Source organism: Serpentinimonas raichei (assembly GCF_000828895.1).
Lineage (GTDB): Bacteria > Pseudomonadota > Gammaproteobacteria > Burkholderiales > Burkholderiaceae_C > Serpentinimonas > Serpentinimonas raichei.
Window position 1 is genome coordinate 1,116,066 of record NZ_AP014568.1, and the last position, 114,552, is coordinate 1,230,617.

The window sequence follows — 114,552 nt, forward strand, 5'->3', positions numbered from 1 at the left end:
GTTCATGGAGTTCTTGGCTACGCCGTTTGCGCAGCGCACCTTTGCCGATGCCAACAACGAGTTCCCGGCCGCCCGTGGCGTGACCATCGACAACCCGGCCCTGCGCGCCTTGGGCGGTGCATCCGGCGCCTTTAAGCAAGACGAACTGCCGCTGGGCGACGTGGCGCGGCACCTGACGACGGCGCAGCGTCTGCTGGACCGCACCGGTTTTCGTTAATCGATGCAGTGGGTCGGCCTAGGCCGGCCTAGGCTCCCGACAAACCCGCCCCAAGCTCGCGCTGGGGGCGGGTTTTTTGTCCCATAATTGACGCACACGTCAACTAGGAGCGACGCTCATGCAGATCGAAGGCAAGGTATTCATCGTCACCGGCGGCGCATCGGGCTTGGGTGAAGGCACGGCGCGCCATTTGAGCAGCTTGGGCGGCCGGGTGCTGCTGGCCGACCTGAAGGTCGAAGCCGGCCAGGCGCTGGCAGCCGAAATCGGGGCCGAATTCATGCCCTGCGATGTATCGAGCGAGGCCGACGGCCAGGCGGTGGTGCAGCGCGCCTGCGAGCTGGGCTACTTGGCGGGCTTGGTCAACTGCGCCGGCATCGCTGCAGCCGAAAAAACCGTGGGCAAAAACGGGCCGCACGAATTGGCGCTGTTTGCCAAAACGCTGCAAGTCAACCTGCTGGGCAGCTTCAACATGATCCGCCTGGCCGCCGCCGCCATGAGCCGCAACGCGCCCGAGCCCAGTGGTGAGCGCGGGGTCTTGATCTCTACCGCATCGGTCGCCGCCTACGACGGCCAGATCGGGCAAGCCGCCTACGCCGCCTCCAAAGGCGGGGTGGTGGGCATGACGCTGCCGATCGCGCGCGACCTGGCGCGCAACGGCATCCGCAACATGACGATCGCCCCCGGTATTTTCGGCACTCCGATGCTCTTTGGCATGCCACAAGAGGTGCAAGACGCGCTCGCTGCCAGCGTGCCCTTCCCCTCGCGCCTAGGCCGGCCGCTGGACTACGCCCGGCTGGTGCAGCACATCATCGAAAACGAAATGCTCAACGGCGAAGTGATCCGCCTCGACGGCGCGATCCGGCTGCCGCCGCGCTAACGCAGCCGAGCGCCGGGGGCGCTAAGATGGGCGGCTCTAACATGCGAACCCCTCCCCTGCCATGACGGCCTCTACCCCCCAAGACATCGCGCGCGAAGCGGTCAAGCGCCTGACGGCGCGCAAACTGCCGCCCACGCCCGAGAATTTTCAAACCTACTACCACGAGGTGGCCGGCACCCGGCCGCTCAAGCCCTTTCCGCTCGAAAACCTGCGCCAGATCGCGCAGGCACTGCCCGACGCCACCCCGGCGCAGCAACGTTTCAAGACGCAGTTTGGCAAGGCGGTGTCGCTGCACAGTTGGGAAGATCTGGAAAAAGCCCTCACGCAGCAGATCAGGAGCCAAGCCCCCACCGAAGCCCCTGCAACAGCGCCTACCGTCACGCTCCCGGCCCAGGAACGGGAGCGCTTCCCGCCCGACTTGCTCGAACAAATGGCGCGCCTCGTCGGCAACGCCCTGCCCGCCGTGGGCAACGACGACCGCAAAGTGGTGGAGTTGGCCGATGACTTGATGCGCTATCTGCGCCTGCCCGACCAGCATCCGCCTGCGCTGCGCAAGCTCATGGCCGACTTTGCCTTTAGGCTCTCCTTCGTGGCCGAGGAACAGGCCGCCATCCGCGAGACGCTGCTCAAGCTGCTGCACGCCGTGCTCGACAACGTGCGCGCCCTCAACCCGGAGCAGCCGTGGCTGCAAAAGCAGCTCAGCGCCCTGATCGCAGTGGCCCAGCCGCCCTTGTCGATCCGCCGCCTCGAGGAAGCGCAGTCGCGCCTCAAAGACCTGACCCGGCTCCAGCTCGAGACGCAAGAGCAAATGCTGGCGGCCCAAAACGCGATGAAAGAGACCCTGGCCGTGTTCATGCAGCGCCTGGGCGAAACCGCCGCCAGCAGCGAGCAGTACCAGCAGCGCTTCGAGCACTTTGCGCACCAGCTCGAGCGCTCCACCAGCCTGGCCGAAATGACTCCGGTGCTGCAACAGGCCATTCAGTCGGCACGCAGCCTGGCGCTGGATAGCCAGCGCACCGGTGCCGATCTGGGGGCGCTGCGCCAGCGCGCCAGCCGGGCCGAAGCGCAAGTGGCGCAGTTGCGCGACGAACTGCAACGACTGAGCGAACAGGCCAGCCACGACGCGCTCACCGGCGCCCTGAACCGCAAGGGCATGACCGATGTGCTGGAGCGCGAAACCTCGCGCGCGCAGCGCCTGGGCAGCAGCTTGTGCCTGGCCTTGCTCGACCTGGACGACTTCAAACGCCTCAACGACCGCCTCGGCCACCTCACGGGCGATGCCGCTTTGCAGCATCTGGCCACCGTGGCCAAGGCCGCGCTGCGCCCGCACGACTCGCTGGCGCGCTACGGCGGTGAGGAGTTTTTGATCATCCTGCCCGACATCGAACCCGACGAAGCGCTCGAGGTGGTGCGCCGGGTGCAGCGCGAGCTTTCAACCCAGTTGTTCCTGAGCGGCAGCGAGCGCGTGCTGATCACCTTCAGCGCCGGCGTGACGCAACTGTTCGAGCACGAAACGCTGGCGCAGGCGCTGGAGCGCGCCGACCAAGCCATGTACGCGGCCAAGCGGGCCGGTAAAAACCGCGTCTTGCGTGCTTGAGGTGCTTGCGTTGTTTGAGGCTCCCTCGCCGTGAGCATTCCACAAGCCTTTTTGCAAGAGCTGCTGGCCCGGGTCGATATCGTTGAAGTCGTGGGGCGCCATGTGGCGCTCAAAAAGGGCGGCGCCAACTTTCTTGGTCTGTGCCCTTTTCACGACGAAAAATCGCCCTCCTTCACGGTCAGCCCGACGAAGCAGTTTTTTCACTGTTTCGGTTGTGGCAAGAGCGGCAGCGCGCTCGGCTTTTTGATGGAGCACACCGGCGCCGGCTTCATTGAGGCGGTGCAAGACCTGGCGCAGCAAGCCGGGCTGAGCGTGCCGCAAGATGAAGAAACCCCGGAACAAAGGGCGCAGGCGTCGGCCCTGCGGCGCCAGCGCAGCAGCCTCTCGGAGTTGCTGGAGCAGGCCGCGCAAGCCTACCAGCAGCAGCTCAAGGGGGCGCCGCAAGCGGTGGATTACCTCAAGCGCCGCGGCTTGAGTGGCCAAATTGCCAAACAGTATGGGATCGGCTACGCCCCCGGGCAGTGGCGCTTTTTGTCCACCGCAGTGGCCGATTATCAAAACCCGCTGCTGGTCGAGGCCGGGTTGGTGATCGAGGCCCATGCGGCCCATGAAGCGGGTGCCGATGCGGCCGCTGCGCCTGAATCGGGCAGCGGCTCGGGGCGCAGCGGCAAGCGCTACGACCGCTTCCGGGACCGCATCATGTTCCCGATCCGCAACGTCAAAGGCCAGTGCATCGGCTTTGGCGGCCGGGTGCTGGGAGCGGGCGAACCCAAATACCTGAACTCGCCCGAGACGCCCCTGTTTTCCAAGGGGCGCGAGCTCTACGGCCTGTTCGAGGCGCGCAGCGCCATCCGCCATGCCGGCTGCGTGCTGGTTACCGAAGGCTATATGGACGTGGTGGCGCTGGCCCAGCACGGCTTGGGCTATGCGGTGGCCACGCTGGGCACCGCCTGCACGCCGGAGCAGGTGCGGCTGCTGTTTCGCTTCAGCGACACGGTGGTGTTTGCCTTCGACGGCGACAGCGCCGGCCGACGCGCCGCCCGCAAGGCCCTGCCTGCTGCCCTGCCTTGGGTGGGCGACAGGCGCAGCGTCAAATTTCTTTTTTTGCCGCCCGAACACGACCCCGACAGCTACATTCGAGCCCACGGCGCGCAGGCCTTCGAGCAAGCGCTCGCGCAGGCCCTGCCCTTGAGCCGCTTTTTGCTCGATGTGGCCGCCGAGGGTTGCGCGCTCGATACGCCCGAAGGCCGGGCGCGCCTGGCCAGTCAGGCCGAGCCCCTTTGGAACGCGCTGCCCGAGGGCGCATTCAAACACCAGATGTTGCTGGAGCTGGCCGATCGGGTGGCCCTGGACGGGCGCGACCTGCTGGCGCTGTGGCAACCCAAGCCACCGCCTGCCTCCAGAGCGCCGCGCCGTGTGCCGGCACGGACCACTGCCGATCCAGCCCACCCCCGGGGCCCATCCAACCCGCCCTACCCGGCCACTGCTGCGGCTTCAGCGGCGGTCGATCTGGCTCCCCATGCACGGCCGCGCGACTTCGAGCCGCCGTCGGCGGGCGCACGCGGCAGCGCCATTGGGGCCGGCTTTGCCCCCTTGCGCGCCCAGCGCCCGCATCGCCGCACGCCGCGCGGTCTGCTCGGGCGCGCCGACCGGGTGGCGCGCATCGTGCTGGCCGCCTCGCAGGCCTGGGACTGGCTCAGCGCCGACGACCACCAACTGCTGGCCCAGCAACCGGCACCACACGGGGCGCTGTTTGCCTGGCTCGAGGGGCAGTGGCTCGAGCATGGCCCGCAGCCGTGGGCAGCGGTGCGCGAAGCGCTGCGCGGTCAAGCTTTCGAGGCGCTGGCGCTGGAATTGCACAGCGGCGGCATGGTGCTGGAACAAGCTGAGGCGCAAACGAACACGCCCGCCGAAGCCGTTGACCCCACCGACCCCTCCGGCGTGCGCAGCGAACTGCGCGAATTGCTGCGGCTGCTGCACATCGAGCGGCTGATGCAGCTCGAAAACGAATTGATCGCCCATGCCGAAACCGACGCCGGGCAAATGCAGCGCTACCGAGAGGTCACGGCTCAACGCAAAATCCTGCAAAACAGCAAGCCGTAGGGCCGTTCGTTAATCAGGTACAATGGTCAGTTAGCACAAGTGCGACAGCAGCACCTCCGAACCGGCCAACGCCCATGAACGGGCAACAGGGGCTCAAAGCCCCCGGCCACTGGTCCTCCAGCCCTCGCAAGGACTGCACCCCAAATGTTCGCCCTCCCAACTTGTGCCGCACTCCCCCAACGGGCTTGAGTGCCTTTCGCGTTGTCCTTGTCCGCCCCTATTCGTTCCTGTGTGCGCCGGCTGGCTCCATGCCGCCGCCGCCCCACCCATCGCTCGGGTTTTGGCCCGTGCAGAAAGCGCCGTTCGTGAGCTCGAAAAAACCGACCGCCAAAAGCCCAGCCAGTGCCCCCGTGCCCAGCGCAACCGCCGCCAGCCTAGAGCCGATTGCCGCGGCGGCGCCCACAGCCAGCAACCAGCCGGCCCGCAGCAGTGCGAGCAAGCCGGCGGCAGCGCCCCGGGCGACCAAGGCCGCCCCGGTGGCTGTGCCAGAGGCTGCCGCGGCCCCCGCCGAAGCGGTTGCAGCGGTGAGCAAGCGCGCACGCAAGCCCAAAGCCCCCAGCGCACAGGCCTCGCAAGCCATTGCGGCTGCGCCAGCGCTCAGGGACGAGGTTGACTTGATCGATTTGGAAGAGGACTTCAGCGTCGAGCCCGAATCGGGTGCAACGGAGTTGGCCTCTGATACGCCCGAGTTGGCCGAATCGGGTGAAAAAGCCAAGCCCTTGCGCATGAAAATCAGCAAGGCCAAAGAGCGCGCCCTGATGAAGGAGTTCGGGCTCGACGACACCGTGCTCACCGAAGAAGAAGCCAAGGCCCGGCGCGACCACCTCAAAGCCCTGATCAAGCTCGGCAAAACGCGCGGCTACCTCACGCACGGCGAGATCAACGACCACCTGCCCGACAAACTGGCCGAAGCCGAGACGCTGGAGGTGGTGGTTTCCCTGCTCAACGACATGGGCGTGGCGGTCTATGAGCAAACGCCCGATGCCGAAACGCTGCTGCTCTCCAACGCCGGCCCCACCTCGGCTACCGAAGAAGAAGCCGAAGAAGAGGCCGAAGCCGCGCTCTCGACCGTGGACAGCGAGTTTGGCCGCACCACCGACCCGGTGCGCATGTACATGCGCGAAATGGGCACGGTCGAGCTGCTCACGCGCGAAGGCGAGATCGAGATCGCCAAGCGCATCGAAGGCGGCTTGAACGAGATGATGGCCGCGATTTCGCAGTCGCCCGCCACCATCAACGAAATCATGACCATGGCCGACGAAATTCGCGCCGGCTCGGTGGTCATCTCCACCGTCGTCGATGGCTTTGCCGACGCCGACGCCGCCGACGACTACGTGGCCGAAGAAGACTTCGACGACTACGACGAAGCCAGCGACGACGACGGCAAAGGCGGCTCCAAGGCGGTGTCGCGCAAAATGGAAGAACTCAAGCGCGAGGCCTTGCTGCGCTTTGAAGCCCTGCGCGAGCTGTTCGATCAGTTGCGCCTCAGCTACGACCAGCACGGCTACGCCAGCCTGGCCTACCAGCAGGCGCAAGCGCAGCTGACCGACAAGCTGATGACGATCCGCTTCACCGCCAAGGCGATCGAAAAACTGTGCGACACGGTGCGCCAGCAAGTCGAGTCGGTGCGCAAAAAAGAGCGCGAGCTGCGCCGCATCATCGTCGACAAGTGCCGCATGCCGCAAGACAAGTTCGTGGCCGACTTCCCGCCCAACCTGCTCAACCGCCAGTGGGTGCAAAAGCAGGCCGCCGCCGGCAAGCCGTGGAGCGCTACCATGGGCCGCCACATTCCGCCCATCCAAGAACTGCAGCAGCAACTGATCGACCTGCAATCCAGCGTGGTGGTGCCGCTCGATCAGCTCAAGGCCATCCACAAGCGCATGAACGACGGCGAGCGCATGTCGCGCAACGCCAAAAAAGAGATGATCGAGGCCAACTTGCGGCTGGTCATCAGCATCGCCAAAAAATACACCAACCGCGGCCTGCAGTTCCTCGACCTCATCCAAGAGGGCAACATCGGCCTCATGAAGGCGGTGGACAAGTTTGAATACCGGCGCGGCTACAAGTTTTCCACCTACGCCACGTGGTGGATACGGCAGGCCATCACGCGCTCGATCGCCGACCAGGCGCGCACCATCCGGATTCCGGTGCACATGATCGAAACCATCAACAAGATGAACCGCCTCAGCCGCCAGCACCTGCAAGAGCACGGCTTCGAGCCCGACGCCTCGATGCTGGCCGAGAAGATGGAGATCCCGGAAGACAAAATCCGCAAGATCATGAAGATCGCCAAAGAGCCGATCTCCATGGAAACCCCGATCGGCGACGACGACGACTCGCACCTGGGCGACTTCATCGAAGACAGCGCCAACACCGCCCCGATCGACGCCGCCATGCAAGCGGGCTTGCGCGAAGTGGTCAAAGACATCCTCGACACCCTGACACCGCGCGAAGCCAAGGTGCTGCGCATGCGCTACGGCATCGAAATGTCCACCGACCACACCCTCGAAGAAGTGGGCAAGCAGTTCGACGTCACGCGCGAGCGCATCCGCCAGATCGAAAACAAGGCGGTGCGCAAACTCAAGCACCCGAGCCGCTCCGACAAGCTGCGCAGCTTCATGGATACGCTCTAAGTTTTCACTCCAGCCGGAAGCGGCGCACCACCTCCGAGAGCTGGCGCGCCTGATCGCTCATGGCGCTGGCGGCCGCCGCGCTTTGCTCGACCAGCGCCGCGTTTTGCTGCGTCATCTGATCGAGCTGGCTGACTGCGGCGTTGATCTGCGCCACGCCTTCGGCCTGCTCGCCCGAGGCGCTCGATATTTCGGCCACCACATCGCGCACGCGCTCGACCTGTTCGACGATGGCCTGGATCGATTCACCCGCTTGGTTCACCAGACCCACGCCCGCCCCGACCCGATCGACGCTGTTGTTGATCAACACCTTGATCTCTTTGGCCGCTTCGGCGCTGCGCCCAGCCAGCGAGCGCACTTCGGAGGCCACGACCGCAAAACCGCGCCCGGCTTCACCCGCCCGCGCTGCCTCGACTGCGGCGTTGAGCGCCAAGATATTGGTCTGAAACGCGATGCCGTCGATGACGGAGATGATTTCGCTGATTTTTTTCGACGCTTGCTGGATCTCGCTCATGGTATGCACCACGCTGCCCACCACCTCGCGCCCCTGTTGTGCACTCTGGCCGGCGGTGCGGGCCAGCTCGCTGGCGGTGCGCGCTGAAGCGGCCGAGTGCCCGATGGCGTCCGACATGCTCTCCATGCTGGCGGCGGTCTGCTCCAGGTTGCTGGCGCTTTGTTCGGTGCGCTCACTCAGGTTCTGGTTGCCCGCCGCAATTTCCTGTGCCACCGCCGTGATGCCGTCGGTGCCGTGGCGCACGTCGGCCACCACCTGGGCAATCTGATCGCGCATGGCGTTCAGGGTGCGGCTCATCTGGCCGAACTCATCGCCGCGCTCGATCGACAAACGCGCACCGATGTTGCCATCGGCCATCTGCTGCGCAAAGACCATGACATCGTTCAGCGGCGCCCGTATGCTGCGAATCAGCACCGCTGCACCCCCCAAAATAAACAGGATCAGCACCCCCAGCATGGCGCTGGACCTGAGGATATTGGCGTTGCGGTATTCGGCAAACACCGCCTGCGACTGCTGCAACTGGGTGGCTTGCAGCGCCGCAAATTCGCGCAGGCTGCTCATGTAGGGTGCAATACCGGGGTTGAACTGTTGGGCGATTTCTTGCATCGCCCCTGCCGCGTTGCCCTGCTCGCGCAGCGCCCTTGCCCGTGCCAGCGAATCCAGCACCGCCTGGCGCTGCGCCGCAATGCGCTGCATCAGTTCGCGCTCGGGCGCGCTGGTGGCGAGCTCGGCGAGCCGGGTTTGCACCTCGTTAATCTGGCGCACCGTCTGGGGTATGAGCTCCCGGTACAGGGTTTCGAGTTCGGGGTTGGCCGAAATGAAAGTGGCTTGCACCCGCGTCACGTTGGTTTCCACCAGCCCGGCCCAGAGCGTGGCCAGTTGCAGCTTTTCGCTCTTTTGCGCCAGCACGGCCTCCGATTGAGCTGTGATGGCGCGCGACTGCGTGGATGTGACAAGGACCAAGCCGAGCAATCCAAACATCAGCAACACCACACCCAGCCACAACTTTGCCCCTACGCTCAGACCAGCGTATCTTGATGGCGCTTGCAAGCTATGTTCCATACCGTTTCCCAACTTTCGTTTCTAAACATCCGTGTGGGCATCAAAGCCCAAATGCTGCCCAAATGCACGCAAAGTGCGTAAGCAGTGCGTAAGCGGGGCGCATATTAACTCAAAGTCAGCGTTTGCACCGGGCTGGCAAGCAGACTCCCTCTACGCAAAATGCTATTATGAGCCGCTAAATCGCTTTTTGCGCGTGTTGTTGGCACATGCACGCAGTGCACCATCCAGCACCTCCGCATCGGCGCCACTACATGCTGCCCCTAAACCCGCACCATCAGCTTCAACGATTGCATACATGACCGGCAAACCCTTGCAAGACCCGGCCGACATCTTCGTCTTTGCCGATGACCGCCCTGTGACGCCCCAAGACCTCACGCCGCCTAGCAAGCCTTGGCGCGTGCTGGTGGTCGATGACGACCCCGACGTGCACATCAGCACCGCCTTTGCGCTCGACCTCACCTGGACGTTGGAGCGCCCGATCGAGCTGCTGCGGGCCGAATCCGCAGCCCAAGCGCGCCAGATCTTGGCCGAAAACGCCGACATCGCCGTGGTCTTGCTCGACGTGGTGATGGAAACCGCCGACGCCGGCTTGTTGCTGGTGGACTACATCCGGCGCGAGCTCGGCCTGAGCGCCACGCGCATCGTGCTGCGCACCGGCCAGCCCGGCTACGCCCCCGAGCACGAGACCTTGGCGCGCTACGACATCAACGACTACCGCTCCAAGTCCGAACTCACGCAGCACAAACTCGTCTCCACCCTGATGGCGGCGGTGCGCGCCTACGAGCAGGTGCGAACCATTGAAGCCAGCCGGCGCGGCCTGCAGCAGATCGTGCTCAGCTCGGCCGAGCTGATGCAATTGAGCGGTTTGCAGCGCTTTGCCGACGGCGTGCTGACGCAGGTGGCGGCCTTGCTGGGCGTGTCGCCGCACGGCTTGGTTTGCGCCCAAGGCCCGGCCCCGGGCGGCCCCTACACGGTGCTGGCCGCCGCCGGCCCTTTCGTGGCCCTAATCAACCAGCCGCTCGATGCGCTCAATGGCCACCCAGCCTTGGCGCATCTGCGACGGGCCCTGAAAAACCAGTGCAGCCAGTGGGGGGCCACCGAAACCGTGCTCTACGTGGGCAGCGAGCGCGGTTTGGACATGGCGATTTATCTGCCCACCCCGCTTCCACACGACGAAATCACGCGCCAACTGCTCGACGTGCTGTGCGTCAATCTCAGCGCCTGCCTGCGCAACCTCGACCTCGTGCAGCGCCTGCAACTGGTGGCCTACCAAGATCCGCTGCTGGGTATTGCGAACCGGGCCAGCTTGATCGAACGCATCGAGCGCACCGAGCACGGCAGCCATGCACTGCACCGCCTCATTTTGGCCGACATCGACGACTTCAACGGCATCAACGAGCTCATGGGGCACCCTTTTGGCGACCGGGTGCTGCAGGCCGTGGCGCAGCGTCTGCTCGATTGCCTGCCGGCAGCCGTCACGGTGGCGCGCGTCTCGGGCAATGCCTTCGGCCTGTTTGGAGCCAACGAAGCGCTGCAAGCCGATCGGGTTCAACGAGCCCTCGAAGCGCCCCTGAGCGTGGCTGGCCAGCCCTTCAAGGTGCGGCTTTCCATGGGTTGTTGTGAAGAGGCAGACCTGAGCCCATCGGGCGCCGATGCGCTCAAAAACGCCTCCATCGCGCTCAAGCACGCCAAGCTGCAGCACCGGGGTGCCTTGGTCTGCTTCGACGCCGACATGGCGCAGCGCTCGCGCCACCACGCCGAGCTGCTGGAGCGCCTCACCGCCGCCTTCAACGACAAGCAGTTGTTCCTCGTCTATCAGCCGCAAATCGACCTCGAGTCGGGCGCCGTAATCGGCCTCGAAGCCCTGCTGCGCTGGCGCCGCGAAGACGGCCAAATGGTGCCGCCCGACCGTTTTATCCCGGTGGCTGAACAGTCGGGTCTGATCGACAGCTTGGGGTTGTGGGTCTTTAAAACCGCCTGCCACGATATGCAGCGCCTGATTGCAGCCGGCTTGGCCCCCAAGCTGATGGCAGTCAACGTGTCGGTGGCGCAGTTCAAGAACCCCGCCTTTGTGGGTCAGATCGAACAGGCTTTGCTCGATTCGGGCCTGGCGGCGAACCGGGTCGAGCTCGAGATCACCGAATCGGTGGCGGCGCTTGGGCACGGCGTGGTCGAGCCCCTGCTGCAGCGCTTGCGCCGGCTGGGGTTTTCGGTGGCCATTGACGATTTTGGCACCGGCTATTCTTCGCTGGCCTATCTGGAGCGGCTGCCGCTGGACCGCATCAAGATCGACCGCGAGTTTGTGAGCCAGTTGCAGCAGGGCCAAGAAGCGCGCATCGCGGCCCTGATCGCCCAGCTGGGTGCCAAACTCGGGCTGCGCGTGCTGGCCGAAGGCATCGAAGACGCGGCGGTGTGGCGCAAACTGCAGGCCATCGGCTGCCACGAGGGGCAAGGCTTTCACATCGCCAAGCCCATGCCTTTTGATGATCTGCCAGCATGGTTGCGCGAGTGGAACACCCGTGCACACGGCTAAACCAGCGTGCCCCCCTAATGCAACCCACAAAGCCAGCATGAGCACCGCCAATCCGACGCGCCGCCGCTTGCTGCTGCGCGCGGCCGCTTGGCCCATAGGGAGTGCCCTTGCGGCAGCCGGCTTATCGGCTTGTGCGCAGCAGACTCCGGTTCGGCTGGCCGTGCTGGGAGGGCTCACAGGGCCTGTCAGCGATTTGGGTCTGGCCATGCGTGATGGTGTGTTGCTGGCAGTCGAGCTTGCACGCGCGGCCGGGCGGGCGGTTGAGCTGCTGGAATTTGACGATGCACAAAACCCCAACAAGCTGCCCGAGGTGGCGCTGCGCATGGCCAGCGCGCAGGTGGCTGCCGTGGTTGGGCCGGTAACCAGCAACATTGCACAAGCCTGGATCCCCTTGGCGCAGCAGCATGGATTGCTCACGGTGTCGCCAGCCGCGACCAGCGACGATTTCAGCGGCCTAGATGACCAGTTTTTCCGCGTCAGCGCCAGCACGAGTGAGTACGCCACGCAAAGCGCTGCTTTCGCAGTGCAGCGGCGCGGCTGGCGCCGGCTGGCACTGATCCGCGACGACTCCAACGCCGTTTTCACGCGCAGTTGGGCCGATTTTTTTGCAACCCAAGCACGCAGCTTGGGGGCCACGGTGGCCGAACCGGTGCCGTACCGCGGACCGCTAACACCACTGCAAGCGCAAACCGTGCTGCAGCAAGCCCTTGAGCAGCAGCCCGAGGTGCTGGTGTTGGTCGCCAACGCCAATGACGCGGCCTTGCTGGCTCAACTGGCGCGGCAGCTCCAGCCAGCCACAGCGCTCTTTGCCGCCGAATGGGCCTCATCGAGGCAGCTCATCGTGCGTGGCGGACGCGCCGTGGAGGGCATGTTGGTCGCGCAATTTGTCGATCGCAACAACCGCTCTGAAAGCTACCTGCTGTTTTTGCAACGTTTTGAGCAGCGCTTTCGGCGCTCCCCCGAGTTTGCCGAAGTCGTGGCCTACGACGCCGCCCAAGTTCTGCTGCACGGATTGGCGCAGCAGGCGCCGGACGAAACCCTCAAAGCCACGCTGCTGCGCGTGCGCACCTTCCCCGGCTTGCAAGACGCCATCACCTTTGACGATTATGGCGACAGCCAACGCCCCATGGTGATGAGCGAAATCCGCAATGGCCGTTTCATCACCCTTGGCGCATGAAAGTGGTGCGCACGCTGTCGATCCGCCGCCTGCTGGTGGGCCAGTTCGCGCTGGTGCTGGTGTTGGCGATTGCCTTGGTGGTGGTGATGATGGTGGCGTGGCGCCTGCCCCTGGCCCGTGAACAGCAGCGCCACGAGCAGCAGCGCATGGCCGCCGTGGTGGCGCAGCAGGTGCAGGGGCGGCTCGATGTCACCGAGTTGCTCACGGCCATGTTGAGAGGTGCCCACCCCGCCGGGCCGATCGAGGGCGGATTGGTCCACCCCCAAGTGCGCCGGTTTGCGCAGCAACTGGCCGATCAGGCCATCACGTTTCAGGCCATTTACTGGGTCGGTCCAGACGGTTTGGTGATCGATTTCGTGCTTCCCTTCAGCCTTGACGAACCCGCTGTCATGGCCCGGGTGGGGGCCGACCTGAGCAATCTGCCGGTTTTGCGCTTGGCGGCCCAAGGTCAACATCCGGTTTGGAGCGACCAGTACCTCTCACCTCTGATGGGGCTGCCGGTGGTGGCACTGGCACTGCCGTTGCCCAATGGTTTCATGATCGCCGAAGTCTCGGTGCAAGAATTGGTGGCCGCCACCGCCGACTGGGGCGCGCACGGCGATCTGCTGGTGTTGCTCACCGATGGCACGGGCGAGTTGCTCGGCTCACCCGACCCGCTCGACCCGCTGCACCGGCGCAACATCGCCAACCTAGCGCCGATCGCCCACGCCCTCGGCGGGACGCAGGCGCACGGTCGCATCGATCACTTGGGCGAAACCTTCGAGGGCTATGCCCTGCGCATCGACCGCCTAGGATGGGTGGCTTTCACGGGCCAGCCGCTGCTGCTGGCTCGCACCGGCGAACGGGCGGCCATCGTCGTCACCGGGCTGACGGTGTTGTTTGCAATTGGCTTTGGCTTGCTGCTCAACCTGCTCGTGTCCACGCTCATTGGGCGCCATTTGAAACGCAGCGTGGCCTATTCCGACGCCGTGGCGCGCGGCGACTACGACGCGGCACCGCCCCACAGCCGCATCACCGAAGTGCAACGCCTCGAGCACAGCCTGAGCCGCATGGCGCAGGAAATCCGCCGCCGCGAGCAGCAGTTGCGCGCCATCATCGACCTGGGCCCCACGGTGGCGGTGCAAATTTACGACCGCCACAGCCGCGTCCTCGACTGGAACCCAGCCACAGAACGCATACTGGGCTACAGCCGCGAGCAAGCGCTGGGCAAGCGGCCTTGCGATTTGTACTACGATGCCCAGCAGCAGGCCGACTTTGAGGCCATCTTGGCGCGCATTGCCGAAACCGGCGTGCCCTTTGGCCCGTTCGAAGGCGCGCTGCGCGGTGCCGATGGCAATCTGCGCTGGATTTACTCCACCACGTTTTCGATTCCTGGGCCACAGGAAGGCGAGCTGCAGTTCGTCTGCATGGACATTGACATCAGCGAAATCAAAAGGCTGGAAGCCGAGCTGCGCAGCCTCAACAGCGAGCTCGAAGACCGGGTGCAGCAGCGCACCCAGAGCCTCGAACAGGCCAATAACGAACTGCAACGCACCCTGAACGAACTGCGCTCCACCCAAGACCGGTTGGTCCAAGCCGACAAACTGGCCGCCTTGGGCAGCCTGGTGGCCGGGGTGGCGCACGAACTCAACACCCCGATCGGCAACGCCCTGATGGCGACGAGCACGCTACAAGAGAGCCTGCGTCAGTTCCGCGAGCGCCTGCAGCAGGGGCTGCGGCGCAGCGAGCTCGACGCCTTTGTGCAACAAGTGGGCACGGCCGACGACATCGCCACGCGCAACCTCGAGCGCGCCGCCGAGCTCATCAGCAGCTTCAAGCAGGTGGCGGTGGACCAGACCAGCTCGCAGCGGCGCCGCTTCGAACTGGCCGAGGTGGTGCACGAAATTTTGCTCACGCTGCAGCCGGTGCTCAAGCGCAGCCCGTTTGCGGTTGAAGTGCAGGTGCCTAGCGGCATCTGGCTTGACAGCTACCCCGGCCCGCTCGGGCAGGTGTTGGCCAATCTGATCCAGAACGCCTTGCTGCATGGGCTGCAGGGTCGACCCAGCGGTTGCGTGCGCATCGATGCCGCCGTTGAAGGCGAGCACCTGCGACTCAGCGTGAGCGACGACGGCAAGGGTATTTCCCAGCACCTGCAAGACCGCGTGTTCGAGCCCTTCTTCACCACCCGGCTGGGTCAAGGCGGTAGCGGGCTGGGCCTGCACATCGTGCACAACCTCGTGACCGGGGTGCTGGGGGGGCGCATCGCGCTCCAGAGCAACCCGGGCCATGGGGCGCGCTTCACCATCCAGTGCCCGCTGTTGGCCCCGCGCGAGGCTGCCCCGGTCAGCGACAACCCCGAGCCCGCCGCTTGATCAGGCCAGGCACTCCAGCGCCAGCACCCCGGTGGCGGTGTTGGAGATCGGGATGTGGTAGTTGCCGTGCACCTTGCGCACCCCGGCCCCGCCGCGTGTCAGGGCGGCGCGCATGGCCAGCCACATCAGCAGCTCCACGCCCTGGGTGCCGGCGCGCTCGACCAGCTCCAGATCGCTGAACTGGGTCGCCCACTCGGGGTTGGAAACCATGCTCTCGAGGAACTGCTGGTCGAAAGCTTTGTTGATGAAGCCGGCGCGCTCGCCCTCGAGCTGGTGGCTTAAGCCCCCGGTGGCCATGACCAGCACCCGTTTGTCGCTCTCCCAAGCGGCGATGGCCTCGCCCACGGCCCGGCCGAGCTGATAGACGCGCCGCGCCGTGGGCAGCGGAAACTGCACCGTGTTGATGTCGATCGGCACGATCTGCACCGGAGCCACCTCGTGCGTGGGCCAAAACAGCTTCAACGGCAGCGAACAGGCGTGATCGACCAGCATCTCCTGGCAAGTCACAATATCAAACTCGCTCGCCACCAGGTGCCGGATGATCTGCCACGAAAGCTCCGGGCAGCCCGCCAGCGGCGGCAGCGTGGGGATGCCCCAGCCTTCGTCGGCGTTGCGGTACTCGGCCGCGGCCCCGACGGCAAAGGTCGGCATTTTGTCGAGGAAAAAGTTGAGCCCGTGGTCGTTGTAGAACACCACCACCACCTCGGGGCGCACCTGTTCCAGCCAGCGGTGGATGGGGGGAAAGCCGTCGAAAAAGGGCTTCCAATACGGCTCTTGCTGCCAGCCTTTGGCAATTGCGTTGCCGATGGCGGGTATGTGCGAGGTGGCCAAGCCACCGAGTAGGGTTGCCATGATGGGGTTTCCTTGGGACGACGCAGAGGATGGGTGGGTTGCCGGCGCGGGTGGGGGGGTTAGCGCGCAGCCGCTGGCCAGTCAGGCTGTTGGTTGGCCGCTGCCAGTTTGGCCATGAATTCGGGCTTGCTGACACCGGTCTGCTGGGCCCCGATGTCTTGCATATTGAGGCCGAAAATGCCGGCAAACTTGGCCAGATAGTAGGCGTTGCCACCGGCTTGCAGCAGCGCCAGCACCTGCTTGGAGCGCACCGCCTCGGCCTGCTGCGGGTTCAGGCCGTACTGGGCCATGTAGCCTTCGGGGTCGGCCACGAAAGCCTCGCGATTTTCCTTGTCGTTGAAAGAAAAACACATTTTGTTGAGGGCGTAGCCTTTTTGGGCCATGCTGCCGTCAAACGGGGTGGTGCCGGGGATGTCGTGGGTGTCGCTCACGGGGCTGCTCATGCTTGGGTCTCCTGATGGGGTCGGGTGGCGCGCTTGAAATGCATACAGTGGCGCCAGTGTGGCGCATGAATTGACTTCGATCAAGCAATCGGTCATCATGCAACCCATGAATGATTTAGATTGGTCAGCGCTCGATGCGCGCCTGCTGCGCGTGTTGGTGGCGGTGGCTCAAAGCGGCTCGGTCACGGCCGCTGCCCAGCGCTTGGGGGTGACGCAGTCGGCGGTGAGCCACCAGCTCGATCGGCTGCGCGCCATCGTGGGCGACCCGTTGTTTGTCAAGTCCGGGCGCGGCATCGTGGCCACGGCGCGCACCGAAGCCTTGCTGGCACCGGCGCAGGCCTTGCTGCAGGAAATGGAGCGCTTTGCCCAGCGCGAGCGCTTCGATCCGGCCCAGTGGGAGGCCCGCCTCACCCTGGCGGCCAACGATTTGCAGCGCGACCTGCTGCTGCCGCCGCTGCTTCAGCGCCTGCAGCAACTGGCGCCCAAGGTGCAACTGCGCGTCATCCCCTCGGGCATTCCGAGCCTGGAGCTGCTGCGCCAGCAACAGTGCCAGCTCGTGCTCAGCCCGCGCCCGCCCGATGGCACCGACATCGTGCAAAAGCGCCTGTTCGAAGACGCCTACCGGGTGTTTTACGACCCCGCCCAGCGCGCCGCCCCGCGCGACCTGGACGAATATCTGGCCGCCGAGCACGCCACCGTGGTCTATGAGCCGAACCGGCCGCTGGACCTGGACCAGTGGCTGCTTGGGCGCGGCGTGCAGCGGCGCTTTCGGGTGCTGGTGTCGGGTTTTGCCGGCTTGGCTTCGTTTCTGCCCGGCAGCCGCTTGCTGGCCACGGCCCCGGGCTTGCTGCAGCGCCACCTGCTGCGCGGTCTGGCCAGCGCCACCCCGCCCCTGCCCTGCCCGCCGCTGCCCATGTACCTGGTCTGGCACCTGCGGCACCAGCACGACCCGGCACAGCGTTGGCTGCGCGAGCAAATCGAGGCGCTGCTGCCAGCCGTGCTCAGCCCGCCGTTGGGGGCTGGCCCGCCTGCTGCTGCGCCAGCCGGTACTGCTGCGGGCTCAGGCCGGTGCGGCGCTTGAAGAAGCGGGAAAAATAGGCCGGGTCTTCGAATCCGAGTTCGAGCGCCAGACTGGCCGCCGGCGCCGCAATGTAGATCAGGCGCCGGCAGGCTTCGCGGGTCAGGCGCTCGTGCACCAGCTCCAGTGCGCTGCGCCCGCTGGCGCTGCGCGTGAGGCGGTTTAGGCGCTGCAAGGAAAGCCCCAGTCGCTCGCCGTAGCGCTGCAGCGGCCAGTGCTCCAAAAAGTGCTGCTCGACCAGCCACAAAAAACGGGTGTAGAGGGCCTGGTGCCGGTGCGCCCGCTCGCCCACGGCGGCGGCCTGGCGCTGCAGCGCGCTGGCCTGTGCCAGCCGCCAGACCAGCGCCCGCGCCAGCCAGCCCAACACCGGCGCGGCGCCCGCGCCGGCGGGCCTTTGAAACTCGTGCGCGAGCTCCCGGAACAAGGTGTCGAGCCGCTGCGCCGCGTCGTCGTCGGGCAAAAAGTGCAACAGGCGCGGGGCCGTGAACAGCTCTTGAAAGGCCGCCCCGAGCGCGCCCGTCTCGCCCTCGAGCAGCCAGCGTGCGCTCAGCGTGAGCACCCGGCCATCGGTCTCGGGGGCAAAGCGAAAGCCGTGCACCACGGTGGGCGGCAGCACGATCGCCGCCGGGGCCTGCACCTCGGCGCGGTGCTCATCGAGCAGCACCTCGGCTTGGCCGCGCCACAGCCACAGCACCTGGTACAGGCCTTGGTGTGTATGCGGCTGAATCTCCCAGTGATAGAGGCGGCTGCGCGACTGCACTTCTTCGATGTGCAGCAGCTCGTGCCCCGGCACCGCGGCCTCGCCATAGAGCGCAAAACTGGGGATGTGGGTGCCACCACCCCACAGCAGGCTGGCGGACACGGCCCGGTTGCCAGCAGCGCCCGGCCTAGGTTCAGCGCCCGGTGCGCCCCGTGCATTTGGCGAGCCTTGCGGCCAAGACGTAAAAGGGCGATTGCTCATGGCCGTATTTTGATCCAAAAGTACCAGCAATCGCTGCGATTTTTGCACGCCACTCCAGCCTGCCCGGCCCTACAGTTCCATCCTGAGCCCGCTGGCCGCACAGCCGCAGCCCACACTGCGCGCCCCGAGCGCCCCAGAGCGCCCCACAAAACCGGAGACCCGCCATGACCCCCTTCCAGTTCGACCCCTACGCACCGGCCGTCGATGCCGACCCCTTCCCCTACCACCACCGCCTGCGCGAGGAATTTCCCTGCTTTTGGAGCGAGCAGGCGCAGATGTGGGTGCTGTCACGCTACGCCGACATCGTCAGCGCGCTCAACGACTGGCAGACCTACTCCAGCGCCAGCGGCAACCTGATGACCGAACTGCCCGGCCGCGCCGGTGCCACCCTGGGCAGCTCGGATCCACCCCGGCACGACCGCCTGCGCGCGCTGGTGCAGCACGCCTTCATGAAGCGCAACCTGCTGGCGCTCGAAGAGCCGATCCGCGCGGTGGCGCAGCAGGTGTTTGGCCAACTGCAGGGCGTAGATCAGTTTGATTTCAAAGACGTGTCGTCGCAGTTCACGGTCAAGGTGCTGATGACTGCGCTCGGCCTGCCGATGGGCGATGAAGCGCTGGTGGCCGAGCACGAGGTGCGCGACCACGCGGTGCTGATGGTGCAAAGCGACGCCCGCACCCGCGCCAAGGGCCCCGAGCACATCGCCGCCTACCAGTGGATGCAAAACTACGCCGCGCAAGTGATCGCGCTGCGCCGCGCCGAGCCGCGCAACGACCTGATTAGCCACTTTGCCATGGCCGAAATCGACGGCGACCGCCTCGACGAGCGCGAGGTGCTGCTCACCACCACCACCCTGATCATGGCCGGGGTCGAATCGCTGGGCGGCTTCATGATGATGCTGGCCTACAACCTGGCCAGTTTTGACGCAGCGCGCCGCGCCGTGGTTGCCGACCCCGCGCTGCTGCCCGACGCGATCGAAGAAAGCCTGCGCTACAACACCTCGGCGCAGCGCTTTCGCCGCCGCCTGATGTGCGACGTGACGCTGCACGGCCAAACCATGCGCCAAGGCGATTTCGTCTGCCTGGCCTACGGCAGCGGCAACCGCGACCCACGTCAGTTCCCCCAGCCCGACCGCTACGACCTGGCGCGCAAACCGCGTGGCCACCTCGGCTTTGGCGGCGGCGTGCACGCCTGCCTAGGCACCGCGATTGCGCGGCTGGCGCTCAAAATCGCCTTCGAAGAATTCCACCGCGTGGTGCCCGAGTACCATCGGGTGGCCGATCAACTGCCTTGGATGCCCTCGTCCACCTTTCGCAGCCCGCTGGTGCTCGAACTGGCCGTTGGCTGAAACCGCCCCGTTATTTATTTGGATGCACCTGCATGGCACAAATCACCTACATCGAAGCCCACGGCCACGCCACCACGGTCGATCTGCCCGAGGGCTGGAACCTGATGCAAGGCGCCATCGCCAACGGCATCGAAGGCATACTGGGCGAATGCGGTGGCTCCTGCGCCTGCGCCACCTGCCACTGCTACGTCGATGAAAGCCGCCTGCCCGAACTGGCCGCGCCCAGCCAGACCGAGCTCGACATGCTCGAACACGTGGCCGCCGAGCGCCGCCCCAACAGCCGCCTGGCCTGCCAGCTCAAGTCCACGGCGCGGCTCGACGGCCTGATCCTGCATCTGCCGGCCACGCAAGAATAAGCGACCAGCCCCACAGGACGCACCATGATCCCACCCCGCCTGCTCGAACCCAGCCCCAGCCCAGGCCCGCAACCCGAGGCCGGCGTTTTGATCGTCGGTGCCGGGCAGGCCGGCGTGCAGACCGCCGAGGCGCTGCGCAGCGGCGGCTACAGCGGCCCCATCACCCTGTTGGGCGAAGAGCCGCACGCGCCCTACCACCGCCCGCCCCTGTCCAAAGCCTGGCTGTGTGGCGAGCTGCAAGCAGCCCAGTTGCTGATGCGCGCCCCCGAAGCGCTGGCGCGCAAGGGCATCGAGCTGCGCCTGGGCGTGCGCGTGCAAGCCATCGACCGGGCGCAGCGCCGCCTGCACTTGGCCGACGGCAGCGCCCTGCCCTACGCCGCGCTGGTGCTGGCCACCGGGGCCAGCCCGCGCACGCTGGCGCTGCCAGGCGCCCAAGCCGCCGGCGTGCTCACCCTGCGCGGGCTTGACGACGCCAGCGCCTTGGCGGCCCACTTGGCCGACTGCCAGCGTCGCCAGCAGCCCCTGCTGGTGATCGGCGGCGGCTTCATCGGGCTCGAAGTGGCGGCCAGCGCACGCAAGCTCGGGCTCGAAGTCACCGTGCTCGAAGCCGCGCCGCGGCTGCTGGGCCGCGTGCTGGCCCCGGCCTTGTCGGACTGGTTTTCCGATCTGCACCGCCGCCATGGGGTGCAAGTGCGGCTAGGCGCGCAACTGGCTGCGCTCGAAACCGGCCCCGACGGGCAGGTGTGCGGTGCCCGCTTGGCCGACGGCAGCTTTTGCCCCGGCGCTGCGGTGCTGGTCGGCATTGGGGTGCAAGCCAAGGACGCGCTGGCCCAAGCCGCCGGGCTGGCGTGCGAGCGCGGCATCGTGGTCGATGCCTGCGGGCGCAGCAGCGACGCACAGATCTACGCCGCCGGCGACTGCACCGCCCGGCGCCTGCCCGACGGCACCCTGTTGCGGCTGGAATCGGTGCACAACGCCACCGAACAGGCCAAGAGCGTGGCCGCCGCCATCCTCGGGCAAGAGCGCCCCTTCACCGCCACGCCCTGGTTCTGGAGCGAGCAGTACGACAAAAAACTGCAAATGGCGGGCCTGAGCGCCGGCGCCGACCAGTGGGCGCTGCGCGGCACCCTAGATGCCGCCGCCTTCAGCCTGTACCACTTCCAAGGCGCACGCTTGCTGGCAGTGGACAGCGTCAACGCCACCCGCGAGCACCTGCAGGCGCGCAAGCTGCTCGACGCCGGCGTTTCACCCACCCCGGAACAAGCCGCCGACCCCGGCTTCGACCTAGGTAGCCTGCTGCCTGCGGGCTGAAGCCGCCTGCCCGGCTCAGCGGTCAGCCTCAGTCGTTGCGCTGCGTTCCCAAGGCGCGCCTGATTTTCTGGTCGGTCTTGTACTGGCTCAGCGCGTACACCGACCAGATCGCCGCCGGAATCCAGCCGATGATGGTGATTTGCAAAAACAGGCAAAACAAACCGGCAAACGGCCGTCCGATGGTGAAAAACTGCAACCAAGGCAAAAATATTGCCAGCAAAAGACGCATGAGGGTTCCTACTTGGTAAACCGGGGCTGTTGATCCATGGGGCGCTTGCAACAGCCGCCCACCCCCCGCGGCCCTATTCTGCCACTGCAATGGTTCTAGTGCCAAAGAGCCGCGCTTGCCCGGCCCCATGCACAACGGACAGCCCAGCCCACTTTCACGAAAGCTTCATCAGCCAGTCGCCCGGCTTTCACAAGCGGCTGGCACAGTGGGCAGTGGACCACCATCCCATCCACCCACCACGCATCCATCCGCCCATGAAACCCTCGTTCTGCGTTGCTGCCGCCCTGTCGCTGGGGCTGCTCTGTGCCCCGGCCATGGCCCAGACCGAATTTCCGGCCCGCCTAGCAGGCCATGCCATTTTGCCCGCGCTCACCCTGGTTGCGGCCCCGGCCGGCGCGCCCGCCGACCTGCAGGTGAGCGGCAAGTTCACCACCGCGCAGCGCGCCGACGCCATCGCCAGCATCGAGGGCCGCTCGGGTGGCCGCCCAACCGGCATTCAAGTGCCCTTTCGCGGCCAGCCCATGCAGGGGCATTCGGGCATTTTGCACAACGCCGACGGCAGCTTTTGGCTGCTGACCGACAACGGAGCCGGCAACCGCGCCAACTCGCCCGACTTCATGCTGCACCTGAGCCGCTACCGCATCAACTTCCAGACCAACCGCTGGGAACGGCTCGAAACCGTGTTCCTGCACGACCCCGATCGGCGCGTGCCCTTTCGCATCATCCACGAAGGCACGCCGCAGCGCTTCCTGACCGGCTCCGACTTTGACCCCGAAGGTGTGCAGATCGCGGGCGGGCATTTCTGGATCGGTGACGAGTTCGGCCCCTACCTAATCAAGGTGGACCTGCAAGGCCGCGTGCGTGGCGTGTTCGAAACCCAGGTGGATGGCCGCACCGTGGTCTCGCCCGACCACCCCTCGGTGCGCACGCCCGCCATTCCGGGCGGCGAAGTGGCCTTCCAAGTGCGCCGCTCGCGTGGTTTTGAGGGCCTGGCCGCTTCGCCCGATGGCAGCCGCCTGTTTGCCATGCTCGAAGGCCCGCTCTGGGACGCCAGCACCCGCGCCTTCGAACAACGCGATGGCCGCGCCTTTTTGCGCGTGCTCGAGTTCGATGTGCAAACCGAGCGCTGGACTGGCCGCCAGTGGCGCTACACGCTCGAAGGCGAAAACCACGCCATTGGCGACTTCAACTTCATCGACAGCACCACCGCCCTCGTGATCGAGCGCGACAACGGCGAAGGCACCGCCGACCGCGCCTGCCCGGCGGGCCAGCGCCGCACCGACTGCTTCCACGACATCGCCCGCTTCAAGCGCGTTTACAAAATCGAGCTGAGCGAGGCCAACGTCAACGACGCGGTGCGCAAGATCGGCTTCATTGACCTGATGCGCATCCAAGACCCGAACCGGCGCGCGCGGGTGCCGCTCAACGACGGCGTGCTGACCTTTCCCTTCTTCACCATCGAAAACGTCGATGTGGTCGATGCGCGCCACATCGTGGTGGGCAACGACAACAACCTGCCCTTCTCCAGCAGCCGCCACCCCAACCGCGCCGACGACAACGAACTGGTGCTGCTCGACGTGAGCGAGCTGCTGGCGGCGCGCTGAGTGTGCGCTGAATGTGCTGCGCCGCCGGCCTAGAAGAGGGGCACGGACCGCGCACCAGACGGCGGCGCGGCGCCCAAGCGCACCAGCTCCAGCAGATCGCTGATGTAGGGCACGGCTTGGTCTGCGCTGCGCAGCCCTAGGTGGATGTGCTTGTGTATGCCACGGGCACCCAGCCGCACGGCCACGATAGGCAGGCGGTTGCGGTGCGCCTGCACCACCCAAAGCGGCAGCGCCGTCACGCCGCGCCCACTGGCCACCAGTTGCAACAGCACCTCGGTGTTTTCTACCGTTTTGTGTAAGCGCGGCGCCACCCCGGCTGGAGTCAAAAACTGATTGAACACATCGAGCCGCTCGGGCGGCACGGGGTAGGTTAGCAGCACCTCGCCCCCCAAGTGCTCGGGCTGCACCTGCTCCTGCGCGGCCAATGGGTGTTCCTGCGCCAGCACCAGCACCTGCTCGTAGGCGTACACCGGCTCAAAATGCAGGCCCGGTTTGTGGTGCGGATCGGGTGTGACGAGCACGTCGATGTCGTGGGCAAACAAGGCCCCAATACCGCCGAACTCAAACTTTTGTTTCACATCCAAGTCCACATCGGGCCAACGTGCTAGGTACGGGGCCACGTGCTGCAACAGCCACAAATAGCAGGGGTGACACTCCATGCCGATGCGCAAGCTGCCGCGCTCGCCCCGCGCAAACTGGCGCAGGCGCTGCTCGGCGTGCTCGAGCTGCGGCAACAGGCGTTGCGCCAGATTGAGCAGGTACTGCCCGGCCTGGGTGGGAATGAGGCGACGGCCCTCGCGCCGCCAGACGGGCGTGCCAAAGCGGTCTTCGAGCTTGCGCATGCTGTGGCTCAGGGCCGACTGCGTCAGGTGCAGGCGCTGCGCCGCTGCGGTAAGGGAGCCGGTGCGCTCAACCTCGCGCAAAATTGCCAAATGAGACCGCTCTAGCATGATTTTCAATCATTGAAATCTGAACAAAGACCATTTTACTTCATTGATAAGCGCAGGCATCATCGGTTTGGCAGGCCTTTGGCAACGCACGCAGCGCGGCCAGATGCCGGCCACAGCGCCCATTGGGGGTGTTCTTGTGCCTGTCTGAATCGCAACCGCATTGGAGTGAGATGGTTACCACCCACAACTTGGGATTTCCGCGCATGGGTTTGCGCCGGGAACTGAAATTCGCCCTTGAGGCCTACTGGCGTGCCGAATCCGACTCGGCCACGCTGCTCGATTGCGCCCGCACCCTGCGCCAGCGCCACTGGACCTTGCAAAACGGGCTCGATTGGGTTCCAGTGGGCGACTTTTCGCTCTACGACCACATGCTGGACATGAGTTTTACCCTGGGGCACCTGCCCGAGCGGGCGCAGGGTTTTGAGGGCGACGAACTGGAGCGCTACTTCCGGCTGGCGCGCGGCCAAGGCCGCTCGGCTTGCTGCGGCAGCGCCATTGCAGCCGCCGAAATGACCAAGTGGTTCGACACCAACTACCACTACCTGGTGCCCGAGTTCGACGCCCAGACCCGCTTCGAGCTCGACGACCGCCGCCTGCGCCAGCAATGGGGCGAAGCCTTGGCCCAAGGGGTGCGCGCCAAGCCGGTGCTGATCGGCCCGGTCACTTATCTGTGGCTGGGCAAGATGCGCGGCGGGGGTGACCGCCTGCACCTGTTGCCGGCCTTGCTTGAGGTGTACGCCGAGTTGCTCAAGCGCCTGCATGCGTGGGGAGCCACTTGGGTGCAAATCGACGAACCGATTTTGGTGCAAGACCTCGACCCGGATTGGCAACACGCCTTCAACCTGGCCTACCACCAGCTCAAAAACACCTCTGTGCAAATCCTGCTGACCAGCTACTTTGGGGGTTTGGGCGAGAACCGCTACCTGGCGGCGAATTTGCCGGTGGCGGGCCTGCACCTGGACGCCGTGCGCGGTCACGAGGACGTGGCGGCGCTGCTCAACATCCTGCCCTCGACCAAGGTGCTGTCCTTGGGCGTGATCGACGGCCGCAACATCTGGAAAACCGACCTCGAGGCCACGCTCAATTGGCTCGAACCCATTGCCCAGCGGCTGCAAGAGCGGCTTTGGATCGCGCCCTCGTGCTCGCTGCTGCACGTGCCGCTGGACTTGGCGACCGAGCCCGCGCTCGATCCATCCTTGCGCTCTTGGCTGTCTTTTGCGCGCCAAAAGCTGCACGAGCTGGAGCTGTTGGCGCGCGCCCTCAGACTCGGGCGCCAGAGCGTGGCGTCCGAACTGCTGGCGCACCAGCAAGGGCTGAACCAGCGCGCCCAATCCCCTTTGGTGCACCGCCCCGAGGTGCAAGCCGCCCTGCGCGCCAGCGGCGCCTTGCCCATTGAGCGCCGCAGCCCCTACACCGAGCGCGAACGCAAGCAGCAAGCCGCGCTGCAACTGCCTCTGTGGCCCACCACCACCATCGGCTCTTTTCCACAAACCGGGCCGATCCGTCAGGCCAGACAGCGCTTCAAAAGCGGCCTGATCGATGCCGCCACTTATGAGCAGGCGATGCGCGACGAGATTGCCTTGTGCGTGCGCGAGCAAGAAACCCTAGGGCTCGATGTGCTGGTGCACGGCGAAGCCGAGCGCAATGACATGGTGGAGTACTTTGGTGAGCAGCTTGAAGGTTTTGCCTTCACCGCCAACGGATGGGTGCAATCGTATGGCTCGCGCTGCGTCAAGCCGCCCATTTTGTATGGCGACGTGCAGCGCCGCCAGCCCATGACGGTGCACTGGAGCCGCTACGCCCAGTCGCTTACACGCAAGCCCATGAAAGGCATGCTCACCGGGCCGGTGACGGTGCTCAACTGGTCCTTTGTGCGCGACGACCAGCCGCGTCAGACGAGCTGCCGCCAGATCGCTCTGGCGCTGCGCGCCGAAGTGCTCGACCTAGAGCAGGCCGGCATCGCAGTGATCCAGATCGACGAACCTGCGCTGCGCGAAGGCTTGCCCCTCAAACGGGCCGAGCAGGCGGCCTACCTCGATTGGGCGGTGGCCTGTTTTGGCTTGACCGCCAACGGGGTGCGCGACGAGACGCAGATCCACACCCACATGTGCTACGCCGAGTTCAACGACATCATCGAACACATTGCGCGCCTCGATGCCGACGTCATCACCATCGAGACGGCCCGTTCGGCGCTGGATTTGCTCGAAGCCTTCGAGCGCTACGCCTACCCCAACGCAATTGGCCCCGGGGTTTACGACATCCACTCGCCCAACCAGCCCGAAGTTGGGCGCATGGTGGCGCTGTTGAGCAGTGCCGCCCAGCGCCTGCCGCTCGAACGGCTCTGGGTCAACCCCGATTGCGGTCTCAAAACGCGCCAGTGGTCAGAAGTGAAGCCGGCCCTGCAGCGCATGGTGCAGGCGGCACAGCAGTTGCGTCAAACGCACCGCCCGAGCCGGTTGCAGACTGCAAACTAAGGTCTGCGCGCCACCTGCCCCCTCTACAATGAAGCGCAGGCGTGCCACTGGGGCGCGCCCGCATTCACGAGCGAGGTGTCGCGTTGGCTTTGCTTGAGCGTTTGCGCCTAGGTGTGCGCAGCTTGGCCCTGCCCACCCTGGCCTTGGGGCTGGTCTGGCTGCTGCTGTTGCGCCAGCCCGGGGGCTGGCCGCAGGCCGATGGCTGGGTGCTGGGCGCGCTGGCCGTGGCGCTGGCCTTGTGGGCGCGGCAGCGCTGCACCACCGCCCCTGCCACGCCCCCCACCCCCCGGCTGCGCTGGCGTGCCCTGCCGCGCCTGCTGGGGGTGTTCGTCGTGCAGTCGCTGCTGGGCGCGCTGGACGTGACGCGGCGCGTCTGCAGCCCGCGCATGCCGCTGCAGCCGGGCCTGCTGGAGCTGGCGCTGCGCCTGCCCACCGAGGGTCAGCAGGTGCTGCTGGCGCTGCTGGTGAGCCTGATGCCGGGCACCCTGGCGGCACGGCTCGAAGGCGGCCGCCTGACGCTGCATGCGCTCGATACCCGTTTGCCCATCGAGGCCGAGGTGCGGCGCCTGGAGGGGTTGATCGCAGCCTTGTACGCATCCTCGCCCTCATCCGCCACCTCATCCGCCACCTCAACTGCGCCCGCATCTGGATCCGCATCAGCGCCCAAGTTCGCCCCTGCTTGCCCCCAAGCGCCCCCGCCCGCAGCGGCACCCGCGCCACCGCGCCAGCCCTGACTTTTTAAGGCCCGCCACCGCCATGGAAACCCTGCCCCCCACCCTGCCGCTCGCCCTGAGCCTGTTCGCCCTGCTGCTGGTGCTCAATCTGGCGCTCGGGCTGCTGCGCGTGCTGCGCGGCCCCGGCCTGACCGACCGCCTGTTGGCGGCGCAACTGCTGGGCAGCACCGGCGTGGCGCTGTTGCTCACGCTGGCGGCGCTGCAAGGCTGGCCTTCGCTGCGCGACGTGGCGCTGGTGTTTGCCCTGCTCGGTTTACTGGCCGCCGTGGCCTATGCGCGGCTGCGCCCGGAGCAGCACCGTGCTTGAGGCCCTGACCTGGCTGCTGCTGGCGCTGGCGGCGCTGTTTTTTAGCGCCGGCACGCTGGGCCTGCTGCGCCTGCCCGATACCTTGAGCCGCATCCACGCCCTGAGCAAGGCCGACAACCTCGGGCTTGGGCTGGCCGCACTGGCGCTGCTGCTGCATGCCGAGTCGTGGGCGGCGGCGGCCCAGATCGGGCTGATTTGGCTGCTGGCACTGGCCGCCAGCGCCACCTCGGGCTACCTGATTGCGCGCCGCTACCTGCTGGAGTCGCACGGCGCGCCGGGCAACGTCCACGACGGCCTGCAAGGACACCCATCTGGGCATCAAGCTCGCGGAGGCCCGCCTTGAGGTCCGTCCATCGCCCCGCCTGGAACGCAGCCCGCGCACCCGGAGCCGCCCCATGAACGCCGCCGACTTGGTGCTGGCGCTGGCCCTGCTGCTGCTGGCGGGTGCGGCCCTGCTGGCGCGCTCGGTGCAGATCGGCAGCGTGCTGTTCATCGCCTTTGGCCTGCTGCTGGCGCTGGTCTGGGTGCGGCTGGGTGCGCCCGATGTGGCACTGGCCGAAGCGGCCATCGGGGCCGGGGTGGCCGGGGCGCTGCTGCTGCTGGCGGCCAGCGAGTTCGAGTCGCGCCGCATCGGCAGCGCGCGCGCCGCCGGGCCGCGCCTGCCTTGGCCGCGACCACGGCAGGCGCGTCCGCGTTGGACGCTGGGCGCGCTGGCGCTGGCCTGCGCCGCCGTGCTGCTGCTGGCCGTTTTAGCCATCGAGCCGCTGGCCGGTGCCGCCACCGCAGCGGTGGCGCGCAGCCTGCCCGAATCCGAAATCGCACACCCGGTGACGGCGGTGCTGCTGGCCTTTCGCGCCTACGACACCTTGCTCGAAATTGCCGTGTTGCTGGTGGCGGCGCTGGCGGTGCAGGCGGCCCCGGCCCCGGCCCACCGCCCGTTGCCGCACGACCCGGTGCTGGCGCGGGTGGCCGCAATCACGGTGCCGCTGGCGCTGCTGGTGGCGGTGTATCTGTTGTGGGCCGGGGCCAGCCGCAGCGGCGGCGCCTTCCAGGCCGGGGCAGTGCTGGCCGGGGCGGTGCTGCTGGCGCGCTTTGCCGGGCTGCCGCTGGATCCGCAGTCGCACCTAACGCGGCCGCCGGTGCTGGCGCTGGGCTTGGCCGTCTTCATTCTGATCGGCCTCGGTGCCGGGGCGCTGGCCGGGGCGGCGCTGGGCTACCCCACCGGGTGGGTCAAGCCGCTGGTGCTGGCCATCGAGGCCGCGCTGATGCTCTCGATCGCCGCCACGCTGGTGGCGCTGTTTGGCGGGAGCAAACCAGCATGAGCGGGTTTTGGGGCGCTGGTTTGAGCGACTGGTGGGGCATGGTGTCGGGCCAGCTTTTGAGTGGGCTGTCGATCTGGTTGCTGGCCGGCAGCGCGCTGGTCCTGATGGGCTTGCTCGGGATGCTGCTGCCGACCTCGATCCTGCGCAAACTGCTGGCCTTCAACATCATGGGCAGCGGCATCTTTCTACTGCTGCTGGCGCTGCGCCCGAGCGGCCCCGACGGCGTAGCCGACCCGGTGGCGCAGGCGCTGATCCTGACCGGGATCGTGATCGCCATTGCCGCCACGGCGCTGGGCGTGCGGCTGGCGCGGCGCTACTACCAGCTCAGCGGCCAGACCGAACTGCCCGAAGACCGGGCCGCTGCGCGCGATGACTGAGGCGCTGCTGCTGCCGCTGCTGGTGTTGTGGCCGCTGGCCGTGGGGCTGGGTGTGTATGCGCTGCCCGAGCGCGCCAGCGCGGCGCTGCAAGGGCTGGGCACCTTGGTGCTGGCGGGCCTGATCGCCGCCGTGTTCGCCGCCACGCTGGCCAGCCCGGAGCCGCTGCGCGCCGCGCTCGGCGGTTGGGCTGCGCCCTTGGGGATCGAGTTGGTGGCGGACCGGCTGGCCCAAGCCATGTTGCTGCTCACGCTGCTCGTCTATGCCGCGGTGCTGCTGTACGCGCAAGCCTATTTTGCACCCGGCTCCGAAACCGCGCAGCGCTTCTGGCCGCTGGCCTGGATGCTGTGGGCGGGCCTGAACGCCGGGTATCTGTCGGCCGATTTGTTCAACCTCTACGTGGCTCTTGAGCTGGTGGGGCTGGCCGCCGTGGGCCTGACCGCCCTCACCGGCCAGAGCACGGCGTTGGCGGCGGCGCTGCGCTACCTGCTGGCCGCCCTGCTGGCTTCCAACCTGTTTTTGCTCGCCGTGGTGCTGCTGTACGCGGCCACGGGCAGTCTGGCGCTGGATTCGATCGGGGCGCACCTGGCCGCTGTGGGCACCGCCCCGTGGTACGCCAAGCTGGCTTTGGCGCTGGCCTTGGTGGCGCTGGCGCTCAAAACCGCGCTGGCGCCGCTGCACTTTTGGCTGCCGGCGGCGCACGGCAACGCCGTCACGCCGGTGAGCGCGCTGCTGTCGGCGCTGGTGCTCAAGGTCTCGCTGCTGATTTTGCTGCGCCTGTGGCTGGAGTTTGCCCCGGCGCTGGACCTGGCCGCGCTCGGTCTGCTGCTGGCGCTGTTGGGCATGCTGGCCAGCATCTGGGGCGGGGTGCTGGCTTTGACGCAGCGCAAGATCAAGATGCTGATCGCCTACTCCAGCGTCTCCCAAGTGGGCTACCTGTTCCTGCCCTTTGCCTGGCTGCTGCCGGGCGGCTTGGGGGCAGCGCTGGCGCTGGAGGCCACGCTGTTGCACCTGCTGGCGCACGCGCTGGCCAAGGCCGCCCTGTTTTTGGCCGCCGGGGTGCTGGTGCTCTCGGCCGGGCGCGACGACCTGGTCAGCCTGCGCGGCGCCGTGGCGCGCGAGCCGCTGGCCTTTGCCGCGCTCACGCTGGCCGGCGTGAGCCTGATCGGGCTGCCACCCAGCCTAGGCTTTGCCGCCAAGTGGCAGATGATGCAAGCCGCCCTGCTGGCCGACCAATGGCCCTGGCTGCTGTGGCTGCTGGGCGGCACCCTGCTCACCGCGGCCTACGTGTTTAGGATGTTGCGGCTGGCCTTTTTGCCCACTTCCGAGGCCTTCGAGGCGCGCGCGCCGCTGCCGCGGCAGCTCTCGCTGTGCGCACTGGCGCTGGCGCTGCTGGCGGCCTTGGGCGGCTTCGGCGCCGCCGCCCTGAGCGACTGGCTGGCCGCCGAGACCCTGCTCTGGCCCGGGAGCGGCGCATGAACGACTGGCTGCTGCCCCTGACTCTGGCCAGTTCGCTGCTGGCCGGCTTGGTCATCTTTTTTCTGCCCGAGCGCAGCGTGGGCTGGCGCAGTGCGCTCAACCTGGGCGCCGCCGTGCTCAAGCTGGCTTGCGTGGGCGCCATGCTGTGGGGCACGCAGCAGGGCATCAGCTACGAGCTGCGGCTGCCCTTTTTGCCCGGCCACGAGCTGCTGCTGCGCGCCGACCCGCTCGGGCTGCTGTTCGTCACCCTGTCGGCGGTGCTGTGGCTGCTGACCACCGTCTATGCCATCGGCTACCTGGAAGACTCACCCAACCGCAGCCGCTTTTTTGGTTTTTTCAGCCTGTGCGTGACCGCCACCGTGGGCATTGCGCTGTCGGGCAACCTGCTCACCTTCTTTTTGTTCTACGAGCTGCTCACGCTGGCCACCTACCCACTGGTGGTGCACCGCGGCACCCCGCAGGTGCTGCAAGCCGGGGCGCGCTACCTGGCCTACACCCTGGGCGGCGGCGTGGTGCTGCTGGCGGCCATCGTTTGGTTGCAGGCGCTGGTGGGGCCGGTGGAATTCCAAGCCGGGGGTGCCTTGGCGGCGCTGGATGCCCACGCCACCCCCGAGGCCTGGATGCTGGTGGGGATTTTTGCCCTGTTCATGGCTGGCTTAGGCGTGAAGGCGGCGCTGGCCCCGCTGCACGGCTGGCTGCCGCAAGCCATGGTGGCCCCGGCCCCGGTGTCGGCGCTGCTGCACGCGGTGGCGGTGGTCAAGGCCGGGGCTTTTGGCATCGTGCGCGTGGTCTACGAGGTGTTTGGCATCGAGTTTGCGCACAGCTTGGGCGTGCTGCTGCCGCTGGCCGTGGTGGCTTCGATCACGATCATTTTTGGCTCGCTGCGCGCCCTCACGCAAGACGACCTCAAGCGCCGCCTGGCCTACTCGACCGTGAGCCAGGTTTCGTACATCGCGCTCGGGGTGGCGCTGTTTGGCCCGGCCGGCACCATCGGCGGACTGGTGCATTTGGTGCATCAGGGCATCATGAAGATCACGCTGTTTTTCTGCGCCGGCAACTACGCCCAGACGCTGGGCGTGCACCGCGTCAGCCAAATGGCCGGCATCGGTCGGCGCATGCCCTGGACCACGGCCGCTTTCAGCATTGGGGCGCTGGGGATGATCGGAGTGCCGCCGGTGGCGGGCTTTGTCAGCAAGTGGTATCTGGGGCTGGGGGCGATCGAGTCGGGCCTAGGCTGGGTGCTGGCGGTGCTGCTGTTTTCCAGCCTGCTCAACGCGGCCTACTTTTTGCCGATTCTGCGCCTGGCCTGGTTCGAGCCTGCACCGGCGCACTGGCCGCACGAGGCGCCCGACGAGCCGCCGCGCACGGGGGACGCCGCCCCCTTGCTGCTGCTGCCCACGCTCTGCGCCGCCGCGCTGGCGCTGCTGGCCGGGCTGGCCGCTGGGCTGCCGATGAGCCCGCTGGACTGGGTCAAGTTCATCACTGCAACCGAGTACCTGCCGTGAGGAATCCAACCCCCACGCTCACTGCGCTCGCTGCCCCCCGAGGGGGCGCTGCCACAGCTTCGGGCGGCCGTGCGCCGCGGCAGGGCCACGCCTCATGACGCATCTGCCCAACATGGAAACCCTGCTGCCGCTGCTGGCGCTGTGGCCCTTGCTGCTCTTGGCGCTGCTGCTGTGGCGGCGCAGCCGCGCCTGGGCTGCCGCGCTGGCCCCTTGGGCGGCTGTGCCGGCGCTGCTGCTGGCCCTTTATGCGGTGCTGGGTGCTGCCCTGATGAGCCCTGCGGCAGCCTCCTTAAACCTCCAAACGGCCGCAGCGCCGCCCACGCTGGAGTGGCCGCATCTGCTGCTGGGCCTGCGCTTCGGGCTCGATGCCACGGGCAGCGTGTTTCTGCTGCTGGCCGGGCTGCTCTGGACCCTGGCTGGCTGGGCCGCGCACATTTATCACCGCCACGACGCGCGGCGCCACGCCCTATGGGGTTTTTGGCTGGCGGCGCTGAGCGGCAACCTGTGGCTGATCGTGGCGCAGGACGCCATCGGCTTCTACGCCGGCTTTGCCCTGATGAGCTTTGCCGCCTACGGCCTGATCGTGCACGCCCGCAGCGCCGAAGCCTGGCGCGCTGGCCGCATCTATCTGATCATGGCGGTGTTGGGCGAGGCGCTGCTGCTGTCGGGCTTGCTGCTGCGCGTGGCCGGCACCGACTCCATCGCGCTGCCGCTGGCGGCCAACGGCGGGGCACACGCGAACCTGGCCACGGTGCTGATTTTTTTGGGGTTTGGCGTCAAGGCCGGGGTGCTGGGACTACACCTGTGGCTGCCGCTGGCGCACCCGGTGGCCCCGACGCCGGCCAGCGCCGTGCTCTCGGGTGTGATGATCAAGGCCGGGCTGCTGGGCTGGATGCGTTTTTTGCCGCTGGGCGCAGAACCCTGGCCGCTGCTGGGCGCGGCGGCGCTGGGGCTGGGGCTGCTGGCGGCGCTGGTGGCGGTGGCGATCGGGCTCACCCAGCGCCAGCCCAAGGTGCTGCTGGCCTACTCCAGCATCAGCCAGATGGGCTTGCTGACGCTGGGCATCGGCGCGGCGCTGCTGCACCCCAGCGCCTGGCCGGCGCTGGCGCTGGCGCTCACCCTCTACGCCTTGCACCACGGGCTGGCCAAGGGCACCTTGTTCTTGGGCGTGGCGGTGCTGGCGCAAGCCACGGGCACGGCGCGGCGCTGGGCCCTAGCAGCCCAAGCCCTGCCCGCGCTGGCTTTGGCCGGTGTACCGCTGAGCAGCGGCTTTTGGGCCAAAGACGGGCTCAAGCAGGCCCTCTCTGGCCTGCCCGCGCCCTGGCCCGAGGCCTTGGCCTGGCTGTTGCCCGTGGCCGCGTTTGGCACCACGCTGCTGATGGCGCGCCTGCTGTGGTTGCAGGCCCAGCCAGCGGCCGCGCAAGACCAAGCCCAGGCAACGGCGATCCCCCCCGAGCACGCCACCCTTGAGCATCCTACCCCCAGCCTGCGCACCCCTTGGCTGGCGCTGCTGCTGGCCTCGCTCGCCTTGGCTGTGCCGGGTCTGCTGGCGTGGCTGGGATGGGTCACGCCGCTGCCCCTGCTGCCCACGGCAACCCCCACGCTCACCAGTCTGGCGTTGGCGCTGTTGGCGCTGCTGCTGGGTGTTGCGCTGGCCACCGCCGCGCTGCATCACCCCTGGCGCGCCCTGCCCCAGATCAGCCCCGGCGACCTGCTGGACCTGATCGAAGCGCCGTTGCAGCGCTTCTGGTTTGCCCTGCTGGCGCTCTCGGTGCGGCTGGACCAATACCGCGGAGCCAGCACGAGCCCCGCGCACCGCTGGCCGCGCACCCTGTGGCTGGAGGAGCGCCAGCTGCGCCGCCTGCCCGTGGCCGGCATCGCGCTGCTGGCCTTGCTGTTGCTCAGCGCCTTCTTGATTGGCTGATCGAGCAACTGCTGAGTGACCGGACTCCAACTTCCATCCGCATCGGCATAACGACGCCGGTGTCGTATCGGCGCCCCCCTAGCCGCGCTGCGGCGGCAGATCGGTGCAGGAGCCGTGCGCGGCCTCGGCCGCCAGTCCGATCGATTCGCCCAAGGTCGGGTGCGGGTGGATGGTTTTGCCGATATCCACCGCGTCGGCCCCCATTTCGATCGCCAGCGCGACTTCGCCGATCAGGTCGCCGGCGTGGCGGCCCACGATGCCGCCACCCAGAATGCGGCCGTGGCCGCCGGCTTCGGGGCGGTCGTCGAACAGCAGCTTGGTAAAGCCCTGCTCGCAGCCATTGGCCAGCGCGCGCCCACTGGCGCTCCACGGAAACAGGCCCTTGCGCACCGCTATCCCTTGCGCCTTGGCCTGCTCTTCGGTCAGGCCCACCCAAGCCAGTTCGGGGTCGGTGTAGGCCACGCTGGGGATCACGCGGGCGTCGAACGCGGCCGCGGCCAGCTCGGGGCGGCCCAGCAGCTCGCCCGCCACCACTTCGGCCGCCACGTGCGCCTCGTGCACCGCCTTGTGCGCCAGCATGGGCTGGCCGACCACGTCGCCAATGGCAAAAATGTGCGGCACGTTGCTGCGCATCTGGGCATCGACGCCGATGAAGCCGCGCTCGCTCACGGCCACGCCGGCCTGCTCGGCAGCAATCTTGTGGCCGTTGGGCGTGCGGCCCACGGCTTGCAGCACCAGGTCGTAACGGCCTTCGCTGGTGCTGCCATCCAAGCCCTCGAACTGCACCCGAATGCCCTCGGCCGTGGCCGTGGCCGCCACGGTTTTGGTTTTCAGCAAGATGCGGTCGAAGCGGCCCTTGTTCATCTTTTCCCAGACCTTGACCAGATCGCGGTCGGCCCCCGGCATCAGGCCGTCTTGCATCTCGACCACGTCCAGCCTTGCGCCCAAGGCTGAATACACCGTGCCCATCTCCAGCCCGATGATGCCGCCGCCGATGATCAGCATGTTCTTGGGCACGCCCGGCAGCGCCAGCGCGCCAGTGGAGTCGACCACGCGCGGGTCGTCGGGCATAAAGGGCAGGCGCACCGCCTGCGAGCCCACGGCGATGATGCAGGCCTTGAAGGACACGATCTGCTTGCTGCCGGTCTGCTCCTGGCCGCTGCCGTGCGTGGCTTCGACTTGCACCTGGTGCGGGCCGACGAAGGCACCGTAGCCGCGCAGCACCGTGACCTTGCGCATTTTTGCCATGGCCGCCAAGCCGCCGGTGAGCTTGCCGATCACCTTGGTTTTGTGCGTGCGCAGCTTGCCTAAATCGAGCGTGGGCGGGCCGAACTCGACCCCCAGCGCGCCCAAGTGGCTGGCCTCTTCCAGCACCGCCGCCACGTGCAGCAAGGCCTTGGAGGGGATGCAGCCCACGTTCAGGCACACGCCACCCAGTTCGGCGTAGCGCTCGACCAGCACGACTTTCAGGCCCAGATCGGCAGCGCGAAAGGCAGCCGAGTAACCACCCGGGCCCGAGCCCAGCACCAGCAGGTCGAAGTCGAACGGGGTGCTGGCCGCTTGTGGGGACGCCACAGGGGCATGAGTGGCCTGGGTGGGGGCAGGAGCCGGGGCTGCAGGAGAAACCACTGTGGCAGCGGCAGCGGCAGGAGCCGCTGGGGCTGTTGCCGCCTCGCCCTCGACCTCCAACGCCAGCAGCACCGAGCCTTGCTTCACCTTGTCCCCCAGCTTGACCTTGAGCGCTTTGACCACGCCGGCGTGCGAGGAAGGGATCTCCATCGAAGCCTTGTCGGACTCGACCGTGATCAGGCTTTGCTCGGCCCGGACCGCATCCCCCGGTTTCACCAGCAGCTCGATCACCGCCACCTCGTCGAAGTCGCCAATGTCGGGCACCTTGATATCCATGATTGCCATGTTGGGGCTCCTTACAGCAGCACGCGGCGAAAATCGGCCAGGATTTGGCCCAGGTAGGCGTTGAAGCGCGCCGCCGCCGCGCCGTCGATCACGCGGTGGTCCCACGTCAGGCTCAGGGGCAGCAGCAGGCGCGGCTCGAAGGCCTGACCGTTCCAGACCGGACTCATCTGGCTCTTGCAGACGCCCAAAATGGCCACTTCGGGCGCGTTGATGATGGGCGTGAAGTAGCGCCCGCCGATGCCGCCCAGGCTGGAGATGGTGAAGGTGGCACCGCTCATCTCGGTCGGGCTGAGCTTGCCATCACGGGCTTTTTTGGCCAGCTCGCTCATTTCCTGGCTGATTTGCAGCACGCCTTTTTGGTCGGCGTTTTTCAGCACCGGCACCATCAGGCCGCTGGGGGTGTCGGCGGCAAAGCCGATGTGCCAGTAGTTTTTGACGATCAGCGCATCGCCGTCGAGGCTGCTGTTGAAGTCGGGGAATTTTTTCAGCGCCGCCACGCAGGCCTTGATCAGGAAGGCCAGCATGGTGACTTTGACGCCGGATTTCTCGTTTTCCTGGTTCAGCCGCAGCCGCAGCGCTTCCAGTTCGGTGATGTCGGCGTCGTCGTGGTTGGTGACGGCCGGGATCATGACTGCGTTGCGCAACAGGTTGGCGGCGCTGATTTTCTTGATGCGCCCCAGCTCCTTGCGCTCGATCGGGCCGAATTTGGCGAAGTCCACCTTGGGCCAAGGGATCAGGCCGAGTTCGCTGCCGGCCCCGCTACCAGACCCAGCGCCCGCGGCGGCCAGTGCGGCCCGGGCCGCTTGGGTTTGCTGCTGGCCGGCCATCACGGCGCGGCTGTAGGCTTGCACGTCGGCCAAGGTGATGCGCCCCTTGAGGCCGCTGCCGCTCACTTCGGCCAGCGGCACCCCGAGCTCGCGCGCAAACTTGCGCACCGAGGGGCTGGCGTGCGGCAGGTCGGGGGCACCCAGGACCGGTGCCGGTGCCGCGCTGTGCGGCAAGCCTGCCACAGCGGCAGCCGGTGCCACCGCAGGCGCTGCCGCCGGGGCCACCGGGGTCGCTACCGGGGCCGGGGCCGGGGCCGGGGCCGGGGCCACAGCGCCCTCCACCTCCAAGTCCAACAGCACCGTGCCGATGTTCACCTTGTCGCCCAAGGCCACCTTGAGCGCGCGCACCACGCCGGCGTGCGAGCACGGAATCTCCATCGAGGCCTTGTCGCTCTCGACCGTGATGAGCGACTGCTCTGGCGCCACGCGGTCGCCCACTTTGACCAGCAGCTCGATCACTGCCACGTCTTTGAAGTCGCCGATGTCGGGGACTGTTACTTCGATCACTGCCATGATGGGGGCCTTTCGCTCGCCTCAGGCGTACAGGGGGTTGATCTTGTCGGTGTCGATGCCGTACTTGGCAATCGCTTCGGCCACTTTGGCGACGGGCAGCGTGCCCTCCTCGGCCAAGGCCTTGAGCGCAGCCAGCACGATGTAGTGCCGGTTGACCTCGAAGTGCTGGCGCAGCTTGCTGCGGAAATCGCTGCGGCCAAAGCCGTCGGTGCCCAGCACCTTGTAGCTGCGCCCTTTGGGGATGAAGGCCCGAATCTGCTCGGCAAAGGCTTTCATGTAGTCGGTGGAGGCCACCACCGGCCCGGTGTGGGGGCTGAGTTGTTGCGTCACGAAAGCCTGGCGCGGCGCATCCGTGGGGTGCAGCAGGTTCCAGCGCTCGCAGTCTTGGCCCTCGCGCGCCAGCTCGTTGAAGCTCGGGCAGCTCCAAACGTTGGCCGCCACGCCCCAGTCTTGCTCCAGCAGGCGCTGCGCCTGCAGGCTCTCGCGCAAAATCGCGCCGCTGCCCAGCAACTGCACCCTGGGCGTGAGCTTGGGCCCCTCTTGGCACAAATACATGCCCTTGAGGATTTGCACCTCGGTGCCGGCGGTGAGGCCCGGCATGGGGTAGTTTTCGTTCAGCAGCGTGAGGTAATAAAACACGTTCTCCTGCTGCTCGACCATGCGCTTGAGGCCGTGCTGCAAAATCACCGCCACCTCGTGCGCAAAGCTCGGGTCGTAGCTGATGCAGTTGGGGATGGTGGCCGCCAGCAACTGGCTGTGGCCGTCTTCGTGCTGCAAGCCTTCGCCGTTGAGCGTGGTGCGGCCGCTGGTGCCGCCGAGCAAAAAGCCGCGCGCCTGCATATCGCCCGCCGCCCAGGCCAAGTCGCCGATGCGCTGGAAACCAAACATCGAGTAGTAGATGTAGAACGGCACCATGATGCGGTTGTTGGTGCTGTAGGAAGTCGCCGCCGCGATCCAGCTCGCCATGCCGCCGGCTTCGTTGATGCCCTCTTGCAAAATCTGGCCGGCCTTGTCTTCGCGGTAGTACATCACCTGGTCTTTGTCCACCGGGGTGTAGAGCTGGCCCTTGGGGTTGTAGATGCCGATCTGGCGAAACAGCCCCTCCATGCCGAAGGTGCGCGCCTCATCGACCAAAATCGGCACCACGCGCGGCCCCAGCGCCGCGTCGCGCAGCAGTTGCGTGAGAAAACGCACATAGGCCTGGGTGGTGGAAATCTCGCGCCCTTCGGCGGTCGGCTCCAACACCGCCTTGAAGGTTTCGAGCGCGGGCACGGTGAACTGCTCGCTGCTGCGCGCGCGCCGCTTGGGCAGGTAGCCACCCAGCGCCTGGCGGCGCTCGTGCAGATAGCGCATCTCGGGCGTGTCGTCGGCCGGTTTGTAGAAGGGGATTTTGGCCAGCTCGCTGTCGGGGATGGGGATGTTGAAGCGGTCGCGGAAGGCGCGGATGTCTTCGTCGCTGAGCTTTTTGGTCTGGTGCGCGGTGTTCTTGCCCTCGCCAGACTTGCCCATGCCATAGCCCTTGACGGTCTTGACCAGCAGCACCGTCGGCTGGCCCTGGTGGTGCTGGGCGCGGTGAAAGGCGGCATAGACCTTGGAGGCGTCGTGGCCGCCGCGGCGCAACGAGGCCACGTCGGCGTCGCTCATCTTGGCCACCAGCTCCAGCGTGCGCGGGTCACGGCCAAAGAAGTTTTTGCGCACGAAGGCCCCGTCGTTGGCCTTGAAGGCCTGGTAGTCGCCGTCGAGCGTGTCCATCATGATCTTGCGCAGCGCGCCGTCTTTGTCGCGCGCCAGCAGCTCGTCCCACTGGCGGCCCCAGAGCAGCTTGATCACGTTCCAACCCGAACCGCGAAACTCGCCCTCCAGCTCTTGGATGATCTTGCCGTTGCCACGCACCGGGCCGTCGAGGCGCTGCAGGTTGCAGTTGACGACGAAGATCAGGTTGTCCAGCCCTTCGCGCGCCGCCAGCCCGATCGCGCCGAGGCTCTCGGGCTCGTCCATTTCGCCGTCGCCGCAGAAGGCCCAGACCTTGCGCTGGGCCGTGTCGGCAATGCCGCGCGCGTGCAGGTATTTAAGAAAGCGCGCCTGGTAGATCGCCATCAAGGGCCCCAGACCCATGCTCACGGTCGGGAACTGCCAGAAACTGGGCATGAGCTTGGGGTGCGGGTAGCTCGACAGGCCCTTGCCATCGACCTCTTGGCGGAAGTTGAGCAGTTGCTCCTCGCTGATGCGCCCTTCCATGTAGGCGCGCGCGTAGATGCCGGGTGCGCTGTGACCCTGCATGTAGAGCAGGTCGCCGCCGTGGCTGCCGCCGGAGTCGGTGTCGTCGGCGTGCCAGAAGTGGTTGAAGCCGGCCGCCAGCATGTGCGCCATCGACTGAAACGAGCTGATGTGGCCACCGAGGTCGCCGCCGTCGGCCGGGTCGAGCCGGTTGGCTTTGACGACCATGGCCATCGCGTTCCAGCGCATGTAGGCGCGCAGCCGCCCCTCCAGCGCCAGCTTGCCGGGGCTGGAGGCCTCTTCGCCCGGCTCGATGGTGTTGACGTAGCCGGTGGTGGCCGAAAACGGCAAGTCCACGCTGTGCTCGCGCGCTTCTTCGAGCAGTTGCTCGAGCAGGAAGTGGGCGCGCTGCGGGCCTTCGCGCTCGATCACCGCCACCAAGGCGTCAAGCCATTCGCGGGTTTCCTGGGCGTCGAGGTCGGGCGCGCTGAGCACGCTTTGGGGGAGTGGGATATCGGGCATGGGCAGTCTCCTGGTTGTCGGGGGCGGCGGTGTGCTCCAAGCCTAGGCAGCACCATCATGTTCATGGTGGCACAAGTTTTAACCACCATGTTTGAAGTGTGGCACAGTTTTTTACAATTTTCAAGATGCAGATTGACTTTTTACATTGCAAAATATTTACCAGATCGCCAACTCCAAACACTCCGGGTTTTCCCATAGACTTCAAGCAAATGTCGAAATTCCTCTCACTGTTCTCCCCGCGCCTGGATTGGCGCTGGCCGGTGCGGCGCTGGCAGCGCTGGTGGCAGGGCTTGAGCCCGGTCCATCAAGACCGTCTGGTCAGCATCGTGCCCCTGATCTCGGTGCTGCTGTTTTTGGCGGCCATCGCGTCGGCATTCACCTACTTCACACAGCTCGAAGCGCAACGCGAACAGCAGGAGGTGACGCGCGATGTCGAGTACGCGCAGCAGCGCTTGCGGCTGCGATTGCTCGAACCCCACGAGCCCTTGCAGCGCATGGCGTTGCAAATCGTCAACCAAGAGCTCGACCCCTTTCAGTTCAGCACGGCGGCCGAACTGCTGGCCGGGCGTTTTCCCGAGCTGCTGGCGGTGAGCTGGCTCGATCAGCAAGACCGCGTGGTCGCCACCCACGCGGCGGCGCTGGCACCGGCCCAGCTCAACCGCAGCGCCGGGCAACCGGTGTTGAATGAGGAAACCGGGGGCGCCCTGGGGGTGGCGCGTGAAATCATGCAGCCGCATTTCAGCCGTCCGCTGGGCGGCTTGGGGCCCGACGCGCGCTTGCTGCTGCTGCTGCCCCTGACCCAACACGGCAGCTACCAAGGCACCTTGCTGGTCGAGTACTCGCTCGAGCTGCTGCTGCGGCTGGGCGTGCCAGGGGATGTGCGCACCCGCTATGCCGTGGCGCTGCTTGATTTGAGTGGCAACGTAATGGCCGGCAGCGTGCACCAGTTTGAACCCGACGGACTCATCTTGCTGCCTTGGACCGGGCAGCCGCGCAGCTTCCAAATGGCGGTGGCGCCGGTCGGCCCGCATCTGCAACTGCGCGCCACCGGCTACCGCATCAGCCGCGACGCCGCCGGCGAGGGGTTTTTTTGGGTGGTTGGCTCGCTCAGCCTGCTCACCATCTGGATGCTGCTGACCAACCTGCGCCACACCCGGCGCCGGCTGCAAGCGCAGCGCGCCTTGCAGTCCGAAACCTTGTTTCGGCGCGCCATGGAAAACTCCATGCTCACCGGCATGCGCGCGCTCGATCTGAACGGCCGCATCACCTACGTCAACCCGGCTTTTTGTTCCATGACCGGCTGGAGCGAGTCCGACCTGGTGGGGGCGCAGGCGCCCTTCCCCTACTGGCCCGCATCCGATGTGGACAAGCTGCACATCCGACTTGAAGACGAGCTCAGCGGCCGCACCAATGCGGGCGGTTTCGAGATGCCGGTGCAGCGCAAGAACGGCAGCACCTTTTTTGCCCGCATGTACGTCTCGCCCCTGATCGACTCCCAAGGGCAACAAACCGGCTGGATGACCTCGATGACCGACATCAGCGAGCCCAAGCGCATCCGCGAAGAACTGGGCGCCTCCTACCGGCGCTTCACCACCGTGCTCGATACGCTGGACCAGGCGGTGTCGGTGGCGCCCCTGAACAGCACCGAGTTGCTGTTTGCCAACCGCATGTACCAGACATGGTTCGGCTCCACCGCCGACGGGCATCGGCAGTTGATCCAGTTGAGCCAGCGCAGCGGCGCCACCCGCCCCGATGGCGAAGACCACCAGTCGGATGGCCTCGCGGGACTGCCCACCGACACCTTGTTTGAGGCCACCACCGACCATGCCGAGCTGTTCTTGGAAACACTCAACAAGTGGCTCGAGGTGCGCACGCGCTACCTGACTTGGGTCGATGGCCGCTTGGTGCAGATGGTGATCGCCTCCGACATCACGGCGCGGCGGCGTGCCGAGCAACAGGCCGCCCTGCAGCAAGAGCGCGCCGAGGCCGCCAGCCGCCTGATCACCATGGGCGAGATGGCCTCCAGCGTGGCGCACGAGCTCAACCAGCCCCTGACCGCCATCAGCAACTACAGCAGCGGCATGATTGCGCGCCTGCAACAGCAGCAGATCAGCGAGGCCGAGCTGCTCGAGGTGCTGCAAAAGACCGCCAAACAGGCCCAGCGCGCCGGCCAGATCATCCAGCGCATCCGCGCCTTCGTCAAGCGCAGCGAACCCACCCCCACCCCATCGGATGCGGCGCAGATGGTGGCCAATGCGGTGGAGCTGGCCGAGATCGATTTGCGGCGCCACCTGGTGCGCCTCAACACCTATGTGGCGGCGCGCCTGCCACAACTGCTGGTGGACCCGATCCTGATCGAGCAGGTGCTGATCAACCTGCTCAAAAACGCGGGCGAAGCCATCATCCAGGCGCAGCGCCCGGTCGGGCAGCGCCAGGTGGAACTGTGCGTGACGCCGCGCCACATCGAGGGGCTGCCGGTGATCGAATTCAGCGTGCGCGACAACGGACGCGGCATCCCGCCCGAGCAGCTCGAGCGCATCTACGAGGCCTTCTACAGCACCAAAGCCGAGGGCATGGGGATAGGGCTCAAGCTGTGTCGCTCCATCGTCGAATCGCACCACGGACGGCTGCAGGCGCGCAACCTCTACAATGGGCAGGAAATCATGGGTTGTGAGTTCAGCTTCTGGATTCCTACGCTGGCTGCCCTCAACCCCTGATGCCCACAGGCCAGTGCCCCGTACCGGGCAGGCCCACCGAGATCGAGAAGGCGACAAATGAGTGTGATGGCAAAGCGCGGTTTGGTTTATGTGGTGGATGACGATGAGGCTGTGCGCGACTCGTTGCAGTGGTTGCTCGAAGGCAAAAACTACCGGGTGCGCTGCTTCGAATCGGCCGAGGCCTTTTTGAGCTGCTACGACCCGCGTGAAGTGGCCTGTTTGTTGGCCGACATCCGCATGGGCGGCATGACCGGTATGGAGTTGCAAGACCGGCTGCTGGAGCGCCGCTCCCCGCTCCCCGTCGTTTTCATCACCGGCCATGGCGATGTGCCGATGGCGGTGCAGACGATGAAAAAAGGCGCGCTCGATTTCATCCAAAAGCCCTTCAATGAGCCCCAGCTCATGGGCTTGGTCGATCGCATGCTGGAGGCGGCGCGCAGCGCCTTTGCCGAGCACCAGCAAGCTGCCAGCCGCGAGGCCCTGATGGCCAGACTGACCGGGCGCGAATCGCAGGTGCTCGAGCGCATCGTGGCCGGCCGGCTCAACAAGCAAATCGCCGACGATTTGAACATCAGCATCAAAACGGTGGAGGCACACCGCGCCAACATCATGGAAAAGCTCGGCACCAACACGGTCGCTGATTTGCTTAAGATCGCCCTCGGCCCTGGTGCCAAATCCTGATTTAGAATTTACTCCCCCCGGTTTTTTGCAATGACTGCTCAACTGATCGACGGCGTGGCGCTGTCGCGCCAACTGCGCGCCGAACTCACCCAGCGCACCCGCACGCTCACCGCCCTGGGCCAGCAGCCTGGCCTGGCGGTGCTGCTGGTCGGCGATGACCCGGCCAGCCAGGTGTATGTGCGCAACAAGGTCAAGGCCTGCGCCGAGGCCGGCATCCACTCGCTGCTGGAGCGGCACCCGGCCAGCCTGAGCGAGGCCGAGTTGCTGGCGCGCATCAACGCCCTCAACGCCGACCCGCGCATCCACGGCATCTTGGTGCAACTGCCGCTGCCGCCGCAGATCGAGGCGCAGCGCGTGATCGAAGCCATCAGCCCCGCCAAGGATGTGGACGGTTTTCACATCGCCAGCGCCGGAGCGCTGCTGGTCGGCCAGCCCGGTTTCTGGCCCTGCACCCCCTACGGCTGCCTAAAAATGCTGGAGCACATCGGCTTTGATTTGCGCGGCAAGCACGCGGTGGTGATCGGGCGCAGCAACATCGTGGGCAAACCGATGGCGCTGCTGCTGCTGCAGCGCGACGCCACCGTCACCGTCTGCCACTCGCGCACCCCCAACCTCAAGGCCCACACCCTGCAAGCCGATGTGATCGTGGCCGCAGTGGGCAAGGCCGGCCTGCTCACGCGCGACATGGTCAAGCCCGGTGCCGTGGTGCTCGACGTGGGCATGAACCGCGACGCCGCCGGCAAGCTGTGCGGCGATGTGGATTTTGCGGGCGTGCAAGAGGTAGCCGGCTACCTCACGCCGGTGCCCGGCGGCGTTGGGCCCATGACCATCACCATGCTGCTGGCCAACACGGTGCAGGCGGCCGAGCGCGCCGCCGATCTGAACGGCTAGCTCACTGGTAGCGCACCGCCACGATCTCGTAGCGCTTGACGCCGCCCGGGGCTTGCACCTCGGCCACGTCGCCCTCCTCTTTGCCAATCAGGGCGCGCGCGATCGGGCTCGAGATGTTGATCAGGCCCTGCTTGAGGTCGGCTTCGTCCTCGCCCACGATCTGGTACGTAACCGCCGCACCGCTGCGCTCGTCTTCGAGCTCGACCGTGGCCCCAAACACCACCCGACCACCGCCGTCGGTGGCTGCCGGGTCGATCACTTGCGCCATGGCCAGCTTGCTCTCGATTTCGGCGATGCGCCCTTCGATGAAGCCCTGGCGCTCTTTGGCAGCGTCGTAGTCGGCGTTTTCGCTCAGGTCGCCTTGCGCACGCGCCTCGGAGATGGCGTTGATGACGGCCGGCCGGTCTTTGGTTTTTAGGCGCTGCAGCTCGGTTTTAAGCAAATCGGCGCCGCGCTGGGTCACAGGAATGGTGGGCATTGTTGCGTCTCCAAATGCGAACCGCCGAGCCAGACAGACTCGGCGGTAGATGTTCGCGATATTATGCCCGAACGCACCGGCGTTGCACGTCGCTCCCCTATGCCGTTGTTGGGGTGTCGATCTGCGCCAGCGGCCAGCGCGGCCGCACGGCAAAGTTGTAGCCTTCGCCGCTGGCACCAGCGGGCAGCAAACCCGCCTGCCAGCGCATGGCGGCGGCCAAGGCGATCATGGCGCCGTTGTCGGTGCACAGGTGCAGCTCGGGGTAATGCACGCGCAGCCCCAGGCGCTCGGCGGCGGCATCGAGCTGCTGGCGCAACCGCCGGTTGGCCCCCACCCCGCCGGCCACCACCAGCCGCCGCAACCCGGTTTGCTGCAAGGCGGCAAGCGACTTTTTCACCAGCACCTCGACGATGGCGGCCTCGGTGGCCGCAGCCAGATCGGCGCGCCGCGCCTGCAGCTCAGGGCCCAGCTTGCGCGCCTGCGTGAGCACGGCGGTTTTTAGGCCAGCAAAAGAAAAATCCAAGTCGCCGCTGTGCAGCAGCGGGCGCGGCAAGGCAAACGCGCTGGCCTGGCCCTGCTCGGCCAAGCGCGCCAACGCCGGGCCGCCGGGGTAGCCCAGCCCGAGCAGCTTGGCCGATTTGTCAAAGGCTTCGCCGGCGGCGTCGTCGATGGTCTCGCCCAGCAGGTGGTAGCGCCCCACCCCCTCGACCCGCATCAGTTGCGTGTGGCCGCCCGACACCAGCAGCGCCACGAATGGAAACTCGGGCGCGTCGGCACTCAAAAAGGGCGAGAGCAAATGCCCCTCCAGGTGGTGCACGCCCAGCGTGGGCTTGCCCAGCGCCGCCGCGATGCCGCAGGCCACCCCGGCCCCGACCAGCAAGGCACCCGCCAAACCGGGCCCGCGCGTGAAGGCCACGCAGTCGATCTGCTCCAGCGTGCAACCGGCCTGCTGCAGCACCGACTGCGTGAGCGGCAGCACGCGCCGGATGTGGTCGCGGCTGGCCAGTTCGGGCACCACGCCGCCATAGGCTTGGTGCATCTGCACCTGGCTGTGCAGGGCCTGCCCCAGCAGCCGTGGCGGGGCCGCACCCGCGTCGGCCTGCACCACGGCCACCCCGGTTTCGTCGCAAGAGCTTTCGATTCCCAATATCAGCATGGGATGAGTGTAAGGGAGGGCGCGGCCAAGCCTGCACGGGCGGGCTCAGCGGGCGACTTGCGTGGGCTGCTGTGCAGAGCCTCCAACGGGCACAAAACTTGCTTGTGGATGTTCAACCAACCCCACGCGCCTTATGGCCACAGCACCACGATGAAATCCAGCCTTTGCTTCCTGCTGGCCGCCAAGCGCGCCGAGCTGGCCGAATTGGAGCGGCTGGCGCAAAGCATTGCGCTGGCGCGCAGCACCGCCGCTTTGGTGCACGAGTTGCAGCGCGAACGCGGACTCTCCAACCTTAGCGTGCGCCATGCCGGCATGGGGCAGGCACCCCTCGATGCGCAGTTGCACCAGCAAACCCTAGGCACCGACGATTGGGTGGCGCAATGGCTGCTGGAGTCTGAAGCCCTGATCAACGCCCCGTCGCCGCACGCCGCGCGGCTCCTGAGCCGGGTCGCCTACGCACTGCAAGGGCTGGATGCGCTGGCGCTGCTGCGCTCGCGCGTCGCGGCCAAGGCACTCAGCACCCAGCGCCTGTCGGCCGATTACGCACGGCTGATCGCCAGTTTGTTGGCGGTCGTGTTCGAAGCCGCCGACCACGCCAGCGCCCCCGAACTGCTGCGCCCGCTGGTGGCGCTGTTCAACCTGATGCAATGCAAGGAGTGGACCGGTCAGGAGCGCGCCCTGGGTGCCACCCTGTTTGCCAGCACCCAGGTGCATGCGCAGGAACAGGCGCACCTGAGCGAGCTGATCGAGGCGCAGCAGCGCTGCCTGGAGGTGTTTGAGTCCTTTGCCAGCGCCGCGCTGCTGCAGCGCTGGCAAGAGCGCCAGCGCGCCCAGCCCCTGATCGAGCGCAGCCGGTTGCGCCGCCTGCTGCTGCAAACACCTGCCGGGGGGGCGCTGGAGCCGCATCTGAGCGGGGTCTGGTTTGCCTGCTGCAGCCAGTGCATGGATGAAATGCGCCCGATCGAAGACCAATTGACGCAGGCTTTGGTCGAGCAGGCGAGCGCCTGCATGGCGCAGGTGCAAGCCGAAATCGGACAACTCGAACAGCGCCAGCGCCAGCCCCCCGAGGCCGACACCGAGCGGCTGCGCGGCAGCGCATTTTTTGAGGCCGCACCCCCTGCCCTTCAACCCGCGCCCCAAGGGCTGGCGTTTGGCCTAGAAAGGTCGGTGCTCGATCTGGTGCAAGAGCAGGGCCTAAGGCTGCAAGCCGCTGCCACCGAGCTCGAAACGCTGCGCGTCAGCCTGAACGAGCGCAAACTGATCGAGCGCGCCAAGGGCCTGCTGATGGCGCACCAGCAGCTCGATGAGCCCGCCGCACACAAAGCCCTGCGCGAGCTGGCCATGAACCAGAACAAGCGCATGGTCGATGTGGCCGAGGCGGTGCTCTCGATGAGCCACCTGCTTGCACCACGGCGGTGAACGCTTGGGCCCGATTCTGGTGCACCGGGGCGAAAAATAAGCGCCAGGCAGCGTCCCACCCTAGACACACCCCCTAAAACCAAGCCTGGCACGAAAACTGCTTGCGTGATGACATGGGTAAGCGCCAATGGCGGCACGAACCCGGCTCGCAGAGCAAGACGGACAACGGCGTCCCTCCCAGCCCGCTTTCAAGGCGGACACGGGAGGACGCCGTTTTTCATTTGCTGCCACGCTTCGATTGTTCATTGTTCTAGGAGTAGTCATGCCCCCGTTCGACCTCAGCCAGACCGAATCCAGCACGGCTGGCACACCAACCCCTGGCGGCCACAGCCCGGCCGCCTGCCACGCACCCACTGCCGCCCAAGCAAGCACCAGCGGTGCAGACCAGCCCGGGCGCCGCAGCGCGCTGCGCCAAGGCGCCACGCTCGCTGGCGCGGCCCTGCTGGCCCATGCCGGCACTGGCCTGGTGCCCGGCCTGCGCTCGGTCGTCCATGCCCAGGGCTCTGACCGGCCCGAGATCCAGGAGGTGCGCATCGGCTTCATTCCGCTCACCGACAGCGCCTCCGTCATCATGGCCTCGGTGCTGGAGCTGGACCGCAAACACGGGGTGCGCATCGTCCTGTCCAAGGAAGCCAGTTGGGCCGGCCTGCGCGACAAGCTGCTCAACGGCGAACTGCACATGGCGCATTCGCTCTACGGCCTGATCTACGGGCTGCAACTGGGGCTGGGCGGGCCGCGCACCGATATGTCGGTGCTGATGACGCTCAACCGCAACGGCCAGGGCATGACGCTGAGCCGCCAACTGGCCGAGCGCGGCGCGGTGGACGTGGGCACGCTGGCGCGGCTGATGGCGCGCGAGCGGCGCGAGTACACCTTTGCCCAGACCTTTCCGACCGGCACCCACGCCATGTGGCTGTACTACTGGCTGGCCAGCGCCGGTGTCAACGCGCTGCGCGACACCAGGGTCATCACCGTGCCGCCGCCGCAGATGGTGGCCAATATGCGCGTCGGCAACATGGACGGATTCTGCGTCGGCGAACCCTGGAACCACCGCGCCATCGTGGACCGCATCGGCATCACGGCCGCCAACACCCAGGACGTGTGGCCCGATCACCCCGAGAAAGTGCTGGGCGCGCGCGCCGACTTCGTGCGCCGCCACCCCCACACCGCGCGCGCCGTGATGATGGCGGTGCTCGAAGCCAGCCGCTGGATCGAGGCCAGCCTGCAAAACAAGCTGCGCATGGCCGAGACCATCGCCGCCCGCCCCTTTGTCAACACCAGCGTCGATGTGATCCGCGACCGCATTCTGGGGCGCTACCAAAACGGCCTCGGGCGCACCTGGGACGACCCGAACCACATGAAGTTCTTTGACGGCGGCGCAGTCAACTTCCCGTTCCTCTCCGACGGCATGTGGTTCCTGACCCAGTTCAAACGCTGGGGCCTGCTGCGCGAGCACCCCAACTACCTGCAAGTGGCGCAGCAGATCAACCAGATCGAGCTCTACCGTCAGGCCGCGACGCAACTCAACATCAGTGTGCCGCGCGAACCACTGCGCAGCAGCACCCTGATGGATGGGGTGGTCTGGAACGGCCGCGACCCGGCGCGCTACGCCGACAGCTTTGCCATCCGGACTTAAGGAGCACACACCATGGTCAGCGCCGTCTTTCATTCGCCCCGCGCCGGGCAGATCCCCGCCGCCCCGGCCGAACCAGCCCGGACCCCGGCCCCCGCCCACAGCAGCCCGGCGCGCAGCCAGCCCGCGCGCAGCAGCGCAACGCGGCGCTTCGAGGCCAGCGAATGGCTGCAACAGGGGCTGCCGCCGCTGTTTGGCTTGCTGCTGCTGATCGGCCTGTGGCACCTGGCCGCGACCAGCGGCGAGGGCCAGTTCCCGACCCCGGGCGCCACCTGGAGCGCGGCGCTGGTGTTGTTTGCCGACCCCTTCTTCGTCAACGGCCCCAACGACGTCGGGATCGGCTGGCAAGTGCTCAACTCGCTCGAGCGCGTCGGGCTGGGCTTTGGGCTGGCGGCGCTGGTGGGCATTCCGCTGGGCTTTCTGATCGGCCGCTCGGTCTTTGCCGGGCGCATGTGCGCGCCGCTGATCAGCCTGTTCAAGCCGGTCTCGCCACTGGCCTGGCTGCCGATCGGGCTGCTGGTGTTCCAGGGCACCGAACCGGCAGCGATCTGGACCATCTTCATCTGCTCGATCTGGCCCATGATCATCAACACCGCCGTCGGGGTGCAGCGGGTGCCGCAGGACTACCTCAACGTGGCGCGGGTGCTCAACCTGAGCGAGTGGACCATCCTGACCAAAATCCTGCTGCCCGCCGTGCTGCCCTACGTGCTCACCGGGGTGCGGCTGGCCGTGGGCACGGCCTGGCTGGTGATCGTGGCGGCCGAAATGCTCACCGGCGGTGTCGGCATCGGTTTCTGGATCTGGGACGAGTGGAACAACCTCAACATCACGAACATCATCGTGGCGATTTTCGTCATCGGCCTGGTCGGGCTGCTGCTGGAGTGGGCCTTGGTGCGCATCGCCCGCGCCTTTACTTTCGAGGAAGTCAAATCATGAACGAAAGCCATTACATCCAGATCGAAGGCGTGGTGCAGCGCTTCAAAACCCGGCAAGGCGAGTTCGAGGCGCTGCGCCAGATCGACCTGCGCATCGCCAAAGGCGAATTCGTGGCCCTGATCGGGCACTCGGGTTGCGGCAAATCGACCCTGCTCAACCTGATCGCCGGCCTGACTTCCCCCACCGAAGGCTTGCTGCTGTGTGCCGGGCGCGAGATCGCCGGCCCGGGGCCGGAGCGCGCCGTGGTGTTTCAAAACCACTCGCTGTTGCCGTGGCTGACTTGCTTTGAGAATGTGCACCTGGGCGTCGAGCGCGTGTTCGGATCGGGTTCGCGCAGCGCCGGGGCCAAGTCGGAGCGCAAAAGCGAACTGGCGGCGCGCACCCACGCCGCGCTGGAACTGGTGGGCCTGAGCCACGCCGCGCACAAGCGCCCGGGCGAAATCAGCGGCGGCATGAAGCAGCGCGTGGGCATCGCCCGTGCGCTGGCGATGGAGCCCAAGGTGCTGCTGCTCGACGAGCCCTTCGGCGCGCTCGACGCCCTCACCCGCGCCAAGCTGCAAGACGAGCTGCTCGAAATCGTGGCGCGCACCCACAGCACCGTGGTGATGGTGACGCACGATGTCGATGAGGCGGTGCTGCTGGCCGACCGCATCGTGATGCTCACCAACGGCCCCTCGGCCACCATCGGCGAGGTGCTGGCGGTGCCGCTGGCGCGCCCACGGCGGCGCGTGGAACTGTCGGAAAACCCAAACTACCTGCAATGCCGCAAGGCGGTGATCGACTTTTTGTACACCCGCCAGGCGCACGTCGAAAAAGAGGCCGCATGATGCCAAGCACTGCCCCCCACGGCGCCGAGTCCGCACGCAACACCCCGGCCGCCAGCCCAAGCCCCAACGCCCGCCCGCGACAAAAACTGGTGCTGGTGGGCAACGGCATGGCCGGCGTGCGCACGCTCGAAGAGCTGCTCAAGCTCACGCCCGATCTGTACGAAATCACCGTCTTTGGCACCGAGCCGCACCCCAACTACAACCGCATCCTGCTCTCGCCGGTGCTGGCTGGCGAGCAGACGCCGGAGCAGATCATCCTCAACGACTGGGACTGGTACCGCCAGCACGGCATCGCCCTGCACGCCGGCTGGAACGTGACCGAGGTGGACCGCACCCGGCGCCTGGTGCATGCCAGCGGGCCCGACGGGGCCACCCAGTCGGCCCCCTACGACCGCTTGATTCTGGCCACCGGCTCCAACGCCTTCATGCTGCCCATCCCCGGCCGGGATCTGCCCGGTGTGCTCGCCTACCGCGACCTGGCCGACACCCAGGCCATGATCGCTGCCGCCACGCAATACCGGCAGGCGGTGGTCATCGGCGGCGGGCTGCTGGGGCTGGAAGCCGCCAACGGGCTGATGAAGCGCGGCATGGACGTGACCGTGGTGCACGTGGCCCCGTGGCTGATGGAGCGCCAGCTCGACCAGCGCGCCGCCGAGCTGTTGCAGCGCTCGCTGCAAGCGCGCGGCCTCAAGTTCCTGCTCGGGGCCCAGACCGAGGCCCTGCTGGCCGGTGCCGATGGGCGCGTGGCCGCCGTGCGTTTCAAGGCCGGCAGCGCGCCCGAGCCGGAAATCCCGGCCCAGCTCGTGGTGATGGCGGTGGGCATCCGCCCCAACACCGCGCTGGCCGAGCGCATGCGGCTGCACGTGCAGCGCGGCATCGTGGTCTCGGACACGCTGCAAACCGTGACCGACCCGCGCATCTACGCCGTGGGCGAATGCGCCGCGCACCGGGGCGTGGCCTACGGCCTGGTGGCTCCGCTGTTCGAGCAGGGCAAGGTGCTGGCCAACCACCTGGCGCAGCACGGCATCGCCCGCTACAGCGGCAGCGTGACCTCGACCAAGCTCAAGGTGACGGGGATCGATCTGTTTAGCGCTGGCAACTACCTGGGCGGCCCCGGCTGCGAGGAAATCGTGCTCAGCGACCCGACCGCCCCCAACGGCGGTGTCTATAAAAAACTGGTGCTGCAAGACGACAAACTGGTCGGCGCCTGCCTCTATGGCGACACGGTCGATGGCAGTTGGTATTTCAAGCTGCTGCGCGCGGGCCGCCCGGTGGCCGACATCCGCGACAAGCTCATGTTTGGCGAGAGCAATCTGGGCGATGCCGGGCACCAGGGGCACCAAAAGGCGGCCCAAATGGCCGACAGCGACGAGGTTTGCGGCTGCAACGGCGTCAGCAAAGGGGCCATCTGCAAGGCCATCAAGCGCCAGGGCCTGTTCACCCTCGACGAAGTGCGCAAACACACCAAGGCCAGCGCCAGTTGCGGCAGTTGCACCGGCCTAGTGGAGCAAATCCTCATGTTCAGCGCCGGCGGCGACTACTCGGCCACGCCCCAGAAAAAGGCCATCTGCGGCTGCACCGAACACAGCCACCAGCAGGTGCGCGAGGCCATCCACGAGCGCAAGCTGCTGCGCATCGACGAGGTGTTCCAGGCCCTGAACTGGCGCAACCCGAGCGGCTGCGCCACCTGCCGCCCGGCCATCAACTACTACCTCATCAGCACCTGGCCCAAAGAGGCCCGCGACGACCCGCAAAGCCGCTTCATCAACGAGCGCAGCCACGCCAACATCCAGAAAGACGGCACGTATTCGGTGATCCCGCGCATGTGGGGCGGTGAGACCAGCGCCGCCGAACTGCGCCGCATCGCCGATGCGGTGGACAAGTACCAGATCCCCACCGTCAAGGTCACCGGCGGCCAGCGCATCGACTTGCTGGGCGTGAAGAAAGAGGATCTGATCGGCGTCTGGAAAGACATCGGCATGCCCAGCGGCCACGCCTACGCCAAGGCGCTGCGCACGGTCAAAACCTGCGTCGGCTCCGAGTGGTGCCGCATGGGAACGCAAGACAGCACCCAGATGGGCAAGGACTTGGAGCGCGCCTTTTTCGGCATGTACGCGCCGCACAAGGTCAAGTTTGCCGTTAGCGGCTGCCCGCGCAATTGCGCCGAGTCCGGCATCAAGGACGTGGGCATCATCGGCGTCGAGAGCGGCTGGGAGATGCATATCGCCGGCAACGGCGGCATCAAGACCGAAGTGGCACACTTTTTTTGCAAACTCAAAAGCGCTGCCGAGGTGCTGGAATACACCGGTGCCTTCATGCAGTTGTACCGGCTCGAAGGCTGGTATCTGGAGCGCACGGTGCACTTCGTGAGCCGGGTCGGGCTGGACTACGTGAAAAAGCGCATCCTCGACGACCCGGTCGGCCGCCAGGCGCTGTGGCAGCAGTTGCAGTTTGCGCTCGACGGCGAACCCGACCCCTGGTTTGAACACGAACGGGCGCAAGTCGATCTGCGCCAATTCCAGCCCCTGAGCCCAGTTGCGGCCCCCAGCCGGGTGCCGGCCTGACCGTGCCCCCGCTTGATGCGCAACCCATTTACCCCGGAGACACCATGAACCGCTGGATTCCCGTCTGCACCGTTGAAGACATCCCGGCCTTGGGCGCGCGCCGCGTGGCACGCGAGCACGGGCTGGACGTGGCCGTGTTCAAGGCCGCCGACCAGCAGCTCTTTGCGCTGCTCGACCGCTGCCCGCACAAGGGCGGACCCCTGAGCCAAGGGATCGTGTTTGGGCACAGCGTGGCTTGCCCGCTGCACAACTGGAACATCGCCCTCGACAGCGGCCAGGCCGCCGCACCCGATCACGGCCAGACCCCGCGCTTCGCCCTCAAGGTCGAACACGGACAGGTGTATCTGGACGCCCACGAGCTCGAAACCCTGGCGACCGAGGCCACGCGGCCTTTGGCCGGGCCGGCCCGCCGCACGTGCCCCGGCGCGGCCAGCGGTGCCTGCTAGGCGCAGCCCCATGGCCACCACCCGTTCCACCTGCCCCTATTGCGGCGTGGGCTGCGGCGTGCTGATCGAGCACGAAGGCGGCCAAGTCACCGGCGTGCGCGGCGACCCCGAGCACCCGGCCAATTTCGGGCGCTTGTGCAGCAAGGGCTCGACCCTGCACCTGAGCGCCCGCCCCGCCTTGGCGCAAGCCACCCGGCTGCTGCATCCGCAGTGGCGCAGCCAACGCGGCGGCCCCACCCAGGCGCTGGCTTGGAAGCAGGCGCTCGATCTGGCGGCCGGCCGCATCGCCCGCACCGTGCAGCAGCACGGCCCCGACGCCGTGGGCGTCTATGTGAGCGGCCAGTTGCTGACCGAGGACTACTACGTCTTCAACAAGCTGGTCAAAGGGGTGCTGGGCAGCAACCAGATCGACTCCAATTCGCGCCTGTGCATGAGCAGCGCCGTGGCCGGCTACAAGCTCACCCTCGGGGCCGACGCGCCACCACCCTGCTACGACGACCTGGGACTGGCGCAAACGCTGTTCATCATCGGCAGCAACACGGCTTGGGCGCACCCGGTGCTGTTTAGGCGCATCGAAGACGCGCGCGCGGCGCGGCCAGATCTGCGCCTGATCGTCGCCGACCCGCGCCGCACCGACACCGCCGCCAGCGCCGACCTGCATTTGCCGCTGCAACCCGGCACCGACGTGGCGCTGCTGCACGGCTTGCTGCACATCATGCTGTGGGAGGGCTGGCTCGACTTGGCCTACATCGCCGCCCACACCAGCGGTTTCGAGGCCCTGAAGGCGATCGTGCGCGAACACACCCCCGCCCACACCGCGCGCCTGTGTGGCCTGCAACAGGCCGACCTGTACACCGCGGCGCGCTGGATCGCCGGCCTCGACAGCCCCGCCCAAGATGGCGCCCCGGCCCCGACTGCCCCGCTGTTTAGCGGGCGCGATGGCCGGCTGCGCCGCCCCACCCTGAGCCTGTACTGCCAGGGCCTGAACCAGAGCAGCAACGGCAGCGCCAACAACGCGGCCCTGATCCACCTGCACCTGGCCACCGGGCAGATCGGCCAGCCCGGTGCCGGCCCCTTGAGCCTGACCGGCCAGCCGAACGCCATGGGCGGGCGCGAAGTGGGTGCCATGGCCACCCTGCTCAGCGCCCACCGCGATCTGGCCAACCCGGCGCACCGGGCCGAAGTGGCGCAACTGTGGGGCGTTCCCAGCGTGCCCGAGCAGCCGGGGCGCAGCGCGGTCCAGATGTTCCAGGCCGCTGCCGAGGGCGAAGTCAAGGTGTTGTGGATCGCCTGCACCAACCCGGCCCAGAGCCTGCCCGACCAGCGCATGGTGCGCCGGGCGCTGGAGCGGGCCGAATTCGTCATCGTGCAAGAGGCCTTTGCCGACACCGCCACCACCGCCTACGCCGACCTGCTGCTGCCCGCCACCACCTGGGGCGAAAAGGAAGGCACCGTCAGCAACAGCGAGCGGCGCATCAGCCGCGTGCGCCGCGCCGTGCCGGCCCCGCAGCACCCCGACCATGCGCTCGACGGCCCCCGGCCCGACTGGGTCATCGCGCGCGATGTGGCCCAGCGCCTGGAGGCCCTGCTGCACCCGCAGCCCGCGGCGCAGCGGCGCATCCACTTCGACTACCCCACGCCCGAAGCGGTGTGGAACGAACACCGCCAGAGCACCCGCGGCCGCGACCTCGACATCAGCGGACTCAGCTATGCCCTGCTCGACACCGAGGGGCCGCAGCAATGGCCGCTGCCCGAGGGCCACCGCCAAGGCCTGGCGCGCCTGTACACCGACGGCCGTTTTCCGACGGCCGACGGCAAGGCGCGTTTTGCCGCCCTGCCCTACCGGGCGCCAGCCGAAGCGCGCGACGCCAGCTACCCACTGGCCTTGAACACCGGCCGGCTGCGCGACCAGTGGCACGGGATGAGCCGCACCGGCCTGCTGGGCCGCCTGTTTGGCCATGCACCAGAACCGGTGCTGCACATGCACCCGCAGGACATGGCACGGCGCCGGCTGACCGAAGGCGAACTGGTGAGCGTGCAAAGCGCCCGCGGGCGCATCGTGCTGCCGCTGCAAGCCGCGTCCGATCTGGGCCTGGGGCAGGTTTATTTGCCCATGCACTGGGGTTCGGATTGCTTAAGCGGGCGCACCCCCGAGGGCCAGCCACTGCTGGGCGTCAATGCCCTGACCACCCCGGCCTGCTGCCCCACTTCCAGGCAACCCGAGCTCAAACACGCCGCCGTGCGGGTAGAGCCGGCCCACCTGCCTTGGACGCTCATCGCCATGGCCTGGTTGCCCGAAGGCGAAGCGGCGCAAGCCCGGGCCTGGCTGTCGGGGCAATTGAGCCAGTTCGACTTTGCCACCTGCGTGCCCTTTGGCCGCCACGAGGAACAAGGGCGCACGGGCGTGCTGCTGCGCGCCGCCTGCCTGCAAGCCCCGGACGCCGCCTTGCTCGACGCCGTGGCCGCGCGCCTGGGCCTGAACACCCCCAACACCCTGTGCTACCGCGACCCCCGGCGCGGCCAGATGCGGGCGCTGCGCCTGCTGCGCCGCAGCCCCGAGTCCGAGGCCCAACTCGAGGCCCTGCTGCTGGCTGGCGACGTGCGCTCAGCCGCCTGGCTCGAGGCCTTGCTGCGCGAAGAACGCCCCACCCCGGCCAGCGGACAACAACTGCTGCTGCCCGGCGCGGCCGCGCCCACGGCCAGCGGGCCATCCAGCCGCAGCCCCCAGGTCTGTGCCTGCCTCGATGTGAGCGAGCAGGCCATCACCCTGCACTTGGCCCGCAGCCCGGGCAGCCCCAGCGAGCGGCTGGCGCACCTGCAAAGCACGCTGCAATGCGGCACCCAGTGCGGCTCCTGCATCCCGCAGCTCAAGCGGCTGTTGCAAAGCGTGGCCGCACCCCCGATGGCCGCAAGCACGCAAATCGCCTAATAGCGATAAGTAATTAGTACGCTGTCACAATCGAGCCAATGAGCATCAAAGAGCACTTAAAAAAAATTGGTCGCGGCAAAGACGGCGCCCGTGCCCTTAGCCGCGGGCAGGCCGCTGACCTGCTCGGGCAGGTGCTGGACGGCGCCGTGAGCGAGCTCGAAATCGGCGCCTTCTGCATCGCCATGCGCGTCAAAGGCGAAACCGCCGAAGAAATGGCCGGCTTCCTCGACGCGCTGGAGCCACGCCTGCAGCGCTGGAGCGCCCCCGCCCACAGCCCCTTGCCCAGCGTGGTGCTGCCCAGCTACAACGGCGCACGCAAGCTGCCGGTGCTGACCCCGTTGCTGGCGGGTTTGCTGGCGCGCCAAGGCTTGGCGGTGCTCTGGCACGGCTGCGCCACCGAAGACGCGCGCGCCCACCCCGAGGCCATCTTGCCCGCGCTCGAATCGGCGGGCTTGCTCAGCGCTGAACTTCAGCCTGGCAAGGTCTGCTGGGTGCCCACACAGCGCCTGCAGCCGGGGCTGCAGCGCCTGCTGGACGTGCGCCGCAGCGTGGGCTTGCGCAACAGCGCGCACAGCCTGGTCAAGCTCATGAACCCGGTCGCCGGGCCGGCCCTGCTGCTGAGCAGCTACACCCACAGCGAATACCTGCACAGCATGAGCGCCACGCTGGCGCTGACCGGGACCAACGCCCTGCTGCTGCGCGGCACCGAAGGCGAGCCCGTGGCCGACGCCCGGCGCTGCCCGGCCATGGACGCCTTCGTCGCCGGGCGCAGTTGGCGCATCCAAGAAGCCCAAGGCGGGCCGCTGCTTCCCTTGGCCGATGGGCCCACGCCCGACGCCGACGCCACCTTGCACTGGACCCAGGCGGTGCTGCTGGGCCAGCGTGCCATTCCCGAGCCGATCGCACTGCAGGTGCGCCACACGCTGGAACTGGCGCGCCTGATCGCCAGCGGCCAAATCCCCACCCCACCCCATCCGAGCACCCCATGAACACCCTGCCACCCGCTGCCCGCCCATTCAGCCCCGCAGCTGGCGCTGCCCCGCACCCGATCGTGGGCCGCTGCACCTTGGTCGGGGCCGGGCCGGGCGACCCGGAGCTGCTCACCCTCAAGGCGGCCCGGGCCATCGCCCGCGCCACGCTGCTGCTGGTCGATGACCTGGTGAGCGACGACATCGTGGCGCTGGCGGCACCCGGCGCGCGCGTGATCCACGTGGGCAAACGCGGCGGCTGCCGCTCCACGGCGCAGTCCTTCATCGAAAAACTGATGATCCAGGCCGTGCGCGAGGGCGAGCAGGTGGTGCGCCTCAAGGGCGGCGACCCCTTCGTGTTTGGCCGTGGCGGCGAGGAAGTGGAGCACCTGCGCGCCGCCGGCATCGAGGTCGAAGTGGTCAACGGCATCACCGCCGGACTGGCGGCGGTGACGGCGCTCGGGGCACCGCTGACGCACCGCGACCATGCACACGGGGTGGTGTTTATTACCGGACACGCCAAACCCGGCAGCAACGGCCCGGACTGGCGTGCGCTGGCCCAGACCTGCCACGCGGCGCGCCTGACGCTGGTGATCTACATGGGCGTGCAAGCGGCGGCGCAGATTCAGGCCGATCTGCTCACTGGCTTGCCCGCCAGCACCCCCGTGGCGCTGGTGCAGCACGCCACCCTGGCGCAGCAGCGCCACGCACTGTGCGAACTGCAGCACCTGCACAGCACGCTGGAGCGCGAAGGGCTGGGCAGCCCGGCGGTGATCGTGGTGGGTGAGGTGCTGCAAGGCCTGCTGGCCTTGGCGCAAACGGCACAGAGCCGGGTGGCCTGAGGGGGCGGGTCGCCGCGGCGCCCTGCCATCAAAAACCGGCGCGTTACAGGCCCGCGTCCACCCAGCGGCCACCGGCCACCCGCGCGCGGCCCAGCGCCACCAGCGTATCGAGCAAGGTCGGCAAGCGGTCGCGCCAGCGGCCGCGGCCGCTGAAATGCGCGGCCACGCCGTCCAGGTCGAGGCTGCGCTGCGCTGCGGCCAGCACCTCGGCCACGGTCTTGATTTGCTCGGTCACCCCCGTGGGCCACGGGCGCTGCGCCAGCGCCACCTTGGCGGGCTTGGGCAGCGCGCCGACATCGGGCGCGTCGGCGTCGGGATCGGACTCGGCCTCAAGGGCCACCTGCTCGCCCCGTCCGGCTTGCTGATACTCGGGCCGCAGCCAGCGCACCGTGCCGGCGGCTTCCTCGGCGGCGCGCTGGGCGTTTAGCTCGACCAGCCGCGCCAACAGCGTGTCGGTGTCGGCGGGCAAGCTCAGGTCGGCCCAGCCGTAGGCTTGCAGCACGGCGGCGTCCAGCTCGTCGTGCAGGCTCTTGAGCACGCCCACCAGGCCGTGCGCGTGGAGCAGCTTCTCCTTGGCGGTCAGCGGCTCGCCGCTGCGCAGCTTTTCCAGCACGTTGTAAACCGCCGTGAGCGTGGCGTCGGGGTGGGCGGCCTGCCGGGCCTTGCGGTGGACGTCGATTTGCTCGGCCAAGCTGCGGATGCGCTCGGCCAGCGCTCCGGCTGGGTCTAGGTCGGGGAAGGGGAAGGCTTCGAAGCAACGCGACTTGACGTACACGGGGTCATTGCCCACACCCAACCAACTGCCCACCGCCAATGCCCAAGCTCCATGCATGCGGCTAGACAGCACGCCTAGGTGCAACCCGTCCTGCAGGGCAATCGCTACCAGCTTGTTGTCGGGCAATACCACTCCGTCCAGAAACTGAAACAACCTGTGCTTTGCGGTCTCCACTGTGGCGATGTAGCGTGGAAGCGCCTCTATTTGTCGACGAAGCACTCTGCGCGGCTCGCCAAACAACCACCAGTTGTCTCGATAAGTCGCCCGGTTGTTTTGCTCCCGTTCAGGCTTGACCCGCTCCAGCAGCCACTGGTAGGTGGCGGGGTAGCGTTGCCGTGCCGCGTCGGCGGTCAGCCCGAACATATCTATCACCAGCACGTCGCGCGGCGTCGCCGTCAGGTCACGCCCGTTGCGGTACTCCCTGATATGGCGCTCAAGCCCTGGCACCGTGCCCAACCCAAGGCTGGCCGCCTGTTGGCGGGTCACGATGAACCCCGCGCCGAAGAGCTGCACCCCCCGGTTGCTTAGGTCGGCATTGGCCTGCAGGCTGCGTGCCCCAGCCACGTTGGCCCCCACGGACAAGTCGGGGTGTATCAGCCCCCGCCGTTCCGCCAGCGACACCGCCACCTCGCCAAACTCACTGGCCTGCTCACGCTGCACCGTCAACAACCGCCCTTCAGCCGGCCCCGTTCCCAGCACCGTCATGGCGATGCGCACGGCGGCGCCATTGGCGCTGTCCACCCACGGGTGGTCGGGCACGGCGAATGCCAGATGCGCCACGCCAGCGCCGGGGTGGGGTGTGCCGGGGGCCGATTTCTGCGCGTTTGGCAGCATGAGGCCCCCGGCATGCCCCGCCCCGGCGCCCACCCACCCCGCAACTGCCCCAGCCCCAGCCCCACCCGCCCCAGCCCCACCCGCCCCGGCGTCCGCCCACCCCGCAGCCGCAGAAAAAGCCGAGGAAGCCAATAAACCCCCATCCAACGCCGCCTGCACCACCCGCCGGTTGAACGTCTGCCGCAAGCTGTTGGTGGTGATCAGCCCCATGCGCTGCACCGCGCCGGCCCCCACGAGCGCCGCCGCCCGAGCCCACCAGAACATCACAAAGTCTGCACTGTCCGGCACATCCGGCCACGCGGCGCGCAAAGCGTCCACATACCCGTCGCCCAGGGCCGCCCGCATGGTGGACGCGCCAATGAACGGCGGGTTGCCCACGATGAAATCGGCCTGCGGCCACTGCGCCTGGCGGGGGTTCACGTAGCGCCATTGCAGCACCTGCGCCGCCTCGTCGGGCACCCGCTGGCCGGTGACGGGGTGCGGCTTGAAGGTTGCGCCGTCCCAGCGCGTCAGAACCTTGCCGCTGGCGTCGGTCATCGGCTCTTGGCGGTCGTAGGCCAGTACCGCGTCGCGGTGCTCGATGTTGCCGTAATCGTGCACCACCGGCTCAGCCATGCTGGCGCGGCCGTTGGTGCGGATGTGCCACTGCAAAAAGCCAATCCACAACACCAGCTCGGCCAGCGCAGCGGCGCGCTGGTTCAGCTCCACCCCGCGCAACTGCTGCAGCGTCACGGTCTCGCGGCCCAGGTCCAGCGCATCTTGCGTATCGCCCAAGGCGTTGAGCTGGTTCAACACCTCGCCCTCCAGGCGCTTGAGGTGCTCCAGCGTCACATACAAAAAGTTGGCACTGCCGCAGGCCGGGTCCAGCACGCGCAGGGTGCACAGGCGGTGCAAAAAATCCTTCACCTGCTGGCGCGCCTCGGTCCACTTGGCGCGCACGGCGGCGTGGTGGCGGTCCAGCGCGGCAAAGTCCTTTTTGGTCTTGACTTCGGGCGGGTGCGCTTCCAGCTCGGCGGCCTCGTGCGCCAGCAACAGGGCGGCGGCCTGGGCATTGGCCCACTCGGCGCGCAGCGGCTCAATCACGGTGGGCAACACCAAGCGCTCGACGTAGGCGCGCGGCGTGTAGTGCGCGCCCAGGGCGTGGCGCTCGCCGGGGTCCAGCGCACGCTCCAGCAAGGTGCCAAAGATGGCGGGCTCTACCTCGCGCCAATTGGCCCGGGCGGCCTGGACCAGCAGGTCGATTTGCTCGGGCCGCAGCAACAGGCTGTAGCCGTCGGCGCTGCCGCCCTTGAACAGCTTGCCATTGAACTTGAGCACGTCTTCAGTCAGCGCCGCCGAAAAACCGCCCCGGTCCATGTCGACCCACAGGATGCGCAGCATCTGTTGCAAGGTGTCAGGGCTTGCGCGGTGCTTGAGCAACAAGTCCTGGAACGAGCCCTTGGTCAACAGCTCCACATCCTCGGCAAACATAGAGAACAGGCAGCGCGACAGGTATGCCGCCACCGTGTGGGGGTCGTGCCCATCCTGCTCCAAAGAGCGGGCCAGCAATGCCAACTGGTTGGACACCTCCCGGGTGACTTTGGCGGCAATCAGCGCCGGATTCAGCTCATTCGGTTGCGTCCAAATCAGGCGCAGCCGCGCCTGCACTTCTGGCTTGGCCAAGTCGGCCAGCAAGATGCGGTGGCTGCGCGGGTCGGGGAACGGCGTGTAGGTGCCGCCACTGCGGCTGAACTCGGCGTACACCTCGATCACCGTGCCCACGTCCACCACCAACACAAAGGGCGGCCGCCCTTCGTCAGCGGGCAAGGCGCGGGCGTAGCCCTCGCCCTGACTGCGGGCGCGCAACAGGCCATCGTCAAAGCCTTTGGTGTGGGCACCCGCTTTGAGCTTCTTGGCTTCCAGCACGAAGTGGCCGCGCTTGTAGCAGTCGATGCGGCCCGCGCTGCTGGAGCCGTCTCCGTGGCTGAAGGTGACGGGGCGCTCGAACATGTAGTCTTGCGCGGGCGTGGGGTGCGGCTTGGGCACATCCAGCAGCTCGCACAGGTCGATGACGAAGGTTTGAGCAGTGGCCAGCTCGCTCGCGCTGACTCCCTGCCAGCGTTGAATGAACGCCTGCGCCGTTGTTCTTGTGTCCATATTGCAAATGATAGTCGCAGGCAACATGGGACAAGGCGGTCGCGGCAAGCCAAGTCACGGACTCGCTCAGCAATGAGCGAGGAAGGGTGTGCGCTGGGGGGGGGGCGTTATTTCAAGGGCCTGCTAAAGGTGCATCTCAGCATCCTGTCGTTGATGCAGCACGCGAATCACGTCCAGATGGTCGGAGCAGTCGAGAAAATAGACCACGTGCGAGCCGCACAGGTACTTCATGAATTCCGGCAAAACATCAGCGGGGCGGCCCTGCTTTGTGCCCGCTGCCAATCCCTCAAAGGCAGCCACAAGGTTGTGGTGGTAGGTGTCTGCCTGCTTCATCGACCAGTGTTTGAGCGTGTAGAGCCAGATTTCCTCAAGGTCGGCCTCGGCCAGCGGAGACAGTCGGTAGGGCTTACCCATGCCGCGCGTGCATTCGGTTCAAGAACGCTCCGCTATCGAACGAGCGTGGTTCACCGGACTCAAGGCCAGCGTTCAGCGCATCTTGCAGCGCCTTCACCTTGGCTTCGTGCTCTTCCAGCAGCCGCAACCCTGCCCGGACCACATCACTGGCCGAGCCATAGCGCCCGCCTTGCACTTGGGCATCAATGAAGCTGGTGAAGTGCGTACCGAGGGATACGGATGTGTTTCGGCTCATAAGCGTTCTCCTGCTGGAGTGTAGACTGTACCAATATTTGGTACAGCACGCGCGCAAGAATTGCGGCGTAGCCGCCTTTCTCCCAAAAACCAACATAAGTTTTTGATTTATTTGGTGGGCCTCCCGTGAGTCGAACACGGCACCAACGGATTATGAGTCCGCTGCTCTAACCAAGCATGAGCTAGAGGCCCGTCTGGCAATCTCTGCGGCATGGCTGCCGTGGCAAGGTCTGACAGGCTGGGTAAGCCGTTTTGCCTGCCCCATGGCGCAGAACCACAGAAAGGCGTGATTTTATCCCGCTGGCACTTGCACCCTGCGCGCCCTGCTGGGACTTTATTGCCGAGGTTGGCTCAGGGCGTTGCCCACCAGCTTGGCCGTGATGTCCACGATCTGGATCATGCGCTCGTAGGGCATGCGCTGCGGGCCGATCACGCCCAAGGTGCCCACCACGGTGCCATCCACGGTGTAGGGGGCGCTGACCACCGACAAATCCTCGAAAGGCACGCCGCCCTGGCTGTCGCCGCCGATATAAATGCGCACCCCTTCGGCCTGGTGCGACACATCGAGCAGCCGCATGATCTGGGTTTTTTGCTCAAACAGGTCAAAAAGCCGCCGCAACTGCCCCAGGTCGTGCGTGAAATCGCTCACCGACAGCAGGTTGCGTTCGCCTGCCACCACCACCGCGTCTTGTTGCGCATCCGACTCGCTGCCGAGTTCGACCGCTTGCAGCATGAGGGAGGAAATTTCGCCGCGCAAGCTCTCGACCTCGGCGCGCAGGCGGTCGCGCACCTCGACCAGCGTCAGGCCCGCGTAATGGGCGTTGAGAAAGTTGGCCGCTTCTTGCAGTCGGCTCTGCTCCAATTCGGTCTGGGTGTGGATGACGTGGTTTTGCACCTCACCGTCGGGCGAGACCAAAATCACCAGCACGCGCCGTTGCGACAGACTCAAAAACTCGATGTGCCTAAACACGCTGACGCGCTTGGGCACCCTCACCACCCCGACGAAATGCGACAGGCTGGAGAGCAGTTGCGCCGCCTGGTTGATCACCAGGCGCGGTTGTTCGCCTTGCAAGGTGGCCGGGGGCATGGCATCGACGGTCTGCACGTCGTCGCGGCGGGCAGTGAGCATGGTGTCGACGAACAGGCGGTAGCCGCGCGCCGTGGGCACCCGGCCAGCCGAGGTGTGCGGGCTGGCGATCAGGCCGAGCTCTTCCAGGTCGCTCATCACGTTGCGCACGGTGGCCGGCGACAACTCCAGCCCGGCCGCGCGCGCGAGGGTGCGCGAACCCACCGGTTGGCCGTCGGCAATATAGCGTTCAACCAAGGCTTTGAGTAAGAGCTTGGAGCGGTCATCGAGCATGGGAAGATTTTAAGCAGCTTGTGCTTTAATTTGAGCATGGATTCGCAAAGTCTCCCACCCCTTGCAATGCCACCCTTGGCAGAGCTGCACTTTCGCCACGTGGCGGTGATCGGCAAGTACAACGCCGTGGGCTCACGCGGCGCCATCGACACGCTGGCGCATTTTTTGTTGCAGCAAGGTTGCGCCGTCAGTCTGGAGCGCGAGACGGCCCTCAACACCGGACTGGACCAGCACCCGGTGCTCGATGTGAGCGAAATCGGCCAGCACTGCGATCTGGCGCTGGTGCTGGGTGGCGACGGCACCATGCTTGGTATCGGGCGCCAGTTGGCACGCCAGAACGTGCCACTGGTGGGCATCAACCAAGGCCGCCTGGGCTTTATCACCGACATCCCTTGGCAGGGCTACGCGCCGGTGTTGCAAGCCATGTTGCACGGCCAGTTCGTGCACGACCGGCGCGCCCTGATGCACGCCAGCGTCTGGCGCGACGGCCAGTGCGTGTTCGAGACCATCGCCATGAACGATGTGGTGGTGAATCGCGGCAGCGCGCCCAGCATGATCGAATTGCGGGTCGAGGTCGATGGCCACTTTGTGGCCAAACAGCGCGCCGACGGGCTGGTGATCGCCACCCCCACCGGCTGCACCGCCTACGCCCTGTCGGCCGGCGGGCCACTGCTGCACCCGGCCATCGACGGCTGGATCATGGCCCCGATCGCGCCGCACACGCTCACCAACCGCCCGATCGTGCTGCCCGCCAGCGGCGAGATCGCGGTCGAGGTGGTTTCGGGCCGCGACGCCAGCGCGCACTTCGATATGCAGAGCTTTACCAGCCTGCTGCACGGCGACCGCATCGTGGTGCGGCGCGCGGCGCACCAGTTGTGCCTGCTGCACCCGCTGGGCTGGAGTTTTTTTGACACCTTGCGGCGCAAGCTGCACTGGAATGAGGGGGGCGTGGGTTGAGCTGGCAACGCATGGTGCTGCGCGATTTTGTGATCGTGCGCGAACTGGAACTGGATTTGAGCCGCGGCTTTACCGTGCTCACCGGCGAGACCGGGGCTGGCAAGTCGATCCTGATCGATGCGCTGCAACTGGCGCTGGGCGCACGCGCCGACGCCTCGGTGGTGCGCGACGGCGCGGCGCGGGCCGAGATCGTGGCCGAGTTCGAGCCCACGCCGGCCGCGCTGCTCTGGCTGGCCGAACAGGGCTTTGAGGGCGAGGTGGGCGAGCCCTTGCGGCTCAAGCGCCAGCTCGACGCCCAAGGCCGCAGCCGGGCCTGGATCAATGGCAGCGCCGCCAGCGCGACCCAGTTGCGCGAGTTGGGCGAATTGCTGCTCGACATCCACGGCCAGCACGCCTGGCAGAGCCTGACGCGGCCCGAGGCGGTGCGCCACTTGCTCGACGACTACGCCCGCATCGACCCGCGCACCCTGCGCCAGCTCTGGACCGACTGGCGCAGCGCACAGCGCAGCCTGGAACAAGCGCACACGCAGCAAAGCCAGTTGCAGCAGGAGCGCGAACGCCTGCAATGGCAGTTGAGCGAACTCGAACGCCTAGCCCCGCAGCCGGGCGAATGGGAAGACCTCAACTTGCAACACGGTCGGCTGGCGCACGCGCAAGCGCTGCTGGAGGCGGCGCAAACGGCGCTGCACTGCCTGAGCGAAGACGAAAGCAACGCCCGCCGCCTGCTGCACCGCGCCGCGCAGGCGCTGCAAGCGCAGCAGCACGTGGAACCGCGCTACCAGGGGCTGGCCGAGCTGCTGAATAGCGCGCTGGCGCAGGTGGATGACGCCTGCCACGACCTGCAGCAGCACGCGCAGCGCAGCGAGCTCGACCCGGCGGCGCTGCAGGCGCTGGACCAGCGCCTGGGCCTGTGGCTGGCGCTGGCGCGGCGCTTGCGCTGCGAGCCGCAGGCGCTGGCCGAGCGGCTGCAAGCCTGCCGCCAGGCGCTGGCCGAGCTCGAGCGCAGCGCCGACTTGGCCGCGCTCGAGGCAGCCGAAGGCGCCGCCCTAGCCCGCTTTCGCGCCGAAGCCGAGCGCCTCAGCGCCCTGCGGCTGGAGGCCGGGGGCCGACTCGGGCACGCCATCACGCAGGCCATGCAGGGCCTGGGCATGGCCGGCGGGCGCTTCGAGGTGCGGCTGCAAGCCCTGCCGGAGCCGCAAGCGCATGGCCTAGATCAGGTGGAATTTTTGGTGGCTGCGCACCCCGGCAGCACGCCGCGGCCGGTGGGCAAGGTGGCCTCGGGGGGCGAGTTGTCTCGCATCGCGCTGGCGATCTCGGTCTGCACCAGCGAGGTCGGCAGCGCCCCGACGCTGATCTTCGACGAGGTCGATAGCGGCATCGGCGGTGCGGTGGCGCACACCGTGGGCCAGCTCATGCGCCGCCTTGGGCACGACCGCCAGGTGCTGGCCGTGACCCATCTGCCGCAGGTCGCGGCCTGCGCGCACCAGCACCTGCGCGTGAGCAAAGGGCAAGACGCGCACGGCAGCAGCAGCCGGGTCGAACCCCTGCACGGCGCACAACGGGTGGCCGAGGTGGCGCGCATGCTCGGCGGCCAGCAACTCACCGCAACCACTTTGGCGCACGCCCAGGAGCTGCTGTGCAACTCGTCCTGATCACCGGCATGTCGGGCTCGGGCAAATCGGTGGCCCTACACGCGCTCGAAGACGCCGGCTTTTACTGCGTGGACAACCTGCCGCCCGATCTGCTGGAGCCGCTGATCGCCTTGCAGCAAGCCGAAGCCACCGAGCGCGTGGCGGTGGCCATCGACGTGCGCAGCGCCCGCGCCCTGCCCACCCTGCCCTTGCGGCTGCGCCAGTTGCGCGAGCGCGGCCTGCCGCTCACGGTGCTGTTCCTCGACACCAGCACCGAAACCCTGGTGCGCCGCTTCTCCGAAACCCGGCGCCTGCACCCGCTCTCGCTCAAAGACAGCAGCGACCAGCGCCGCGCCTTGTTTGAGGCGATCGAGCTCGAACGCGAACTGCTCAGCAGCCTGCGCGATCTGGCCCAGGTGCTCGACACCAGCCAGCTCAAGGCGGCGCACCTGCGCAGCTCGGTCAAGGCGCTGCTGCAACTGGCCCCGGCCCGGCTGACGCTGGTGTTCGAGTCCTTTGCCTTCAAGCGCGGGGTGCCGATGGACGCCGATTTCGTGTTCGACGTGCGCATGTTGCCCAACCCCCATTACGAACCCGAGCTGCGCCTGCTGACCGGACGCGACGGCCCCGTGGTCAAGTTTTTGCTGGCCGAAGCCGAGGTGGCTGCCATGCAAGAGCAGATCGGGGGTTTTTTGCAGCGCTGGCTGCCGCGGCTGGAGGCCGACCACCGCAGCTACGTCACGGTGGCGATCGGCTGCACTGGCGGGCAGCACCGCTCGGTGTATCTGGTTGAGCGCTTGGCCGAGCGCTTTGCGGGCCTAGCCAGCGTACAAATCCGGCACCGCGAACTCGACGCCTTGCAGCACCCCTAAGCGCCCGGCGCAGGCGGCAGATTTTCCAGCAACCAGACGCGGATCGGGGCTGGCAGCGCGATGGGTTGATGCGCTGGATGCTGCTGCGGCTTGCCCAAGGTGTGCACCCAGCGCCCCGGACCGGCTGCTGGGTCTGGTGCATCTGCGGCCCACTGCCACTGCACCGGGTGCAGGCGCAGCTCTCGGTGTGTCAGGCTGTGCCGGATGACCGGATGCAGGATCGGCGTTTGCCCCACGCACACACCGGGCGGCGCTTGCAACGCGGCCTGTTCGGTGTGCAGCACCGGCGGCGCGTACAAGCCCGCCCAAATGCCACGCGGCGGGCGCTGCTGCAGCCAGATCGCCCCGTCGGCGCGGCGCAGCAGCAACAACCACCAGTCCTCTTGGCGGCGTGGGCTGCGGCGCGATTTTTGCGGCAGCTCGGCCACGCGCTGCTGCGCCAGCCCTTGGCAGAGTGCGGCGGCTGGGCATTCGGGGCAGCGCGGTCGGCTGCGGGTGCAGATTTGCGCCCCCAAGTCCATCAGGCCCTGGGTGTAGGCGGCCATGCGGTCGGCGCTGGCTTGCGGGTCCAGCAGCGCCTGGGCGCGCTGCCACAGCACACGCTTGGCAGGCGCGTGCGCCAAATCGCCCTCGAAGGCCAGCAGCCGCGCCAGCAGGCGCTGCGCGTTGCCGTCCAAAATCGACACCCGCTCGCCAAAGCAAAAGGCCGCAATCGCCGCCGCCGTGCTGGCCCCGATGCCGGGCAGGCGCTGCAGCTCGGCCGCCGTGCCCGGCCAGTACCCGCCCTGCTGCACCAGCCGGCGTGCGCAGGCGTGCAAGTGGCGGGCCCGGCTGTAGTAACCCAGCCCGCTCCAATGCGCCAGCACCTCGTCGGTCTCGGCTTGCGCCAGTGCGCTCAAATGGGGGAAGCGCTGCAAAAAGCGCTGGTAATAGGGCAGCACGGTAGCCACTTGGGTTTGCTGCAGCATGATTTCAGACAACCAAACCCGGTACGGGTCGCGCGTGCCCTGCCACGGCAGGTGGTGGCGGCCATGGCGGCGCTGCCACGCCACCAGCGTGTCAAAAAAAGCCGCTGGCTCCACCGCAGGGCTTCAACCCGAGGCCGAGGACAGCGCGGGTTCGGGCCGCTCCGAACGGGCCACCCCAGCAGCATCGGGGACCAGCGTGGCGCCAGCCGCATCGGGCCGGCTCACCTCGGTGCACAACTGCTGCCAGCGCGTTTGCTCGGCGCCGACTTCGGCTTGGCGCGCCTGCAACTCGTCGATGCGCTCATCCAAGCTGCCCGCAGCCTCTTGGATGCGGTGCACCGCCTCGATGCGGCGGGCAAAATTGCGCCGCCGCTCACGCAGTTGGCCATCGAGCCGCGCCGCCGCGGTCTTGCTCCAGAGCTCGACTTCGTTGGAAGCTTCCTCGTACAGATGGCGCAAGCGCGACAGCACCGCCTTGGCCAGACGCTCGCAAAAACCGGCTTGGGTCAGGCGCAGCAGATTGGTCACGCCCAAATACTGCAAGTGGGTGATTTCGATCTCGTCGATTGCCTGCAAGTGGCGCGACAGATCGAGCCGCAGCGGAGCCTGCAAGGTAAAACCGTATTCAGCATTGAGGTTGCGAAACATGCCCGAGAGCATTTCATGCACCTCGTCGGCCAAACCTTGGGTTTCGGCCAAATTTTGGCGCAAGCGGGCAAAGGTGCTGGTGTAAATTTTCTTGACGCCCAACTTGACCCCCGGCTGCTTAAGCGCCAAGGCCAACTCGGCCACTTCGGACTTGATCTGGTTGCTGCCCAAAAGGGCAAACAAGCGCCGCAGCGTCTTGAGGTGCACCGAACGCAGGGCCTGGATGCGCGCCGCGCTTTGGTCGAACTCGGTTTGTTCGAGCTCGATGCGGGTGCGCATTTGCCGAATCACGGTCGCGTTTTTGCCACGCAGGGATTGCAGTTCTTGCACCTGCTCTTCGATTTCGTGGTCGCGCACCTGCAACTGGCGCTCCACTTCGGTGCGCAACTGATGCACCGCCTGCTCCAGAGCCGACTGCAACAGGCGCCGCCGCTGCCCCAACACATCATCGGCCAGCGCGCGCTCGAGCTCCGGCAGGCGGCTTTGCTGCAACAACTGCGCATCTTGGCGCACCTTGGCCAGCAGGCCTTTTTGGGCCGACACCGCAAACACCTGCTGTCCTTGCAGGCCCAGCACCTCGGCGCTGTGCTGGCGCTGGCGCTCGATCTGGGCCTCGATGGCCTCGGGAGTGCTCAACTCGTCCCAGAGCACATCGATTTTGTTGAGCACCACCAAGCGCGCCTCGCTGCGCTCGGCCACCGGAGCCAGGTGTTCGCGCCAGATCGCCAAATCGGACTTGCTCACCCCGGCATCGGCCGCCAGAATGAACACCACCGCGTGCGCTTGCGGCAACAAACCCACCGTGAGCTCGGGTTCGGTGCCAATCGCGTTCAGGCCCGGCGTATCGACGATCACCAGACCCTGCTTGAGCAAGGGGTGCGCCATGTTGATGAGGGCGTGGCGCCAGCGCGGCACCTCCACCAGCCCATCAGGGCCGGGTGCAGGGTTGTCTTGCGGGTTGTCCTCGTGCCAAAAACCCAGCGCGCGCGCTTGCTCGACCGGTACGCGCAGGGTCTGCGCCACCCGCTCGATGGCTTGCGCGAGTTGCTCGGGCTGGTTCACGTCGAGGTCGATGCGCTGCCACTGCTCGGGTGCGCTGCGCCATTCCAGCAACGATTGCGCCTGCATGCGGGTTTCGATCGGCAGCAGGCGCAAGCAAGGCGGCAGATCGGCCTCGTAGCCCAGTTCGGTGGGGCACATGGTGGTGCGCCCCGCGCTGGCGGGCATGATGCGGCGGCCGTAGCCGGCAAAAAAAATGGCGTTGATCAGCTCCGATTTGCCGCGTGAAAACTCGGCCACGAAAGCCACCATGACCCGGTCACTGGCCAACTGGGCCTGCAAATTGGCCAAGCGCGCGCGCGAACCCTCGTCGAGCAGGTCGTGCGCTTCGAGCCACTGCCCAAGCCGCATCAAATCTTGCGTCCGCAGTTGGCGCCAGCGGTTGTGCTGCTCGAATTGTTGGATAAAAGCCATGCCAGCAATATAGCACTGGCGGCGGCGCGGCGGCTACCTGCGCGGCGGCACGGCTCAGGCTTTTTGACAATGTGCGCAGTAGTAACTCGAACGCTGCCCCTGACGCAGCAGCCGGATCGGGTTGCCACAGACCCGGCACGGCTGCCCAGCCCGGTCATAGACTTGGGTTTGCAGTTGAAAGTGGCCGCTTTGCCCGTCGGCGTTGGAGAAGTTGCGCAAGCTGCTGCCCCCGGCTTGCAAGGCCTGTTGCAGCACCTGCACGATCGCGGCATGCAGCCGCTGCACCCGTGGCCGGCTCAGGCGCGCCGCCACCGTGGTGGGGCGAATGCCGGCAGCAAACAAGGCCTCGGAGGCATAAATATTGCCCACTCCCACCACCACCTCGCCCGCCAGCAACACCTGCTTGATGCAGGCGCGGCGCTGGCGCAAAGCCGCAAAAAAGGCCTTGGGCTCGAAGGCTGGCGAGAGCGGCTCCACCCCCAGCCGACCCAGCAGCTTGAGCGCTACCGGGTCGGACTCGCTCTGGGCATAGACCACCGCCCCAAAACGGCGCGGATCGTGCAAGCGCAGCACGCCATGGTTGGTCAGCATATCAAAATGGTCGTGCGGGCCCGGTGGCGGCAACTCGGTGGCCAAACGCAGGCTGCCCGACATGCCCAAGTGCAACAACAGCAGCCCGTGGTCCAAATCGAGCAGCAGGTATTTGCCACGCCTGCGCACCCCCAGCACTTGGCGCTGCAACAGCGCTTCGGGTGCCACCCCGAGTGGCCAACGCAGCGGCTTGCCCAGCCCGATGCGCTCGATGCGGGCCCCCAGCAGCCGCTCGGCAATGTTGAGACGGGTGGTTTCGACTTCGGGCAGTTCGGGCATGGGTCGGGCTTGTGAGGGACACAGAATCGGTGCGCGCACCGCAAGGCTGCAGCCCATCCATTATCATGGGCGCATGCTACTGGCTTCCTCATCTGCTCTTGCTGCCTTCACTGGCATGGCCACCCGACTGCGGGGCTTTTTGGGGGCTGGATTGAGCAGCTTGGCGCTGCTCGGGTTCGGATTCGGGCACGGCCCGGCCGGGGCCCAACCGGCTGCCAGCCCGCCCACCCTTGAATTGCAATTTCCCGGCCCGCCCACCGCGCTGGATACCGAGACCTTCTACCAGTTGCTGCTGGCCGAGTTCAAATTCCAGCGCAGCGACCCGGGCGGCGCGCACTCGCTCATGCTCGACGCCGCCGTGCGCCTGCAACGCCCCGAGTTGTTTCGCCGCGCCGTCGAAATCGCCCTGCAAGGCCGCGCGGGCAACTCCGCCTTCAACGCCGCGCGCGACTGGTCCAGCGCCTTTCCCCAAAGCGACGAGCCGCTGCGTTTTCAGTTGCAGATTTTGCTGGCACTCAACCGCCCGGGCGAAATCGGCCCGGTGCTGCAGCGCCTGATCCAGATGACTCCGATCGAGCGCCGCCACGAGGTCATCAGCGCCATTCCGGCCACGCTGAGCCGCCTGAGCGACCGGGCTGCCGCCCGGCGCGTGGTGCACGAGGCGCTGCAAGCCGCGTTGGCCGACCCCGCCACCGCCGCCACCGCGCACGCCGCCTTGGGGCGCATGGATCTGCTGCAAGGCGAGCGCCGGGCGGCGCTGCAAGCGGCGCAGCAGGCCCTGCGGCTCCAACCCGATTCGGTGCACGGTGCCAGCTTGGCGCTGGAGTTGCTGCAGCAGCAAAACAGCGAAGCCGATCCGCTGCTGCGCGCCTACCTCGACCGCACCGACGCCGCCGACGCAACCCAGCGCCACGACTTGCATCTGGCCTACGTGCAACGCCTGATCGAACTGCGGCGCGTCTCCGACGCCCAGCGCGAGCTGCGTCTGCTGACCGAGCGCGCACCCCGGTTCGCCCCGGCTTGGCTGCTGCAAGGAATCTTGCAAACCCAGTCGCGCCGACCCGGCCCGGCCCGCATCGCCTTGCTGCGTTTTTTGGAACTGGCCCCCGAGCTGCCCGCCGAGCAAGGCGCTCGCGGGCGCACCCAAGCCTATTTGCATTTGGCCCAACTGGCCGAATTGCAACGCGACTTTGCCGCCGCCCATGGCTGGCTCGATCGCATTGCCGACCCCGACGCGGCCGGATTCTCGCTGCAGCTTCGGCGCGCGCACCTGATGGCCCGCCAAGGTCAGGTCGAGGCCGCAAGGCAGCTTTTGCGCGATCAACCCGAGCAAGACGACGCCCAGGCCCGGCGCAAGCTGGTGGCCGAAGCGCAACTGCTGCGCGATCTCGGCCAGTACGACAACGCCTTGCAGATCTACGGGCAGGCGCTGCAACGCTTCCCGGACGACCCCGACCTGCTCTACGAAAAAGCCCTCACCGCCAAACGCGCCGGCCAGTACGAGGCCATGGAGCAGATGCTGCGCCTGCTGATGCAGCGCCACCCCGACTACCACCACGCCTACAACGCCCTGGGCTATTCGCTGGCCGACCGCAACCTGCGCTTGCAAGAAGCGCGCTCCCTGATTCAAAAAGCCCTAGCCGTCGACCCCAACGACGCCTACATCCTCGACAGCATGGGCTGGGTCGAATTTCGCCTAGGCAACCACACCGAAGCGCTGCGGCTGTTGCTGCAGGCCTTTGAGCGCTTGCCCGACGCCGAGATCGCCGCCCATCTGGGCGAAGTGCACTGGGTGTTGGGGCAACGCGAGCAGGCGCTGGCGGTCTGGCGACTGGGGCTGGAGCTCAACCCAGAAAACGAGACCCTGCTCCAGACCTTGCGCCGCTTGCAGGTCCAGCTATGAAAAATCCCGCTTGGCTGAGCCGTCGCCAGTGCGTGCTGGCGCTGGGTTCGGGTGCCGTGCTGGCGCTAGGCGGTTGCGCCAGCACGGCACCCCTGCGCCCGCCGCCCCCCGAGGCCATCCCCACCCAAGCCAGCCCCGAGCCCACCCACTGGATCGGCCGCTTGGCGCTGACGATCGAATCCGACCCGGTGCAACACTTCAGCGCCAACTTTGAACTAACGGGCAACGCCGACAACGGCAGCCTGAGTCTGTCCAGCCCCTTTGGGCAGCAACTGGCGCTGGCCCAATGGGACGCGCAACAGGTGCTGCTGCAACACAACGGGCGCAGCACCGCCTACGCCAGCATGGACGAGCTCAGCGCCGCCCTCACCGGTGTGGCGCTGCCGCTGCGGCCGCTGTTTGCGTGGCTGCGCGGGCAAGCGGCAGAACTCGAAGGCTGGCAGGCCGATCTCTCGCGCCACGCCCAAGGCCGCCTGCAGGCGCGGCGCTGGCAGCCCGCGCCGGCGGTCGAGTTGCGTCTGATTTTGCACTGAACGCCACTGCCCCGCCTGACCCTCCGCCGCCCCTTGCCCCATGACCCTGCGCCAACTGCTCGACGTACCGGCCCCGGCCAAGCTCAATCTGTTTTTGCACGTGGTCGGCCAGCGTGCCGACGGCTACCACCTGCTGCAATCGGTCTTCATGCTGATCGACTGGTGCGACACCATGCATTTCGAGCGCCGCAGTGCGGGCCAGCTCAGCCGCGAAGACCTCAACCAAACCCAGACCTTGCCCGAGCACGACCTGGTGCTGCGCGCCGCCCATGCCCTGCAAAGCGCCACCGGCTGCCCCTGGGGCGCACACATCGCGCTCGACAAACAAATCCCGCAGCAAGCCGGCCTAGGGGGCGGATCGTCGGACGCGGCAAGCACCCTGCTGGCACTCAACCGACTCTGGGGCTTGGGGCTGGATGTTGCCGATTTGCAACGCATCGGCCTGGCACTGGGTGCCGACGTGCCCTTCTTTCTGGGCGCTCGCCATGCCTGGGTCGAAGGCATCGGTGAGTCCCTGCAGCCCATCGAGCTGCCGGCGGCGCGCTACCTGGTGCTCAAGCCCCCCAGCGGCAGCTCCACGCCCGAGATTTTTCGCCACCCTGCCTTGAAAAGAGACACGCCACGCGTTAGAATCGAAGACTTTGCTGCAAACAGCATGCAGGCGCAGCCAGGCGCATTTGGTTGCAACGACCTGCAGCCAGTGGCTCTTGAGCTGTGTCCCGACATCGCTTGGGGCCTTAACTGGATGGCAAAGCAAGGTTTGGATGCGCGCATGTCCGGTTCCGGCAGCGCCCTATTTGCGCCCTTGGCGCAAGAGCCAAGCCTAAGCGGCCTGCCAGCGCACTGGAGCGCCAGAATTTGCAGCAATTTGAGGGAGCATCCGCTGATCGGATGGTGTAAGCGGATATAATCGCAGACGCTGTCCAATTCGAATCAGTGATGGTTCAGCACTGCATTCGGTGGCAGGCCTTCGGCCTGTTACCCGTGTAGGGGAGTCGCCAAGTTGGTTAAGGCACCGGATTTTGATTCCGGCATTCGAAGGTTCGAATCCTTCCTCCCCTGCCAAACCTATTTATCTGCGCCGGTTTTTCCATGCAAATTCAAACTCCTGTGCAAGCACCGGATTTCGTGATTTTTACCGGCAACTCCAATCCGGTACTGGCCGCCGAGATTGCGCAGCACCTCCAGTCACCACTCGGCGCAGCCAGTATCGGGCGTTTTTCCGACGGCGAGGTCACGGTTGAGATCACGCAAAACGTGCGCGCCCGCCACGTGTTCGTGATCCAGTCCACCTGCGCGCCCACCAATGAAAACCTGATGGAACTGCTGATCATGGTTGATGCGCTCAAACGCGCCTCGGCTGTCAGCATCTCAGCCGTCATCCCCTACTACGGCTATGCGCGCCAAGACCGGCGCCCCCGCAGCAGCCGGGTACCCATCAGCGCCAAAGTGGTGGCCAACATGCTGCAAGTGGTGGGCGTGAACCGGGTCCTGACCATGGACCTGCACTCCGATCAAATCCAGGGCTTTTTCGATATCCCGGTAGACAACATCTACGCCTCACCGGTGCTGCTGAGCGACCTGCGCACCAAGAACTACGAAAACCTGCTGGTGGTCTCGCCCGACGTTGGCGGCGTGGTGCGCGCGCGCGCGTTGGCCAAGCAGCTCGACTGCGACATGGCGATCATCGACAAGCGCCGCCCCAAGCCCAATGTGTCCGAAGTGATGCACGTAATCGGCGACATCGAAGGCCGCAACTGCGTCATCATGGACGACATGATCGACACCGCCGGCACCCTGACCAAGGCCGCCGAGGTGCTCAAAGAACGCGGCGCCAAGAGCGTCTATGCCTATTGCACGCACGCCATTTTTTCTGGCCCGGCAATCGAACGCATCGCCAAGGGCGACGCACTCGACGAGGTGGTGGTCACCAACACCATCCCCCTGAGCCAGGCCGCGCAGGCCTGCCCCAAAATCCGCCAACTCTCCGTGGCACCGCTGATGGCCGAAACCATTGCGCGCATTGCCAGCGGCGAGTCGGTCATGAGTTTGTTTGCCGACGCCGACAGCGACTGATGCGCTGGATGGGCTGCGGCAAGCAGCAAACCGCACCCGCGCCCGTTTCTGGGTGCGAGGTGTTTTTTTAATCTGGGTTCAGAGCTGGTCGCGGCCGGGCCCAAGCAGGAGTTGAAACATGAAATTTGTCGCTTTTGAGCGCAACACGCAAGGTACGGGTGCGAGCCGCCGTCTGCGCAATTCGGGCCGCACACCGGCCATCGTTTTTGGTGGCGAACAACAACCGATCGCCATCGAACTCGACCACAACGCCCTCTGGCACGCCGTGCAAAAAGAAACCTTCCACGCCTCGGTGCTCGACATGGATCTTGGCGGCACGGTGCATAAAGTGCTGCTGCGCGATGTGCAGTACCACCCCTTCAAGCCGCTGGTGCTGCACGTGGATTTTCAGCGCGTCGATGACAAAACGCGCCTGCACAAGAAGGTGCCGCTGCACTTCATCAACGCCGACACGTCCCCGGCGGTGAAGATCGACAAGTGCACCGTCAACCACGTGCTGACCGAAGTCGAGATCGAGTGCTTGGCCATCCAATTGCCCGAGTTCATCGAAGTCGATCTGGGCCAGGCCGTCAAAGGCCAAGCCTTCCATGCCAACGACCTCAAGCTGCCTGCAGGCGTCAAGCTGGTCACGCACGGCAAGCCGAACCCGACTCTGGCCACCGTGATCGAGCCGGTGGAAGAAGTGATCATCGCCCCCGTGGTTTCTGCCGCTGGCGACAAAAAAGGCAAAAAAGCCAAGAAGTAAGCGCTGGCGCTCTGGTGCCACGGCAGCCGCCCAAGCTGCCGGCGCCAGACCCTCGGCACCGCTTTGCAAGGCCCGCTCGTCGGGCCTTTTTCGCGTTCATGCTCCCCCAAAGGGTCCTGCCCGTTTTGTGCTCAGGACGCACACCGGGTTTCGTTTAAGCTCACGCACATGTACAAACTGCTGGTTGGCCTGGGCAACCCCGGGCCCGAATACCACGACACGCGCCACAACGCCGGTGCCTGGTGGCTGGAAGCGGCGGCGCAGGCGCTCAAGGCGCCCTTGCGCCCAGAGCGCAGCTTTTTTGGCCGCGCCGCCCGCGCCCAAGTGGGCGAGCACACGCTCTGGCTGCTGGAGCCCAGCACCTACATGAACCGCAGCGGACAGGCGGTGGCGGCGCTGGCGCGCTTTTACAAAATCGAGCCGCGGCAGATTTTGGTCGCGCACGACGAGCTCGACCTGCAGCCGGGCGAAGTCAAGCTCAAGCGCGGCGGCGGCCACGCGGGCCACAACGGCCTGCGCGACATCCATGCCCAACTGGGCAGCGCCGACTACTGGCGGCTGCGCATCGGCATCGGGCATCCCGGCGACAAGGCCGACGTGGTGCACTGGGTGCTCAAAAAACCTGCCCCAGAGCAGCGCAGCGCCATCGAAGAGGCGATCGGCCGCTCGCTGGCCGCCCTGCCCGACCTGCTGGCCGGCCAAGTCGAGCGCGCCACCGCCGCCATCCACACCGCCAAACCGGTGCGGCCCAAGCCGCCGCGCAACTCAAACGCTGCAAGCGTTTGAGGTCAAACGCCGGTACTTTAGCTCTAGGCTGGCCCGGTCTTCGAGGTGCAGCGGGTGCACCGGGATGCACTGCACCGGGCAGAGTTCGACGCACTGGGGTTGATCGAAGTGGCCCACGCATTCGGTGCAACGCGCTGGGTCGATCTGGTAGAAGTCGGGGCCCATCGAGATCGCTTGGTTGGGGCAAACGGGCTCGCAGACGTCGCAGTTGATGCACTCGGCGGTGATGGTCAGGGCCATGTGCGCCGTCCCCTCAATGCAGGGCGGCGCTGTGGGCGCTGCGCAACTGCGCCGCCACCGCTGGGTTGACCAGGGCCGACACGTCGCCGCCGAGCTTGGCGATTTCGCGCACCAGGGTACTTGAGATGCACTGCAGCTCGGGCTGCGGCAGCACGAACACGGTCTCGACGCTGGGCAGCAGCTTGCGGTTCATGGCCGCCATCTGGGCCTCGTAGTCGAAATCGCTGGCGTTGCGGATGCCGCGCACCACCGCGCAAGCCCCGTGCTGGCGGCAAAAGTCCATGATCAGGCCATCGAAGGGCAGCACGCGCACCTGCGGCCAGTCGGCCAGACTCTGGCGCGCCAGGCTCAGGCGCTGCTCTAGGGTGAACTGGGTTTTTTTGTGGTGCGCTGCGGCCACGGCAACGATGAGTTGATCGAACAGGCGCGCCGCACGCCCGATCACGTCTTCGTGGCCTAGGGTGAGCGGGTCGAAGGTGCCGCTGTAGACGGCCAGGCGCACTTCGGAGGCAGGCTTGGCGACGGGCTTGGCTGCAGGCTTGGAGGGGGCAGAGCGGCTCATGGGTGTGGATTATGCGCGGTGGCCGTGACGGCTGCATGGGGCAGCAGCGAAAAACGTGGGGGTTACACGCTTTTCAACAAATGGTAATGCACCTGCCCGGCCCGGCCTTGGCGTTGCACCTGCAAGCCCAGTGGCTGCAGCATGGCATCGCTCCACGGCAGCGGGGCTTCGAGGTAGATCAGGCCGACTGCCGCCAGCAATGGGCGCGCAGCGACCAAGGCCGCTTGCACCGCCTCGGCTGTTTGCTCAAAGGGCGGATCCAGAAACACCACATCCCAGGCGCTGGGCGAGGCCGCGCGCATCCAGGCCAGCGCATCGGCCTGTTGCACCTGCGCCTGCGCTGCGCCTAAGCGCCGCACCTGGGCGCGCAGCGCCTGCACCAGCGCCGGGTCGCGCTCCAGCAGGCACACCGCCGCTGCCCCGCGCGAGGCCGCCTCCAGCCCGAGCGCGCCGGTACCGGCAAAGGCGTCGAGACAGCGCAGCCCGCGCAAATCCTGCCCGAGCCAGTTGAATAGGGTTTCGCGCACCCGATCGGGTGTGGGGCGCAAGCCCGGTCGATCGGGCACCAGCAGCTTGCTGCGCTTGTACAGGCCGCCGATCAGGCGCACGGTGCCGGGGGGGCGTGCGGGTTGCTGGGCCCGGCTGGGCCGGGGCACGCCCTGCGCCGCCACCGGCTCGGCCAGATCGCGCCGCCTCATGGCGCCGTGGCTCCAAACACCACCGTCACCATGCGCTCGGGCTGCAACACGCGCTGCAAGGCGCGGTGCACCTGCACGCGGTTGAGCGCCGCTATTCGGGCGCTCCAAGTCTGCAAATCGTCCAGCGGCAGGTCGTGCCAAGCCAGCGCCGCCACCTCTTGCAGCAGCTCGCGGTTGCTGTCTAGGCGCAGCGCAAAGCCGTTGATCAGCGCCGCCTGGGCGTGCTCCAGTTCCTGCTGCGTCGGGCCTTGATCCACGAAACGGCGGATTTCATGCTGCACCAGTTCCAGCGCCTGCTGTGCGCGCGGGGGCTGGGTCGTGGTCGCCACCACAAAGGCCCCGGCGTGGCGGCCGGGCACGAAGCGGCTGTGGATGTCGTAGGTCAGGCCGCGGCGCTCGCGCACCTCTTGCATCAGGCGCGAACTAAAACCACTGCCGCCCAGAATGTGGTTGGCCAGCATGAAGGCCAAAAAATCCGGGTCGCGCCGCGCCAGGCCCGGCTGGCCGATCAGGAGCTGCGCCTGCGCCACGGCAAAGGGCTGCGCGATCAAGCGCCCTTGCGCCAGCGGCTGCACCTCGGGCAGCGGCGGCAGCGCGCTGCAACCGTGGGGCTGCCAACCCGTCAGCAGTTGGCGCACCAGCGCATCGGCGCGGGTGCGGTCGATGTCGCCCACCAGCGTGACGCGGGCCGTGCACGCCTGCGCGTGGGTGCGCCAGAACCCCCGCAGATGCTCGGCCTCGATGGCGGCCCAGGTTTCGGGCCGGGCCTGCTGGCCGTAGGGGTGCGCGCCATAGACGGCGGCAATCAGGAGCTGCTCGGCCAGTACCTCGGGCTCGGTTTGCGAATGCTGCCAACGGGCCACCCAGCGCGGGCGCTCGCGCTGCCACACCGGCGCGGCAAAGGCCGGGGCGGCGAGCTGCTGCGCGAGCAAATCCTGTGCCGCTTGCAGCAGCTCGGGTTGCGTCAGGGTGCGCAGGCGCAGGCTCAGGCGGTCGCGCGTGGCGGCGGCGCTGAACTGCGCCCCCAAGTCGGCCCAGGCCTCGGCCAAGGCGTTTTCGTCCAGCGCTGGCTGGCCCGCGTGGGCCTGCACGCCGGCGCGCAGCAGCGCCGCCGTGGCTTGCGCCAGCCCGGCCTGGGGCGCGGGGTCGCGGCGGCTGCCAGCATCGAGGTCGATCTGCACATCGAGCATGGGCAAACCGGGGTTGCTCACCAGATAGACCCGCGCCCCGCTGGGCTGCACCCAGTGCTCGATCACCGGCGCGGCTTGGAGGAAACCGGGTGCCATCAGGGCCAGGCCCAAGGCCAACAGCCCCCACAAGCCCAAGGAACGCGCCGCAGCGCCGCAAGGATTCATCTGCTTCATGGCGCCTGCTCCGGCAACAACACCCCCACGGTGAGCCGCTGCGCCGAGAAATGGCGCGCCGCCACCGCCTGCACCTGCTGCGGCGTGACCGCGCTCAGGCGCCGCATGATGCGCTCCGAACTGTCCACCGGCCAGCCCTGGGCCCAGTAACTGCCCAGCAGCCGCGCTTGGGCAAACATCGAATCGCGCTGAAACACCTCGGCCGCCAGCCACTGGTTGCGCACCCGGCGCAGCTCGGCTTCGCTCACGCCCTCGCGCGCCACGCGCTCGATTTCGGCCACCAGCGCCGCCTCCAGCTCGGCCGGGCTCACCCCTTGCGCGGGCGTGCCCGAGAGCAAGAACAGTTGCGGCCCACGGCCCAAGTAACTGAACGAGGCACTCACTTCCAGCGCCACCCGGCGCCCGGCCGCGCCTTGCACCAGTTGGTGCTCCAGCCGCGCCGCGCTGTGGCCGTCGAGCACACCGGCGAGCAGCAGCAGCGCCAGCGCGTCGGTGCTGGCGGCGTCGGTCGCGTCCGGGTGCGCCAGTTGCGGCACCTTGTAGCCCAGCACCAGCAGCGGCCGGTCGGTGCGGCCCACGTATTCGATGCGGCGCGTGCCGCGCTGCTCGGGCTCGGTCTGCGGCTTGCGCTCGGGCACGGCGCGCGCGGGAAGGGCACCGAAGTAGCGCTCGGCCCAGGCGCGCACCTGGGCCACGTCCACGTCGCCCACCACCACCAGCGCCGCGTTACCGGGCACGTACCAGCGCTGGTAAAAGGCACGCGCATCGTCGGGCTGGAGCGAGAGCAGATCGCTCATCCAGCCGATGATCGGGCGCCGGTACGGGTGCGCCAGCCAGGCGCTGGCCATGAACACCTCGAACATGCGCGCCTGAGCCGATTCCTCCACCATCTGGCGCCGCTCCTCTTTGATGACCGACATTTCGCGCCAGAACGCCTCGTCGGGCCAGGTGTTGTGGGCAAAGCGGTCGGCTTCCAGCCGCATCACATCGGGCAGCCTTGCGGCCGGGATTTGTTGGTGAAAAGAGGTTACGTCGCGGCTCACGAAGGCGTTGTCGCGCCCGCCCATGGCCGCCACCAGGCGCGAAATCTCGCCCTCGGGCACGGTTGGCGTGCCTTTGAACAGCATGTGCTCGACCACATGCGCCACGCCCGACTGGCCATCGACTTCGTCCATCGAACCCGCGCGCAGCCACAGCATCTGCAAGGCCGTGGGGGCGCGCCGATCGGGCTTGATGATCAGCGTCAGGCCGTTGGCCAAGGTGAACTGCTGCGCCGTGGCTGGGGCCAGAGCGGGTGTCTGGGCTTGCACCGGGGCCAGTAGCAGCCAGAGCAGCACAGTCCACAGCGGCAGCAGCAGCCAAGATCGGCGCCCCCCGCGCCACAAAATCGGGGTCGGTAAAGCGGGTTTCATAGAATGCATGGTTCGGATTGTCTACCAGATGGCCCAGCCCAGCCTGTGCGCTTCTCAATCAGCGCTTCGGCATGGATTCCTTAAGCGAGCCCTATGTTCAGTTACCTGAAGAAAAAATTTTTCTCCACCGAGCCGGAGCAACCAGCCACGCCCAGCGCACCCAGCAACTCAGAGCCGGCGGCGGGTGTGCTTCCAGCAGCCGCCGCCCCAGCCCCAATCAGCCCCGCGCCTGCGCCTGCGCTTGAGCCTGCGCCTTCGCTTGAGCCCGCCCCCCCCACCAACCGCCCTTCTTGGTTCGATCGGCTCAAAACGGGCTTGCGCAAAACCGGCAGCAGCATCGGCAGCGTGTTCATTGGCACCCAGATCGACGAAGCGCTGTACGAAGATCTCGAAGCCGCGCTGCTGCAAGCCGACACCGGGGTGCAGGCCACCCAATTTTTGCTCGACGACCTGCGCCGCCGCGTCAAGTCCAGCAAAACCACCGATCCCGCCGCCGTCAAGGGGCTGCTGGCCCAAGCGCTGGCCGATTTGCTGCAGCCCTTGCAGCAGGCGCTGCCCATCGGGGCCCAGGCCGACGGCCCCACCGTGCTGATGATCGCAGGCGTGAATGGCGCTGGCAAAACCACCACCATCGGCAAACTGACCTGGCATTTGAGCCACGCCGGCGCCAGCGTGCTGCTGGCGGCGGCCGACACCTTCCGCGCCGCCGCGCGCGAGCAGCTCGGCGTCTGGGCCACGCGCAACACGGTCGAGATCATCAGCCAGCAAGGCGGCGACCCGGCGGCAGTGAGCTTCGATGCCGTTACCGCCGGGCGGGCGCGCGGGCGCGACGTGGTGCTGATCGACACCGCCGGCCGCTTGCCGACCCAGTTGCACCTGATGGAGGAGCTGAAAAAAATCAAGCGCGTGATCCAAAAAGCCGACCCCAGCGCGCCACACCAGGTGCTGCTGGTGATCGACGGCAACACCGGGCAAAACGCGCTGGCGCAGGTCAAGGCCTTCGATGCCGCGCTCGGCCTCACCGGCTTGGTCGTGACCAAGCTCGACGGCACCGCCAAGGGCGGGGTGCTGGCCGCCATCGCCATCTGGGGGCGCGAGCGCGGGGCCGTGGTGCCGGTGTATTTCATCGGCGTGGGCGAACAGCTCGAAGACCTGCAGCCCTTCGACGCGCAGGAGTTTGCGAGTGCCCTGCTGGCTTAGCTCATACCCAACCAAGCATATCGATAGAACATAAGATTCGCTTACTTCATGCCTGAATTTGCTATGCTCAGGCGTGGCCGAAGCCAGCCCTGCGGTTTTTTTGCGGGTAGCGTATCGGCCTATGGATAAACACCCATCCATGCACCCGACCTTCAGTCCAAGGAGACCGCTTCGATGAAATCCCTCGTCAAATTCATGGCCATCGGCCTGCTCGGAGCAGGCGCGCTGGCAGCGCAGGCTCAGACCCCCGCCGCGGCACCGGCGGCGGCTCCTGCGCGCATTGCTGCGGCAACGCCAGCGGCCACCCCCACCCCGGCACAAATCCGCCTCTGGGCCACCACCTGCATGACCTGCCACGGCTCGCAGGGGCGCGCCCAGCCCGGCATGCCTTCCTTGGCCGGCATGAACCGCGACGACCATATCCGCCAAATGATGGACTTCAAGACCGGTAGCCGCCCCGCGACCATCATGCACCACATCGCGCGCGGTTTCAACGAAGAACAGATCGCCGCCATCGCTGGCTACTTCGCCGCCCTTCCCCGCTAAACCAAGAGACCGAATCATGAAACGCCGTCAATTCGTACAAACGCTGTCTGCGGCTTCGGCCATCGGCACGGTGGGTCTGCTCAGCGGCTGCGCCACGGGCACCGCCGGTGCCGGTGCCGCGCACGTGGTGGTGGTGGGCGCTGGCTATGGTGGAGCCACGGCCGCCAAGTACACCCGCCTGTTCTCCGAGGGCAAGGTGCGCGTCACCCTGATCGAGCCCAACCCGAAATTCATCTCGTGCCCGATCTCCAACCTGGTGATCGGCAGCCTGAAGAACATGGATTTCCTCACCCACAGCTACGACAGGCTGCAACAGAACCACGGTGTGCGCCTGGTGCGCGATTCGGTCACCAGCATCGACGCCGCGCGGCGCACCGTGCGCCTGGCCGGTGGCAGCGAAATCGGCTACGACCGCCTGATCGTCTCGCCCGGCATCGATTTCATGTGGGAAGGCCTGCCCGGCATGGCCTCGGCCGAAGCCAAGGCGCGCATGCTGCACGCTTGGAAGGCGGGCGAGCAAACGCTGGCGCTGCGCCGCCAACTCGAAGCCATGCCCGATGGCGGCGTCTATGCCATCAACATCCCGGCAGTGCCCTACCGCTGCCCACCCGGCCCCTACGAGCGCGCCTGCTTGGTCGCCAACTATTTCAGAAAGGCCAAGCCGCGCAGCAAGGTCATCATTTTTGATGCCAACGCCGAAATCCAGTCCAAGCGCGGGCTGTTCACCCGCGTTTTCGAGCAGCAGTACAAAGACATCATCGAATACCGCCCCGGCCATTTGCTCACCGACGTCCATGCCGCCAGCAACGCCATGCGCTTCGAAGTGCAGGATGAGTTCCGGCCGGCCGTTGCCAACGTGCTGCCTTCTATGCGCGCTGGCGACTTGGCCTTGCGCGCTGGGTTGGCCAACATCAACAACCGCTGGTGCGAGGTGAACTTCCAGACCTTCGAGTCCACTGTGGCTCCCCACATCCACGTGCTGGGCGACGCCATTCAAGGCTCACCCGGCATGCCCAAGTCCGCCCACATGGCCAACCAGCACGGCAAGGTCAGCGCCATGGCGGTGGTCTCGCTGCTGCAAGGGCAGCCGGTGCCGCAGTTGCCCATCATCGCCAACACCTGTTACAGCTTTGTCAACGACACCGACGCCATGCACGTCTCCAGCGTTCACCGCTGGGACGCCGAGCGCCGCACCCTGCTCACGGTGCCGGGCTCGGGTGGCGTCTCGGTGGCCCCCACTGCGCTGGAGGGGCATTATGCGCTCGGGTGGGCACGCAACATCTGGGCCGACACGCTGGGCTAATCAGGGCCACGCCCTAGACCTCTGCACCCCTGTTTTGGCAGGGGTTTTTCTTGCACCATGCCGCCGGTCTGGTCAAAGCGTTCAGTGGGCGGCGTCGGAGTCGGCGCCACGCAGCTTCTCGTGGATGCGCCGCACCGTGCGCCATACACCATAAAGCACCACCGGAATCAGCGCCCCGACGGCGATCTCGGGCTGGATCGGCACCCCGGCCGACTCCAGCGCCTTGGCCGCATAGAGCAGCAGGCTGATCACGTAGTAAGAGATCGCCGCGATCGACAAGCCCTCCACCGTGGACTGCAAGCGCAGTTGCAAGGCCTGCCCGCGGGTGAGTTTTTCCAGCAATTGCTGGTTCTGGCCTTCGGTGGCGATGTCCACCCGGGTGCGCAACAAGGCGCTGGCGCGCGAAATCCGCTCTGGCAAACCCAGCAACCGCTGCTCGGTCGCAGCCACCGTGGCCATGGCAGGTGATAAGCGCCGGCGCATGAATTCGCCGATGGTCTGGGTGCCGGGCACTGGCGTTTCGCGAAGTTCGGTGATGCGCTGCGCCGCCAGCGCATCGTAGGCGCGGGTGGCGGAAAAACGGTAGGAGTGCCGTGCAATCGCCTTTTCCACCCGGGCCGCCAGCGCCACCAAGGTATCGAGCAGGGCCTGATCCGATTGCTGGTGGTGCTCCAGGTCGGCGGTGATCTGCGCCAATTGCGCCTCGGCTTGTGCCAACTCGGGCGCCAAGTCTTTGGCCGTGGGCAAGCCACGCAGCGCCATCAGTCGGTAGGTTTCCACTTCCAGCAGGCGCTGGACGATGCGGCCCGCACGGGTTTCGGTGGTATCGGGCGCAGCCAGCACCAGCATGCGCTCAAAGCCGCTCGGGCGCAAGCGAAAGTCGGTCAGCACCATGGAATGGCGCTGGTTTCCCATCAGCGAAGCCGCCAGCGTGTGCTCACCAAATCGGGGGCGCATCTGCTCCAGCAGGGCCTGCGGCTGCGCCAGATCGGCTTGCAGCAGCGCCAGTTCGATGGCGCAAAAGGTGCGCCCCGGCACCTGTGCCAACCAGCCTTGCGGCAACAGGCGCGGCAGATTCCACTGCTCGCTCTCGAACCAGCCTGCGGGTTCGGCGTGCATGGGCAGCACCAGCGAATAGCGCGTGAACTCGCTGTGGCGTTCCCACTTCAGGGTGTAGCCGGGCAGTGCCAGCCGCAGAAAATTGTCTTGCAGATCGGGCAGCGTGAGGCGCTCCTGCCCCGGCAGCAGGCGCAGCAGGTCGAGCTCGGCCTGCCGGCTCACGCCGTCGTTGAAAACCGCCAAATACAGCACCCCCGTGGGCAGCGCCAGCCGCGCTGGCGGCCGCGCATGCACTTCGTCGTGCAAGACGCGCCGGAGCGCGTCATCCGGTGGGAGGCGCCGCAGCGCGTCGCAGGGGGGCAGTGCGGTTGGGTTCAAGCGCCTAGTTTTTCCTTGATGCGCGCCGACTTGCCGCTGCGCTGGCGCAGGTAGTAGAGCTTGGCGCGGCGCACGGCACCGCGGCGCTTGACTTCGATGCGCTCGATGCGTGGGCTGTAGAGCGGGAAGGTGCGCTCCACGCCTTCGCCGTTGGAGATTTTGCGCACGATGAAGCCCGAGTTCAGGCCACGGTTGCGCCGCGCAATCACCACGCCTTCATAGGCCTGCACGCGCTTGCGTGTGCCTTCAACCACGTTGACGTGCACGATCACCGTGTCGCCGGGGGCGAAGTCGGGGATTTGCTTGTTGAGACGAGCGATTTCTTCTTGCTCGAGGATCTGGATCAGATTCATGGCTTCCTGTTTACCGATCGTGGTCGCGCTGCGCTAAAGGCCCCATAACCCGGCACACCAAGGTGCAAGGCTGGCCTGCCATGTGCAGACCTAGGGCGGCCGACCAGAGGATCGAAAGCCCTAGATTATAGCCTGATTTCAGCGCTTGGAGTCAGCAACCGGGGCGCAAGGGGCCGGGAGCAAATCGGGCCGCAAGCGCAGGGTGGCGTCGCGGCGCTGTTGCAAGCGCCAGGCCTCGATGCGCGCATGGTGCCCCGACAGCAGCACCTCGGGCACAGCGGCCTCGCCCTGGGGGCCGCACCAGCGCTCGGGCCGGGTGTAATGCGGGCAGTCGAGCAAACCGGCTATGGCCGGGTTGAAGCTGTCTTGCTGGTGGCTAAGGGCATCGTTGAGCACGCCAGGCAGCAGCCGCGCCACGGCATCGAGCAGGGCCAGCGCCGCCAGCTCGCCACCCGAGAGCACGAAGTCGCCTAGGCTGATCTGGCCATCGACGCATTGGTCGATGAAGCGCTGGTCTATGCCCTCGTAGCGTCCGCACACCAAAATCGCCCCACTGGCTTGCGCCTGCTCGGCCACCACGGCGTGCTCCAGCCGCTGGCCTTGCGGCGAAAACAGCAGCGTGGGCACCGCAGGCAACCCGAGCTGCGCGCGCTCGGCGCGGATCGTCTCCCAGCAGCGCCGCAGCGGCTCGGCCAGCATCACCATGCCGGGCCCGCCACCAAAGGGACGGTCATCGACGCGCCGATACGGCCCCTCGGCGAAATCGCGCAAGGGCCACAGGCGCACCTGCAAGGCCCCCGACTCGTAGGCACGGCGCGTGACGCCGTGCTGCATGAAGGGCTCGAACAGCTCGGGAAACAGGGTGATCACATCGAAGCGCATGGCGGCTCTCGGCCTGCGCCTCAATAATCGCTCTGCCAGTCGACCGTGATGCGCCGCGCCGCCAGATCGACCGCATCGACGTAGGCCGAAACGAAGGGGATCATGCGCTCGGCCACTTTGCCCTCAGCGGACAGGTACTCTAGGCACAGCACACTGTGCGGACCGGTGGTGAGCAAGTCGCGCACCACGCCCATCGGCTCGCCCTGGCGGTTGAATACCTCGAGCCCGATCAGGTCGACCCAATAAAATTCGTCGCTGGACGCCGCGGCAGGGAAATCGGCGCGCGCCACAAAAATGCGCACGCCTTTGAGCGCTTCGGCGGCGTTGCGGTCGGGCACTTCGGCCAGTTGCGCCACCAAACCGTCGGCATGGGGCTTGATGCTGTGCACCCGCACCACCACGCTGCCCTCAAAGGCATCAAAGCCCTTGGCATAAGGGACCTCGGGAGGCAGCAGGTACCAGCGCCAAGCTTGCAACAAGGCTTCGGGCTTGGCGCTGTGGCAATGCAGCCGCACCCAGCCCTTGATGCCCCACGCCTCTTGTATCCGGCCCAACTCCACTGCATCAGCAGGCAGCGGGGCGGGTACCAATCCGGTTAAAGCGGCCATGGGATAAAGCAACGGCAAAGCCGCAGCCCATTCAAGCCGCTGCGGGCGCGGCTTTGGCGGCTTGTTTGAACAGGCGCACGGCGGTGTCGGAGGGCTGCGCACCCACGCTCAGCCAGTAGCTGAGCCGATCCTGGGCCACCCGCAGCGGCTCTTCGCCGCCCTTGGCCAGCGGGTTGTAAAAACCAATGCGCTCGATGAAGTTGCCGTCGCGGCGGCTGCGCTTGTCGGCCACTACGATGTTGTAAAACGGGCGCGCCTTGGCGCCGCCACGGGAGAGTCGAATGACGACCATGTTTGAATCCTTCGGGTGGAGCAAAGCACCACAAAAAAGCCTCGCAACGCCTGAGACACACAACTGACCACCCGGTCAGCGAAACGTTGGGAACCCATGATTGTAGCCGATGGCCGGTGCTTTTCCACAATATTAGAACTCCACCAGCCACGACAGCAGCAACATCCAGCCGCTGAGCGTGAGCAGCGCCAGCAGGGTCGAGACGCCCATCGTTGCCGTCGTCAAATCCTGCACCACCCGGTAGCGCTGCGCGAACAAATACACATTGGCCCCCACCGGCAAGCCGGCCGCCACCACCAGCACCACCAAGGCCAGGCCCTCGATCCCAAAAGCCCAGGCGCTGGCACCCACCATCAAGGGCAGCAGCAGGTTCTTGCTCAGGGCCAGCCCCAGCGCCGGCTGCCAGTGGCCGCACAGGCTCAGGCCCGCCAGGCTTACCCCCACCAGCACCAGCGCCAGCGGGCCAAAGGCGCTGCCCAGCAGTTGCAGCGGCAGCTGCACCACTTGCGGCAGCGCCCAGCCAGTCTGGGCAAACAGCAGCCCGCAAATGATGGGCAGCGGCACCGGGTGGATGAGGGCGCTTTTGATGGCCGAGGCGGCGATCCGAACGATGCGCTGCGGCGTCAAGGGGCTGGCATGCTGTGCGCCCTCCTCGCGCGCCTGCGCCAATTCCAACAAGATCGTCGCCGCCGTGAGCAGCACCAGCGAGTGCACCGAAATCAGCGTCAGCAGCGTCACCAGCCCGTCTTGCCCATAGGCCAGCTTGACCAGCATGATGCCGATCATGACCAAATTGCTGAAGGTGCCCGCCAAGGCCAGCACCACGCTGCGGCAGCTCAGGCCGCGCAACAGCACGCTGAACCCAAACAGCAACCCGACCGCCACAAAATAGGCCCCGACCGGGCGCAAGTCGAGCTCGTCGATCTGCACCGTGCTCATGGTGGTAAACAGCAGCGCCGGGCCCAGCACCAAAAACACCAGGTTCGACAAATCCTGCACCGATGCGCTGCGAATCCAGCGCATCTGGCCGGCCAGGTAGCCGACTCCGATCAGCAAAAAAACCGGAGTCAGCGACAAAAAAACGGGGTGTTCGGTCAAAGCCACCGCCAGAGTGTAGCCAAGCCCGGCACGCTTCCTTGGCCAAGAACGGCCCGTATGGTCCTGGCTGTCAGCGCAGCCACTGCGCAAACTGCTGGCGCAAGTGGCGCACCTTGGGTGCGGCCACCGCCAGGCAGTAGCCGTGCTCCGGATGGCGGGCAAAAAAGCGCTGGTGCTCGGCTTCGGCGGGGTCAAAGCGCTGCAGCGCCACGAGCTCGGTGACGATCGGCGCCCCAAAGGCGTCGGCGGCTTGCAGCTCGGCCATCAAGTCGCGCGCCACCTGCGCTTGCTCAGGCTGTGTCCAGTAAATACCGCTGCGGTACTGGCTGCCCACGTCGGCCCCTTGGCGGTTTAGGCTGGTCGGGTCGTGGGTGGCGAAAAAAATCTGCAGCAAGCTGCGCAGATCGATTTGTTCCGGGTCGTACACCAAACGCAGCGCCTCGGCGTGGCCGCTGCGGCCGCTGCAGACCTGCTCGTAGCTGGGCTGGGGCCAGTGGCCATTGGCGTAGCCCGACTCCAGTTCCAGCACGCCGCGCACGCGCTCAAACACCGCTTCGGTGCACCAAAAACAGCCACCCGCCAGCACCAGCGTTGGCAAGCGACCCCGCTCGGGGTCGGGGCCGCCGGTTGCGACAAGGGATGATGGGGGGGCAGATGTTGCAGTCATTTGATCAAGCGCAAACCTTTGTAGGGCGGCACAGGGAAGAATGGTTCGTGTGAAATTTGTTGATTTCAGCGAAGGTTAAACTTGTTACCACCCGATCACCACAGTGAAAGGTTGGTTTCCACATGGGCAGCAGAGCTATCTTAGCGCGCACCCCAGAGAAAAAAAAACTTTAAATGCCACAAGGAGTTGAAAAACTGGCCAAGGGTAAACACGGACCACCCCCAAACTGGCCCCTTTGTTGCGTGAACCCAGACACGGTAACAGCGCGAGACAAGCTGGTCGCAAGGCGAGCAGCGCACGCAGCCCAAGCCGTCACCCAACTTAGAACAGAAAGGATTCCAATGGAGCAAGCCATTCAATCGATGCTGGAGCGCTACCGCAGTGACCGCACCCGGCTGATCGACATGTTGTGGGAGTTGCAGTGGCAACACGGCCACATACCCGCACAAGCCCTGCCCCCACTGGCGGCTGGCCTCAACCTGTCGGTGCTCGATGTCCGTGAAACGGCGTCGTTTTACCACTTTTTCCGGCTCGAACCCTCGGGCAAGTACGTTTTTTACCTCTGCAACTCGGTGCTGGCCAAACTCAACGGCTTCGACGCCGTGCGCGAGGCGCTCGAGCGCGAAACCGGAGCCCGTTTTGGCCAACCCAACCCCGATGGCCTGTTTGGTTTGTTCGAGACGCCCTGCATCGGCCTGAGCGACCAAGAGCCGGCCATGATGCTCGACAAGGTGGTGTTTACGCGCCTGACGCCGAGCAAAATCGCCGACATCGTCGAACAGCTCAGGCAAGGCAAAACCCCGGAAGAGATTGCCAACCCAGCCGGACTGCCCACCGACCAACTGGCTTATGTGGAATCGATGGTCGAGTCCAACGTACGCACCCAGCGCCCGATATTCTTTAGGGGCAAGCTCGACTTGGGCACGGCGTTGGAGCAAATGCTCGCCGATGAGCCCAGTCAGGTGATCGACTCGGTGACGGCCTCCAAGCTGCGCGGGCGCGGCGGCGCGGGTTTTTCCACGGGCTTGAAGTGGCGCTTGTGCCGCGACGCCTGGGGCGAGAGCAAAACCATCATCTGCAACGCCGATGAGGCCGAACCCGGCACCTTCAAAGACCGGGTGCTGCTCACGCGCTCGCCCAAGCAGGTGTTTTTTGGCATGGTGGCTGCGGCCTACGGCATTGGGGCCAGCACCGGCATCCTGTATTTGCGCGCCGAGTATTACTACCTGAAAGACTACTTGGAAGCCCAGTTGCAACAAATGCGCGACCAAGGCATGCTCGGGTGCAACATTGGCGGCAAAGCCGGGTTTGACTTCGACATCCGCATCCAGATGGCGGCCGGCGCCTACATTTGCGGCGAAGAAACGGCGCTGATCGAATCGTGCGAAGGCAAGCGCGGCACACCGCGCCTCAAACCGCCCTACCCGATCCAGAAAGGCTATCTGGGCCAGCCAACCAGTGTCAACAACGTCGAGACCTTCGCCTGCGTCAGCCACATCTTGGCTGAGGGCGCGGCTTGGTTTCGCAGCTTTGGCACGGCCGAATCCTCTGGCACGCGGCTGCTCAGCGTAGCGGGCGACTGCAGCAAGCCGGGCATTTACGAAGTCGAATGGGGCACCAGCGTCAACCAGGTGCTGCGCATGGCAGGCGCCTACGGTGCCATGGCGGTGCAGATCAGCGGCCCCTCGGGCGATTGCGTGTCGGTGGAAAAAGACGGTGAGCGCCTGCTCGGCTATGAGGATTTGTCGTGCAACGGCGCCTTCACGATTTTCAACAAGCAGCGCGACCTGCTCTGGATCGTGCGCGAGCACATGCAGTTCTTTGTCGATGAGTCGTGCGGCATCTGCGTGCCGTGCCGGGCCGGCAACGTCGATTTGCTGCACAAGATGGACCGCTTGATTGCCGGCCGCGGCTGCCAGCAAGACCTCGACGAGGCGGTGCAATGGGGCGCTGTGGTGCGCAACACCAGCCGCTGCGGTTTGGGCGCGACCTCGCCCAAACCCATCCTGACCACGCTGAGCCGGTTTCCAGAGGCCTACCAGGTCAGGCTGGCCAAACCCAGTGGTCCCTTGCTGCCCTCGTTCGATCTCGATGCGGCCTTGGCGGGCTACGCCGAAGCCAGCCAGGCACTGAAAGTAAAACTGGAGACCAGCACATGAAAATCGAAATCACCATCGATGGGCAGCCGGTGCAAACCGAATTGGGCCGCACCTTGGTCGATGTGGCGGCCGAAGTCGGGGTGTTCATCCCCACTTTGTGCTACGTCAAGGACAAGCCCTGCTTGGGCACGTGCCGGGTGTGCTCGGTCAAGGTCAACGGCACCGTCAGCGCCTCGTGCACCGTGCGGGTGGCCAACGGCATGCAAGTGGAGGTCAATACCCCGGCCTTGGTGGACTCCCGCAAAGCACTGGTCGAGTTTTTGTTTGCCGAAGGCAACCACAACTGCCCCAGTTGCGAGAAAAGCGGGCGCTGCCAGTTGCAGGCGGTGGGTTACGAGTCCGACATGATGGTCTCGCGCTTCCCTTACCGCTTTCCGGTGCGCGAAAACAGCCCGGGCAGCGACAAAATCTGGCTCGAGCGCGACCGCTGCATTTTCTGCCAGCGCTGCGTCGAGTACGTGCGCGACCAAGAAACGGGCCAAAAGATTTTCAGCATCAGCGGCCGCGGTGGATCGTCGCGCATCGAAATGGACGTGGAACTGGCCAACCGCATGAGCGAGGAACAGGTCAAGGAGGCGGTCGAACTGTGCCCAGTCGGCACCATTTTGCAAAAGCGCGTGGGCCACGATGTGCCCATCGGACAGCGCAAATACGAAATTCAAACGCTGCGCGCGCGCAGCCTCAACATTGAAGGAGCCAAGAATGAGCCACGCAGCTGAAGCCCTAGCCGGGCAGGAGTTCTCGCACGACCTCCCCATCACCCCGCTGGCCCCGGCTTTGATCGCCGGCCGAGCCGGCAAGATCAAAGTTGCCACCATCGGGCTGTGCGGCTGCTGGGGTTGCACCCTGTCGCTGCTGGACCTCGATGAGCGCTTGTTTGCGCTGCTCGACAAGGTGACCATCCTGCGCTCGTCCATCACCGACATGAAGCGCATCACCGAGCGCTGCGTGGTCGGTTTCGTCGAGGGCGGCGTGGCCAACGAGGAAAACATCGAAACGCTGGAGCATTTCCGCGAGAATTGCGACGTGCTGATCTCGGTCGGCGCTTGCGCGGTGTGGGGCGGCGTGCCGGCCATGCGCAACGTGGTGCCGCTGTCCGAATGCCTGATCGAGGCCTACGTGGATTCGCCCACCGCCGTTCCAGGCATCAAGCCCATCATCCCGCTGCACCCCGACATTCCGCGCATCACCACCAAGGTGTATCCTTGCCACGAAGTGGTCAAAATGGACTACTTCATCCCCGGCTGCCCGCCCGACGGCGATGCCATCTTCAAGGTGCTCGACGATTTGGTCAACGGCCGCCCGTTCGACCTGCCGATCTCGATCAACCGCTACGACTAAAACCGCTGCAGGAGCTACAAACATGAGCAGAAAATTGGTCATTGACCCCGTCACCCGAATCGAAGGGCACGGCAAGGTGGTGGTGCATCTGGACGACGACAACAATGTTGTCGATGCCAAGTTGCACGTGGTGGAGTTTCGCGGCTTCGAGCGCTTCATCCAAGGCCACCCCTACTGGGAAGCGCCGATGCTGCTGCAGCGCATCTGCGGCATCTGCTTCGTCAGCCACCACCTGTGCGGCGCCAAAGCGCTCGACGACATCGTGGGGCTGGGCCTCAAGCAGGGCTTTCAAGTCACGCCGACGGCCGAAAAAATGCGCCGTCTCGGCCACTACGCGCAGATGCTGCAATCGCACCAGACCGCGTACTTCTACCTGATCGTGCCCGAAATGATGTTTGGCATGGACGCCGCACCCGAGCAGCGCAACATCGAAGGCCTGATCGAAGCCAACCCGGAGCTGGTCAAGCGCGCCGTGATGCTGCGCAAATGGGGCCAAGAGATGCTGGTGGCGGTGTTCGGCAAGAAGATGCACGGCATCAGCTCCATACCTGGCGGCGTCAACAAAAACCTCAGCGTTGCCGAGCGCGACCGCTTCCTCAACGGGGCGCCGGGTTTGCTTTCCATGCAGCAAGTGATCGATTACTCGATCGAGGGCCTGCAGTTGTTCTACGACTTCCACGAAAAGAACCGCCAGCAGGTGGACAGCTTTGGCGTGGTGCCGGCGCTCGACATGTGCCTGGTCGATGGCAACGGCGACGTGGACTACTACCACGGCAACCTGCGCGTCACCGATGGCCAGAAAAAAGTGGTGGCCGAGTTCGACTACCACGACTACCTGAACCACTTCTCCGAGGCCGTGGAGGAGTGGAGCTACATGAAGTTCCCCTTCCTCAAGGGGCTGGGGCGCGAGGGCGGTTCGGTGCGGGTGGGGCCACTGGGGCGCATGAACGTGACGCGTTCGCTCTCTACGCCGCTGGCGCAAGAGGCGCTGGAGCGCTTCCATGCCTACACCAAGGGCAAAGCCAACAACATGACGCTGCACTACAACTGGGCGCGGGCGATCGAGATCTTGCACGCCGCCGAAATCATCCAAGGCCTGCTGCACGACCCGGACTTGCAAAAAGACCAGTTGCTGCTCACCCCCGCCCCGGGGGCTTGGAGCGGCGAAGGGGTGGGCGTGGTGGAAGCCCCGCGCGGCACCCTGCTGCACCACTACCGCGCCAATGAAAGCGGCGAGATCACCTCGGCCAACCTGATCGTGGCCACCACGCAGAACAATCAAGTGATCAACCGCACCGTGCGCAGCGTGGCCGAAGACTACTTGGGCGGGCGCGCCGAAATCACCGAAGGCATGATGAACGCGCTCGAAGTGGGCATACGCGCCTACGACCCCTGTTTGAGCTGCGCCACCCATGCGCTGGGCAAGATGCCGCTGCAAGTCACGGTGTTTGATTCGAGCGGGAACCTGGTCGATGAACGCGCCCGCTGAAAGCCTGCGGCTGGCCGACTTCGACCAGCCCTCGGCCCTCATCTACGGCATTGGCAACATTGGGCGCCAAGACGACGGCTTGGGCTGGGCCTTCATCGACTGGCTTGAGGAGCAAGGCTTGTGTCCGCAAGCCGACCTGATGCGCCACTACCAGTTGCAGCTCGAAGACGCCGAACTGATCAGCCACAAAGAGCGGGTGTTGTTTGTCGATGCCAGCGTGGAAGCGGGGCTGGAATCGTTCGAGTTGCGGCGCGTCGAGCCACGGCTTGATTACAGCTTCACCTCGCACGCCATTTCCATCGCCTCCATCGTGGCCACCTGCCGCACCTGCTTTGGCCGCACACCCGAGGTGTATGTGCTGGCCATACGCGGTTACGAGTGGGAACTGCAAACCGGCCTGAGCGCGCCCGCGCTGCTCAACCTGCAAGCGGCCCAACACCATTTGCAGCCCGCTTGTGCCACCGAATCCACTTAACTTTTACCATTGGAGCGCATCATGCAAGAACGAGAAGTTGAACGCATCGCCAACCTGATCTACCAGGCCCCCTTGGGTGAATACATTGGCCGCGACGGGGCTGCCATCATGGCCGCCCATGCCGGGAGCGAGCTGCGGGTGAAAGATCAGGAATTCCTGTTCCACCAAGGCGACATGACCAACAGCTTTTACATCGTCACCGAAGGCCGGCTGGGCTTGGTGCGCGAAAAAACCGAGACCCGGCGCGAAATCACCGTCCACGTGCTGGAAAAAGGCGATTTGGTCGGCGAGCTGAGCTTCATCGACCAGACTCCTCACGACCTCTCGGTGCGCGCCCTGGGCAATGCCGCAGTGCTGTGCTTCAAGGCCGGCGATATCCAGCCGCTGATCACCCAGCATCCGCAACTGGTTTACAACTTCATGCGCGCCGTGGTCAAGCGCGTGCATGCGGTGGTGACCACGCTGGCCGAGCACGAGATGGAGTTGCAGCAGTACATCCAGACTGGCGGGCGCGGGCGCATGTAAAAACGGGTGCTTGCGGGCGGCGGTGGGCCAAACCTTGGCGTGTTTTCTGCTAAGGTACGGCCGTTATGCTGCTCTCACTCGATTTTCTCGCCATCCCGCTGCTGATCGCTGCCGGGTTGGTCTTTGTCAGCCTGCTGGCAGGGCTGTTTTCGGTGCGGCTCGGGTTCTCGTTCTTGGTGGTGTTTCTCATCGCCGGAATGTTGTTGGGCGAAGACGGCCCGGGCGGGGTGGCGTTCAAGGATTTCGAGCTCGCTTTCTGGGTCGGCAACGTCGCATTGGCGGTGATCTTGCTCGACGGTGGCCTGCGCACCCAATACCGCAACTTTCGCACCGGGCTCAAACCGGCGCTGTGGCTGGCCACGCTCGGGGTCGTGGTCACGGCGGCGTTGACCGGGGTGGCGGCGCATTTTTTGCTTGGCCTGAGCTGGCCGATGGCGCTGCTGTTGGGGGCCATCGTCGGTTCCACCGACGCCGCAGCGGTGTTTGCGCTGCTCAAATCCAGCGGCGTGAAGCTCAACGAACGGGTCGCGGCCACGCTCGAAATCGAATCCGGCCTCAATGACCCGATGGCGGTTTACCTCACGCTGGCCCTGATCGGCTGGGTCTTGCTCGATGCCCAAAACGCTGGGGCCGACATGGCATGGTGGTGGCCGCTGCGCGATCTGGCGCTGCAGTTTGGTTGGGGCGCGGCGCTGGGCATCGGCGCCGGCTGGGCCTTTGCCCTGCTGCTGCGCCGGCTCACCGTGTGGGCGCGCCCCAGCGGCGGCGTGCGCGCGCTGTTGCTCACTTCGGCGGGCCTGAGCGTGTTTGCCCTCACCACTTGGGTCGGGGGCTCGGGCTTTTTGGCGGTCTACCTGTTTGGCGTGCTGGTGGCCAACCGGGCCACGCAGTGCGTGGCGCCCTCGCTGTCGGCCATGGACGGCTTTGCCTGGCTGGCGCAGGCCTCAATGTTTTTGCTGCTGGGGCTGTTGGTCACGCCTTCGGATGCGCTGGCGGCTTTGTTGCCGGCCTTGGGCGTGGTGGCGGTGCTGATGCTGCTGGCGCGCCCGCTCTCGGTCTGGATCATTCTCAAACCGCTGCGTTTTGACAAACGCGAGATCGCCTTCATTTCATGGGTGGGGCTGCGCGGCGCGGTGCCGATCGTGCTGGCCATTTTCCCGGTCATGGCGGGGGTGGAAGGGGCCGAGATTTTCATCAGCGTGGCCCTGATCGTGGTCATGGCCTCGTTGGTGCTGCAAGGTTCGACCATACCCTGGAGCGCACGGCGCACCGGCGTGGTGCTGCCCAACCACGACGACGTGGCGTTGGCGCGGCAGGTGTATGGCGATTTTGAGGTGCCCGGCAACGCCCGCATGAGCGATTTGTGCGGCTTTTATGGCTGGCCGCCGGTGCCAGACGACCATCTGGACGCGGCCCAGTGGCTGACGCAGGCGCTGGGCCGGCCACCGATCGAGGGCGACCACGCCAACTTGGGCGCGGCCGAACTGAGTGTGCGCCGGATGGAAGATGGCGAGATCGTGCGGGTGGGCATCCGCTTGCTGCGCGACCCGGCCGCACCCGACGTGGAAGCCGACCCATCCGACTAGTGCCCCCACGCCCTAGGGCTGGCGCAGCCTCAGATTGGTGGCGGCCCCGCGTACAGGCGCGGCACGTCGATGAGCTTGGGGCCCAGCAGCCGCATGGCGCTGTCGCGGCCCCAGCGCAACAGCCCGCCGGCATGAAAGATGGTGCCGTTGCGCTGCGAACGCGCTTGCACCCACGCACAGCGGCGCCAACGCGCCTGGGCCCAGCGCTGCAGCAAGGCTGGCCAATCGGGTGCAGCGCCGCCCCCTTGTGCCGCCAATAGGCGCCCCAAGGCCCATGCGTCTTCCAGCGCCATAGCAGCGCCTTGCGCCAGATAGGGCCGCATCGGGTGTGCCGCGTCGCCCAACAGCGCCACCGGGCCACGCACCATGTCGGCGGCACGGGCTACACGCGGGCGCCCAAACAGCGGCCACAGCCGCCACAGCGGCACCGCCTCCAACACCTGGTGCAAATCCCGGTGTGGCAACAGGCCCAGGCTGTGCCACAGCGCCTGTGGCTGCGCCGGATGGTCCCAGCCCACCGGCCCGTCGGGCAAATCGCCCTCCACCACCACCACCACATTGAGCCACTGGCCGGCCCGCACCGGGTAATGCACCGCATGCATGCGCCGCCCCAGCCAAGCCGTTACGCCGTTGTGGCGCAGGTGGGGCGGCAAGCGCGCCATGTTGATCATGCCGCGGTAAGCCACATGGCCGCTGAACTGGGGCGTCCCGTCGGCCAGCAGTTGTTCGCGCACTTGGCTGCGCAAGCCATCGCAAGCCAGCAACGCCGCCGCCGGCCAGCTTGGTCCTCCCAGGCTGCGCAGTTGCAGCCCACCGTCTGGAAACAGCTCGAGGGCTCCGATGCGCTGCTGCAAGTGCAAGCCGGTGCCGCCCTCGGCCCGCACCGCCTGCAACAGCAGGGTGTGCAAGTCGGCGCGGTGGAGGGTGGCGTAGGGCGCACCGTAGCGGCGCTCGGCCCGTTGCGCCAGCGGCAAGGCACCCAAGAGGGCCCCGCCCGTGGCATCGCGCACCTGCAAATCGATCGGGAACGCCGCCACCTCGCGCAGCCCACCCTCTAGCCCCCAATCGCGCAACACCCGCACCGCATTGGGCCCGAGCTGCACGCCCGCACCCACCTCAGAAAATGCGTCGGCCTGTTCCAGCAAATCAAGGCTCAAACCCGGCGCGGCCTGGCGCAGCGCCAGCGCAGCCCCCAGTCCGGCCAAGCCCCCGCCGGCTATCAGCAAGCGCTCAGCGTCCATGCAACCCCCTCGCCCCTGTGCACACGGCAACCCTAGGTGCAGCGAAACTCAACGCAGCACCCAACCCCACTCTTTGAGCGTCTGCAGGGCGCTCTCGCCCGCCCCCGCGCCCAGGCGCCGCGCCAGTTGCTGCGCCACGTTTTCGCGCTGGGTGTAATCGATGATGTGCGCCGCCCCAATCACCTCGCTGGCCACGTGCTCGACGCTGCCAAAGCCATCAGCCAAACCCTTTTCGACTGCGCGCTGACCGTTCCAGATCAGTCCGCTGAAGGTCTCTGGGGTTTCGCGCAGGCGCTCGCCACGGCCTTTGCGCACCACGTCGATGAACTGCTGGTGGATGTCGTCCAGCATGGCCTGCGTGTGCCGCACCTGGGCTTCGTTGGGCGGGCTGAAGGGGTCCATGAAGCCCTTGTTTTCGCCGGCAGTGAGCAAACGGCGATCGACCCCGACCTTGTCCATCAGCTCGGTAAAGCCAAAGCCGCTCATCATGACGCCGATGCTGCCCACCAAGCTCGCCTTGTCCACGTGTATGGCGGTGGCTGCCGACGCCACATAATAGGCCGCCGAGGCCCCCACCTCCTCGATCACGGCGTGCACGGGCTTGTCGTGCAGGCCGCGCAAGCGGTGGATCTCGTCGGCGATGATGCCGGCTTGCACCGGCGAACCGCCGGGTGAGTTGATCAGCAGCAACACCCCTTTGGCGCTGGGCTCTTTGAAAGCGGCGCGCAAAGACTGCACGACAGCCCGGGCGTTGGCGTCGGCGTCGGATGCGATGACCCCGCGCACCTCGATCAGCGCCGTGTGCGGCACCGCCAGCGTGGCGCGGGTGGCGACATCGCGCATCAGCATGGCAGCCACCAACAAAACCACCGCCAACCAGAGCAGGCGAAAGAAAATTTTCCAGCGCCGCGCGGCGCGTTGCTCGCGCAGCGTGGCAAAAACCAGTTTCTCGAGGGTTTCGCGCTCCCACTCGGGAGTGATTTTGGCGCTCGGTGCCGGGGTGGGTTCGTCCATGTGGGGCGGGGCTTTAAGGGTTGAGGGTTAGCGTGTGCGCTATTGTCGCCGGCAACAGCGCCATGGGGCGCGCCGCGCGGCCAACTGCTGCAGCAGATTGGGATTATCTGCGGACCTTGCTGTCGCGGTGGCGGCCCTGCACAGACTGGGACCAGCTGACCAGGGTTTTGCAACACCTCCATGGCGGAGCATTTGCGGCGCTTGCGTTTTGGCCGGAAAATCCGCGTATTTCATGATGAAATACCAGCGCTTGGCGCTCTCGACTTGATGCACATCAAGCGCACCCAGGGCGGCGCTCTCTACATTTCACCCTTTGCTCTGCACGCCCACCCGATGGCGCAGCGGACTACCCACCTCTGGAACCTAGTTGGCCATGGCGATCGAATTATTTAACCACGATGGGCATGTGTGCCTGATGTTTGCGCACCTCAGCGACGAGGGCGGCGAAGCGGTGCAGGCCAACCAGTTTCTGGTGATCGACGGGCAACAAGGCGCCGTCATCGACCCCGGCGGCAACGTGGCCTACAACGAGCTGCTGCTCACCATCAGCCGCTATTTCCCGCCCAACAAACTGACCGAAATCCTCGCCTCGCACGCCGACCCGGACATCATCGCCTCGCTGGACCGCTGGATGACCAGCACCCAGGCCACCCTCTACATTTCGCGCCTGTGGGAGCGTTTCGCACCGCATTTCTGCAAACCGGGCAAAACCGTCGGGCGCATCATCGGCATCCCCGACCCAGGCATGCGCATCCCGCTTGGGCGCGGTGAGATCGTGGCGCTGCCGGCGCATTTCATGCACGCCGAAGGCAACTTCCAGTTCTGGGACCCGGTCAGCCGCATCCTGTTCTCGGGCGATCTGGGCGTGTCGTTGGGCACCTCGGCCGAGGCCTCCCAGCCCATCACCTCGCTGGCGCCAAACATCCCCCGCATGGAGGGCTTTCACCGCCGCTACATGGTCTCGCAAAAGGTACTCAGGCTGTGGGCCCACATGGTGCGCAAGCTGCCGATCCACATGATCGTGCCCCAGCATGGCGCGCCGCTGGCCGGCCCCGCCGTGCATGAGTTTATCGACTGGATTGAAACCCTGAGCTGCGGCGTGGACCACCTGACGCAAGCGGACTACGCCATCCCCAAGTGAGCGCCTGCATTCCAAACCCCTTGTTTGTGGCATGACCGCCAGCTGGCCAGCCAGCCCCCAATCTTTCCAGACGCGCACCAGAAAAACACCCAATGGCCATCAAGAAGTCCGACCTCTATTCCTCCCTCTGGGCCGGCTGCGACGAACTGCGCGGCGGCATGGATGCCAGCCAGTACAAAGACTACGTCCTGTTCATGCTGTTCATCAAGTACATCAGCGACAAGTACGCCGATTCCGACGACTTCGCGCCTCCCGTCGTGATCCCCAAGGGGGCGAGCTTCAAGGACATGGTCGCGCTCAAAGGCAAGAGCGACATCGGCGACAAGATCAACACGCAGATCATCCAGCCCCTGATCGACGCGAACACGCGCCTGGCCCGCAGCGACTTCCCGGACTTCAACGACCCCAACAAGCTCGGCCAAGGCAAGGAGATGGTTGACCGGCTGACCAACCTGATCGGCATTTTCCAGAAGCCCGAGCTCGACTTCTCAAATAACCGTGCCGAGCACGACGACATCCTGGGCGACGCCTACGAGTACCTGATGCGGCACTTCGCCACCGAGAGTGGCAAGAGCAAGGGCCAGTTCTACACGCCGTCCGAGGTGAGCCGCGTGATCGCCAAGGTGATCGGCATCTCGCCAAGCAACACCGTCGGCAGCACCACCGCCTACGACCCAACCTGCGGCTCGGGCTCGCTGCTGCTGAAGGTGGCCGCCGAGGCCGGCAAGCACATCACCCTAGAAGGCCAGGAAAAGGACGTGACCACTGCGGGCCTGGCGCGCATGAACATGATCCTGCACGACTTCCCCACCGCCAACGTGCTCGGCGGCAGCAGCACGCTGGCCAACCCGAAGTTCCTGGACGGACAGAAGCTGCGCACCTACGACTACGTGGTGGCCAATCCGCCCTTCAGCGACAAAGCCTGGAGCACCGGCATCACGCCTGCAACCGACCCGCATCAGCGCTTCGCCTGGGGCGTGCCGCCCACCAAGCAAGGCGACTACGCTTACCTGCTGCACATCATCCGCAGCATGAAGGCCAACGGCAAAGCCGCTTGCATCCTGCCCCACGGCGTGCTGTTCCGCGGCAACGCCGAGGCCGTGATTCGCAAGCAACTGCTCACCAGCGGCATTCTGAAGGGCGTCATCGGCCTGCCGGCCAACCTGTTCTACGGCACGGGAATCCCCGCCTGCATCCTGGTGCTCGACAAGGAAAACGCCGCCTCCCGCAAGGGCGTGATGATGCTTGACGCCAGCAAGGGCTGCATCAAAGACGGCAACAAAAACCGCCTGCGCGAGCAAGACATTCACCGCATCGTCGACACCTTCCGCCGCAAGGACGATGTGCCCCGATACGCCCGCTTTGTGCCGCTGGCCGAGATTGCCGACGCCAAGAACGACTACAACCTCAACCTGCCACGCTACATCGACAGCAGCGCGCCCGAAGACCTGCACGACATCACCGCCCACCTGCGCGGCGGCATCCCGGAGCGCGATCTGGACGACCCTGCCGCCCAGCTCGCGCCCTTCTGGCAGGTGCTGCCGGGCGTGCGCCAGGGCTTCTTCGAACCGGCTGGCCGTGCCGGGTATGTCAAGCTGAAGCTGCCGCTGGCCGAGTTGAAGACCGCCATCGGCCGCCATGCCGAGTTTTCGGCGTTCAACCAGCAGGCCACGCAGCGCTTCGCCGACTGGCGCACTGCCGCCACCCAGCGCCTGCGGGGCTTCGGCGCCGATGCCCATCCCAAAGAACTGATCGCGGCGCTGTCCGAAGACCTGCTGGCCGCCTTTGCCGACGTGCCGCTGGTCGATGCCTACGACATTTACCAGCACCTGATGGACTACTGGGCCGAAACGATGCAGGACGACGCCTACCTGATTGCCGCCGACGGCTGGGTGGCAAAAACCTCGCGCATCCTCGACACCGACAAGAAAGGCAAAACCAAAGACCGCGGCTGGACCTGCGAGCTCATCCCCAAGCCCCTCATCGTGGCGCGCTGCTTTGCCAAGGAGCAGGCGGCACTGGACGCGGCGCAGGCAAACCTCGAAGCGGCCACCGCCAGCCTGGCCGAGCTGGAGGAGGAACACGGCGGCGAGGAAGGCATTTTGAGCGCGCTGGACAAGCTCGCCAAGGCCGAGGTCAACGCCCGGCTCAAAGAGATCAAGGGCCTCGTCGCGAAAGACGAGGACGCCAAGGCGGAAGCGGCCGTGCTCACGCGCTGGCTGGAGCTGTCCGAGCGCGAGACCGCGCTCAAGCGCGCAGTCAAGGAGCAGAACGTCGCGCTCGACCAGCGCGCCCACGACCAGTACCCCGCGCTCACCGAGGCCGAGATCAAAGCGCTGGCCATCGACGACAAATGGATGGCGACGCTGGCCGGCACCGTGCAGGGCGAGCTGGAGCGCGTCTCGCAAACCCTGACCGGCCGCATCCGCGAGCTGGCCGAGCGCTATGCCACGCCGCTGCCACAGCTCACCGACGAGGTGGCGACGCTGGCCGCCCGGGTGCAAGAACACCTCGCGAAGATGGGGGCGACATGGAAGTGAGGCCGGGGTACAAGCTGACTGAGGTGGGGGTCATCCCGGACGATTGGGTAGTAGCGGCGATCTCTCAAGTGGCTCCCCTCCAGCGTGGCTTTGATCTTCCAGCTCGATCAATTAAACCCGGCCCGTTTCCAATCGTGTACTCAAACGGCAGCGAGGGGTTTCACAACGTTGCGATGGTCAAGGGGCCTGGCGTTGCTACCGGTCGCTCCGGCACGCTTGGCAAGCTTCATTACATCGACAGTGACTATTGGCCTCACAACACGTCGCTGTGGGTCACTCGGTTCAACGAAAACGATCCAAAGTTCATTTATTACCTATACCATTCATTGCACTTCGAGCGATTCGCATCGGGCTCCGGTGTGCCGACGCTCAATCGCAACGATGCGCATGGCCACCAAATTGCGGTACCGAGAGATCGCGCGGAACAACGCGCCATCGCCACGGCATTGAGCGATGTGGATGCGCTGCTGGCCGGGCTGGAACGGCTCATTGCCAAGAAGCGCGACCTCAAACAGGCCGCCATGCAGCAACTCCTCACCGGCCAGACCCGCTTGCCGGGTTTTCAGGGCGAGTGGGAGGTGAAGCGGCTCGGTGAACTCGGCGTAACCTACGGCGGACTGACCGGCAAAACCAAGGCGGACTTCGGCTCAGGCGCGGCCAGATACGTCACCTTTATGAACGTGATGGCCAACACGGTCATTGACCACAGCACGTTTGAGGCGGTCCGCGTGTCTTTATCAGAAAACCAGAATCGGGTCGAACGCGGCGACCTGCTCTTCAATGGGTCGTCTGAAACGCCAGAAGAGGTTGCGCTGTGCGCGCTCGTGCAGCGTGATGTGCACAACCTGTACCTAAACAGCTTCTGCTTCGGGTTCCGGCCCCGTGCGGATGCGGAGGTTGACGGACTCTTCCTGACCTACTACATCCGCAGTTCTGAAGGCCGCGAGATTATGAAGTCGCTCGCCCAAGGATCGACGCGATACAACCTGTCAAAGAAGGCGTTGCTCGTGGCAGAAGTCAGGGTGCCTACCCTGCCCGAGCAAGTGGCGATTGTTGGAACGTTATCCGACATGGCCACCGAACTCACCGCCCTCGAAGCCCGCCGCGACAAGACCCGCGCGCTCAAGCAAGGCATGATGCAAGAACTCTTGACCGGAAGGACCCGCCTGATATGAGCGCCATCACCCCACACTACCGCAGCGTGCAGCAACTGCTGCAAAACCAGTCGTTCTCCATCGACGAGTACCAGCGCGAGTACAAGTGGGAGAAGGAGAACATCGACGAACTCCTGTTCGACCTGCATGCCAAGTTCTACAGCAAATACAAGCCCGGCGACGAGACGCCCGCCGTTAGCGGCTACGGCGAGTATTTCCTCGGCTCCATCATCGTCAGCAAGCGCAACGGCAAGAACTACCTGATCGACGGCCAGCAGCGCGTCACCTCGCTGACGCTTCTGCTGATCTGCCTGTACCGCGCCGCCAAGGCCCAAGGCCTGCCGGTGGTTCAGACGCTGGCGCCGCTGATCTTTAGCGACAACCTGGGCCAGCCCAAATTCAACCTCGACATCCCCGAGCGGCTGCCGGTCATCAAGGCGCTGTTCGAGGGCCAGGCCTTCAGCCCGGATGGCAAGGACGAATCCATCCAGACGATGTTTGCCCGCTACGGCAACATCGAGACCAACGACCTGATGGCCGAACTCGGTGCTGCACTGCCGCACTTCATCTACTGGCTGCTGACGAGGGTGGGTCTGATCGAGATCTCCACCGACAACGACAGCTACGCCTACGCCATCTTCGAAACCATGAACGACCGGGGCAAACCGCTGAGCCCGGTGGACATGCTCAAGGCCTACCTGCTGGCACCTATCGAAGACCCGCAGGCCCGCACCCAAGTGAACCAGACTTGGAAGCAGCAGGTGCTGGAACTCATATCGTGGGGCGGCAGCCACGAGCCCGAGCGCGACGCCAACTGCATCAAGGCTTGGCTGCGTGCGCAATACGCCGAGAGCACGCGCGAGCGCAAGGCCGGCGCCGTGGACAAGGACTGGGAGCTGATCGGCTCGGTGTTTCACCGCTGGGTGCGCGAACACAAAGATCGGCTGGGCCTGGGCAAGGCGCAGGCCAACCTGGCGATGATGGCCGAGAGCTTTCCGTTCTTCGCCAAGGCCTACCGGCGCGTGCTGCACGCCAGCCGGCACTACACGCCGGGCCTGGAGGCGGTGTACTACAACACCCACAACGACTTCACCTGGCAGAGCACGGTGCTGCTGGCGCCCCTAGTGGAGACCGACGACGACGATACTGTGCAGCGCAAGATGGCGGTGACTGCCACCTACCTAGACATCTGGCTGATGCGCCGGGCGGTGAACTACATCCGGGTGGGCTATTCCAGCGTGTCGTACGCGATGTGGCTGCTGTGCCGCGACATCCGGCGCAAACCGCTGGCGGAGTTGGTGCCCATCCTGCAGCAGAAGCTGGCTGAGGACGAGGTGACTTTTACCGGCAGCGCCGCAAAGGGCCGCACCGGCATCCAGGGGCTGGGGCTGAACCAGTTCAGCCGTCGATACATCTACCACCTGCTGGCGCGCATCACCGAGGCCACCGAGCGGGGCGCCGGTCGCACCGAGTCGTTTGACAAACTGGTGAACCGCGACGTCAAGAACCCCTTCGACATCGAGCACATCTGGGCGGATGACTTTGCGGCGGTGCAAGCCCTGTTCGCCAGCGAAGCGGAGTTTGTGGAATGGCGCAATCACGTCGCGTCTCTGCTGCTGTTGCCAGCCGATGTGAACCGAAGCCTGCAGGCCAAGCCTTTCGACCAGAAGCGGCCGCATTACGCCAAGCAGAACTTCTACGCCGCCAGCCTAGACGCCAGTGCCTACCAGCACCAGCCGCAGTTCCAGCAGTTCGCCGCGGCAAACCAGCTGCCCTTCAAGGCCTTTGACAGCTTCACCAAGGAGGAGCAGCTGGCCCGGCGTGAGTTGGTGGCGGCGCTGGTCGAACTGGTGTGGTCGACAGACAGGCTACAGAAAGCAGCGGCATGAGCCAGCCTGAGCGATTGAGCCATTAGGGGAGCGAAACATGGTCACCGCCTTGCGTCCAGAACGCATCACCCAACACCGGGTGATTGCTCAGATCACCCAGCCCCCGCACGAGGGGGGGCTCGGATTCCAGCACCTGGGCGAGTGGAGCAAGCGCGAGGGCAACCGTTGCGTCGAGGCCGAACTGCTGCGTGCCAACCTGAAGCAACGCGCTTACTCCGACGCGCACATCGCTCAAGCGACACAGCGGTTGATGGCGGCCGCCGACGCGACCGGCATCACCCTGTATCAGGCCAATTTGCGCACCTATCAGCTGCTGCGCTATGGCGTGCCGGTGCAGGTGGCCGCCGGCGCCCAGCATGAGACGGTGCACTTGATCGACTGGGAAACACCAGCCAACAACCATTTCGCGCTGGCCGAAGAGGTGACGCTGAAAGGTGGTCACGAGCGGCGGCCGGACATCGTGCTGTTCATCAACGGCCTAGCCGTGGTGGTGATCGAGCTCAAGCGCAGCTCGGTCGACGTGGCCAACGGCATCCGCCAACTGATCACCAACCAGGAAGCGATTTTTAACCAAGCGTTCTTTGGCACCGTGCAGCTGGTGCTGGCGGGCAGCGACTCCCAAGGCCTGCGCTACGGCACAACGGGCACGCCCGAGAAGTTCTTCGTCGAATGGAAGCATCCCCTCAAGGCGGGTGAGGGCACCGCTCCGGCGGAGGGCGAGCTGCTCGACGCCCCGCTGTGCCAGATGCTGGAGCCGGCCAGGCTGCTGGACCTGATCCGCAACTTTGTGATCTTCGATGCGGGCCAGAAAAAGGTACCCCGGCTGCACCAGTACGAAGGCGTGAAGGCGGCGCAGGAACGCATCAAGAAACGCGAGGGCGGCATCATCTGGCACACCCAGGGCAGCGGCAAAAGCATCTTGATGGTGCTGCTGGCCAAGTGGCTGCTGGAGCACGACCCCGAGGCGCGCATCCTGGTGGTGACCGACCGCGACGAGCTAGACCAGCAGATTGAAGGCGTGATGAAAAACGCTGGCGTGATCGGTTCCGATGCACCCTCGCCTCGTATCCAGTCCCGCCGGGAACTGGTGGAGAAGCTGGGGATGGCTGCACCGCGCCTGATGTGCGCGCTGATCCACAAGATCGACGTCTCCGACCTGAAGGGTGAACCGCCCAAGGTGGCAGGCCGCTTCTTCGTCTTCGTCGACGAGTGCCACCGCACCCAGGGTGGCGACATGAACAAGCAGATGAAGCGTTGGCTGGCCAGCGCCATCTTCATCGGCTTTACCGGCACCCCGCTGCTGCGGCGTGACAAGCAGACCACGGCCGAGGTCTTTGGCACTTTCATCCACACCTACAAGTTCGACCAGGCGGTGGCCGACAAGGTGGTGCTGGACCTGAAGTACGAGGCGCGCGATGTGCCGCAGCGGCTCACCTCGCGTCAGGCCATCGACGACTGGTTTGAGAAGAAGACGCAGGGGCTCAACAACTTCCAGAAGTCCGTGCTGCGCAAGCGCTGGGCCACGATGGAAGAGCTGATGAGCGCCGGCGAGCGCAAGCAGCGCATCATCGCCGACATCATTCACGACTTCGGCGTCAAGCCGCGGCTCAACAACGACCGCGGCACAGCGCTGCTGGTGGTGGCCTCCATCTACGACGCCTGCCATTACTTCCGACTGTTCCAGAACACGGGCTTTGGCGAGTGCGTCGGGATCATCACGTCGTATGAGCCGAACCACAACGCGATTTCGCAGGAGCCCAAAGACAGCGACGAACGCTACAAATTCGACACCTACACCAAGTTCGTTCTCGTCAAGAATCAGACGACCACGCAGTACGAGACCGAGATGAAGCGCCGCTTCATCGAGGAGCCGGCGAATCTGAAACTGTTGATCGTGGTCAGCAAACTGCTGACCGGCTTCGATGCGCCCAGTTGCACCTTCATCTATCTGGATAACGAGCTGCGCGACCACAACCTGTTCCAGGCCATCTGCCGCACCAACCGGCTGGATGGCGAGGACAAGGACTACGGCCACGTCGTCGACTACAAGGAGCTGTTCAGCCATGTGCAAAACGCGATCGCGGTCTACACCTCCGACGAGCTGGACACCGAGACCTGCGGGGATGACGCCAACGTCACCGTCAAGGACTGGCTGCAGGAGGGCCGGGCGCGGCTGGATGCGGCGCGCGAGGCATTGATTTACCTGTGCGCGCCGGTGCGGCAGCCACAGGGCATTGAACAGCACATCCACTACTTTTGTGGAGATGCCGCCAACCCGACGGCGCTGAACGACACGGAACCGCTGCGGATTGCCTTTTACAAGGCTGTGGCCGCTTATGTGCGGGCCTACTCTGACGTTGCCACGAACCTGCAGGAAGCCGGCTACAGCACCAGCCAGATCTCGGCCTTCGAACAGGAGACTGCGTTCTACGCCGAGGTGCGGGCCGCCATCAAGAACCACTCGGGAGAAGAGCTGGATGTCAAGCCGTTTGAGGCGGACATGCGCCACCTCATCAACACCTACATCCAGGCCGATCCGGCGAGTCTGCTGGGGGACTTGAGTGCGCTGTCGCTGACCGAGCTGATCATCGAAACCGGTATCCACGATGCCATCGCCAAGAAGCTCAACGAAAAGGGCAAACTGTCGCGCGATGCCATCGCCGAGGGGATCATCAACAACGTGCGCAAGACCATCGTGCGCGACCAGTTGACCGACCCGAGGTTCTACAAGGAGATGTCGAAGCTGCTGGAAGACCTGATCCGCCAGAAAAGGGATGACACCGAGTCCTACGAGCAGTTCCTGAAAAATGCCGAAGCCTTGGTCAAGCAGCTGGCGCAGGGCAAGGGCGAGCACGAGGTGCCGGCGGCACTGCACGGCAACAGGGAGGCGACCGTCCTCTACAACAACCTGCCGGCGATCCTTGCGGCCATCGTGCCAAGCCACACGGCGGCCGAGCCTGTCCAGGGGTTTGGTGACGAATGCCTCGGGCTGGCTTTGAAGCTGGACCAAGCCCTGCGCGAGAAGGCTCCCGCAGGCTGGAAAGGCGACTCGGCCCGAGAGGCCATCGTGCTTAACGCGATCAACCCGATCATGAAGAAGGACAGAGGCGCCACGCTGGCCATCTTTGAGATCATCAAGAATCAACCGGGCTACTGATGTCTGAAGTCATTGAGTTGGGTGAGATTGAGATCCGCGTCACCCGCAAGAATGTCAAACATGTGCACCTGACGGTGCACCCACCCGAGGGACGCGTGACGCTGGTCGCCCCTACCAGGACGCGGCCCGAGGTCGCGCGCGCATACGCCATCTCAAAACTGGCATGGATCCGGCAGCAGCAACGGGCGCTCCAGAGCCAAGCCAGAGAAGCGCCACGTCGGTACCTCACCCGTGAAAGCCACCAACTGTGGGGACGGCGTCATCTGTTGGTGGTCGTGGAGCATGACGCAAAACCCAAGGTCGCACTCGACCATCGGCGCATCACGCTGCATGTGAGGCCGGGCAGCGACACCGCCAAGCGGGCCGAGGTGATGCATGAGTGGCACAAGCAGCTTTTGCACGCCGAACTGCCGAACATCATCGCCCGATGGGAGAGCAAGCTCGGCGTCAAGGTGTCAGGGTACTTCCTGCAGCGCATGAAGACCAAGTGGGGCAGTTGCAACCATCGCGCCGGAAACATCCGCCTCAACACTGAACTCGTGAAAAAGCCCAAGGACATGCTGGAATATGTGGTCGTGCACGAGATGCTGCACCTGCTTGAGCCCACGCACAACGAGCGATTCACGAATCTCCTGACCAGGCATTGGCCGCAGTGGGCTGAGCTGCGCGCCGAGCTCAATGCGCTGCCTCTTTGAATCCGAAAAGCCCACCAGCAAAGAAAAATGGGCCAAACACCGAAGCGTTTGGCCCATCGATCTACAACCTAAATTGTTGGTGCGGCTGGCAGGATTCGAACCCACGACCCCTTGGTTCGTAGCCAAGTACTCTATCCAACTGAGCTACAGCCGCATACCGAAGCCATGATTCTATGCCAATTTAGGGCCGGTTTTGTGACTTGGGCGAAAAAATCCCGCATCATCGGCCGCCCCATACCCACCCGCAGGGCCTGCCTGGAACAAGAGTCTGGACCCCGAGGGTTGGGCTTGCACTAAAATGCCAAGTCACTGGTTAAAGCACAACTAGCATTTTAATTCGGAATCAGGCCTTCGGCTGCGAAACGTGTTCAAACAACTCACCCTCTACACCCTCGACCCCCAGCAACTGCCCACCCTTGAAGCGATGGAGCAAGCACTGGCTGCAACGCCCTTTGTTCCTTGCCTGCCCAGCCAAGAGCATTCGATCGGTTGGGTGCCGCCGCGCGGCAAGGCCAATGGGGCGCTGGTGGAATCGGTCAACGGCCAGCGCCTGCTGCGGCTGCAAAGCGAGAGCAAGCGCGTGCCCGGCTCGGTGGTGCAGCGCCACCTCGACGAGCGGCTGGTGCAGATCGAGGCCGGCGAAGGGCGCCAGCCGGGGCGGCGCGAGCAGCGCCAACTGCGCGACGAGATCGTGCAGCAGTTGCTGCCCATGGCTTTTGCGCAAAGCCGCAGCGTCTGCTTGTGGATCGACCCGGTTCATGGCCGCTTGGCGCTCGACAGCAGCAGCAGCGCGCGCTGCGACGAGGCCATCAGCACGCTGCTCAAGTCCTTCACGTTCTTGCAGCCGCGGCCTTGGAACACCCAAATGGCCCCGCAGGCGGCCATGACGGCGTGGCTCAGCGGCAGCGCCGACGACTGGCCGCCCCACTTCGCTCCGGGGCAAGAAGTGGAGCTCAAGGCCAACGACGAACAAAAATCGGTGGTCAAGTTCACCCGCCATCCGCTCGACGACGAGCAGATGCGGCTGCACATCGGCCAAGGCAAGCTGCCCACCAAGCTGGCGCTGGACTGGGAGGGACGGGTGCGCTTCGTGCTGGCCGAGAGCGGCAGCCTGAGCAAGATCGAATTCCTGGATGGGGTGTTTGCCGAACACGGGCATGCCGAAGACGAGGGCGGCTTCGATGCCGACGCCACCATCGCCACCGCCGAACTGAGCGCCCTGATCAACGACCTCAGCACCGCCCTAGGCGGGCTGCAGGTTTAAACCCAGATTTGCCATAAGGTCGGCTCTTGCCCGGACCCAATCGGAGCGGGGCACCCAAGCTAGGCAGGCCCTAGGCGCTGCGCGATCTCGGCCACCAGCGCGCGCGCCAGGTGCAGCTTGGGGCCGGCGGGCAGCGCCTTGCAACCTTGCGCGTCGAGCAGCAGCAGGGCGTTGTCGTCGCGGCCGAAGGTGGCCGGGCCGATGTTGCCCACCAGCAGCGGCACGCCCTTGCGCCGCCGCTTGGCTTCGGCCTGGGCCTGCAGGTCGTGGCTTTCGGCGGCAAAGCCGACGCAAAAAAGCTGCCCGGCGCGGGCACGGGCGCTGGCGGCGGCCTCGGCCAGAATGTCGGGGTTTTCCACGAACTGCAAACTCGGCGGTTGGCCGCTGCCGTCTTTCTTGATTTTTTGCTCGGCGCTGTGCGCGGGCCGCCAGTCGGCCACGGCGGCGGCGGCGACGAACACGCTGGCCCAGTCCAGCTCGGCCTGCACCGCCGCCTGCATCTGCAGCGCCGATTGCACATCGGTGCGGCGCACCCCCAGCGGCGTGGGCAGGTGCACCGGCCCGGCCACCAGCCGCACCTCGGCCCCGGCCTCGCGGGCGGCGCGGGCGATGGCAAAACCCATCTTGCCCGAGGAGTGGTTGCTGATGCCGCGCACCGGGTCGATGGCCTCGAAGGTCGGGCCGGCCGTAACCAGCACCCGCTGCCCGGCCAGGCACTGGGGCTGGAACTGCGCCTGCAGCAGCTCCAGCAGTTGCTCGGGCTCCAGCATGCGGCCGTCGCCGCTCTCGCCGCAAGCCTGCTCGCCCTGCCCCACCGGCCACACGGTGGCGCCGTCGGCGCGCAGTTGCGCCACATTGCGCTGGGTGGCCGGGTGCGCCCACATCTCGCGGTTCATGGCCGGGGCCAGCAGCAAGGGCACGCGCTCCTGCGGCCGCGCCAGGCACAGCAGCGTGAGCAGGTCGTCGGCGCGCCCCTGCGCCAGCTTGGCCAGCAAGTCGGCGCTGGCGGGGGCGATCAAAATCGCGTCGGCGGCGCGCCCGAGGTTGATGTGCGGCATCTGGTTGGGCTCGCGCGCGTCCCACTGGCTGCTGTAGACCGGGCGGTTGCTGAGCGCTTGCAGCGTGGTCGGGGTGATGAACTGGCAGGCGGCTTCGCTCATCACCACCTGCACCGTGGCCCCATCCTTGATCAGCAAGCGGCACAATTCGGCCGCCTTGTAACAGGCGATGCCACCCGAAAGCCCTAGGACGATGTGTTTGCCAGCCAGGTCGTTCATCATGGGCGCGACTGTACACCAGCGGGGGTGGTGGGCCAACAGGTGGGGCCGACTATGCAGGCAAGAATGCGTAGGCGGAAAAGCCCAAATCTGGTTGGTGACAGTGGGCATTTGGGTCTGCTCAGTTTTACAATGTGCATCACCAAGTGTTATAGTTTGCCCATGAATCGAGTCTTCAAAACCCGCCACTTCAGTCGCTGGATGCGCAAGACCGTTTTGAGCGATGCGGCCCTGTGTGGCGCAGTGCGCGAGATGTCGCACGGGCTGATCGATGCCGACTTGGGCGGCGGCGTGGTCAAGAAGCGGGTGGGCTTGGCAGGTCGGGGTAAGCGCGGCGGCGCCAGAACCTTGGTGGCCACCAACAAGGGGGACTTGTGGTTTTTCGTGTTCGGCTTCGAAAAGAACGAACGGGCCAACATCAGCGCCGAAGAAAAAGAAGCGTTGCAAGCCATTGCCCAAGATTTGCTGTCCCGTACCGACAAGGCGCTCGACGCAGGGGTAGAAGACGGCTCACTACTGGAAATTTGCCATGACGACAAAAATTAAGGCCAAAAGCCGGATCCTGGAGGCGGTGCACGAAACGGCAGCGGATCTGCATCGCCTGGGCTTCATCGACCAGCGCAAGATGCGCAAGTACGACGCACTGTGCCTGGACCCGATTCCCGACTACGACAGCGAGATGATTCGCTCCCTGCGTGAGCGCTACCAGATCAGCCAGACCGTGCTGGCCTCACTGCTCAACACCAGCCCATCCGCTGTGCGTCAGTGGGAACTGGGTGACAAGCACCCCAGCGGCCCTTCGCAGAAACTGCTCAACCTGCTAGAGCGCAAAGGTCTCGACGCATTGATCTGAATGCAGCAGCGCGCGCACCCCGTCTGCTCGGGTGCAGCACAGACCCTCACCGCACAAGCAAAGGCGGCCGCCTGTGGCCCCAGG

General features: G+C 66.1%; 96 protein-coding genes and 3 tRNA genes (2 of these 99 running past the window's edge). 63 read left to right on the forward strand and 36 right to left on the reverse strand.

From position 1 onward, the window contains the following. The 5 genes from SRAA_RS05295 to rpoD all read left to right on the forward strand — a co-directional run. Positions 1-217, forward strand: partial view of a Fe(3+) ABC transporter substrate-binding protein gene (locus tag SRAA_RS05295; RefSeq protein WP_045533327.1) — the end only. 836 nt of this gene lie to the left of the window's left edge; the window shows 217 of its 1,053 coding nt (coding positions 837-1,053); its start codon lies off the left edge, out of view; it ends in the stop codon at positions 215-217. Positions 218-335: 118 nt separating this feature from the next. After that, on the forward strand, positions 336-1,094 hold the full coding sequence (locus SRAA_RS05300; RefSeq protein ID WP_029461936.1) for a 3-hydroxyacyl-CoA dehydrogenase: 759 nt from the start codon (positions 336-338) through the stop codon (positions 1,092-1,094). A 61-nt stretch (positions 1,095-1,155) separates the two neighbouring features. Next, positions 1,156-2,691, forward strand: coding sequence for a GGDEF domain-containing protein (locus tag SRAA_RS05305; RefSeq protein WP_045531349.1), 1,536 nt, complete (start codon positions 1,156-1,158; stop codon positions 2,689-2,691). Positions 2,692-2,721: 30 nt separating this feature from the next. Further along, a complete protein-coding gene (dnaG, locus tag SRAA_RS05310; protein ID WP_045531350.1) occupies positions 2,722-4,794 on the forward strand; it encodes a DNA primase in 2,073 nt (690 codons plus the stop codon). 248 nt (positions 4,795-5,042) lie between these two features. Continuing rightward, positions 5,043-7,427: an RNA polymerase sigma factor RpoD gene (gene rpoD, locus SRAA_RS05315; RefSeq protein ID WP_045531351.1), complete on the forward strand. Its 2,385-nt coding sequence runs from the start codon at positions 5,043-5,045 to the stop codon at positions 7,425-7,427. A 4-nt stretch (positions 7,428-7,431) separates the two neighbouring features. Here rpoD and SRAA_RS05320 read toward each other — a convergent pair whose 3' ends face one another. Continuing rightward, positions 7,432-8,901: a methyl-accepting chemotaxis protein gene (locus SRAA_RS05320; protein WP_171816023.1), complete on the reverse strand. Its 1,470-nt coding sequence runs from the start codon at positions 8,899-8,901 to the stop codon at positions 7,432-7,434. Between the two features lie 394 nt (positions 8,902-9,295). On the opposite strand from SRAA_RS05320, the gene SRAA_RS05325 reads away from it, so the two are divergent. From SRAA_RS05325 to SRAA_RS12040, 3 genes are read left to right on the forward strand one after another with little or no spacing between them, the layout of a single operon-like run. Further along, on the forward strand, positions 9,296-11,533 hold the full coding sequence (locus tag SRAA_RS05325) for a putative bifunctional diguanylate cyclase/phosphodiesterase (protein WP_052369068.1): 2,238 nt from the start codon (positions 9,296-9,298) through the stop codon (positions 11,531-11,533). Positions 11,534-11,570: 37 nt separating this feature from the next. Further along, positions 11,571-12,710, forward strand: coding sequence for an ABC transporter substrate-binding protein (locus SRAA_RS05330; RefSeq protein WP_076606974.1), 1,140 nt, complete (start codon positions 11,571-11,573; stop codon positions 12,708-12,710). Next, the gene (locus SRAA_RS12040) at positions 12,707-15,061 is read left to right on the forward strand and encodes an ATP-binding protein (RefSeq protein ID WP_052467498.1); all 2,355 of its coding nucleotides are present in this window, start codon (positions 12,707-12,709) and stop codon (positions 15,059-15,061) included. The genes SRAA_RS05330 and SRAA_RS12040 overlap by 4 nt, the downstream gene beginning before the upstream one ends. Here SRAA_RS12040 and SRAA_RS05340 read toward each other — a convergent pair whose 3' ends face one another. Beyond that, positions 15,062-15,913, reverse strand: coding sequence for a class III extradiol dioxygenase family protein (locus SRAA_RS05340; protein ID WP_045531352.1), 852 nt, complete (start codon positions 15,911-15,913; stop codon positions 15,062-15,064). Between the two features lie 59 nt (positions 15,914-15,972). Further along, the gene (locus tag SRAA_RS05345) at positions 15,973-16,356 is read right to left on the reverse strand and encodes a protocatechuate 4,5-dioxygenase subunit alpha (RefSeq protein ID WP_045531353.1); all 384 of its coding nucleotides are present in this window, start codon (positions 16,354-16,356) and stop codon (positions 15,973-15,975) included. Between the two features lie 106 nt (positions 16,357-16,462). On the opposite strand from SRAA_RS05345, the gene SRAA_RS05350 reads away from it, so the two are divergent. Then, positions 16,463-17,437: a LysR family transcriptional regulator gene (locus SRAA_RS05350; protein WP_045533331.1), complete on the forward strand. Its 975-nt coding sequence runs from the start codon at positions 16,463-16,465 to the stop codon at positions 17,435-17,437. Here SRAA_RS05350 and SRAA_RS05355 read toward each other — a convergent pair. Beyond that, entirely contained in the window at positions 17,358-18,296 is a 939-nt protein-coding gene (locus SRAA_RS05355) for a helix-turn-helix domain-containing protein (RefSeq protein WP_231849343.1), read from the reverse strand. The genes SRAA_RS05350 and SRAA_RS05355 overlap by 80 nt on opposite strands. A gap of 263 nt (positions 18,297-18,559) precedes the next feature. Between SRAA_RS05355 and SRAA_RS05360 the strand changes: the two genes are divergently transcribed. From SRAA_RS05360 to SRAA_RS05370, 3 genes are read left to right on the forward strand one after another with little or no spacing between them, the layout of a single operon-like run. After that, positions 18,560-19,741, forward strand: a complete 1,182-nt coding sequence (locus tag SRAA_RS05360) for a cytochrome P450 (RefSeq protein ID WP_045531354.1) — start codon at positions 18,560-18,562, stop codon at positions 19,739-19,741. 32 nt (positions 19,742-19,773) lie between these two features. Beyond that, the gene (locus tag SRAA_RS05365) at positions 19,774-20,097 is read left to right on the forward strand and encodes a 2Fe-2S iron-sulfur cluster-binding protein (protein ID WP_029461949.1); all 324 of its coding nucleotides are present in this window, start codon (positions 19,774-19,776) and stop codon (positions 20,095-20,097) included. A gap of 24 nt (positions 20,098-20,121) precedes the next feature. Next, positions 20,122-21,408, forward strand: a complete 1,287-nt coding sequence (locus tag SRAA_RS05370) for an NAD(P)/FAD-dependent oxidoreductase (protein ID WP_045476028.1) — start codon at positions 20,122-20,124, stop codon at positions 21,406-21,408. 28 nt (positions 21,409-21,436) lie between these two features. Here the strand turns inward: SRAA_RS05370 and SRAA_RS05375 are convergent, their stop codons facing one another. After that, complete coding sequence (locus SRAA_RS05375) at positions 21,437-21,637, reverse strand: YqaE/Pmp3 family membrane protein (protein ID WP_029461951.1); 201 nt, start codon at positions 21,635-21,637, stop codon at positions 21,437-21,439. Between the two features lie 254 nt (positions 21,638-21,891). Here SRAA_RS05375 and SRAA_RS05380 point away from each other — a divergent pair, with 254 nt between their 5' ends. Beyond that, positions 21,892-23,241 carry an esterase-like activity of phytase family protein gene (locus tag SRAA_RS05380; protein WP_029461952.1) on the forward strand — a complete coding sequence of 450 codons (1,350 nt, stop codon included), beginning with the start codon at positions 21,892-21,894 and terminating at the stop codon, positions 23,239-23,241. 29 nt (positions 23,242-23,270) lie between these two features. Here SRAA_RS05380 and SRAA_RS05385 read toward each other — a convergent pair whose 3' ends face one another. Beyond that, positions 23,271-24,191, reverse strand: a complete 921-nt coding sequence (locus SRAA_RS05385; protein WP_029461953.1) for a LysR family transcriptional regulator — start codon at positions 24,189-24,191, stop codon at positions 23,271-23,273. Between the two features lie 170 nt (positions 24,192-24,361). Here SRAA_RS05385 and metE point away from each other — a divergent pair, with 170 nt between their 5' ends. From metE to SRAA_RS05430, 9 genes are all read left to right on the forward strand, one after another. Then, positions 24,362-26,665 (forward strand): 5-methyltetrahydropteroyltriglutamate--homocysteine S-methyltransferase, encoded by a 2,304-nt coding sequence (metE, locus tag SRAA_RS05390; RefSeq protein ID WP_045531355.1) that lies wholly within the window; start codon positions 24,362-24,364, stop codon positions 26,663-26,665. Between the two features lie 122 nt (positions 26,666-26,787). Beyond that, a complete protein-coding gene (locus SRAA_RS05395; protein ID WP_171820223.1) occupies positions 26,788-27,399 on the forward strand; it encodes a Na+/H+ antiporter subunit E in 612 nt (203 codons plus the stop codon). A 22-nt stretch (positions 27,400-27,421) separates the two neighbouring features. After that, entirely contained in the window at positions 27,422-27,706 is a 285-nt protein-coding gene (locus SRAA_RS05400) for an MrpF/PhaF family protein (protein ID WP_045475626.1), read from the forward strand. Beyond that, positions 27,699-28,049 (forward strand): cation:proton antiporter, encoded by a 351-nt coding sequence (locus SRAA_RS05405; protein ID WP_197538521.1) that lies wholly within the window; start codon positions 27,699-27,701, stop codon positions 28,047-28,049. Before SRAA_RS05400 ends, SRAA_RS05405 begins: the two co-directional genes overlap by 8 nt. Before the next feature lie 52 nt (positions 28,050-28,101). Then, a complete protein-coding gene (locus SRAA_RS05410; protein WP_045531357.1) occupies positions 28,102-29,028 on the forward strand; it encodes a DUF4040 domain-containing protein in 927 nt (308 codons plus the stop codon). Next, positions 29,025-29,405, forward strand: a complete 381-nt coding sequence (locus tag SRAA_RS05415) for an NADH-quinone oxidoreductase subunit K (protein ID WP_052467500.1) — start codon at positions 29,025-29,027, stop codon at positions 29,403-29,405. Before SRAA_RS05410 ends, SRAA_RS05415 begins: the two co-directional genes overlap by 4 nt. Further along, positions 29,398-30,882, forward strand: a complete 1,485-nt coding sequence (locus SRAA_RS05420) for a complex I subunit 5 family protein (protein WP_045531359.1) — start codon at positions 29,398-29,400, stop codon at positions 30,880-30,882. Before SRAA_RS05415 ends, SRAA_RS05420 begins: the two co-directional genes overlap by 8 nt. After that, the gene (locus SRAA_RS05425; protein WP_029461392.1) at positions 30,879-32,387 is read left to right on the forward strand and encodes a complex I subunit 5 family protein; all 1,509 of its coding nucleotides are present in this window, start codon (positions 30,879-30,881) and stop codon (positions 32,385-32,387) included. Before SRAA_RS05420 ends, SRAA_RS05425 begins: the two co-directional genes overlap by 4 nt. Before the next feature lie 94 nt (positions 32,388-32,481). Beyond that, positions 32,482-34,311: a complex I subunit 5 family protein gene (locus tag SRAA_RS05430; RefSeq protein ID WP_052467501.1), complete on the forward strand. Its 1,830-nt coding sequence runs from the start codon at positions 32,482-32,484 to the stop codon at positions 34,309-34,311. A gap of 78 nt (positions 34,312-34,389) precedes the next feature. Here the strand turns inward: SRAA_RS05430 and lpdA are convergent, their stop codons facing one another. The 3 genes from lpdA to aceE are packed head-to-tail and all read right to left on the reverse strand — an operon-like array spanning position 34,390 to position 40,304. Then, positions 34,390-36,225 carry a dihydrolipoyl dehydrogenase gene (gene lpdA, locus SRAA_RS05435; protein WP_045531360.1) on the reverse strand — a complete coding sequence of 612 codons (1,836 nt, stop codon included), beginning with the start codon at positions 36,223-36,225 and terminating at the stop codon, positions 34,390-34,392. A gap of 11 nt (positions 36,226-36,236) precedes the next feature. Then, a complete protein-coding gene (gene aceF, locus SRAA_RS05440; RefSeq protein WP_082039929.1) occupies positions 36,237-37,565 on the reverse strand; it encodes a dihydrolipoyllysine-residue acetyltransferase in 1,329 nt (442 codons plus the stop codon). 21 nt (positions 37,566-37,586) lie between these two features. Beyond that, positions 37,587-40,304, reverse strand: a complete 2,718-nt coding sequence (gene aceE / locus SRAA_RS05455) for a pyruvate dehydrogenase (acetyl-transferring), homodimeric type (RefSeq protein ID WP_045531362.1) — start codon at positions 40,302-40,304, stop codon at positions 37,587-37,589. 209 nt (positions 40,305-40,513) lie between these two features. Here aceE and SRAA_RS05460 point away from each other — a divergent pair, with 209 nt between their 5' ends. The 3 genes from SRAA_RS05460 to folD are packed head-to-tail and all read left to right on the forward strand — an operon-like array spanning position 40,514 to position 44,593. Then, positions 40,514-43,021 (forward strand): PAS domain-containing sensor histidine kinase, encoded by a 2,508-nt coding sequence (locus SRAA_RS05460; RefSeq protein ID WP_045531364.1) that lies wholly within the window; start codon positions 40,514-40,516, stop codon positions 43,019-43,021. Positions 43,022-43,078: 57 nt separating this feature from the next. Continuing rightward, positions 43,079-43,702: a response regulator transcription factor gene (locus tag SRAA_RS05465; protein ID WP_045531365.1), complete on the forward strand. Its 624-nt coding sequence runs from the start codon at positions 43,079-43,081 to the stop codon at positions 43,700-43,702. Positions 43,703-43,732: 30 nt separating this feature from the next. Next, a complete protein-coding gene (folD, locus tag SRAA_RS05470; protein ID WP_045531367.1) occupies positions 43,733-44,593 on the forward strand; it encodes a bifunctional methylenetetrahydrofolate dehydrogenase/methenyltetrahydrofolate cyclohydrolase FolD in 861 nt (286 codons plus the stop codon). Position 44,594: 1 nt separating this feature from the next. On the opposite strand, the gene greA is transcribed toward folD, so the two are convergent. Further along, positions 44,595-45,071, reverse strand: coding sequence for a transcription elongation factor GreA (greA, locus tag SRAA_RS05475; protein ID WP_045531368.1), 477 nt, complete (start codon positions 45,069-45,071; stop codon positions 44,595-44,597). Positions 45,072-45,168: 97 nt separating this feature from the next. Continuing rightward, positions 45,169-46,227, reverse strand: coding sequence for a tRNA (adenosine(37)-N6)-threonylcarbamoyltransferase complex transferase subunit TsaD (gene tsaD, locus SRAA_RS05480; RefSeq protein WP_045531369.1), 1,059 nt, complete (start codon positions 46,225-46,227; stop codon positions 45,169-45,171). 150 nt (positions 46,228-46,377) lie between these two features. Between tsaD and SRAA_RS05485 the strand changes: the two genes are divergently transcribed. The 9 genes from SRAA_RS05485 to cobA all read left to right on the forward strand — a co-directional run bounded on the left by SRAA_RS05485 (position 46,378) and on the right by cobA (position 58,791). Further along, a complete protein-coding gene (locus SRAA_RS05485; protein WP_045533344.1) occupies positions 46,378-47,646 on the forward strand; it encodes a nitrate regulatory protein in 1,269 nt (422 codons plus the stop codon). Positions 47,647-47,908: 262 nt separating this feature from the next. Then, complete coding sequence (locus SRAA_RS05490) at positions 47,909-49,282, forward strand: CmpA/NrtA family ABC transporter substrate-binding protein (RefSeq protein ID WP_082039930.1); 1,374 nt, start codon at positions 47,909-47,911, stop codon at positions 49,280-49,282. Positions 49,283-49,294: 12 nt separating this feature from the next. Next, a complete protein-coding gene (ntrB, locus tag SRAA_RS05495) occupies positions 49,295-50,215 on the forward strand; it encodes a nitrate ABC transporter permease (RefSeq protein ID WP_045531371.1) in 921 nt (306 codons plus the stop codon). Then, positions 50,212-51,042, forward strand: a complete 831-nt coding sequence (locus SRAA_RS05500) for an ABC transporter ATP-binding protein (RefSeq protein ID WP_045531373.1) — start codon at positions 50,212-50,214, stop codon at positions 51,040-51,042. Before ntrB ends, SRAA_RS05500 begins: the two co-directional genes overlap by 4 nt. Next, complete coding sequence (gene nirB / locus SRAA_RS05505) at positions 51,042-53,606, forward strand: nitrite reductase large subunit NirB (protein ID WP_082040086.1); 2,565 nt, start codon at positions 51,042-51,044, stop codon at positions 53,604-53,606. The genes SRAA_RS05500 and nirB overlap by 1 nt, the downstream gene beginning before the upstream one ends. Before the next feature lie 44 nt (positions 53,607-53,650). Then, positions 53,651-54,052 carry a nitrite reductase small subunit NirD gene (gene nirD, locus SRAA_RS05510; RefSeq protein ID WP_045531374.1) on the forward strand — a complete coding sequence of 134 codons (402 nt, stop codon included), beginning with the start codon at positions 53,651-53,653 and terminating at the stop codon, positions 54,050-54,052. A gap of 10 nt (positions 54,053-54,062) precedes the next feature. Next, complete coding sequence (locus SRAA_RS05515) at positions 54,063-56,981, forward strand: nitrate reductase (RefSeq protein ID WP_045531376.1); 2,919 nt, start codon at positions 54,063-54,065, stop codon at positions 56,979-56,981. A 38-nt stretch (positions 56,982-57,019) separates the two neighbouring features. Further along, complete coding sequence (gene ybiB / locus SRAA_RS05520) at positions 57,020-57,970, forward strand: DNA-binding protein YbiB (RefSeq protein ID WP_045531377.1); 951 nt, start codon at positions 57,020-57,022, stop codon at positions 57,968-57,970. Next, positions 57,967-58,791, forward strand: coding sequence for a uroporphyrinogen-III C-methyltransferase (cobA, locus tag SRAA_RS05525; RefSeq protein ID WP_082039931.1), 825 nt, complete (start codon positions 57,967-57,969; stop codon positions 58,789-58,791). The genes ybiB and cobA overlap by 4 nt, the downstream gene beginning before the upstream one ends. A gap of 43 nt (positions 58,792-58,834) precedes the next feature. On the opposite strand, the gene SRAA_RS12705 is transcribed toward cobA, so the two are convergent. The 5 genes from SRAA_RS12705 to hrcA all read right to left on the reverse strand — a co-directional run bounded on the left by SRAA_RS12705 (position 58,835) and on the right by hrcA (position 64,544). Then, positions 58,835-62,536: a class I SAM-dependent DNA methyltransferase gene (locus SRAA_RS12705; RefSeq protein WP_045531379.1), complete on the reverse strand. Its 3,702-nt coding sequence runs from the start codon at positions 62,534-62,536 to the stop codon at positions 58,835-58,837. 123 nt (positions 62,537-62,659) lie between these two features. Further along, positions 62,660-62,950, reverse strand: a complete 291-nt coding sequence (locus SRAA_RS05535; protein WP_045531380.1) for a type II toxin-antitoxin system RelE/ParE family toxin — start codon at positions 62,948-62,950, stop codon at positions 62,660-62,662. After that, on the reverse strand, positions 62,943-63,185 hold the full coding sequence (locus SRAA_RS05540; RefSeq protein WP_045531382.1) for a type II toxin-antitoxin system ParD family antitoxin: 243 nt from the start codon (positions 63,183-63,185) through the stop codon (positions 62,943-62,945). The genes SRAA_RS05535 and SRAA_RS05540 overlap by 8 nt, the downstream gene beginning before the upstream one ends. A 112-nt stretch (positions 63,186-63,297) precedes the next feature. After that, positions 63,298-63,376: transfer RNA gene (locus SRAA_RS05545), tRNA-Ile, on the reverse strand. A gap of 142 nt (positions 63,377-63,518) precedes the next feature. After that, entirely contained in the window at positions 63,519-64,544 is a 1,026-nt protein-coding gene (hrcA, locus tag SRAA_RS05550; RefSeq protein ID WP_045531383.1) for a heat-inducible transcriptional repressor HrcA, read from the reverse strand. A gap of 66 nt (positions 64,545-64,610) precedes the next feature. Here hrcA and SRAA_RS05555 point away from each other — a divergent pair, with 66 nt between their 5' ends. The 3 genes from SRAA_RS05555 to rapZ are packed head-to-tail and all read left to right on the forward strand — an operon-like array spanning position 64,611 to position 68,004. After that, positions 64,611-65,501, forward strand: coding sequence for an NAD kinase (locus tag SRAA_RS05555; protein WP_045531384.1), 891 nt, complete (start codon positions 64,611-64,613; stop codon positions 65,499-65,501). Continuing rightward, positions 65,498-67,153: a DNA repair protein RecN gene (recN, locus tag SRAA_RS05560; protein ID WP_045531386.1), complete on the forward strand. Its 1,656-nt coding sequence runs from the start codon at positions 65,498-65,500 to the stop codon at positions 67,151-67,153. Before SRAA_RS05555 ends, recN begins: the two co-directional genes overlap by 4 nt. Positions 67,154-67,161: 8 nt before the next feature. Further along, a complete protein-coding gene (rapZ, locus tag SRAA_RS05565; RefSeq protein ID WP_045533352.1) occupies positions 67,162-68,004 on the forward strand; it encodes an RNase adapter RapZ in 843 nt (280 codons plus the stop codon). Here rapZ and mutY read toward each other — a convergent pair. From mutY to mutM, 3 genes are read right to left on the reverse strand one after another with little or no spacing between them, the layout of a single operon-like run. Continuing rightward, a complete protein-coding gene (gene mutY / locus SRAA_RS05570; protein ID WP_045531387.1) occupies positions 68,001-69,086 on the reverse strand; it encodes an A/G-specific adenine glycosylase in 1,086 nt (361 codons plus the stop codon). The genes rapZ and mutY overlap by 4 nt on opposite strands. 9 nt (positions 69,087-69,095) lie before the next feature. Then, entirely contained in the window at positions 69,096-71,093 is a 1,998-nt protein-coding gene (locus SRAA_RS05575; RefSeq protein WP_045531388.1) for a dynamin family protein, read from the reverse strand. Positions 71,094-71,147: 54 nt separating this feature from the next. Continuing rightward, positions 71,148-71,963: a bifunctional DNA-formamidopyrimidine glycosylase/DNA-(apurinic or apyrimidinic site) lyase gene (gene mutM, locus SRAA_RS05580; protein ID WP_045531389.1), complete on the reverse strand. Its 816-nt coding sequence runs from the start codon at positions 71,961-71,963 to the stop codon at positions 71,148-71,150. Positions 71,964-72,078: 115 nt separating this feature from the next. On the opposite strand from mutM, the gene SRAA_RS05585 reads away from it, so the two are divergent. From SRAA_RS05585 to pth, 7 genes are all read left to right on the forward strand, one after another. Beyond that, positions 72,079-73,866, forward strand: coding sequence for a tetratricopeptide repeat protein (locus SRAA_RS05585; RefSeq protein ID WP_171820224.1), 1,788 nt, complete (start codon positions 72,079-72,081; stop codon positions 73,864-73,866). Then, positions 73,863-74,399 carry a lipoprotein insertase outer membrane protein LolB gene (locus tag SRAA_RS05590; protein ID WP_045531390.1) on the forward strand — a complete coding sequence of 179 codons (537 nt, stop codon included), beginning with the start codon at positions 73,863-73,865 and terminating at the stop codon, positions 74,397-74,399. The genes SRAA_RS05585 and SRAA_RS05590 overlap by 4 nt, the downstream gene beginning before the upstream one ends. Positions 74,400-74,445: 46 nt before the next feature. Then, entirely contained in the window at positions 74,446-75,309 is an 864-nt protein-coding gene (ispE, locus tag SRAA_RS05595) for a 4-(cytidine 5'-diphospho)-2-C-methyl-D-erythritol kinase (protein ID WP_045533356.1), read from the forward strand. A gap of 78 nt (positions 75,310-75,387) precedes the next feature. After that, a tRNA-Gln gene (locus SRAA_RS05600) sits at positions 75,388-75,464 on the forward strand. A gap of 45 nt (positions 75,465-75,509) precedes the next feature. After that, complete coding sequence (locus tag SRAA_RS05605) at positions 75,510-76,475, forward strand: ribose-phosphate pyrophosphokinase (RefSeq protein WP_045531391.1); 966 nt, start codon at positions 75,510-75,512, stop codon at positions 76,473-76,475. Positions 76,476-76,593: 118 nt separating this feature from the next. Further along, complete coding sequence (locus SRAA_RS05610) at positions 76,594-77,220, forward strand: 50S ribosomal protein L25/general stress protein Ctc (RefSeq protein ID WP_045531393.1); 627 nt, start codon at positions 76,594-76,596, stop codon at positions 77,218-77,220. A gap of 168 nt (positions 77,221-77,388) precedes the next feature. After that, a complete protein-coding gene (gene pth / locus SRAA_RS05615) occupies positions 77,389-78,006 on the forward strand; it encodes an aminoacyl-tRNA hydrolase (RefSeq protein WP_045531395.1) in 618 nt (205 codons plus the stop codon). Here the strand turns inward: pth and SRAA_RS05620 are convergent. The 5 genes from SRAA_RS05620 to SRAA_RS05640 all read right to left on the reverse strand — a co-directional run bounded on the left by SRAA_RS05620 (position 77,986) and on the right by SRAA_RS05640 (position 82,282). Continuing rightward, positions 77,986-78,246 (reverse strand): YfhL family 4Fe-4S dicluster ferredoxin, encoded by a 261-nt coding sequence (locus SRAA_RS05620; protein ID WP_045531397.1) that lies wholly within the window; start codon positions 78,244-78,246, stop codon positions 77,986-77,988. The genes pth and SRAA_RS05620 overlap by 21 nt on opposite strands. A 13-nt stretch (positions 78,247-78,259) precedes the next feature. Next, positions 78,260-78,808, reverse strand: a complete 549-nt coding sequence (gene coaD / locus SRAA_RS05625) for a pantetheine-phosphate adenylyltransferase (protein ID WP_045531399.1) — start codon at positions 78,806-78,808, stop codon at positions 78,260-78,262. Between the two features lie 62 nt (positions 78,809-78,870). Continuing rightward, positions 78,871-79,506: a 16S rRNA (guanine(966)-N(2))-methyltransferase RsmD gene (gene rsmD, locus SRAA_RS05630; RefSeq protein ID WP_082039934.1), complete on the reverse strand. Its 636-nt coding sequence runs from the start codon at positions 79,504-79,506 to the stop codon at positions 78,871-78,873. Further along, positions 79,503-80,870 carry a M16 family metallopeptidase gene (locus tag SRAA_RS05635; protein WP_231849344.1) on the reverse strand — a complete coding sequence of 456 codons (1,368 nt, stop codon included), beginning with the start codon at positions 80,868-80,870 and terminating at the stop codon, positions 79,503-79,505. The genes rsmD and SRAA_RS05635 overlap by 4 nt, the downstream gene beginning before the upstream one ends. Further along, positions 80,867-82,282: a M16 family metallopeptidase gene (locus SRAA_RS05640; protein ID WP_052467503.1), complete on the reverse strand. Its 1,416-nt coding sequence runs from the start codon at positions 82,280-82,282 to the stop codon at positions 80,867-80,869. Before SRAA_RS05640 ends, SRAA_RS05635 begins: the two co-directional genes overlap by 4 nt. A 93-nt stretch (positions 82,283-82,375) precedes the next feature. On the opposite strand from SRAA_RS05640, the gene ftsY reads away from it, so the two are divergent. The 3 genes from ftsY (at position 82,376) to SRAA_RS05655 (ending at position 85,331) form a co-directional block, all read left to right on the forward strand. Then, complete coding sequence (gene ftsY, locus SRAA_RS05645; RefSeq protein ID WP_045531401.1) at positions 82,376-83,482, forward strand: signal recognition particle-docking protein FtsY; 1,107 nt, start codon at positions 82,376-82,378, stop codon at positions 83,480-83,482. A 174-nt stretch (positions 83,483-83,656) separates the two neighbouring features. Further along, entirely contained in the window at positions 83,657-84,028 is a 372-nt protein-coding gene (locus SRAA_RS05650; RefSeq protein ID WP_045531403.1) for a c-type cytochrome, read from the forward strand. Between the two features lie 16 nt (positions 84,029-84,044). Continuing rightward, positions 84,045-85,331, forward strand: coding sequence for an NAD(P)/FAD-dependent oxidoreductase (locus SRAA_RS05655; RefSeq protein WP_045531405.1), 1,287 nt, complete (start codon positions 84,045-84,047; stop codon positions 85,329-85,331). Positions 85,332-85,412: 81 nt separating this feature from the next. Here SRAA_RS05655 and SRAA_RS05660 read toward each other — a convergent pair whose 3' ends face one another. The 7 genes from SRAA_RS05660 to msrA all read right to left on the reverse strand — a co-directional run bounded on the left by SRAA_RS05660 (position 85,413) and on the right by msrA (position 90,668). After that, positions 85,413-86,768 carry a DUF3422 family protein gene (locus tag SRAA_RS05660; protein WP_231849345.1) on the reverse strand — a complete coding sequence of 452 codons (1,356 nt, stop codon included), beginning with the start codon at positions 86,766-86,768 and terminating at the stop codon, positions 85,413-85,415. Continuing rightward, positions 86,765-87,121, reverse strand: coding sequence for a 50S ribosomal protein L19 (gene rplS, locus SRAA_RS05665; RefSeq protein WP_045531407.1), 357 nt, complete (start codon positions 87,119-87,121; stop codon positions 86,765-86,767). The genes SRAA_RS05660 and rplS overlap by 4 nt, the downstream gene beginning before the upstream one ends. 138 nt (positions 87,122-87,259) lie before the next feature. After that, on the reverse strand, positions 87,260-88,003 hold the full coding sequence (gene trmD, locus SRAA_RS05670) for a tRNA (guanosine(37)-N1)-methyltransferase TrmD (RefSeq protein WP_045531408.1): 744 nt from the start codon (positions 88,001-88,003) through the stop codon (positions 87,260-87,262). 20 nt (positions 88,004-88,023) lie between these two features. Further along, positions 88,024-88,611 (reverse strand): ribosome maturation factor RimM, encoded by a 588-nt coding sequence (gene rimM / locus SRAA_RS05675; RefSeq protein WP_045531411.1) that lies wholly within the window; start codon positions 88,609-88,611, stop codon positions 88,024-88,026. A 31-nt stretch (positions 88,612-88,642) separates the two neighbouring features. Beyond that, positions 88,643-88,903 carry a 30S ribosomal protein S16 gene (gene rpsP / locus SRAA_RS05680; RefSeq protein WP_045531412.1) on the reverse strand — a complete coding sequence of 87 codons (261 nt, stop codon included), beginning with the start codon at positions 88,901-88,903 and terminating at the stop codon, positions 88,643-88,645. 132 nt (positions 88,904-89,035) lie between these two features. Next, complete coding sequence (locus tag SRAA_RS05685; protein WP_082039935.1) at positions 89,036-90,007, reverse strand: AEC family transporter; 972 nt, start codon at positions 90,005-90,007, stop codon at positions 89,036-89,038. A gap of 64 nt (positions 90,008-90,071) precedes the next feature. Further along, positions 90,072-90,668, reverse strand: coding sequence for a peptide-methionine (S)-S-oxide reductase MsrA (msrA, locus tag SRAA_RS05690; protein WP_082039936.1), 597 nt, complete (start codon positions 90,666-90,668; stop codon positions 90,072-90,074). Between the two features lie 341 nt (positions 90,669-91,009). Here msrA and SRAA_RS05695 point away from each other — a divergent pair, with 341 nt between their 5' ends. The 7 genes from SRAA_RS05695 (at position 91,010) to SRAA_RS05725 (ending at position 98,243) form a co-directional block, all read left to right on the forward strand. Beyond that, positions 91,010-92,827: an NAD(P)H-dependent oxidoreductase subunit E gene (locus tag SRAA_RS05695; protein ID WP_029461498.1), complete on the forward strand. Its 1,818-nt coding sequence runs from the start codon at positions 91,010-91,012 to the stop codon at positions 92,825-92,827. Further along, positions 92,824-93,546 carry a 2Fe-2S iron-sulfur cluster-binding protein gene (locus tag SRAA_RS05700; RefSeq protein WP_045475720.1) on the forward strand — a complete coding sequence of 241 codons (723 nt, stop codon included), beginning with the start codon at positions 92,824-92,826 and terminating at the stop codon, positions 93,544-93,546. Before SRAA_RS05695 ends, SRAA_RS05700 begins: the two co-directional genes overlap by 4 nt. Next, complete coding sequence (locus SRAA_RS05705) at positions 93,530-94,168, forward strand: NADH-quinone oxidoreductase subunit B family protein (RefSeq protein ID WP_029461500.1); 639 nt, start codon at positions 93,530-93,532, stop codon at positions 94,166-94,168. Before SRAA_RS05700 ends, SRAA_RS05705 begins: the two co-directional genes overlap by 17 nt. Before the next feature lie 22 nt (positions 94,169-94,190). Further along, positions 94,191-95,657 (forward strand): Ni/Fe hydrogenase subunit alpha, encoded by a 1,467-nt coding sequence (locus SRAA_RS05710; protein ID WP_029461501.1) that lies wholly within the window; start codon positions 94,191-94,193, stop codon positions 95,655-95,657. Next, positions 95,641-96,132: a hydrogenase maturation protease gene (locus tag SRAA_RS05715; RefSeq protein ID WP_045475724.1), complete on the forward strand. Its 492-nt coding sequence runs from the start codon at positions 95,641-95,643 to the stop codon at positions 96,130-96,132. The genes SRAA_RS05710 and SRAA_RS05715 overlap by 17 nt, the downstream gene beginning before the upstream one ends. A 21-nt stretch (positions 96,133-96,153) precedes the next feature. Then, on the forward strand, positions 96,154-96,657 hold the full coding sequence (locus SRAA_RS05720) for a Crp/Fnr family transcriptional regulator (protein ID WP_029461503.1): 504 nt from the start codon (positions 96,154-96,156) through the stop codon (positions 96,655-96,657). Positions 96,658-96,722: 65 nt separating this feature from the next. Further along, the gene (locus SRAA_RS05725; protein WP_045475727.1) at positions 96,723-98,243 is read left to right on the forward strand and encodes a potassium/proton antiporter; all 1,521 of its coding nucleotides are present in this window, start codon (positions 96,723-96,725) and stop codon (positions 98,241-98,243) included. Between the two features lie 29 nt (positions 98,244-98,272). On the opposite strand, the gene SRAA_RS05730 is transcribed toward SRAA_RS05725, so the two are convergent. Together SRAA_RS05730 and SRAA_RS05735 are read right to left on the reverse strand one after the other, a co-directional pair. Then, positions 98,273-99,484, reverse strand: a complete 1,212-nt coding sequence (locus SRAA_RS05730; protein WP_045531414.1) for an FAD-dependent monooxygenase — start codon at positions 99,482-99,484, stop codon at positions 98,273-98,275. Between the two features lie 48 nt (positions 99,485-99,532). Further along, on the reverse strand, positions 99,533-100,498 hold the full coding sequence (locus SRAA_RS05735; RefSeq protein ID WP_045531416.1) for a S49 family peptidase: 966 nt from the start codon (positions 100,496-100,498) through the stop codon (positions 99,533-99,535). A gap of 373 nt (positions 100,499-100,871) precedes the next feature. On the opposite strand from SRAA_RS05735, the gene SRAA_RS05740 reads away from it, so the two are divergent. The 6 genes from SRAA_RS05740 (at position 100,872) to SRAA_RS05765 (ending at position 111,074) form a co-directional block, all read left to right on the forward strand. Beyond that, positions 100,872-101,639 (forward strand): oxygen-binding di-iron domain-containing protein, encoded by a 768-nt coding sequence (locus SRAA_RS05740; protein ID WP_045531417.1) that lies wholly within the window; start codon positions 100,872-100,874, stop codon positions 101,637-101,639. Positions 101,640-101,731: 92 nt separating this feature from the next. Next, positions 101,732-104,179, forward strand: coding sequence for an HsdM family class I SAM-dependent methyltransferase (locus SRAA_RS05745; RefSeq protein ID WP_045531419.1), 2,448 nt, complete (start codon positions 101,732-101,734; stop codon positions 104,177-104,179). Beyond that, positions 104,170-105,354, forward strand: a complete 1,185-nt coding sequence (locus SRAA_RS05750) for a restriction endonuclease subunit S (protein ID WP_082039937.1) — start codon at positions 104,170-104,172, stop codon at positions 105,352-105,354. The genes SRAA_RS05745 and SRAA_RS05750 overlap by 10 nt, the downstream gene beginning before the upstream one ends. Further along, positions 105,351-107,222: a DUF262 domain-containing protein gene (locus tag SRAA_RS05755; RefSeq protein ID WP_045531421.1), complete on the forward strand. Its 1,872-nt coding sequence runs from the start codon at positions 105,351-105,353 to the stop codon at positions 107,220-107,222. The genes SRAA_RS05750 and SRAA_RS05755 overlap by 4 nt, the downstream gene beginning before the upstream one ends. Before the next feature lie 37 nt (positions 107,223-107,259). Beyond that, complete coding sequence (locus SRAA_RS05760) at positions 107,260-110,379, forward strand: type I restriction endonuclease subunit R (protein ID WP_045531422.1); 3,120 nt, start codon at positions 107,260-107,262, stop codon at positions 110,377-110,379. Next, positions 110,379-111,074, forward strand: coding sequence for a M48 family metallopeptidase (locus SRAA_RS05765; protein WP_045531423.1), 696 nt, complete (start codon positions 110,379-110,381; stop codon positions 111,072-111,074). Before SRAA_RS05760 ends, SRAA_RS05765 begins: the two co-directional genes overlap by 1 nt. 77 nt (positions 111,075-111,151) lie before the next feature. On the opposite strand, the gene SRAA_RS05770 is transcribed toward SRAA_RS05765, so the two are convergent. Then, a tRNA-Arg gene (locus SRAA_RS05770) sits at positions 111,152-111,228 on the reverse strand. 210 nt (positions 111,229-111,438) lie between these two features. Here SRAA_RS05770 and SRAA_RS05775 point away from each other — a divergent pair. Next, the gene (locus SRAA_RS05775; RefSeq protein ID WP_045531424.1) at positions 111,439-112,338 is read left to right on the forward strand and encodes a recombination-associated protein RdgC; all 900 of its coding nucleotides are present in this window, start codon (positions 111,439-111,441) and stop codon (positions 112,336-112,338) included. Between the two features lie 59 nt (positions 112,339-112,397). Here SRAA_RS05775 and coaBC read toward each other — a convergent pair whose 3' ends face one another. Then, positions 112,398-113,615 carry a bifunctional phosphopantothenoylcysteine decarboxylase/phosphopantothenate--cysteine ligase CoaBC gene (gene coaBC / locus SRAA_RS05780; RefSeq protein ID WP_045533369.1) on the reverse strand — a complete coding sequence of 406 codons (1,218 nt, stop codon included), beginning with the start codon at positions 113,613-113,615 and terminating at the stop codon, positions 112,398-112,400. 162 nt (positions 113,616-113,777) lie between these two features. Here coaBC and SRAA_RS05785 point away from each other — a divergent pair, with 162 nt between their 5' ends. Together SRAA_RS05785 and SRAA_RS05790 are read left to right on the forward strand one after the other, a co-directional pair. After that, positions 113,778-114,161, forward strand: a complete 384-nt coding sequence (locus SRAA_RS05785; protein WP_045531425.1) for a type II toxin-antitoxin system RelE/ParE family toxin — start codon at positions 113,778-113,780, stop codon at positions 114,159-114,161. Next, complete coding sequence (locus SRAA_RS05790) at positions 114,145-114,468, forward strand: helix-turn-helix domain-containing protein (protein ID WP_045531426.1); 324 nt, start codon at positions 114,145-114,147, stop codon at positions 114,466-114,468. The genes SRAA_RS05785 and SRAA_RS05790 overlap by 17 nt, the downstream gene beginning before the upstream one ends. A gap of 46 nt (positions 114,469-114,514) precedes the next feature. On the opposite strand, the gene SRAA_RS05795 is transcribed toward SRAA_RS05790, so the two are convergent. Beyond that, positions 114,515-114,552 carry the final stretch of an amidase gene (locus SRAA_RS05795; protein WP_045531427.1) on the reverse strand. The gene runs 1,468 nt beyond the window's last position, so only the last 38 of its 1,506 coding nucleotides appear in the window; its start codon lies beyond the right edge, outside the window — the gene reads right to left on this strand; it ends in the stop codon at positions 114,515-114,517.

Excerpts from the sequence above, each read along its gene's own strand:
- rapZ (WP_045533352.1), top strand. The coding sequence starts at position 67,162 with ATGTCGGGCTCGGGCAAATCGGTGGCCCTACACGCGCTCGAAGACGCC.
- coaBC (WP_045533369.1), bottom strand. The coding sequence starts at position 113,615 with ATGAACGACCTGGCTGGCAAACACATCGTCCTAGGGCTTTCGGGTGGC.
- SRAA_RS05620 (WP_045531397.1), bottom strand. The coding sequence starts at position 78,246 with ATGGCCCTGACCATCACCGCCGAGTGCATCAACTGCGACGTCTGCGAG.
- rsmD (WP_082039934.1), bottom strand. The coding sequence starts at position 79,506 with ATGAGGCGGCGCGATCTGGCCGAGCCGGTGGCGGCGCAGGGCGTGCCC.
- SRAA_RS05485 (WP_045533344.1), top strand. The coding sequence starts at position 46,378 with ATGAAATCCAGCCTTTGCTTCCTGCTGGCCGCCAAGCGCGCCGAGCTG.
- SRAA_RS05730 (WP_045531414.1), bottom strand. The coding sequence starts at position 99,484 with ATGGACGCTGAGCGCTTGCTGATAGCCGGCGGGGGCTTGGCCGGACTG.
- metE (WP_045531355.1), top strand. The coding sequence starts at position 24,362 with ATGGTTACCACCCACAACTTGGGATTTCCGCGCATGGGTTTGCGCCGG.
- SRAA_RS05740 (WP_045531417.1), top strand. The coding sequence starts at position 100,872 with ATGGCGATCGAATTATTTAACCACGATGGGCATGTGTGCCTGATGTTT.
- SRAA_RS05555 (WP_045531384.1), top strand. The coding sequence starts at position 64,611 with ATGCCACCCTTGGCAGAGCTGCACTTTCGCCACGTGGCGGTGATCGGC.
- SRAA_RS05760 (WP_045531422.1), top strand. The coding sequence starts at position 107,260 with ATGGTCACCGCCTTGCGTCCAGAACGCATCACCCAACACCGGGTGATT.
- SRAA_RS05465 (WP_045531365.1), top strand. The coding sequence starts at position 43,079 with ATGAGTGTGATGGCAAAGCGCGGTTTGGTTTATGTGGTGGATGACGAT.
- SRAA_RS05720 (WP_029461503.1), top strand. The coding sequence starts at position 96,154 with ATGCAAGAACGAGAAGTTGAACGCATCGCCAACCTGATCTACCAGGCC.
- SRAA_RS05400 (WP_045475626.1), top strand. The coding sequence starts at position 27,422 with ATGGAAACCCTGCCCCCCACCCTGCCGCTCGCCCTGAGCCTGTTCGCC.
- nirD (WP_045531374.1), top strand. The coding sequence starts at position 53,651 with ATGAACCGCTGGATTCCCGTCTGCACCGTTGAAGACATCCCGGCCTTG.
- ftsY (WP_045531401.1), top strand. The coding sequence starts at position 82,376 with ATGTTCAGTTACCTGAAGAAAAAATTTTTCTCCACCGAGCCGGAGCAA.
- coaD (WP_045531399.1), bottom strand. The coding sequence starts at position 78,808 with ATGAGCCGCTCTGCCCCCTCCAAGCCTGCAGCCAAGCCCGTCGCCAAG.
- SRAA_RS05345 (WP_045531353.1), bottom strand. The coding sequence starts at position 16,356 with ATGAGCAGCCCCGTGAGCGACACCCACGACATCCCCGGCACCACCCCG.
- SRAA_RS05655 (WP_045531405.1), top strand. The coding sequence starts at position 84,045 with ATGAAACGCCGTCAATTCGTACAAACGCTGTCTGCGGCTTCGGCCATC.
- cobA (WP_082039931.1), top strand. The coding sequence starts at position 57,967 with ATGAACACCCTGCCACCCGCTGCCCGCCCATTCAGCCCCGCAGCTGGC.
- SRAA_RS05585 (WP_171820224.1), top strand. The coding sequence starts at position 72,079 with ATGGCCACCCGACTGCGGGGCTTTTTGGGGGCTGGATTGAGCAGCTTG.
- SRAA_RS05350 (WP_045533331.1), top strand. The coding sequence starts at position 16,463 with ATGAATGATTTAGATTGGTCAGCGCTCGATGCGCGCCTGCTGCGCGTG.
- SRAA_RS05410 (WP_045531357.1), top strand. The coding sequence starts at position 28,102 with ATGAACGCCGCCGACTTGGTGCTGGCGCTGGCCCTGCTGCTGCTGGCG.
- rpsP (WP_045531412.1), bottom strand. The coding sequence starts at position 88,903 with ATGGTCGTCATTCGACTCTCCCGTGGCGGCGCCAAGGCGCGCCCGTTT.
- SRAA_RS05650 (WP_045531403.1), top strand. The coding sequence starts at position 83,657 with ATGAAATCCCTCGTCAAATTCATGGCCATCGGCCTGCTCGGAGCAGGC.
- SRAA_RS05375 (WP_029461951.1), bottom strand. The coding sequence starts at position 21,637 with ATGCGTCTTTTGCTGGCAATATTTTTGCCTTGGTTGCAGTTTTTCACC.
- pth (WP_045531395.1), top strand. The coding sequence starts at position 77,389 with ATGTACAAACTGCTGGTTGGCCTGGGCAACCCCGGGCCCGAATACCAC.
- ntrB (WP_045531371.1), top strand. The coding sequence starts at position 49,295 with ATGGTCAGCGCCGTCTTTCATTCGCCCCGCGCCGGGCAGATCCCCGCC.
- SRAA_RS05340 (WP_045531352.1), bottom strand. The coding sequence starts at position 15,913 with ATGGCAACCCTACTCGGTGGCTTGGCCACCTCGCACATACCCGCCATC.
- rimM (WP_045531411.1), bottom strand. The coding sequence starts at position 88,611 with ATGGCCGCTTTAACCGGATTGGTACCCGCCCCGCTGCCTGCTGATGCA.
- SRAA_RS05715 (WP_045475724.1), top strand. The coding sequence starts at position 95,641 with ATGAACGCGCCCGCTGAAAGCCTGCGGCTGGCCGACTTCGACCAGCCC.
- SRAA_RS12040 (WP_052467498.1), top strand. The coding sequence starts at position 12,707 with ATGAAAGTGGTGCGCACGCTGTCGATCCGCCGCCTGCTGGTGGGCCAG.
- trmD (WP_045531408.1), bottom strand. The coding sequence starts at position 88,003 with ATGCGCTTCGATGTGATCACCCTGTTTCCCGAGCTGTTCGAGCCCTTC.
- SRAA_RS05640 (WP_052467503.1), bottom strand. The coding sequence starts at position 82,282 with ATGAAACCCGCTTTACCGACCCCGATTTTGTGGCGCGGGGGGCGCCGA.
- SRAA_RS05365 (WP_029461949.1), top strand. The coding sequence starts at position 19,774 with ATGGCACAAATCACCTACATCGAAGCCCACGGCCACGCCACCACGGTC.
- SRAA_RS05700 (WP_045475720.1), top strand. The coding sequence starts at position 92,824 with ATGAAAATCGAAATCACCATCGATGGGCAGCCGGTGCAAACCGAATTG.
- SRAA_RS05385 (WP_029461953.1), bottom strand. The coding sequence starts at position 24,191 with ATGCTAGAGCGGTCTCATTTGGCAATTTTGCGCGAGGTTGAGCGCACC.
- ybiB (WP_045531377.1), top strand. The coding sequence starts at position 57,020 with ATGAGCATCAAAGAGCACTTAAAAAAAATTGGTCGCGGCAAAGACGGC.
- SRAA_RS05590 (WP_045531390.1), top strand. The coding sequence starts at position 73,863 with ATGAAAAATCCCGCTTGGCTGAGCCGTCGCCAGTGCGTGCTGGCGCTG.
- msrA (WP_082039936.1), bottom strand. The coding sequence starts at position 90,668 with ATGACTGCAACATCTGCCCCCCCATCATCCCTTGTCGCAACCGGCGGC.
- SRAA_RS05460 (WP_045531364.1), top strand. The coding sequence starts at position 40,514 with ATGTCGAAATTCCTCTCACTGTTCTCCCCGCGCCTGGATTGGCGCTGG.
- SRAA_RS05500 (WP_045531373.1), top strand. The coding sequence starts at position 50,212 with ATGAACGAAAGCCATTACATCCAGATCGAAGGCGTGGTGCAGCGCTTC.
- SRAA_RS05705 (WP_029461500.1), top strand. The coding sequence starts at position 93,530 with ATGAGCCACGCAGCTGAAGCCCTAGCCGGGCAGGAGTTCTCGCACGAC.
- SRAA_RS05380 (WP_029461952.1), top strand. The coding sequence starts at position 21,892 with ATGAAACCCTCGTTCTGCGTTGCTGCCGCCCTGTCGCTGGGGCTGCTC.
- SRAA_RS05790 (WP_045531426.1), top strand. The coding sequence starts at position 114,145 with ATGACGACAAAAATTAAGGCCAAAAGCCGGATCCTGGAGGCGGTGCAC.
- SRAA_RS05540 (WP_045531382.1), bottom strand. The coding sequence starts at position 63,185 with ATGAGCCGAAACACATCCGTATCCCTCGGTACGCACTTCACCAGCTTC.
- SRAA_RS05765 (WP_045531423.1), top strand. The coding sequence starts at position 110,379 with ATGTCTGAAGTCATTGAGTTGGGTGAGATTGAGATCCGCGTCACCCGC.
- SRAA_RS05330 (WP_076606974.1), top strand. The coding sequence starts at position 11,571 with ATGAGCACCGCCAATCCGACGCGCCGCCGCTTGCTGCTGCGCGCGGCC.
- SRAA_RS05635 (WP_231849344.1), bottom strand. The coding sequence starts at position 80,870 with ATGAAGCAGATGAATCCTTGCGGCGCTGCGGCGCGTTCCTTGGGCTTG.
- greA (WP_045531368.1), bottom strand. The coding sequence starts at position 45,071 with ATGCCCACCATTCCTGTGACCCAGCGCGGCGCCGATTTGCTTAAAACC.
- SRAA_RS05610 (WP_045531393.1), top strand. The coding sequence starts at position 76,594 with ATGAAATTTGTCGCTTTTGAGCGCAACACGCAAGGTACGGGTGCGAGC.
- aceE (WP_045531362.1), bottom strand. The coding sequence starts at position 40,304 with ATGCCCGATATCCCACTCCCCCAAAGCGTGCTCAGCGCGCCCGACCTC.
- SRAA_RS05745 (WP_045531419.1), top strand. The coding sequence starts at position 101,732 with ATGGCCATCAAGAAGTCCGACCTCTATTCCTCCCTCTGGGCCGGCTGC.
- SRAA_RS05710 (WP_029461501.1), top strand. The coding sequence starts at position 94,191 with ATGAGCAGAAAATTGGTCATTGACCCCGTCACCCGAATCGAAGGGCAC.
- nirB (WP_082040086.1), top strand. The coding sequence starts at position 51,042 with ATGCCAAGCACTGCCCCCCACGGCGCCGAGTCCGCACGCAACACCCCG.
- SRAA_RS05575 (WP_045531388.1), bottom strand. The coding sequence starts at position 71,093 with ATGGCTTTTATCCAACAATTCGAGCAGCACAACCGCTGGCGCCAACTG.
- SRAA_RS05785 (WP_045531425.1), top strand. The coding sequence starts at position 113,778 with ATGAATCGAGTCTTCAAAACCCGCCACTTCAGTCGCTGGATGCGCAAG.
- SRAA_RS05695 (WP_029461498.1), top strand. The coding sequence starts at position 91,010 with ATGGAGCAAGCCATTCAATCGATGCTGGAGCGCTACCGCAGTGACCGC.
- SRAA_RS05755 (WP_045531421.1), top strand. The coding sequence starts at position 105,351 with ATGAGCGCCATCACCCCACACTACCGCAGCGTGCAGCAACTGCTGCAA.
- SRAA_RS05735 (WP_045531416.1), bottom strand. The coding sequence starts at position 100,498 with ATGGACGAACCCACCCCGGCACCGAGCGCCAAAATCACTCCCGAGTGG.
- SRAA_RS05425 (WP_029461392.1), top strand. The coding sequence starts at position 30,879 with ATGAACGACTGGCTGCTGCCCCTGACTCTGGCCAGTTCGCTGCTGGCC.
- SRAA_RS05300 (WP_029461936.1), top strand. The coding sequence starts at position 336 with ATGCAGATCGAAGGCAAGGTATTCATCGTCACCGGCGGCGCATCGGGC.
- rpoD (WP_045531351.1), top strand. The coding sequence starts at position 5,043 with ATGCCGCCGCCGCCCCACCCATCGCTCGGGTTTTGGCCCGTGCAGAAA.
- SRAA_RS05725 (WP_045475727.1), top strand. The coding sequence starts at position 96,723 with ATGCTGCTCTCACTCGATTTTCTCGCCATCCCGCTGCTGATCGCTGCC.
- SRAA_RS05360 (WP_045531354.1), top strand. The coding sequence starts at position 18,560 with ATGACCCCCTTCCAGTTCGACCCCTACGCACCGGCCGTCGATGCCGAC.
- SRAA_RS05415 (WP_052467500.1), top strand. The coding sequence starts at position 29,025 with ATGAGCGGGTTTTGGGGCGCTGGTTTGAGCGACTGGTGGGGCATGGTG.
- SRAA_RS12705 (WP_045531379.1), bottom strand. The coding sequence starts at position 62,536 with ATGGACACAAGAACAACGGCGCAGGCGTTCATTCAACGCTGGCAGGGA.
- tsaD (WP_045531369.1), bottom strand. The coding sequence starts at position 46,227 with ATGCTGATATTGGGAATCGAAAGCTCTTGCGACGAAACCGGGGTGGCC.
- lpdA (WP_045531360.1), bottom strand. The coding sequence starts at position 36,225 with ATGGCAATCATGGATATCAAGGTGCCCGACATTGGCGACTTCGACGAG.
- SRAA_RS05420 (WP_045531359.1), top strand. The coding sequence starts at position 29,398 with ATGACTGAGGCGCTGCTGCTGCCGCTGCTGGTGTTGTGGCCGCTGGCC.
- SRAA_RS05305 (WP_045531349.1), top strand. The coding sequence starts at position 1,156 with ATGACGGCCTCTACCCCCCAAGACATCGCGCGCGAAGCGGTCAAGCGC.
- SRAA_RS05515 (WP_045531376.1), top strand. The coding sequence starts at position 54,063 with ATGGCCACCACCCGTTCCACCTGCCCCTATTGCGGCGTGGGCTGCGGC.
- SRAA_RS05535 (WP_045531380.1), bottom strand. The coding sequence starts at position 62,950 with ATGGGTAAGCCCTACCGACTGTCTCCGCTGGCCGAGGCCGACCTTGAG.
- rplS (WP_045531407.1), bottom strand. The coding sequence starts at position 87,121 with ATGAATCTGATCCAGATCCTCGAGCAAGAAGAAATCGCTCGTCTCAAC.
- hrcA (WP_045531383.1), bottom strand. The coding sequence starts at position 64,544 with ATGCTCGATGACCGCTCCAAGCTCTTACTCAAAGCCTTGGTTGAACGC.
- aceF (WP_082039929.1), bottom strand. The coding sequence starts at position 37,565 with ATGGCAGTGATCGAAGTAACAGTCCCCGACATCGGCGACTTCAAAGAC.
- SRAA_RS05750 (WP_082039937.1), top strand. The coding sequence starts at position 104,170 with ATGGAAGTGAGGCCGGGGTACAAGCTGACTGAGGTGGGGGTCATCCCG.
- SRAA_RS05430 (WP_052467501.1), top strand. The coding sequence starts at position 32,482 with ATGACGCATCTGCCCAACATGGAAACCCTGCTGCCGCTGCTGGCGCTG.
- SRAA_RS05370 (WP_045476028.1), top strand. The coding sequence starts at position 20,122 with ATGATCCCACCCCGCCTGCTCGAACCCAGCCCCAGCCCAGGCCCGCAA.
- SRAA_RS05325 (WP_052369068.1), top strand. The coding sequence starts at position 9,296 with ATGACCGGCAAACCCTTGCAAGACCCGGCCGACATCTTCGTCTTTGCC.
- folD (WP_045531367.1), top strand. The coding sequence starts at position 43,733 with ATGACTGCTCAACTGATCGACGGCGTGGCGCTGTCGCGCCAACTGCGC.
- SRAA_RS05490 (WP_082039930.1), top strand. The coding sequence starts at position 47,909 with ATGCCCCCGTTCGACCTCAGCCAGACCGAATCCAGCACGGCTGGCACA.
- mutM (WP_045531389.1), bottom strand. The coding sequence starts at position 71,963 with ATGCCCGAACTGCCCGAAGTCGAAACCACCCGTCTCAACATTGCCGAG.